We start from the raw sequence: 108,505 nt of genomic DNA on the forward strand, positions 1-108,505 counted from the left end.
GGCGGGTGCGCTGGCCACGGTGGGGCTGCCGCCCCCAGACCCCCGCTTTCGGCCTGAACGGCCTCGTCCTCAAACGCCGGACGGGCTGAAAGATCAAACCCCCGGCGAGCAAAGATCGAGCCCGGCCGACGCCGAAGAGCCCCCTCGGCCCCCACCCCGAATCACCCCTCCACCCGAATCCCCATCTCCGCCGCCAACACCGGTGCCAGATCCATCAGTTGCCCCGGACTGATCACCGCCCCCGACAGCCGGTCCACCCCGCGCGCGATGCCGAGTTCGGCCGCCGCTCTCAGGTCCACGTCCTTCAGGGCCGCCGCGGTGAGGTCCGCCTCCTTCAGGACGCAGTCCACGAACTCCACGCGCTCGAGCCGGGCGCCCCCGAAGTCCGGCTCCACCAGTACGCAGCTGTCGAAGACGACGTCCTTGAGCCGGGCCGCGCGCAGGTTCAGGTAGTCGATCTTGCCGCCGCGGATCACCACCCGCTCCAGGACAGCGCCGTGCAGCTGCACCCCGCCGAGGCGGGCGTCGACCACCTCGACGTCGCGCAGGGTGGCTTCGGCGAGGTTCGTACCGACCCCGCGCGGCCCCGTCAGGACCGAGTCCAGGATGCGGGCGTGCTGCAGCCCCGTCTCGTCCAGCGCGCACCCCGTCAGTGCGCAGTCCATGAAGCGGGCGCCGCCGCCGTCCTGCCCGGCGAGGTCCGCCTCCCGGAACTCCAGCCCGTCGTAGTCCCCGTCCGGCTCCAACTCCCCGCCCCCGAACGGCTCCAGCGCGGGCAGCCGCACCTCCGGCCGCCGCGCCGCCTTCACCGCCGTACCGCCGGAGCCGCCCATCCCGCCCGCCTCTCTCCTCGCCATGCCCCCATGGTGCACTCCGCCACTGACAACGTCCCTGACCAGGCAGAACGCCACCCATGTCACATTCCGGGGGCTCGATCCGTCGTATGCACGCAAGGGCGGACCCGAAAACGAGGGAGACCCGACCCGCTTGACCTCAAGCGCGCTTGAGGTTGAAGGCTGGGGTTCCTGACAAGCAACCGATGGGGGAGGACTGCACGATGCACGCCATCCGGCTCCATGCCTTCGGTCCGGCCGAGAATCTCAGCTACGAGGAGGTGGCGGACCCGCTGCCGGGTCCGGGCCAGGTCCGTATCGCCGTGGCCGCGGCGGGAGTGCACCTGCTCGACACCGCCCTCCGGGAGGGCGAGCAGGGGCCGCTGCCCGAGCCGACCCGGCTGCCCACCGTCCCGGGCCGCGAGGTGGCCGGTGTCGTCGAGTCACTGGGCGAGGGCGTCGCCGGGCTGTGGCTGGGCAGGCGTGTGGTCGCCCACCTCGGATTCGCCCCGGGCGGCTATGCCGAGCTGGCCGTCACCGACGTCGACCGTGTGCACGAGATCCCCGCGAACCTGGACTTCGCCGCGGCCGTCGCCATGATCGGAACGGGGCGTACGGCGATGGGGATCGTGCAGTTCGCCGAGCTCGGCCCGGACGCCGTGGCCGTGATCCCGGCCGCCGCGGGCGGCATCGGCACCCTGCTCGTGCAGTACGCGAAGAACGCCGGCGCCACCGTCGTCGGCCTCGCGGGCGGCCCGGAGAAGACGGCACGCGTGGCGGCGGGCGGCGCCGACCTCGCCGTCGACTACAAGGAACCGGGATGGCCGGACAAGGTCCGCGCCCACCTCGGCGGACTCCCCCAGTCTCGACTTCGCTCGACCGGGGGGACCCCCATCGCCACCGTCGTCTTCGACGGCGTGGGCGGCGAGGTCGCACGCCACTGCACACAGCTGCTCGGTCCCGGCGGCAGACACCTCGTCTTCGGCTGGTCGGCCGGGGGCATCCGCGGCGGCGGGCCCCACCTCGTGGAGGGCGTCTCCGAACAGGTCCTCGGCCCCGCGATGATGCGGAAGGCCGGCGGCCCCAACCCCGTACAGACCCTGGAACTGCGCGCTCTCGCCGAAGCGGCCGCGGGCAGGCTGACCCCCGCCGTGCAGCGCTTCCCGCTGGCCGAGGCGGCGGCCGCGCACCGTGCGCTCGAGACGCGCGGAACGACCGGAAAGGTGGTACTGGAGCCATGACCAGGAAGAGTGCATCCGAAGGTGCGATACGGCCCGATTCATGGTCTTCTGACCAGATGAGCGTCACCCGATCAGGCGAAGCCACCCCTCCTGTGGACGCCGACCCCCGCCGCTGGTGGGGCCTGGTGATCATCGCGCTCGCGCAGCTCATGGTCGTCCTCGACGCGACCATCGTGAACATCGCGCTGCCTTCCGCACAGCGCGACCTGGGCATGTCCGACGGCAACCGCCAGTGGGTGATCACCGCCTACACCCTGGCCTTCGGCGGTCTGCTGCTGCTCGGGGGCCGCATCGCGGACCTGGTGGGCCGCAAGCGGACGTTCGTCTTCGGGCTGATCGGCTTCGCCGCCGCCTCCGCGCTCGGCGGCGCCGCCACCGGTTCCGGCATGCTCTTCGGCGCCCGCGCGCTCCAAGGAGCCTTCGCCGCCCTACTGGCCCCCTCCGCGCTGTCCCTCCTCACCACGACGTTCACCGATCCCAAGGAACGCGGAAAGGCCTTCGGCATCTACGGCGCCCTGGCCGGCAGCGGATCGGCGATCGGGTTCATCGTCGGCGGTCTGCTCACCGAGTACCTGGACTGGCGCTGGTGCCTGTATGTCAACGTGCCCATCGCGATCATCGCCGTCTTCGGCGCCTTCGCGCTGCTGCACGACCGTCCCGGCCGCCAGGGAGCCCGCCTCGACGTGCCCGGTGCGGTGCTGGGCTGCGGCGGACTGGTCGCGATCGTCTACGGCTTCAGCGAGGCCGAACCGAGGGGCTGGACCGACCCGTTGGTGCTGGCGCTGTTCGCGGGCGGCGTCGCACTCCTCGTGGCCTTCGTGTGGTGGCAGAACCGGGCCCCGATGCCCCTGCTCCCGCTCCACATCGTCAAGGACCGCAACCGTGCCGGCTGCTTCCTGACCATGATGCTCGCCGTCATCGGCATGTTCGGGCTGTTCCTGTTCATGACCTACTACCTGCAGGTGGTGCTCGGCTACTCGCCGGTGAAGACCGGCCTGGCCTATCTGCCGCTGACCGCCGCGATCATCACCGGCTCCACACAGATCTCCGCCCGGCTGCTGCAGCACGTGGCACCGCGCATGCTGATGGTCCCCGGCATGGTCCTCGCGTCCGGCGGCATGATGCTCCTGACCCGGATGACCACGCACTCGTCGTACGCGACCGAGGTCATGCCCGGTCTGATCCTGATGGGCCTCGGCATGGGACTGACCTTCATGCCGGTCTTCGCCACCGCGACCGCGGGGGTCGCCCCGCACGACTCCGGTGTGACCTCCGCGACCGTCAACACCTCGCAGCAGGTGGGCGGTTCGATCGGTACGGCCCTGCTGAACACCATCGCCACCACCAGCAGCACGGCGTACATCGCCGCCCACCTGCACAACCCCGCGCAGAAGGCCCTGATCGCCAAGGAGGGTGTCGTGCACGGCTACACGGTCGCCATCTGGTGGGCCGCCGGGATCATGCTGCTGGCCGGCCTGGTCGCGGGCCTGATGGTCACGGCGAAGGCCCCGAAGCACGGGGCGCCCGCCGAGCAGCCGGTGCCGGAGCCGGCCGTATAGGGGGCACAAGGACGGGGAGGGGCCGCACGGACCGCGGGCCCCTCCCCTCTCCCCCCTTCAGGGCGGTCGCTCAGCCGCTCACCGCAATCGCCGTACGTCGATCGCCCAGATCCCGCGCCCGTGCGTGGCCGCGTACAACCGCCCGTCCGGGCCGGTCCGCAGCTGGAGGACCGCGGTGGTGGGCAGGTTCTCGCCGGCCACCTTCCAGCCCTTCGAGCCCGGTGTCCGTACCAGCACCCCGAGATCCGTGCCCAGCGCGATCGTGCCGCCCTTCAGCAGGGCCACCGAGTCGGCCGGTACGTCGGGCAGGTTCCCTGAGACGTCCTTCCAGGTGACCCCGCCGTCCCGGGTCTCGAAGAGGTGCCCGACACCCGCGCCCGGACCCTCCGTCCACTTCCGCGAGAAGCCGTTGACGGCGAGCAGGACGTGGTCGGAGTGCGCGGGGTCGATCGCCAGGCCGGAGAGATAGCGGTTCGGGACGGTCCCGTCGACCGGCAGGCTCAGCTGGTGCCAGCCGGTGCCGTCGGCGTTGCCGACCGCGATACCGCGCGTGAAGCCCTGGTTGTTGCAGGGCCCGCACCAGGCGGCGTACACCTTGCCGCCGGAGGAGGCCACCGCCGTGGCCGTGTGCCCCGCGCCCAGGTCGAACGCGCCGAACCACTCGCTGCCGCTGCGGATCGCGTACCCCTTGGTGTTGATCCACACATGCCGGCCGCCCGCGACCCAGACCTTCGGGTCCTTGATGTCGGCGTTCAGCGGGGCGATGAAGCGTGCCTCGCCGGTCGCGTTGTCGGGCGGGGCGACGGAGTACGTCGTCGCCTTCGACGGGTCGTTGACCCAGCTTCCGTCGTTCACGGCGCAGTTGTTGGTCACGGAGACCGCCAGGTAGACGTACTCCGCGGCGATGTTGCACCCGTTCGCCGGGTCGGTGATCGTGTCGCCGCCGTCGCCGCCGAAGTTGGAGCCCATCACCCGGTCGCCGGCCCGAAGCTGCGACTGGCCGTTGTCCTGGAGGCCACCGGTGATCGCCAGGCCGCGCCCCGCCGGATCGGCTCCCACGCCCACCGAGTAGTACTGCAGGGCGTCCATCGTGCCGTCGTTCAGGGAGGTCCAGTCGGTCGCGTGGCCGGAGGCGTCGGCACTGCCGTTCAGCGGCCGCCGGAAGGTGCCACCGTCGTCGCCGACGATCACGTACGGCGCGCCGCCGTTGCTGCCGATCGCCACGGAGTGCTGGTCGGCGTGGACGGTCTGGTGGCAGTCACCGGTCTGCTTGCCCGGGTCGATGGACCAGCAGGGGAAACCGAAGTTCCAGTACGGACCGGGCACCGACCAGGACTTGCCGCCGTCCTTGGTCTCGAAGACCTCCTCCAGACCGGCGTACACATGGTCCGGGTTCTTCGGATCGACGGTGAGGAACTGGTCGTACCAGGCCTGGATCCCGGGCTGGTATCCGTCACCGGTGAGCGCGGAGCCGGAGTCCCGCAACTGCTGGTAGTCGGCGATCCTCGTCCAAGGGCCGGTCGGCGAACCGGACCTGGAGACGAAGATGCCCGCAAGGCCGCTGTCCGGGTTCTCCGCGGTCTGCTCGGGCGACTGGTCGATGGCGTAGTACCGCGACCCGTCCGCGCTGCGCGCGAAGGTGACGTTGCCGACGTCCTCGGCGTTGCTCGGCAGGTCCCCGAGACCGGTCAGCCGCTGCCAGCTGCCGCCGGACCTGGCGTAGAAGCCGTTGTAGGTGTCCCCGCCGCGCCAGCCCACGGCCAGCACGACCTTGCCCGGGTCCTTCGGGTCGATCGCGATGTCGCTGGTGATGTTCTTGTACGCGGCGGACGGGTCGCTCGCCTTGGAACCACCGGGCAGATAGTCCGGGTTGGGCGCGAACTCCAGCTTCCAGTGGCCCTTCAGCGTCTTCGTGGAGTGGCTCCACACGCCCTCGGTGGTCGCGGCCCACACCTTGCCGCCGCCGAAGCGCAGGGCGTTGATGGACGTCGACTCCAGCTCGTCGCCACCGACCCGGTCGTCCGGGCTGAAGCTGCCCTTGCGTGGATCGTCGAGGACGTACACGCCGGTCCCCAGGAAGGAGGTCGCGCTGGTGTTGGCCTCACCCGTGGCGTACCAGAGCCGCCCCCGGCCGTCGAGCTGCAGATCGCCCGTCGACAGCGCGGGCAGCCCGTCGGAGATGTTCGTCCAGTGACCGCCACCGGTACGCGAGCGGAAGACCCCGCCGTTGGCGGAACCCGCGTACACATACCCGTGCCGGTCGGCCGCGAGCCCGGTGACCCGGCCGGTCACCTTCCCGGCCCCGCCGCTGGAGTTGGAGTTGATGTCCCGGTACCGCGGGTCGTCGGCGTCGTAGGGAAGCCGCGTCAGATCGCTCCAGCTCCCCTTGGTGTGCGGCAGATCCACCAGAGCGTCGTACGCCGCCCCGTACGCCCCCGGTGCCACGATCCCCGGCGAGGTACGCGCCTCGGCGTACTGGTCCGCCTGCTCGGCCTCCTCCTGTGCCTCTCCCCCGTCATCGTCGTCCCCCGCCTGCGCGAAAGCCGACAGGCCCTTCTGCTGCTGATACAGAAGGGCCTGTCTGTGAAGTTCCCGCAGTCCGAAGGGGGCACTGCCACCGTTCGACGCCTGCGCCTGAGTGACCGTCAGGCCCAACGCGGCAGTGGTGGCAAGCACCGCCCCTACCCGTCTTCTTCGCCAGCCTTTGGCTGCCATGAAGTGCCCTCCCCTGGGAGCAGTGGCGTACATGACACGAGCTGGCCAACAGCTTTGACGGCAAGGCAGTGCCGAGAGGTCCCTGAGAGTGCAATCAGATGGCAAAAAATCGTCAGTGCCGCCCCGCCACACGGTCCGCGAGCTGCGCCAGCTTCGACGACTCGGCGCTGTACGTGGCGCGTTCCCGCCGGTCCGCGGCCCGGTAGGTGGCGTACATCCCCTGCACCCCGAGCCAGCGCAACGGCTCCGGCTCCCACTTGCGCACCTTGTGCCCCACCCATGGCAGATCGGTCAGCTCGGTCCGGCCACCCTGCCCCGAGTCGAACTGCACCAGGTCCCTGAGCGTCCGCGCCGCGAGATTCGTCGTCGCCACCCCCGACCCGACATAGCCGCCCGCCCAGCCGAGCCCCGTCGACCGGTCCAGGGTCACGGTCGCGCACCAGTCCCGCGGCACCCCGAGCACCCCCGACCAGGCATGCTCGATCCCCACCCCGGCCAGCGAGGGGAAGAACCGCACCAGGATCTCCCGCAGCGCCTCGACCGTCTCCGCCTGCGTCCGCCCGTCGTTGTCGGTCCTCGACCCGAAGCGGTACGGCACTCCGCGCCCGCCGAGCGCGATCCGCCCGTCGGCGGTCCGCTGCGCGTACATGTACGCGTGCGCCATGTCCCCGAGCGTCTCCAGCCCGTCCCAGCCCACCGACTCCCACTGCTCGGCGGTGAGCGGCTCGGTCGCGATCATCGAGGAGTTCATGGGCAGCCAGGTGCGCCGCTGCCCCTTCAGACTCGCGGTGAACCCCTCCGTGCAGCGCAGGACGTAGGGCGCCCGGACGGTCCCGTACGGCGTCACCGCGTGCTTCGGCCGGATCTCCGCCACCGGCGTCAGCTCGTGAATCGTCACCCCGAGCGCCTCGACGGCGGCCGCCAGCCCCTTCACCAGCTTCACCGGGTGCAGCCGCGCCCCGTGCGGGGTCCAGGTCGACCCGACGGCGTCCGCGACCCGGATCCGCTCGGCGGTCTCCCCGGCTCCGTACAGCTCACGGTCCTTCTCCCCGTACGACAGCTCCAGCTCGTGAAAGGCCTTGAGCCGCGCCAACTGGGCCGGCGTGGTCGCGACCTCCAGCACCCCGCCCTTGTGGACATCGGCCTCGATGCCTTCCGCTTCCGCCACCCGGACGACCTCGTCCACGGTCTCGTTCATGGCCTTCTGCAGCCGTACGGCGGCCTCGCGCCCGTGCAGCTTCGCGTACCGGTCGCGCCCGGCGATCCCGTTGTACAGCCAGCCGCCGTTGCGCCCCGAGGCCCCGTACCCGCAGAACTTCTGCTCCAGGAGGGTGATCCGGAGGAAGGGCGCCGCCTTCTTCAGGTAGTACGCGGTCCACAGCCCCGTGTACCCGCCCCCGACGATCACGACGTCGGCGGACGCGTCACCGGCGAGCGGCTCCCGCACCGCCGGGAAACCGTCGTCCGCGTACCAGTACGAGATACCGCCGTTCACGACACTGCTCACCGAGCTGCTCATGGCCGGAAAGCTAACCCCTCAGGGCGGAAACTGTCTCCCTCGGATCCCAGGCCTTCCCCCGCCCCCTGACCAGCGGATAGCACGCCAGCCCGATCAGTACCGACACAAAGTGCCCGAAGTCGGTGAAGGTCGGCGAGTCCGCGAGCGGAGCCCCGTACACGTAGAACACACCCGCCAGATACAGATACCGCCACGGTGCCGCGATCCGGTACGTCAACACCCCCACCACCCCGGCCAGCGCATAACTCACCCCGATATCGAGGGTGTTGACGGCCGAGTGCGCCACCATCCCGTCCCGCACCGCCTTCAGCAGCGCGCCCTCGCTGATCAGCGTCGCCAGCACATGCGCGGCCACGCACACCATCAGCCACCGCAGCGTCCCCAGCCACCGCTCGGCCTGCGCGTGGAAGACGGTGTACTGGAACGCGGTGTAGAGGAAGGCATACGGAAACCAGTCGCCACCGTCGATCCACATCGCACTCTGCACGAGCACCCGCCCCGGGTCGTTCGACAGCTCATGGATGTTCGTGGACCGCTGCCGCAGGAACTCGTGCTCGAACTGCGGCGACATGTGGTGCAGGGCGACGGTGGTGACGAACAGGATCGCCAGCCAGACATACGTGCCCGGTGCGCCGCAGACGTAGGCCCACACCCGCTGCCCGATCCCCCGGTCAATTCGCATGAGGCGATTCACGCACGTAAGTATCGTCGCAAGGGTGATCGACATTCCGGCTGAGCTGATCGCCCGGCACGTGGGATACGGCGGGGAGGCGGGCCGCGCCTTCATCGCGGGGCTTCCGGAACGGGCCGAGCGGTTCCTGGAACGCTGGCGGCTGCGGCTGGACGGTCCCTCGATGCACGGCCGGTGCGCGCTGGTCCTGCCGGTGCTGCGGGCCGACGGATCATCAGCCGTGCTCAAGCTCCAGGACCTCGACGACGAGACCGCCGGAGAGCCGGTCGCGCTGCGGGCCTGGGACGGCGACGGGGCCGTCCGGCTCCTGGAGTCCGACGCCGAAACGGGCACCCTGCTGCTCGAACGGCTCGATCCGGCACAGCGGTTGGCCGACCTGCCGGACTCACGCGAGGCGACCCTGGTCGTCGCCCGCCTGCTGGCCCGGCTGACCTCGGCTCCCGCCCCGGCCGGGCTGCGGCACCTCGGCGACATCGCGACCGCACTGCTGGAACGGGCCTCGGCGGCACTGCCCCGTCTCCCCCGGCCGGACGTGCGGCGACTGCTCGAGGACTGCGCGGCGGCGGTGCGCGAGGTCGCCGACGACCCCGGCGACCGGCTCCTCCACTGGGACCTGCATGTCGAGAACGTGCTCGGCTCCGACCGCGCCCCGTGGCTCGCCATCGACCCCAAGCCACTCGCGGGCGACCCCGGCTTCGACCTCTTCCCCACCCTGTGGAACCACTTCGACGCGGACGAGGTGCGGTGGCGCTTCGACGCCATGACGGACACGCTCGGACTGGACCGGGGCCGAGCACGCGCCTGGACCCTGGGCCGCGTGCTGCAGAACTCGGTCTGGCAGATCGAGGAGGGCCGCCCGCCACTACCGGCCCACCTGGAAATCGCCCGGCGTCTGACCAGCGCCCCTTGAAGGGGGGCAGGGCTGCATCGACATGCGGCCCCGGCGCGCCCGGCGGAGCGTAACCTCACGGAGTGATCCGCACAGCAACCCCCGCCGACATCCCCCTCATCCACACCCTGATCCGCGAACTGGCCACCTACGAGAAGGCCCCGCAAGAGGCGAGGGCCACCGAGGCCCAACTCCATGAGGCCCTCTTCGGCGACCGCCCCGCCGCCTACGCCCACATCGCGACCGACGACACCACCGGCGCCCCCGTGGGCTTCGCCCTGTGGTTCCTCAACTTCTCCACCTGGCGCGGCGTCCACGGCATCTACCTGGAGGACCTCTACGTCCGCCCCTCCGCAAGGGGCGCCGGCCACGGCAAAGCCCTCCTGACCGAACTGGCCCGCATCTGCACGGAACGCGGCTACGAGCGCCTCGAATGGTCCGTCCTGAACTGGAACACCCCGGCCATCGCCTTCTACGAGTCCCTCGGCGCCCGCCCGCAGGACGAGTGGACGGTGTACCGGCTGACGGACGACGCGCTCAAGGAGCTGGCCGACCGGAGCAGCTGACGCCGGGACGTGCAAAAGCCCAGGCCGGATTGCTCCTGACCTGGGCGAGAAGCGGTAGCGCGGCTGTTCAGAGGGCCTTGCTGTTGCAGCCCATGTCCGAACCGAGGTGGGCGGGCTGGGCACCCGGGTCGCCTTCGCCGTTGAGCGCGCCGCCCAGCAGACCGTTGAGGGCGCCAAGGTTGCCGATGACGTCGACGTTCATGTCGTGCGAGCGGCACTCGATGTCCTGCATGACGTCGATGTCGTGCCCCGGCTCGCCGTGTGCGAAGGCCGGGCCGACCCCGAAGGCGCCGATGCTGCCGAGGACAGCGGCGCCCACGATGGCGGCCTTCTGAAGCTTGCGCATTTCTTCTCCATTGATCGAGCGGAAGTGATCTGCAGCAGATCGAGTTGGGACGATGGACAACTACCGGGAGGCCATCAGCCGAGTCGGGGCAGACCCAGGTTCCCGACGGGAGGAGCCGCAACCTGTCCGAGACCGAGCCCGGGCACCTGCGGTGCCGCGCTGGCGGGCGAGACCAGCGGGTCGATGAGCGGGTTCACCTGGGGGTTCACCTGCGGGTTCACCTGCGGGGCCACGTGCGGCGCGGGCTCCGGGTTGAAGACCTGGGGCATCGCGACCTGCGGGGCGACCTTCGGCATGACCTCGGGCGAGGACTGCGGGGCGACCTGCGGCTGAACCAGCGGCTGCTGCTGAGGAGCGGACTGCGGGGCGGACGCCGGCGCACCGGCCTGCGCACCACCCACCGAAGAGGCGACGGCGGTGGCCTGGCTCGGCTGCGGCGCGGCCTGCGGGGCGGGCGCCTGGGGCACGTACTGCGGCGCCGGCTGGGAGTACGACTGCGGGCCACCGGACTGCGCGGTGCTGTCCGCGGTGGAGGCGGCAACGGCCCGCGCGGGAGCGCTCTGCGGGGGTGCCGGGTAGTACTGGGGAGCCGGGGCCGCGTAGTACTGCGGGGGCGGTGCCGGGGCCGGGTAGTACGCGGGCGCCGGGGCCGCGTACTGCGGCGCCGGGTAGTACGCGGGCGCCGGGGCCGGGTAGTAGGGAGCAGCCGGAACGCCACCCGGGTACCCGGGGTAGGCGTCGGCATGGCTGACGCCGGCGCCAATGGCGGACAGACCGCCGGCCGCTGCTACGACGAGCGCGGCCTTGTGAATCTTTCGCATGGAACCCTCGGCCCTTCAATACCTGTGCAGGGAAATCCGTTGTATTCAGTGCTGTGTTGCGTGCGCTCAGTCTGATGTTCACGCCGGAGCCGACAGCGGATCCCCTTGCCCCTCTCACCGGTTCATGGTCGCTGCCCTCTCCTTGCTGGCAACGACATTTGCTTCCGCCCGGTCACGGGATCGAGAATTCCGTCACCCATTTGGAATTGATCGGATAACCGGCCCGCCGAGGGCGAATGGGTGACTGCTCCCCGACTCCCGTGACTGGCTTCGCACTTGCTTCGTTCCCCACGGGGACAGAGCGAAGATCCATCACCCACCGCAGCCGCCCAGGTCAGCAAGAGCAGCCACAACTCCACTGGCTCATCTGCTATTTCAGTACGTTCCATGCCAGGTCAATGAAGGGCCGAAGGTTCCATGCGCAAGTTCCAGCACGTCGCGCTCGTCGTAGCAGCGGCCGGCGGTCTGTCCGCCATCGGCGTCGGCCCCAGTGTCGCCGACGCCCCCGTCGCCTACGGCAACAGCGCTCCGCCCCCGGGTCCCGCCATGGCCGGCGCCTTCACCGCCACCCAGGCCACCGCCCGTACCTCCGGCTCGCCCGCCCCCCGCCAGGCGGCCCCGGCGCAGCCCGCCGAGGTTGCCCCGCAGGTCAATCCGCAGATCAACCCGCAGCTCAGCCCGCACATCTCCTCGCCGTCGGCGCCGACGCAGTCCAGTGGCACGGCCGACCAGTTCAACCTCTTCCGCCCTGCCCAGGAGTGCAGCCCGCAGTCCGTGCTCAACGCGAACCTCCCGGTCGCCGTGCTCGCCGCCGCCGAGACCAAGGGCGTGGCCTGCACCCAGGCCAACAGCCAGGCGAACGCCCTCGCCAAGGCCCACTAGGGGCGGCGAGGACCACCGGGATCACCGGACGACTTCAGGGAGCTGCCGCAACAAGATCACAGGACACGGCGCGTCGCTAGGTGATTGTCGGTTATTTCCTATTATTCTCCGTAACTGTAAGAAGTCGATCTGTTACGGATCGCACCCACTCACTCCACCGGAGATGACATGCACCAGCTTCGCAAGGCTGCCGTCCTGGTCGCCGCCCTCAGCACCGTCGGACTCCTCGGTGCCGGCACCGCTCAGGCCCACGACGACGGGGGGAAGGGCGGCAAGGGCGGCGACAAGTTCAACGTGCTGCAGAGCTCCAACTGCAAGTCGCACGACCTGAACGTCGACGTCCTCGGCCAGGTCGGCATCCTCAACGGCCTGCTCGGCAACGCGCTCAACGGCGAGGGCAACGCCGGAGGCCAGGACACCCACATCGGCTCGAGCATGGGCTGCAACAACAGCGCCTTCTAGTCGAATGACGGCCGCATAGACGGCCGAGAGCGGGAAGCAGGTCCCGGCACCGAGCTCCAGACTCGGTGTCGGGACCCCCTTTTTTTGTCACGGCAACGACATTTCCGGGCATCGACCAGGGCAGTGAGGCTCATCCCGAATTCGGCGCGCCGCACAGCCTTTTACGGGTATTTCTTATTAGCCTCCGTAACTGCACGAAGTCGATCCGTCACGGATCGCATCCACTTCACTCCACCGGAGATGTCATGCACAAGCTTCGCAAGGCTGCCGTCCTGGTCGCTGCCCTCAGCAGCGTCGGACTCCTGAGCGCCGGCGCCGCCCACGCCGATCAGGGCGGCTTCGGCTCGGGCGAAGGCGGCCATCGCGGCGGTGGCTTCAACGTTCTGCAGAGCACCACCTGCCGTTCGCACGACGCCAACGTCGACGTCCTCGGCCAGGTCGGCATCCTCAACGGTGTTGCGGGCAACCTGCTGAACGGCGAGGGCAACCCGGGCGCTCAGGACACCCACCTGGGCTCGGACGCGGGCTGCAACAACAGCGTCGGCAAGTAGGTCGGCAAGTCAGAACAGTCCTTGGTGCCCCGGCCGTTCGGCCGGGGCACCAAGGCTTTCACGCGTCCGGAACGCCGAAATGCCGGATCGGGAGCGGCCCCGGTCCGGCATTCGTCCAGCGCGCCTCAGAAATCGAAGTGCGGCGTCGTGACACGGGGCGCCTTGATGTGCGGCGTCTTGAAGTGCGGTGCCTTGATCTGCGGCGCCTTGAAGTGGGGCCGCTTGAACCCCTTGGGCGTCGGCGCCTTGTTGGTGCAGTCCACCACCGGCCCGACATGCGTCGACCCGTTGTTGAGCATGCCGTCCTCGGGCAGCACCAGACGCGGCCGCGCCGTCGTCGAGCAGCTCTGCGACTGCTTGACGACAAACGTGCCGTGCTTGTCCTTGTGGACACTCTCGGTCTTGTGCACACAGGTGGTTTCCCCTGCGGCGTTGGTCTTGCAGTCGCGCGGGTTCTCATCCGCCTGCGCGTGCACGGCTCCGACGCAGATCACGGCGAGACTTCCGAGAATCCCCGAGACGGTTGCGATTTTCTGCCGACTGAACATGCGCTGTGTTCCTTTGATCGAGATACCGGCACAGCCCGGACGCGCACCCTGATGGGTTTGCCGCGCGTCCGGGCTGCCTTTGCCGTTGAGGGTTTTGTTCAGGTCGTTGCGCCAGGGGCTTCTTTACCTGGAGCCGTACGGGGTGGCGTACTGCGGGGCGTACTGCGGCGCCTGCTGGGGCGCGGCGTACTGGGGCGCGTACTGCGGCGCGGCGATGTACTGGGGGGCGACGTACTGGGGCACGAAGTACTGGGGCGCGTACTGCGGCGCGGCCATCGGGGCGGCCTGGGGCGCGGCCTGCGGTGCGGCCTGCGGTGCGAAGTTGACGTTCATCGGCGCGAAGTACGGAGCGGCCTGCGGGGCACCGTACGGAGCCGCCTGCGGGGCGTCGTGCGGAGCCCACCCCCCGCCGCCGCCGTAGGCCACGGCGTTGGCCTGCGAGGAGGCCACCGCGGTGGCCCCGCCGCCCCAGCCGTCGGTGGCGCTGCTGACGCCGGCCCCGAGGGCGGAGAGCCCCGCGACCGCTGCAATTACTGCCGCGGCGCGCTGAAACTTGCGCATGATTAGACCCTTTCCTAGCTGGGCGGGAAGCCCTGGCTCGACTACTTAATGTGAGCATATACACACGAAACGTAGTCATTTGGGATCTTGGGCCCTTCTGTGCACCGTGTCGGCTTATGCCAAAGCAGCCTTCCGCCCGCTCGGCCGCGGACTCGGAGAGGGAAAGGGTTGTTGCGGATGGGCAGTTGCTGATGCGGTTCGGTCACGCACTCGGCGCTCTCCCGTAAAACGACGATTCCCCCGGCCCAAGTCACGGGCAGCGCGCGGCAGTCACCCATCTGCCGCGGACGGAGGAAAGCCGGCGCACAAAACCGGACACAAAACGGCACACAAAAAGCGGACGGCCGGTCCGGGTCGCCCCGGTCCGGCCGTCCGTCGCTCGGAAGTGCGGGCCTCAGCCCAGAATGCCACCGGGCAGTTCCGACGGGGTGTCCCTGTCGTCGACCCCCGTATCGGCGGGGGAACAGGTCACTGCGGGGCCGATCTTGGTGCTCCCGCTGTTCAGCAGGGGAATGACGGGCAGTTCCATGGGCTTCTGCGGGGTGCAGGTGTTGGCCCGGCGGACGATGAAGTCGTCACCGTCGGACGTCTTGCCCGCGAACCGCTGGACGCAGGTGACGTCACCCGACGCGCTCACCGTGCAGGCTCCCGGGCCCGCTGCCGCATACGCCTGAGTGGCTCCGGCACAGGTCACGGCGAGGCCGTACAGAAGCCCCGAGACGGCCGCGATCTTCTTCCTACTGAGCATGTGATCCGTTTCCTTTGTGAGGGGCACCCGGGCGCCGTGCGCCGCGGTCCGGCCCGTTTCGCCTACGAAGTGAAGGGCTGACCTGCTGAAGGAACTTCCAGAGCCATCACGAACGCATGCGGGCCACCGGAGCGGCCTCGCGCTCCGGGCGGCCACACGTGAACGGGCCCCTGCGGGGGGTGACCCCGAGGGGCTCGCGGAAAGCGTCGCGCACGATTACGAGGTGAAGGCGTTGTTGAACTGACCGCAGGTGGTGTCGAAGGTCTCGGAGAGACCGAGTACGCCGATCGGGAGGTCGCCGTCGGCCACCGTCTGCGGACTGCACTCCTGGTACGGGCGGTACTGCTCCGTCACCTTCGGCTTGGTGTCGCGAACGTGGCCGTGGCCGTGGGCGTAGGCGGTGCCGGCGCCGGCACCGATGACGGAGAGGCCTCCGGCCGCCACTGCTGCTGCGACCATGGCCTGTTGAAGCTTGCGCATGAAACCCTCGGTCCTTCATTGCCTTGGATGTCGAGGCAGATTGCCTACTGTGACTGGACGAACACTAGCAGTAACAACAAGGCATTCCACACCGTTGGATATCCCGTGTCCACTCGACGCGCGGCAACTCCGGCTTACGCAAAGTCCGTTCGAAGAAGCGCGTATTCTCCCCGTACGAGAACGGGGGCCGCTCGCTCCCGGCCGGGGATGAACTCCGGTTTCTCGAGCGCGACTTGTTCGTATGTTGAAATGCCCGGGCCAGTGAATAGCGGTGTCTCGCAGACCGATTGGCGCACATCCGCCGATCACTCAATCCACTCAAAAGTGGGAACACCCCATGTTCCGGGTATCTCCTTTCGCGGTCGCGGCATTCCCTTGATCGGGTCCGCCCGATTCGGGCTCCAACTGCGACAGGAGACGCCCGTGCGAATCACCGACATCCAGCGCTGCGAAGTCCGGCCCGGACGGCTCGTCGAGTGGGCGCTCAGTCCGGCGACCGTCACAGTGGCGGCGGGCCTTCCGGAGGACCCCCGACCGCCGGCATACGTCCAGGAGTCGCACATCAGGACCGCCCGATCGGTGCACGAGGGCGGCCTGTTCGTGCCGACCTGGGTCGGTACGGCATTCGACATCCCGGGCAGGGTCGACCTCGACGCACTGCAGGACGCCCTGCGCAGCTGGACGCTCCGGCACGAGACGCTGCGCAGCGGATTCCGCTGGGACGGCGACGAGATGCGCCGCTTCACGCTCGACACCGAGGACGTGTTCCTCCAGCGGGAGGACGTCGGCGACTTCCCCGACGCGGCGCGGCTCGTGCAGCACCTCCAGGACCGCTTCGACGCCTCCGCGAGCGCGCTGAGCTGGCCGAACTTCCTCTACGCGGCGGTCCTCAGGGACGAGAGCACGAGCCTGTACATCGCGTTCGACCACAGCAATGTCGACTCCTACTCCATCCAGCGCATGCCCGCCGAGATCAACGAGCTCTACACGGCGGCCGCCGAGGGACGCCCCGTCGAGGAGTCACCGGTCGGCAGCTACGTCGACTTCTGCGAGATCGAGCGGGCGGACGCGGACCGGATCGACGGCACCCACGCCATCGTGGGCCGCTGGCGGGACTTCATCCGGCGGTGCGACGGGAAGCTGCCCAGCTTCCCCGTCGACCTGGGTCTCGAGCCCGGCGGCGAGCTGCCCACGCAGAAGCTGATGCGCGAGATGCTGGTCGACGCGGACGCCGCCGCGGCGTTCGAGGCGTACTGCCGGCCCTTCGGCGGCAGCCTCGTCGGCATCCTGGCCGCCACCAGCCTCATCGTCCACGAGATCGGCGGACAGCCCGTCTACCGCGCCGTCGTGCCGTTCCACACCCGGGTGAAGTCCAAGTGGTCCAACTCGGTGGGCTGGTACGTCGGCGGGGCCCCGATCGAGGTCGCCATCGACGAGGCGCCCGACTTCCCCACCGCGCTGACCGCCGTGCGCGCCGAACTCCAGGCCAACAGGTCGCTGGCGCGCATGCCGCTCGCCCGCGTACTGCGGCTGCTCGGCGAGGACTTCCGGCCGACCTCGCCCGACCTGTACTCGATCGTCTCGTTCGTCGACGCACGGGGCATCCCCGGGGCCGAACGCTGGGACGAGCTGGCGGCCTACGGGCTGGTGCGGGTGTCCTACGGCGACCAGGTGTGCATCTGGCTGAACCGGCTCCACGAGGGCCTGTGGTTCACCTGCCGCTACCCCGACACCGACATCGCGTACAAGAACATGCGGCTGTACGTGGAGCGGCTGCGGGACGTCATCCTCACCGTGGCCGGCGAGCAGCGCGCCAGCGAACTCGCGCCGCACGAGCTCGCCGGTTGAACGCAACGCACAGGGGCGGCCCGACGAGGGCCGCCCCTGTTCACCGAGCCCCCTGTCGGATTCGAACCGACGACCTTCGCTTTACAAGAGCGGCGCTCTGACCAGCTGAGCTAAGGAGGCCTGCACGCGGGTACGCGTGCGTGCCCGTGCAGTGTACCCAGGTCCCGGCCCGCCCCTGTCGAAAATTTCCGCGAAGTTCACAGCCCCTGGGGTACTGACAGATCAGGCGAACGCCAGGTAGCGTCCTGAGCCAGTCCGCTCCGATGGACTACACCACCACCTTCCTACAACGGATCGTCCGGCACGTTCCTGCCGGTAGAAGGGGGCCCATCACCATGGCCACTGTTACGTTCGACAAGGCGACCCGGATCTACCCGGGCACCGAGAAGCCCGCCGTCGACGGTCTGGAGATCGAAGTCGGGGACGGCGAGTTCCTCGTCCTCGTCGGTCCGTCCGGCTGCGGCAAGTCCACCTCGCTCCGCATGCTCGCGGGGCTCGAGGACGTGAACGCCGGCGCCATCCGCATCGGTGACCGCGATGTCACGCACCTGCCGCCCAAGGACCGGGACATCGCCATGGTGTTCCAGAACTACGCGCTGTACCCGCACATGACCGTCGCCGACAACATGGGCTTCGCGCTCAAGATCGCCGGCGTCAACAAGGCGGAGATCCGCAAGAAGGTCGAAGAGGCCGCGAAGATCCTCGACCTCACCGAGTACCTGGACCGCAAGCCGAAGGCCCTCTCCGGCGGTCAGCGCCAGCGTGTCGCCATGGGCCGCGCCATCGTCCGTGAGCCCCAGGTCTTCCTCATGGACGAGCCGCTGTCCAACCTGGACGCCAAGCTCCGTGTGTCGACCCGTACGCAGATCGCCTCGCTCCAGCGCCGTCTCGGCATCACCACCGTCTACGTCACCCACGACCAGGTCGAGGCCATGACGATGGGCGACCGCGTGGCCGTCCTCAAGGACGGTCTGCTCCAGCAGGTCGACTCGCCGCGCAACATGTACGACCGGCCCGCCAACCTCTTCGTCGCCGGCTTCATCGGCTCCCCGGCCATGAACCTCGTCGAGGTCCCGATCACCGACGGCGGTGTGAAGTTCGGCAACAGCGTCGTCCCGGTCAACCGTGACGCCCTGAAGGCCGCCGCCGACAAGGGCGACCGCACGGTCACCGTCGGCGTCCGTCCCGAGCACTTCGACATCGTCGAGGAGGGCGGCGCCGCCGCCTCCGCCCTGTCGAAGGACACCGAGGACAAGCCGGCCGGTCTCGCGGTCTCCGTGAACGTCGTCGAGGAGCTCGGCGCCGACGGCTACGTCTACGGCACCGCCGAGGTCGGCGGCGAGACCAAGGACCTGGTCGTCCGGGTCGAGGGCCGCCGGGTGCCGGAGAAGGGCTCGACGCTGCACGTGGTGCCCCGCCCGGGCGAGACCCACGTCTTCTCGACCTCCACCGGTGAGCGTCTCACCGACTGAGGCCACTCGGCCGACCGGCAACTCCCGAAACACCCATCCCGGGTAATTCACCCAGGTTGACGAAGAAGGGCCCCGCAGACGCCTGCGGGGCCCTTCTCAGTGTCGATATTTACCCCGGCACACCGGTCATTTCGAGCACCGTGCGTCAACCTCGCGCCCGATCCAAGGCGGCTCTCCGTCCCTCGAATTGATTACTAAATGTCGCCAAATCATCACCTGGCGCTACTCTCACTCGCGTGAAGCACTCCACTAACCAACAGACGCGACGCGGCCGGGGCCCCGCCCGCCGTATCGGCCGCACGCTCGCCCTTGTCCTGCCCGTCGTCCTGGTGCTTTCCGGGACCCTCGCGGTCACCCGAGTCAACTGGACGGGAAACCCCTCGGACTCGGTCCTCACCGCCTCGGACGCGTCCGACATCACCTCGGACGCCAGGGCCGCCCACCGCGCCCCGCAGGACGTGCTGCGTGACAAGCTCCTGGGCGAGCTCCAGCAGGAGGACCCGGGCACGGTCCTCACACACCTCCAGCAGGCCGTGAGCGAGCGCCCCTCGCTCGCCAAGCACTGCGTGTCCATCGCCCGGTCCCTGGGCCGCGCGGCGGTCCGCATGTACGGCCCCACGCGCGCCCAGTCCTACGCCCGCCCGGTCTGCGACACGTCCTTCGCCTCGGGCGTCGCGGCCGCGCTCAGCTGAGACCGGAACCGTCCCTCCTCCGCCGTGGACACGACGGACGGTTCGGAGGAGGGTAACGGCTGATTAAGGAACCGTTGCGGGCTCCGGACGCGGGCGGGACGCACCGTACAGTTCGGTCATGACCCATCCGAGCACCGCGTCCCGCCCCGTTCAAGCCGTCATCCTGGCCGGTGGCCAGGGTTCCCGGCTGCGTCCCTACACCGACGACCGGCCCAAGCCGATGGTCGAGATCCCCGGTACGGGAACTCCGATCATCGGCCATCAGCTTGCCTGGCTGGCCGAGGAGGGCGTGACGGACGTGGTGGTCAGCTGCGGCCATCTCGCCGAGGTGCTGCAGGACTGGCTGAAGTCCGCCGACCTGCCGGTGAAGGTGACGACGGTCGTCGAGACGGAGCCGCTCGGGCGCGGCGGCGGGCTGAGGTACGCCGCCGCCCATCTCCCGCACCCGGACCGGCCCTGGTACGCCACCAACGGCGACATCTGGACCCGCTTCTCGCTGCGGGACATGGCGGACTTCCACACGGAGCGCGACGCGGTCGCCACGCTGGCCCTGGCCCGCCCGCGCATCCCCTGGGGCGCGGTGAAGACGGACGGCTTCGGGCACATCACGGACTTCATCGAGGCGCCGCCGTCGACGTTCGAGATCAACGCGGGTGTGTACGTGTTCTCGCCCGAGTTCGCCGGTCTGCTCCCGGAGCGGGGCGATCACGAGCGGACGACCTTCCCTCATCTGGCCCGTGAGCGGCGGCTGGCCGGGTTCACCATCCCGCAGGGGGCGTATTGGCGTGCCATCGATACGGCCAAGGACCTGACGGAGGCAGCGAAGGAGCTGGCCGCTCTGGGGCGGTGAGAGCGCTTCGGGGCGGGTGAGAGCCCGGGGGGTGCGGTTGCGTTTCGGCCGCGGGCCGGTGGGGGTTGATCACGCCCACGCGGCGGAGCCGCACACTGATACAGTCCCGCGCCCCTTCCGGGCGTTACAGCACCGCATATGGAAAAGGTCCCGCACGTTTTCGTGCGGGACCTTTTCGTATGGACCCAAGCTGAGTGGCTCTGGCTACCCCAGCAGGCCGCCCACCAGGCCCGGGTCGCCCGAGGAGGTGCCGCCGGAGCCTGTGCCGCCTTCTCCGCCGCCGGAGGTGGGGCCGGAGCTGGTGCTGGGGGCGCCGCCGGAGGGTGAGGAGTGCTGGCGCGGGGTCCGGCCCGCGGTGCCCTGGGTCTGGCTGGGGGTGCCGCCGGTCGCGGTGGCGCCCGGTGTGGTGGCCGCGCCGGAAGGCCTGGAGCCGGCGGTGGCGCCGTGGGTCGGCGTGTTCGAGGCCGAGGGCGACTGGCTGTGCCGCTTGTGCGGCTCCTGCGGGAGCGGGGATCCCGGCAGTTCGTTGCGCGGGGCCTCGCCGGGACCCGGGACGATCACACGGTCGGCGTCGCGGACCGCACCGCCGAGCAACGAGCCGACGAGCAGGGTTAGGCCGGTCACGATCGCCGTGACGAGGGCGCCGCGGCGCAGGACGTAGGCGCGCAGGTCCCAGATGTCGGAGCAGGGCCCCAGGCGCCGCCAGGCGCTGCCGGCGAGGCGGCCGTCGACGGAGTAGACGGGGGCGCCGGCGATGATCAGCGGGGACCAGGCGGCGAGGTAGATGATGTCGGGGGCGTCGTAGGCGGGAACGGTCTTCCAGCTGACGGTGACGATCAGCGCGGCCGACAGCAGTGCGCCGAAGACGGCGGCGACCCGCTGCCAGCAGCCCAGGACCGTGAGCACGCCCACGAGGACCTGCGCGAAGGCGATGACGAGGCCGGAGCCGACGGGGTGCTGCAGGGCGAACTGCCGCAGCGGCTCGGCGACTTCCCAGGGGTGCAGGGTGTTGAGCCACTTGACCATGGAGCCGCGCTTGCCGCCGTCGAAGTAGACGGGGTCGCACAGCTTGCCCATGCCGGCGTAGATGGAGATGAAGCCGAGGAAGATGCGCAGGGGCAGCAGGACGACGCCGAGGTTCATCCGGCGGCCCGGGTAGTAGGCGTGCCGTGCCGGGTCGACGCCCTGACGCCTGGTGGGCCGGTCGGTGTCCTCCTCGTCGAATTCGCCGAACTCGTCGACGTCACCGAACTCGTCCGAGTCGTCGAACTCGCCGGTCTCGTCGAAGTCCTCGAACTCCTGGGCGCCGTAGGCGTGTTCCTCGTCGTATGTGCTGCCGGCGGTGCGCATGCCGGGGAGGAAGCGGGTGCCGACGATGTCGTCGACGGGGCGGCCGCGCTGGGCGCCGACGATCGGGGTCTCTACGGTCTGTTCCAGCTCGTCGTAGGCCTCGTCGTAGCCGCCGACCTCCACGCGCGGGATGACCTGGGTGGCTCCCGCGTCGACGGACGGCTCGTCGCCGTGCCGGACGCTGCCGCCGCGCACGGCCTGGAGCAGGCGGTGCGCGCCGGTGTCGTCGGGGGCCGACCTGCCGCTCCAGACGACCGGCCGGCGGCGGGCGCCCGCGCCCACTCTTCCTGCGGCGGTACCGGCGACGGGCGTGCGGGCGGCGTCCTGGGTGGCGGTCAAGTGCCGTGCGATCCGCGGCGATCGGGTGCGGGCCGAGGCGCCGAGCTGCACACGGAAGCTCGCATGATTGACGATGACCTGCGCCGGATCGCTCGGCACCTTCACCATGCTCAGCGCGGGAGCGTCATCGAATCCCGACGGGCCGTCCCCCGGGGGCGTGCGGGGTGTTCTGGTGTCCACACTCATCTAACCGAGTGACGTGTCGTTAGGACACTGCTTTGACCCGCCGGATGTGTCCGGATCGCGTCAACGTTGTCCGGGACGCCCAGATTGACCCGTACGAGTGACGGCACGAACGCGCGTTCAGCCGCGCCGACGGGCCGCCTCGGCCCCTCTCATCTGCCGCCCTCGCACGCTGCGCGGCTTCGAGACGGCTGCGCCGGCCTCCGACCGGCGGCTCCGCCTGCCTGCGCCGACTCCCGTCAGACCCGCCGCCGAGCCGCCTCGTACAGAACGATCCCGGCCGCCACCCCGGCATTCAGCGACTCGGCACCGCCCGGCATCGGAATCCGCACCCGGAAGTCGCAGGTTTCGCCGACGAGCCGGGACAGGCCCTTGCCCTCACTGCCGACCACGATCACGACGGGGCCCTCCAGGGCCTGAAGTTCACCGATCTCGTGCTCGCCGTCGGCGGCGAGGCCGACGACCACGATGCCCTGCTTCTTGTACGCCTCCAAGGCGCGCGTCAGGTTGGTGGCGCGGGCGACGGGGGTGCGGGCCGCCGTACCGGCCGACGTCTTCCAGGCGCCGGCGGTCATGCCGGCCGCGCGCCGCTCGGGCACGACGACGCCGTGGCCGCCGAAGGCGGAGACGGAGCGGACGACGGCGCCGAGGTTGCGCGGGTCGGTCACGCCGTCGAGGGCGACGATCAGCGGGTCCTCGCCCTCGTCGTAGGCGGCGTTCGCCAGGTCCTCGGGGTGGGCGTACTCGTACGGCGGGACCTGGAGGACCAGGCCCTGGTGGTTGAGCCCGTTCGTCATGCGGTCGAGCTCGGGGCGGGGAGCCTCCATGAGGTTGATCCCGCCGCGCTCGGCGGCGAGCTGGAGGGCCTCGCGGACGCGCTCGTCGTTGTCGATGAACTGCTGGACGTAGAGCGTGGAGGCGGGCACGCCCTCGCGCAGGGCCTCGACCACCGGGTTGCGGCCCACGACCAGTTCGGACGAGGACTTGCCGCCGCGTCCGCGCGGAACCGGACGGCGCTGCGTCTGCTTGGCCTTGGCGGTCGCGATGCGGTTCTTCTTGTGCCCCTTGCGCATCTCGGCGGGCGGGGTCGGGCCCTTGCCCTCCAGGCCCTTGCGCCGCTGGCCGCCACTGCCGACCTGCGCGCCCTTCTTGCCGGACATGCGGCGGTTGTTGGCTGCCATGACCTACCTGTCTGCTCTCAAAAGGGTGAAGCGTGCGTTCGTACGTCTATGAAGTGTGCCGCCCGGACGGCCGGGCGGCACAATCGATCTTCTGATCAGCTGCTGGGTCAGCGCGGGCCGAGGCTCCAGCGCGGGCCCTGCGGGCCGTCCTCGATGGCGAGACCCGACTGGTTGAGCTGGTCGCGGATGGCGTCCGCGGTGGCCCAGTCCTTGCGGCCGCGAGCCGCCTCGCGCTGGTCGAGGACCAGGCGTACGAGGCTGTCGACCACGCCGTGCAGGTCCTCGCCGCGGTCGGCCTCCCCGGCCCAGTGCGGGTCGAGCGGGTCGAGTCCGAGGACGCCGAGCATGGCACGCACCTCGGCGAGGCGGGCCACGGCGGCTTCCTTGTCGTCGGCGGCGAGGGCCGAGTTCCCCTGCCGGACCGTGGTGTGCACGATGGCGAGGGCCTGCGGCACGCCCAGGTCGTCGTCCATCGCCTCGGCGAAGGCGGGCGGCACCTCGGCGGACGGCTCGACGGTGCCGGCCTTCTCCACCACCCGCTGCACGAACCCCTCGATGCGCGCGAACGCCGACTCGGCCTCGCGCAGCGACTCCTCGCTGTACTCGATCATCGAGCGGTAGTGCGGGGTGCCGAGGTAGTAGCGCAGCACGATCGGGCGCCACGTCTTGACCATCTCGGAGACGAGGACGCTGTTGCCCAGCGACTTCGACATCTTGTCGCCCGCCATGGTCACCCAGGCGTTGTGCACCCAGTACTGCGCGAAGTCGTCACCGTAGGCCTTGGCCTGGGCGATCTCGTTCTCGTGGTGCGGGAAGATCAGGTCGAGGCCGCCGCCGTGGATGTCGAAGGCGGTGCCCAGGTACTTGTGCGCCATCGCCGAGCACTCCAGGTGCCAGCCGGGACGGCCGCGGCCCCAGGGCGTCGCCCAGGTCGGCTCGCCCGGCTTGGCCGACTTCCACATGGCGAAGTCGCGCGGGTCGCGCTTGCCGGTCTCGCCGGTGCCCGAGGGCTGCTGGAGGTTGTCGAGTTCCTGCCGGGACAGCTCCAGGTAGCCCGGGAAGGAGCGCACGTCGAAGTAGACGTTGCCGTCGGCCTCGTAGGCGTGTCCGCGCTCGATGAGGCCCTGCATCATCTCGACCATCTCGGTGACATGGCCGGTCGCCCGCGGTTCGTACGTCGGCGGGAGGCAGCCGAGCGCGGTGTAACCGTCGTTGAACGCGCGCTCGTTCTCGTAACCGATCGACCACCAGGGGCGGTTCTGCTCGGCCGCCTTCGCGATGATCTTGTCGTCGATGTCCGTGACGTTCCTGATGAACGTCACGTCATAGCCGCGGTACTCGAACCAGCGGCGCATGATGTCGAAGTTGAGGCCCGAGCGGATGTGCCCGATGTGCGGGGCCGCCTGCACGGTGGCACCACAGAGGTAGATCGAGACACAGCCCGCTGTGAGCGGGACGAAGTCACGGATCTGCCGGGCGTTGGTGTCGTACAGGCGAATGGTCACCACTCCAGGGTAGTGGGCGCAGGGCAGTGCCTTGCGCCCCTTCCGCTCAAGGGGGACGGTTTCGTGACGTTCACCCCCGGTCGGCCCGCACCACCAGTGCCGTCGCGATCGCCATCAGGCCCTCTTCACGGCCCGGGAACCCGAGTCCGTCCGTCGTGGCGCCCGACACCGACACCGGTGCTCCGGCCGCCTCGGAGAGCAGCTTCTGCGCCTCGTCGCGGCGCTTGCCGATCTTCGGGCGGGGGCCTACGACCTGTACGGCGACGTTGCCGATGCGGAAGCCCGCCTCGCGGACGATGCGGGCGGCCTCCGTGAGGAGGGTGACGCCGGAGGCTCCGGACCACTCGGGGCGGCCCGTGCCGAAGTGCTGTCCCAGGTCACCGAGGCCGGCGGCGGAGAAGAGCGCGTTGCACGCGGCGTGTGCGACGACGTCCGCGTCGGAGTGGCCGGCAAGGCCGGGGCCCTCGCCCTCCCACTTCAGGCCCGCGCACCACAGCTCGCGGCCCTCCTCGAAGGCGTGGATGTCGGTGCCGATGCCGACCTGGGGCAGCGGGCCGCCGAAGGAGTCAGAACCCATCGTTCAGCCTCCTGCGGGCCAGGACCGCCTCGGCCAGGACCAGGTCCAGCGGGCGCGTGACCTTGAAGGCCTCCTCGTGGCCGGGTACGACGACGACCTCAAGGCCCAGCTGCTCGATCATGCCGGCGTCGTCGGTGACGTCGTCGGTCACGGTCTCGTGGGCGCGGACGAGCGTGGCCCGTTCGAACCCCTGCGGGGTCTGCACGGCGCGGAGGCGGGAGCGCTCCGGGGTGGCCACCACCCGCTCCGGCTCGCCCGGTGCCGCCGCCGGTTCGACCTCCTTGACGGTGTCGGCGAGGGGCAGCGCGGGCACGACGGCCGGCGCACCCTCCCGTACGGCCTCGATCACGGCGTCCACCGTGTCCACCGGAACCAGCGGTCGTGCCGCGTCGTGCACCAGGACGATGTCGTAGCCGGGCGGCAGCGCGTCGAGGCCGAGTTTCACGGACTCCTGGCGCGAGTCGCCGCCCGGGACGACGAGGAAGTCGGTCCGCTCGGGCAGCGCATGGGCGTCGAGAAGCGATTTGACCTCGGGCGCGCCGTCGGGCGGCGCCACGACGACGACCAGGGAGACCGCGCGCGACGCGGCCATGGCACGCACGGCATGGATGAGCATGGGGGTGCCGCCCAGCGCGCGGAGTGCCTTGGGGGCGCCCGGACCGAGGCGTACGCCCCGTCCGGCGGCCGGAATCACCGCGGCCGTACGGGTTCCGGCGGGCGAAGGGCGCGAATCGTCAGACATCGGTTCCTGTCAGGTTTGTGTGCTGGCCTTGCGTGGGTATGGCCTGGGAAGTGCCGGGCGCGACGCCTTGACCGGACCCTTCCGTGACACCGGTCGAGCCAGCTGCCCGGGCCCGGCACGCCAAGTATCGCGGGGGAACCTCCCCGGCAGTAACGACGTACGCAAGGCGCCTGGGTATGAACATGCCGCAGCGCCCGGCGACAGGAAATACGTCATCGGGCACCGCGGCATTTCAATGTACTGAGTGCTGAAGCGGGCTTGCGCCTGCTGTCAGGTTCAGGACGCGAGAACCTCGTCGAGCAGGGCCTCGGCCTTGTCCTCGTTCGTGTTCTCCGCGAGGGCGAGCTCGCTCACCAGGATCTGGCGGGCCTTGGCGAGCATGCGCTTCTCACCGGCGGACAGTCCGCGCTCGCGCTCACGACGCCACAGGTCACGCACCACTTCCGCGACCTTGATGACATCGCCGGAGGCGAGCTTCTCCAGGTTTGCCTTGTAACGACGCGACCAGTTCGTGGGCTCCTCGGCATACGGCGCGCGCAGCACTTCGAAGACCCGGTCCAGCCCGTCCTGACCGACCACATCACGTACGCCGACGAACTCCGCATTGTCCGCTGGCACACGCACCGTCAGGTCACCCTGGGCGACCTTCAGCACCAAGTAGGTCTTGTCCACGCCTTTGATCTGGCGAGTTTCGATGGCCTCGATCAGCGCGGCCCCGTGATGGGGATAGACCACGGTGTCGCCAACCTTGAACGTCATGTGACAGGTACCCCTTCCGTGGCTATCCAGGGTAACACGGAAACCGCGGGTTCTGAATGGCGTTTTCGCAGGTCAGGGCATATCTCGGGGCTTGACAACAGCAACAGGAACGTGCTGCGCGGCCTCGACGGAAGCAGGTATTCGCAGGTCGGAGCGGCTCTCCGGGGGAAGTGAAACGCGTACGTTACACACATCCGGAGGCCCTCCCAAGAGGAGGAACGTCCGCATATGTCTGGTTCCAAGTGTGCGACTTCCGCTACTCCGTTCGGTGCCAGGAGACGCTTCCGCGTCGATTCCGGAATTGATCACAGGCACCCGACTACGTGGTCCGTTCTTCCGTGGCTTGTTGCGTGTCGTGATCAATTTCGGGAGCGGCAGCGCATTCCTTCACGGAAATTTTGCGCCCCGCCGGACGGGGTATGCCGCAGGGACTTATGTGAATGCCGGACAGGCGTGGGCTACCCCCTGTGGACTACTCCCTGGTGAGCCATGCCGGGCCAGAGGGAGGGTCGGGTGCGGCGACTCGGGGACGGCTCGGTAACCTAAGGCCGCTGACAGACACTTAGGGCGGCTTTACGGGTCGCCACGCTCGAGTCAAGGAGTTGCCGCCGCCGTGAGCAGCAGCCTTCGACGCGGCGCCCTCGCCGCCGCCGCCATCGCGTTCTCGATCGCCTCGCTCGCCGCGTGCGGCGCGGGCGGCGACGCTCAGACGCTGGAAATCAAGCCGGACAACGCGGCGACCAAGGTCGGCGACCTCAAGGTGCAGAACGCCCTGATCATCACCCAGCCCGACGTCCGGGCGCCCGGGCCGGCCGTGATCTCGGCGACCCTCTTCAACAACGGTGACACCCCGCAGACGGTGGACTCGATCACCCTCCCGAACGTCAACGCGACCGCCGAGATCAAGCCGGCCAAGGGCAACGGCAAGCTGGTCGTGCCGGCGCACGGTTCCGTGGTGATCGGCGGCAAGGGCAACGCCAGCGCCGTGTTGGCCAACGGACGCGAGGCGGTCCAGGACGGCAGCGTCCGCAAGGTCACCTTCACCTTCAGCAAGACCGGCGACGTGAGCCTGCAGGCCTTCGTGGTCCCGGCCCAGAGCTACTTCGAGGCCTGGGGCCCGAGCGAGATCCCGTCGGCCCCCGCCTCCCCCACCCCCAAGCCGGGCACGAGCACGACGGCGTCCCCGAACCCGTCCACCTCGGCCTCGAAGCCGGCCACCTCGGCCACCCCGACCGACGCGGCCTCCGCGAGCGCCTCGGCGTCGAAGCCGGCCGCCGGGCACTGAGCACGCGTACGAGTACGACGAAGGGCGGGACCTCTCCAGGAGGTCCCGCCCTTCGTCGTAGGGCCCGGTGGCCGGCCTACGGCTCGAACTTGTAGCCCAGACCACGAACCGTCACCAGGTACCGCGGCGCGCCCGGGTCCGGCTCGATCTTGGCGCGGAGGCGCTTGACGTGGACGTCGAGGGTCTTGGTGTCGCCCACGTAGTCGGCGCCCCAGACGCGGTCGATGAGCTGCATGCGGGTCAGGACGCGGCCCGCGTTGCGCAGCAGCATTTCCAGGAGGTCGAACTCCTTGAGGGGGAGGTCGACCTTGGAGCCGGAGACCGTGACCACATGGCGGTCCACGTCCATACGGACCGGGCCTGCCTCCAGGGCGGCCGGGGTGACCTCCTCGGGCTCGCCGCGGCGGCGCAGGACGGCCCGGATGCGGGCGACCAGTTCACGGGACGAGAACGGCTTGGTGACGTAGTCATCGGCTCCTATCTCCAGGCCTACGACCTTGTCGATCTCGCTGTCCTTGGCGGTCACCATGATGACGGGGACATTCGAACGGCCGCGCAGCTGACGGCACACCTCGGTGCCCGGCAGCCCGGGCAGCATCAGGTCGAGGAGGACGAGGTCGGCGCCGTTGCGCTCGAACTCGTCGAGTCCGTCGGGGCCCGTGGTCGCGACCGCGACCTCGAAGCCCTCCTTGCGGAGCATGTACGACAGGGCGTCGGAGAAGGACTCCTCGTCCTCGACGACGAGCACTCGGGTCACGGAAGGACCTCCGGGGCGGGAAGCGGTTCGTACGGGGATGACTGGGGGGTGGTGCGGTCGGCCTCGTCGTCGAGATCGTCCGGGTCGGGGTGGTGGTGCGCGCGGTCGCGGGCAGCCCCCGCCTCCGGCAGCCTCAGGGTGAACGTGGAGCCCTGACCCTCGGAGCTCCACACCGTGACCTCCCCGCCGTGCGAGGCGGCCACGTGCTTGACGATCGCGAGTCCCAGGCCCGTGCCGCCGGTGGCACGGGAGCGGGCGGGGTCCACGCGGTAGAAGCGCTCGAAGATGCGCTCCTTGTCCTTGTCGGAGATGCCGATGCCCTGGTCGGTCACGGCGACCTCGATGTGGTCACCACCGGGCGCGGTCACCCGGCGGGCGGCTATGCCCACACGGGTGCGGGCGGGCGAGTAGTTGACGGCGTTCTCCACAAGGTTGCCCAGGGCGGCGGCCAGCTGACCCCTGTTGCCCCAGACATACAGGTCGGCGGTGCCGCCGGCGGCCATGGTGATCTGCTTGGCGCCGGCCTGGTGGCGGCAGCGGTCGATGGCCTCGGCGACCAGTTCGTCCACCCGGACGGGTTCGGCGTCCTCGAGCGGGTCGTCGTTCTGCACTCGGGACAGGTCGATGAGTTCCTGCACCAGGCTGGTGAGCCGGGTGGCCTCGATCTGCATCCGGCCGGCGAAGCGCTCCACCGCCTCCGGGTCGTCCGAGGCGTCCATGACGGCCTCGGAGAGGAGGGAGAGAGCGCCGACGGGCGTCTTCAGCTCGTGGCTCACGTTCGCGACGAAGTCGCGTCGTACCGCCTCGATGCGGCGGGCCTCGGTGAGGTCCTCGACCAGCAGGAGCACCAGCCGGGAGCCGAGCGGGGCCACGCGTGCGGAGACGGCGAGCGCGTCGCCGCCCCGCCCGGTGCCCCGCCGCGGCAGGTCCAGTTCGACCTGGCGTATCTCGCCGTCCCGTCGGGTGTCCCGGGCCATCTGGAGCATCGGTTCCACGGAGAGCCGGCCGCCGCGGACCAGGCCCAGGGCGTACGCCGCGGAGCTGGCCTTGACGACCGCGTCGGCCTCGTCGAGGACGACCGCCGAGGAGCGGAGCACGGACAGGACGGTGTCCACGCCCGGTGGAAGCACCGGGTCCGTGTGCAGGGAGGTGCGGGTGGGGCGCTTCTGCTCCCGCTCGCTCCAGCGGAACGCCAGCATGGCGATCACGCCGGTGAGCACCCCGGCGATCGCTGCCGCTGCGGCGACCGCCGCGTTCACGTCCATGCCCAACAGGTTAGGCATGGGGTACGACATCCCCACAGCCGTCGAGGTGCGAGCTCGAACACTCGTCGCCCAGAGTTCACCTTGGAGCCAGTGATGGTTCATTTGGGGTGACGGAAACGGACGCGTACGGGCCGGAACGTGGGAGCGTGGGGTGCGAAGCGCCGTTTTTGACTGCCGGTTTTCGGCCGAAGGACGTACGAGCCCCTGCCCCGGCAGCCCCGAAGGACACGTAAGAGAGGGATCCCTGATGCGGGACGCGTACCACGAGGAACTGGACTCGATCGGCGACGGTCTGGTGGAGATGGCCCGGCTGGTCGGGTCGGCGATCGGGCGCGCCACGACCGCCATCCTCGACTCCGACCTCAAGCTGGCCGAGAACGTCATCGAGGCCGACAAGAGGGTCGACGAACTCCAGCACGAGCTCGAGGCCCGGGCCATAGCCCTGCTGGCCCGCCAGCAGCCGGTGGCCACGGATCTCCGTATCGTCGTCACCTCGCTGCGTATGTCGGCCGACCTGGAGCGTTCGGGCGACCTGGCGCAGCATGTGGCGAAGCTGGCCCGCCTCCGCTTCCCGGAGCGGGCGATCCCGCACGACCTGCACGCGACCATCCTGGAGATGGGCCAGCTCGCGCAGCGCCTGATGGCCAAGGCGGCCGAGGTGATCATCACCAAGGACGTCGACCTGGCGCTCCAGCTGGAGCAGGACGACGACGAGATGGACCTGCTGCACCGCACCCTCTTCCAGCACCTGCTGGACGACCGCTGGCAGCACGGCATCGAGACGGCGGTGGACGTCACCCTCCTCGGCCGCTACTACGAGCGGTACGCCGACCACGCGGTGGCCGTCGCCAAGCGCGTGGTGTTCCTGGTGACGGGTGAGCACGCGGACGAGCTGCAGGCCGACGTCCAGCCGGAGATCCAGCCGGTGGGCGGGGGCGACGGGGCGTAGGACCGAGGTGTCCCGGGGGGCGTGAACCCCGATGGCGGGGCGTGTGGACGCCACAGTGCGCCGTTGATGCGCCCAGCACAGCGGGCATGCAATGGGCACAGGCACCAGCCTCTAGGCCTCCAGGAGGACCCATGGCCGAAGCCCCCACCACGCCCGACCCGACGCAGGAGCGCGAGACGGACCGGCCCGCCGAGATCAAGAGCCTCCCGCTCTTCGGCGCGTGCGGCTGCGGCTCGGGCTGCGGCTGTGGCTGCCAGTCGGGCAATCCCTGTCAGTGCGGCTGACCGCTCCGGTTGATCTCGTACTCCTCGTACGACGTGAAGGGCCCCGGTGATCGTGCCGGGGCCCTTCGCCGTGAGTCGCCCCGGGCCGCGGACGAGCGCAGCATGGAAGCAGGGAAGCGAAGAAGCCGCCGTCGCAAGGAGCGGAAGGAGGTGCGCTGCCATGGCGCAGTTCATGGACGTACACCACGGGATGAAGGGCATCACGGCCGAGCAGCTGCAACAGGCCCACCAGGCCGACCTCGCCATAGAAGGGGACGAGGGCGTCCACTTCGAAAGGGCCTGGGCGGACCCCGAGTCCGGCACGGTCTACTGCCTCTCGGAGGCCCCCTCGGCGGAGGCGGTCCAGCGCATCCACGAGCGTTCGGGTCACAAGGCGGACGAGGTGCATGCGGTGCCGCTGTCGGTCTGACCTCGGCGCGCGATCCGCGAACGGCCCCCTGCCCGCGGGAGTACGCGGGCAGGGGGCCGGGGCAGTAAGGGGGCGCGCCGGGGAGAAGGCGCGACTCATTCGCCCTTCTGGGTGAACATGTCGATCAGGCCGCGGGCGGTGTTGGCCTCGGAGTCGATCCCGGGCATCTCGCCGCCGCCGAAAGTGGCGGCCTCGGCGCTGCGGGGGAACATCGCCTGCTCGTACGCGGCGAGCGCGGCCTCGGTGTCGTCCGGGTGCGCGGCCATGGCCTTGCCGAGTTCGGCACCGTCGAGCATGGCGAGGTTGGCGCCTTCGCCGTTGGGGGCCTGGAGATGGGCGGCATCTCCGAGCAGGGTCACGCCCGGCACCCGGTCCCAGCGGTGCCCGGTCGGCAGGGCATGGATCGAACGCAGGACCGGCGCGGTGTCGCTCTCGGTGATCAGCCCGGTGAGCTCCGGCGCCCAGCCCTCGAACTCCGCCGCGATCCGTGCCGTCGCCGCGGCGGCATCGGTGAAGTCGATGGCGGCGAACCAGTCCAGCGGCTTGGACAGCGCCACGTACATGTGCAGGGTGTCGCCGCTCTCCCGGTGGGCGAAGATCTCCCGGCCCGGCGAGGGCGCGATCATCATCCCGCCGCCGACCGCCTTCGCGGCGGCGGGGTGCCGGGTGTCGGCCTCGTACAGATAGGTCTCGACGAACGACGTGCCGGTGTACGCGGGTGTGGCGTCGGAGAGCAACGGCCGGACCCGTGACCATGCGCCGTCCGCGCCGACCAGCAGGCTCGTGACGAGGGTGGTGCCGTCGGCGAAGGTGACCTCGTGGCGGCTGTCGCCGAGGGCACGTGTGCCGCTGACCTTGTGGCCCCACCGGACGGTGCCGGCCGGAAGCGAGTCGATCAGCATCCGCCGCAGCTCGCCGCGCATCGCCTCGGGGCGTCCGCCGTTGCCGTCGTCGTCCTTGTCGAACAGGACGGTTCCGTCCGTGTCGAGGACCCGCATCGCCTCGCGGCCCTCCAGGACGATGGCGCGGAACTCGTCCATCAGACCGGCGGCCTGGAGGGCGAGCTGCCCGTTGTAGTCGTGGATGTCGAGCATCCCGCCCTGTGCGCGCGCCGACGGGGAGGCCTCCGCCTCGTAGACGGTGGCCGGGATGCCGTGGACGTGCAGAACGCGGGCGAGCGTGAGTCCGCCGAGTCCGGCGCCGATGATCGTGACAGGTGTGTCCATGGTGGCTCCTCAGGGATCGGGCCGCCCGGCGAGCTCCGGTCGGCCCCTTCCCTGGAAGGTGTCAGCCCCCACCGACGCGCCACCTACATCCGTCCGACAGCCCCGACGAGTCGCCTACATCCACCCGACAGCGATCTGGGGTGGCCCAGAAAATCGAACACATGCTTGAATTCGGCCATGCGACCGTTCCCCGCCGACCTCGCCCAGGCGCAGCAGGACTGGAGTGCCACCTACCGCCGGCTCGCCGAGCACCCCGGCCGCACCGAGCTGCGCCGACGCCTGCACCGACTGTCGACCCGGGTGTACTTCCACCCCTACTGGCAGCACCGGCGCCCCAGCCCAGAAGCCTGGTGGGACCTGCGTGACCTGGGACGATCCCACCAAACCACCAGTGAACGGCTCCCCCGATGACACGCTGGAGTGCAGGCCCGGACATCCCGGATGATCCTGAAGGCATGGCCGGACCGATTCGCGTGATCGTGCATCCACCCTCCCCCACGGGCGGCCGACGGGTCCGCGTGGACGGCGAGATCCTGGGGCTCGCGTACAACGTGGCGGACGTCGCGGAGTTCCTCCGCCGGGCCGGTCTGGAGATCGATCCCGCGGACGTGGCGCAGTCGCCGTGGATCGACTGGCGGGGGGTGGGGCCGGAACACTGGGGTCCGGAGGCGTGAGGGAAGCCGCGATCACTCGCGGGTGTCAAGGGAGCCGGAAGACCCGCGCGCCTTCGCCCTTCGCCGACGCCGGTGCCAGCGGTCCGACAGCTCCCCCGTCGCGACGGCAGCAGCGGCCAGAACGGCGCACGCCGGCCAGCTCTCCAACTCGTCGTCGAACAGACCGACAAAGCGCATCACCACTGTCGTCAGGGCCCACCCGACAACGGCCCAGGCCACCGCTTTGACGCGTCTGCTTCCACCGGTCACGGGCTCAAGGTAGCTGGCGGGATCTTGTGCCCCGCCCTTGTCCCCGATACAACCGTCCCGTGACAAGCAACTGCGGCCCGAAGGCGCGGTGGACCAAGGACAAGGCCGGCGCCGCCCTGGCGGCCACAACCGGCTTCTTCTTCAGTCGCGAGCCCGCTCTTGAAGCGACGAGGCATCTGACCCAGGAGTATCCGTACACCGCCGCTGCGCTCGTCAGCCTCGCGGTGGCCGTCCTCGCGTACTGGATCGGGTTGCGGGTGATGAGGAAGCTCCCCTGACGGCCCCAGCACAGCGACAAGCCCCCCGCCGGCGGAGGAACCGCGGGCAGGGGGCCTGATCAGTGCGGGTTACTTCTTCTTGCCCTGGTTCTTGACCGCCTCGATGGCCGCCGCGGCCGCCTCCGGGTCGAGGTACTTGCCGCCGGGGGTGACCGGCTTGAAGTCGGCGTCGAGCTCGTAGGAGAGCGGGATGCCGGTCGGGATGTTCAGGCCCGCGATGTCCGCGTCCGAGATGCCGTCCAGGTGCTTGACCAGGGCGCGGAGGCTGTTGCCGTGGGCGGCGACGAGGACCGTGCGGCCGGCCAGGAGGTCCGGGACGATGCCGTCGTACCAGTAAGGGAGCATGCGGACGACGACGTCCTTCAGGCACTCCGTGCGGGGACGGAGCTCCGGGGGGATCGACGCGTAGCGCGGGTCGTCCGACTGGGAGAACTCCGTGCCGTCCTCGAGGGGCGGGGGCGGGGTGTCGTACGAGCGGCGCCACAGCATGAACTGCTCCTCGCCGAACTCCGCGAGGGTCTGCGCCTTGTCCTTGCCCTGGAGGGCGCCGTAGTGGCGCTCGTTCAGACGCCAGCTGCGGTGGACCGGGATCCAGTGGCGGTCCGCGGACTCCAGCGCGAGCTGCGCCGTGCGGATCGCGCGCTTCTGGAGGGACGTGTGGACCACGTCGGGGAGGAGGTCGGCGTCCTTCAGGAGTTCGCCACCGCGGACTGCCTCCTTCTCGCCCTTCTCGTTCAGGTTCACGTCCACCCAGCCGGTGAACAGGTTCTTCGCGTTCCACTCGCTCTCGCCGTGGCGGAGGAGGATCAGCTTGTACGGTGCGTCGGCCATGTCCCAGAGCGTAATCCACGCATTCGGGCCACAGGAGGCCCGCCCAGCAGACGGACAGTTGACGGCATCTGTTAATTGAGTGGCCGCGCCACTCGGCCCACGCGTAAGTTGTGCCTGCTGTCTGCGCCACTTACGTCCATGGGGGATTCTCGATGTCAGTCGCCAGTCTGAGACGTGCCGCCCGGGAGACCGTCTCCGGGCTGCCCCGCGAGTTCTGGTGGCTGTGGACCAGCACCCTCGTCAACCGGCTCGGGGCTTTCGTCGCCACCTTCATGGCTCTGTACCTGACGATCGACCGCGGGTACTCCGCCTCCTACGCCGGTCTCGTCGCGTCCCTGCACGGGCTCGGCGGAGTCGTCTCCTCGCTCGCGGGCGGCGTCATGGCCGACCGGCTCGGGCGGCGGCCCACCCTGCTGATCGCCCAGTCGTCGACCGCCGCCTCCGTCGCGCTCCTCGGGTTCGTGCACGATCCCTTCGCCATCGCCGGTGTCGCGTTCCTGGTGGGCATGGCGTCCAACGCCTCCCGGCCCGCCGTCCAGGCGATGATGGCCGACATCGTGCGGCCCGAGGACCGGGTGCGCGCCTTCTCCCTCAACTACTGGGCGATCAACCTCGGGTTCGCCGTCTCCTCCATGGCCGCCGGGTTCATCGCCGAGTTCAGCTATCTCGCCGGGTTTCTGATCGAGGCCGGGATGACGGCCGTCTGCGCGCTCGTCGTCTTCCTCAGGCTGCCCGAGTCGCGGCCGGTCGCCGGCGTCTCCAAGGGGGCGAAGGAGGACGCCGTCGGTCTGGGTGCGGTCGTCCGCGACAAGCGGTACATGGGTGTGGTCGGACTGTCCTTCCTCGTCGCGCTCGTCTTTCAGCAGGGGTCCGTCGGGCTGCCCGTCGCGATGGGGCAGGCGGGGTTCACCCCCGCCGACTACGGCATGGCCATCGCCGTCAACGGCGTACTGATCGTCGCGCTGCAGATCCCCGTCACCCGGTTCATCGAGCGCCGGGATCCCCGGCGGCTGCTCGTGGTCTCGTCCCTGCTGGCCGGATACGGCTTCGGGCTCACCGCGTTCGCCGGGTCGGTCGGCGTCTTCGCGCTCACCGTGTGCGTATGGACTCTGGGCGAGATGCTCAACGCGCCGACGCAGACGGGGCTGGTCGTACGGCTGTCGCCGGTGCACGGCCGGGGGCGCTACCAGGGCGTGTACACGCTGTCGTGGTCTCTCGCCGCGCTGGTCGCTCCGCTGATGTCCGGGCTGGTCATCGACCGGTTCGGGGCCGAGTGGCTGTGGGGGCTGTGCGCGGTCGTCGGCACGGCGGCGGCCGTCGGGTACGGCGCCCTGATGCGGCGGCTTCCGGCGGCGGAGGCGGCGGCTTCGGTTCCGGCGGCCGCCGGGGCCGAGGTCGCGGCGGGGTGAGGTGTCCGCCGCCCGGGGCGGGGAGGGCGTCGGAAAAGCCCCCGCCCCGCACCGAGAACATCAAGGCGCGGGGCGGGGAATCAAGCAACGCCCGGCGCTCGGTGCCCGGAAGCCTAGTTGAACGTCCCCTCGAACTTGCCGAAGTCGGGGTCGCCGTTGACCTTGGCCACGTCGTTGAGCGGGTCGTCGTCGGGGCCGTCGGCGAGGGCCTGGGCCGCGCCTCCCAGCAGGACTGCCCCGGCGAGCGCGAGGGCGGCCAGCACGGCAGATACACGCATAAGCGTCTCCTTCGGTAGGTGTGTGCTTGCCGGAGGTATGCCGCCCAGCCGCCGTGCAGGAAGCGCCACGTGCACACAAGCACCCGAATGCGTCGCACGTGGCGCCACCCGTGTGGACGTGGGAGAAGACACGACGAAGCCCCCCACCTGCGGTTCCCCGCCAGTGGAGGGCTTGTCGCCGTTGCTGTCGACCGGTGCCGGCGCTGTCAGGTCGCCGGCCGGGCGATCAGAAGCTGGCGTTCACACCGACCTGGTGCGGGAGGGCACCGAGGGTGCCGCCGAGGGTGCCCAGGGCCGTCGCCTTGAGCGTGTCGAGCTCGGCCAGGGCGTCCGCGCTGCTGAGCGTCGTGGAGCCGGCGGTGAGGGAGACCTGCGGGGCCAGACCGCCGGAGACGGCGTCGAGGTCGGCGTCGGAGATCTCGGCGGTCTGAACCTGGGGAGCGGAGTTCATGGTGAAACTGCCCTTCGCATGGATGTGCCAGAGGGGGGAGCGGCCCCGCGGGGGGACAGAAGACGGGGCTCGGTGCGGAGGATCAAACCACGGAGCGTGCCCGGCATCCAGTGCGAAGGCACCCGGAGCTGGGCAGTTGAAACGGTCGGCCACCGAAGCGTGTGGGCATGCACACGAATTGGGGGCAGCTTCTCTACACCGAGCGCCGCACAGGAAGCCGACAGGTGTTGCCCCGGCTGCCGCGAACAGGACAACTCCGCATCAACAGAACTCACCCGGAACTCACTCGTACCGTGGTTGCGCATTGAGTGTGCAGATTCGGTCACGGATGCATCCGTGCACCTTTCAGCACCTTGTCCACAGCGTTCCTCGGGCCGTGGACCGCCATCCCCACCAGGTCCAGATCACCCGTCCCCACGGCCCGCACCGCCGCCCGGTTGTCGCGGTCGTTGCCCGTGCCGAACAGGTCGGAGGTGAAGACCGAGCGCGGCAGGGCCCGGGACAGCGCCCGCCCGTGGGCCGCCGTCAGCGTCTCCTTCGCACCCTCGAAGACCAGTACCGGCTGGCGGAACATGGGCAGGTACCGGATGCCGTCCGCGTCCTCGTAGGGCTCGCCGATCACCTCGGGAACCGCCGTCCCCAGGCCGCTGACCAGGAACGCGGTCACGTTCAGCCGCTGCCAGGGCTCCAGGTCCTCCCGCAGCAGGACAGCGATCTTGGTGTCGAAGCGCATCGGTTCAGTGCTCATGCACCGAGACTGCCGACCGTCGTACGGCCCCGTCTTGTACGTTCTTTGCATGGCCGCTCAGCGCCCCCGGCAGGAGGTCTCCGCCTGGCGCCCCCGGATACCCGGCGTCGTGGAGGTCTTCCACGCGCACTTCACCGAGTACGCCTACCCGATGCACGTCCACGAGGCGTGGACGCTGCTCATCGTGGACGACGGAGCCGTACGGTACGACCTCGACCGGCATGAGCACGGCACCCCGCACGACACGGTCACCCTCCTGCCGCCGCACGTCCCGCACAACGGCTCCCCCGCCACCCCGCACGGCTTCCGCAAGCGTGTCCTCTATCTCGACGGCACACACCTGGGCGACGACCTCATCGGGGCCGCCGTCGACCAGCCGGACCTGCGCGACCCCGTACTGCGGCGGCGCGTCGGGCAGTTGCACACCGCCCTCGCGCACGCCGGGGACGAGCTGGAGGCCGAGAGCAGGCTGACCTTCATCGGGGAGCGGCTGCGGTCCCAGCTGCGGCCGAGTGCCCCTCCCACCAACTCCCGGCCCGATCCCGCCCTGGCCCGCCGTCTGCGCGAACTCCTCGACGAGCGCGTGGTCGACGGCCTCACCCTCGACGAGGCAGCGGGGCTCGTGCACGCCCATCCCGCGCATCTGGTGCGGGCGTTCAGCACCGCCTACGGCATCGCGCCGCACCAGTACCTGAACTCCCGCCGCGTCGACCGCGCCCGCCGGCTCCTGCTCGACGGCCGGTCGCCGGGGGAGGTCGCGTCCGCCACCGGGTTCTTCGACCAGTCCCATCTCACCCGGCATTTCCGGAAGTTGGTGGGAGTGACTCCGGGGCGTTATGCGAAGAAGGTGTGACAAGGCAGCTCTTGCGAGGCCCGCGGCCATATCGTCCGACTCATGGACTGGCATGAGTGGCACGATGCGTACGACTCACCCGACTCCTATCTCGGCCGGCGCCTGGCCCTCGTCCAGGAACGCATCCGGCTCGCCCTCGACGAGGCCCCGGCCGGCCCGCTCACCGCGGTCAGCCTCTGCGCCGGACAGGGCCGCGACCTGATCGGTGTGCTCCGCGACCACCCCCGACGGGCCGACGTCCGGGCCCGGCTGGTCGAGCTGGACGAGCGAAACGTCGAGGTGGCGCGGAGTGCGGCGCAGGCCGCGGGGCTGCCGGACGTCGAAGTCCTCGCCGGGGACGCCTCCCTGACGGACCACTACGCCCCTCTCGTGCCCGCCGACCTCGTCCTCGTCTGCGGGGTGCTGGGCAACCTGGTCGACGCCGACGTCGAGCGGACGATCGACCACCTCGCACAGCTCTGCCGGCCCGGCGGCACGGTCGTCTGGACCCGCACCCGGCACTTCGAGCCCGACCTGGTGCCCCAGATCTGCGCCTGGCTGGAGGAGCGGGACTTCGAGCGGCTGTGGGTGTCCGACCCCAGCCTCGGCCACGGCGTCGGAGCCCACCGGTTCGCCGGTGAGCCCCGCCCCCTGAAACCCGGCCGGCGCATGTTCGACTTCATCGGCTACGACACCCTGCGCCGCGCCTGAGTCACAGCGCGCGCTGCGCCTCGTACAGGTTCCGCGGCCGGACCTCGTTCGTCGTGGGATACAGCTCCAGCCGCGTATGCAGGTCCCCGGTGAAGTCCGGTACGTCGACCTGGTCGAACTCGGTGACCTCGTTGACGCCGACGGTCGCTGAGTACGGCGCGAGTCCGTCGATCTTCACCAGACCCGCCCTGCGGTTCGTCACGCGGATGTTCCAGTGGGCGAAGCGGGCGCCGAAGAGGGGGCCGGCGTTCGCGTCGCCGCCGTGGCGGCCGTTGTTGTCGACGGTGATGTCGGTGCGGACGTTCGCGAAGGGCAGGCCCCGGTGGGAGTCGAAGGTGCCCATCCGCAGGTCGCCGCGCGACCAGACGTTGTAGGAGGACAGGCCCTCGACGTTGATGCCGTGCAGCTGTGTCCCCTCCGGGGCCGGGATCGTGCGCTGTTCGATCGTGAAGTCCTCGATCAGGTTGTCGTGCGAGCCCTCGCGGCAGAAGTAGGGGTGGTGTTCGCCGCGGCCGCCGACCCTGGTGCGGCGCAGGGTGCAGGAGGACGCGGCGACCAGCCCGAACCCGTTGTCGACGTTGCGTACGGTCACGTCGTCCACCCAGCAGTCGTAGGCGCACTGCAGCGCGACGCCGTTGTAGCCCTTGTCGAGGAGGTGCGGCGACTGGGGGGTCTCCATGACGTCGAGGGTGAGACCTTCGACGCCCGCACCGGTCAACTCCCTTGTGTGCGTGGTGAACTGGGGATTCCATTCGGGGCGCAGGTCGAGCGGGAGCGGGCGCTCCAGCGTGACTCTTCGGCCGCGCACGCGGGCCACCCGGACCGGCCACTCGTAGGGGACGTACGACAGCAGCTTCGTCTTGTCCTGCCAGGAGTACGCCGCCGGTCCGGGGCCGCCGCCCGACATGTGCTGGAGGAGGGTGTGGCCGGCGTCGTCGGCGATGCGCAGGAGGACCAGTCGGCCGGGTCGCAGCCGTGAGGGGTCGGCGACCGTCACCGTCCAGTCCCCTTGCCGCGCGGGCTCCACGGCCGTCAGGGGCTCCCACTCGTCCCGCCTGTTGCCGGTCCAGCCCTCGAAGGGCCAGGCCTGGGCCCTGATGGCGGCGACGAGTGAGTCCCAACGGGCCCGCGGGGCCAGCCAGATCAGACCGCCCGCCCAGGACCAGGCCGACTTGGTGCCGCCGTATCGGGAGCCGTAGACCCCGATCAGCTCGGTGAGGCTCTTCGTCGCGTACAGCGTCGTACGGCCGCTCCCGGCGCCGCGCAGCACGACGTTGTCGTACCCGATGTGGATCAGGCCGTCGATGCGGAAGGTCCCCGGCGGGATGGTGACCGTGCCGCCGCCGGCCCTCCCGGCGGCGGCGACGGCACGGTTGATCGCGGGGGCGCAGTCGGTGAGACCGCCCTCCTCGGCGCCGTAGTCGCGCACGTCGGCCACGGCGGGGCGGCGGGGGAAGCGCGCCGCCCCGCGCAGGCAGCCCGCCCGGCCGACGTACGGGATCTGCGGATGAGTGAAGGGAGTGCGGACGAACTCCCGCCAGATGGTGGGGACTTGGCTGCCGGTCGGGGCTGCGGAGGCGGGTGTGCCGGTGGCCGCGGCGGCCGCCACAGCGGTGGCGCCGGCGAGAAGGCTCCGTCTGGTCATGCCCTGGTGCGCCGTGCTCATTCCGTACGCCCTTTCCATGCGACTCTTCATGGATATGAACGACGTTCAGATCTGCGTCGGCCGTGAGCATGCCACGAGGGACCGTGCTCGGAAAGGGGGCGGGCGGGAGTTATTCAGCAGAGCGCTGGGTCAGATGAGTGAACGCGTCCAGGTTCCGCGTCGACTCTCCCCGTGCCACCCGCCACGCGTACTCCTTGCGGATCGCGGACGCGAAGCCGAGTTCCAGGAGGGTGTTGAAGCTGCCGTCCGCCGCCTCCAGGACCTGGCCGAGCAGGCGGTCGATCTCGTCGGGGGTGACGGCGGAGAGGGGGAGCTTGCCCGCGACGTAGATGTCGCCCAGCTGGTCGACGGCGTAACTCACGCCGTACAGCTTGAGGTTGCGTTCCAGGAGCCAGCGGTGGACGCCCGGCTCGTTCTCGTCGGGGTGGCGGATGACGAAGGCGTTGAGGGAGAGGGAGTGCCGGCCGACCAGGAGGGAGACGGTCGTCTTCAGCTTCCGGGTGCCGGGGAGCTGAACGACGTAGTTGCCGGGGGCGGGGCTCTCCCATTCGAGTTCGGCGTCCTTCAGGACGCCTTCGATCACCTGGGCCGCTTTCTCTGCATCAGCCATGGTGGGAGCGTACGCGACGGCGGTGCGACTGCATCGCGGCCGTGTAGACGTCCGCCGTCGCGGCGGCCGCGGTGTCCCAGCCGAAGGACTGCGCGTGCCGGGCGGCGGCCGCACCCATGCGGGTCGGGAGCGTCGGGTCGTCGGCGAACGCGGACAGCACGCGCGCGTAGTCGGCCGGGTTGTGGCCCTGTACGAGGAAACCGGTCTCCCGGTCGCTCACGGCCACCGGCAGTCCGCCGACCGAGGCCGCGAGCACCGGTGTGCCGGCCGCCTGCGCCTCGATGGCGACCAGGCCGAAGGACTCGCTGTAGGACGGCATGACGAGGACGGACGCGGCCCTGAACCAGTCCGCGAGCTGGTCCTGGCCGACCGGCGGACGGAAGCGCACCACGTCCGCGATGCCCAGGCGGGAGGCCAGTTTCTGCAGACCCTCGGGCTTGGCGAGGCCACTGCCGCTGGGGCCGCCGACGATCGGCACGAGGATGCGGGAGCGCAGCTCGGGACGCTCGTCCAGGAGGACGGCGACCGCGCGCAGCAGCACGTCCGGGGCCTTCAGGGGCTGGATGCGGCCCGCGAAGAGGGGGATCAGGGCGTCCTGCGGGAGGTCGAGGCGGGCGCGGGCGGCGGCGCGGCCGTCGGCGGGACGGAAGCGGTCCAGGTTGACGCCCGGGTGGACCACGGCGACCTTGCCGGGGTCGGCGCTGTAGTGCCGTACGAGTTCGTCGGCTTCCTCGGCGGTGTTGGCGATGAGCCGGTCGGCCGCCTCGACGATCTGGGTCTCGCCGATCACACGGGCCACGGGCTCGGGGGTGTCGCCGTCGGCCAGGTTGGCGTTCTTGACCTTGGCCATGGTGTGCATGGCATGGACCAGGGGGGCGCCCCAGCGCTGGGCGGCGAGCCAGCCGACATGTCCGGAGAGCCAGTAGTGGGAGTGCACGAGGTCGTAGTAGCCGGGGCGGTGGCCCGCCCAGGCCTGCATCACCCCGTGGGTGAAGGCGCACAGCTGGGCCGGGAGTTCCTCCTTCGCCAGGCCCTCGTACGGGCCCGCGTCGACATGGCGGACGAGGACGCCCGGGGCCAGCTCGACGCTCGGGGGGAGGGCGGCCGTGGTGGCGCGCGTGAAGATCTCGACCTCGATGTTGATCGCGGCGAGGCGCTGCGCGAGCTCCACGATGTAGACGTTCATGCCGCCGGCGTCGCCCGTGCCGGGCTGGTGGAGTGGTGAGGTGTGCACGGAGAGCATGGCGACGCGGCGCGGGCGGCGGTGCAGCCTCAGCCGCGCGGGCGCCGCCTGGGAGCGTCGCCCGAGCCTGCTGACGTACTGGCTCACGTGGCGTTCCTCCTTGTGCGGGCATGCCTGGGCGAGGGTGTGGGGCGCCCTCCAAGGGAGGCAACAGCGCGGGGACGGGTTCCCATCCCCGGCGAAGGGGATTTTGCCGAGGCATTACCGGAGATCGCTCAACCGTTCGACGCTCGGGTGCGTGGGGCCGCGCACCGTCCGCATACCCTCGTACGCATGACTTCCCGCGCCACGCCCCGCCCTGTGGGAACCGTGACACGCGGGACCACCAACCCCAACCGGCTGCGCCGCATGGACCGCTGGATCGCGGCCACGCACGGCGCCGAGCTGCGCCGCGCCGCCGATCCCGTCGCCGTCGACCTCGGCTACGGCGCCGCCCCCTGGACGGCCGTCGAACTCCTCACCCGGCTCCGCGCGACGGCGCCCCGCACCCGTGTGGTCGGCGTCGAGATCGAACCGGCCCGGGTGACGGCGGCGAAGCCGTACGAGCGCGAAGGCCTGGTCTTCCGGCACGGCGGGTTCGAGATCCCCCTCCCCCAGCGGCCGCATCTCGTCCGCGCGGCCAACGTGCTGCGCCAGTACGACGAGTCCGAGGTCGCCGCGGTGTGGCAGCGACTGTGCGCCCGGCTGGCCCCGGCGACCGAGCACTCCCGCGGCGGACTGCTGGTCGAGGGGACCTGCGACGAGATCGGGCGCCGGCACGTCTGGGTCGCGCTCGGTCCCGAGGGGCCGCGGACGGTCACCTTCGCGACCCGGCTCGGCTCCCTGGACCGGCCCTCGGACCTCGCCGAACGCCTCCCCAAGGCGCTCATCCACCGCAATGTCCCCGGCGAACCCGTGCACGCCTTCCTGCGCGACTTCGACCGCGCCTGGTCCGCCGCCGCGCCCTACGCCTCCTACGGCGCCCGGCAGCGCTGGATCCGCGCGGTGCGGGATCTGACGGCCGACTGGCCGGTGACGGACGGGACGGAGCGGTGGCGGCAAGGAGAAGTGACGCTGGCCTGGGAGGCGTTGGCACCCCGCGGCTGACCGGCCTTCGCCTCTGACCTGCGGGGAACGATCTCCCTGAGTCGTTCGTCACAAAGGCGGGGAGATCGCGTACGGCAACGGGAAAGGGGGAAATCCGACGTGCGTGCAGCTCTGTCGCTTTGCGCGTCGGCGTGGCACGATCCCCCAGGCGCCGTAAGTTACTGACGGTAAATCAGGTTTGGGGGTAGCTGTATGGGTACGGGCAAGCGCGGCCTCGTCGCGATGGCCGTGACCGTGGTCTGCGCGGTCACCGTGCTGGCAGCGCCGGGGACGGCGTTCGCGAATGCCGGCCGGACGCCCTCCCCCAGCACCTCTCCCTTTCCGGACGCCTCCGCCTCCACGACTCCGGCGGCCGACAAGGACCTTGAGGCGATCCGCGAGAAGCTGGACCAGCTCTACCACGACGCGGCCGTCGCCACGGACGCGTACAACGCGGCCGAGGAGAAGACCAAGCAGCAGTCCGCCGCGATCGTCGACCTGGCGCAGAAGATCGTCAAGGGTCAGCAGAAGCTGGACGAGTTGAAGAAGCGGGCGGGTGCCGCGGCCGCCGCCCAGTACCGCACCGGCGGACTGCCCGACGAGGCCCAGCTGCTGCTCAGCGACAACCCGCAGCAGTTCCTCGACGGCGCGGGCCGGGTGCTGGAGGGCGAGCGGGCGACCAAGGGCCTGATCGTGGAAATGACCCGCACCCAGCAGGACTTGAAGCAGTACGCCGCGGACGCCGCCGACCAGTGGAAGAAGCTGGAGGCGAACCGCAAGGCGAAGGACGCCGCCCGAAAGAGGATCAAGCAGCAGATCGCGGCCGCCGAGAAGCTGGAGAGCCGGCTGGAGAAGAAGGAGAAGGAGCGCCTCGCCCGGCTGGAGCAGGAGGCCGCCCTCGAGGCGCAGACCGCCTGGCTCGACTCCGGGATCCTCGACGAGATCAACGGCAAGGCCTCCGAGCTGGGCAAGAAGGCGGTGGCCTACGCCACGGCGCAGATCGGAAAGCCGTACGAATGGGGCGCCGAGGGCCCGGAGACGTTCGACTGCTCGGGGCTGACCTCACAGGCGTGGGCGGCCGCGGGGCACGCCATTCCGCGCACCTCGCAGGAGCAGTGGAAGCAGCTGCGGCACGTCGACATCAAGGACATGCGGCCCGGCGACCTCATCATCTACTTCGACGACGCCAGCCATGTCGGGATGTACATCGGCGACGGCGCGATCGTGCACGCCCCGCGGCCCGGGCGGACGGTGACGATCACGGGGGCGGGGTCCATGCCGATCCTCGGGGTGGTGCGCCCGGACGCGTAGGGAGGGTTGGCCTGGCGGTCGGGTGAACCCCGTCACGTGACCCACTGCACGCCGAACGCCCCCGCAAACCCGCGGTGGACGTGACGTTCGTCATTCCTGCGCCGCGTCCCTCCTGTCCAACTGCGGTACGGATCGCGGCATATGACAGTGGCGCCTGGCCAAGCAGCGTGTCTCACGCCATTCCTTTACCGCCCGGCCACCCGCTATGGTCCCCGTCGGTGGATCGAGATCTCTCGCTCCGCGTGCCCTCGGGGGGAGGGAAGGAACTCAACAAGATGCCCGTACCCATACCGCGGCAGAGAGCGATCCCGGCCGCGGAGAGTGGTCAGGCGCAGGCCGCGCAAGAAGGCGGCACCTCCACGGACCAGACCCCGCGCAAGGAAGCCACGGTCGACAAGAACGCCGCCGCCACCACGAACCTGACGCTGCTGCTGATCGAGGACGATCCCGGCGGCTCCACCGTCATACCCGAGCTGCAGGACTCGGCCGGCCGTCCGATCCGCGTCCGCACCGCCCGCAACCTCACCGAGGCCGCGCGGCTGCTGACCGACGACGTGTACTGCATCCTGCTGGACCTCGCGTTGCCGGCCCCCGGCCGCGGCGATGACGACGAGCTCGCCGTGCTCAAGCACGTACTGGAGCTCGCGCCCCGGCACGCCGTTCTCGCGCTCACCGCGTCCGGTGACGCCGAGCGCGCCGCCGAGGCCGTGCGGGTCGGCGCCCAGGACTACCTCTTCCGGGACGAACTGGACGGCCGGCTGCTGAGCCGGGCGATCCGCTACGCCGTGGAGCGGAAACGTTCCGACACGGCCGAGCGGCGGCTCGCCGAGGGCCGGGTCCGGGCGCAGGAGAACCGGCGCCTGGAGCGAGGGCTGCTGCCCACCCCGCTGCTCGAAGGGTCGTCGCTGCGGTTCGCCGCGCGGTACCGGCCCGGCCGGTCGCGGGCGCTGCTCGGGGGTGACTTCTACGACGTCGTACGGACGCCGGACGGCACCGTGCACGCCATGATCGGCGACGTCTGCGGGCACGGCCCGGACGAGGCGGCGCTCGGCGTGGAGCTGCGGATCGCCTGGCGGGCGCTGACCCTGGCGGGGCTGTGCGGTGACGAACTGCTCGGGACGCTGCAGCAGGTGCTGGAGCACGAGCGGTCCGACGACGAGATCTTCGCGACGCTCTGCACGGTGGACATCTCCCCCGACGGGCGGCGGGCCGGGCTGTGTCTTGCCGGACACCCCTCGCCGCTGATCGCCCGGCCGGGGCGGACGGCCGAGCTGCTGCCGTACGACAACAACGGGCCTGCCCTAGGGCTGCTGCCGGGTGCGCGGTGGCCCCGGATGCAGGTGGAGCTGGGGCGCGAGTGGAGTCTGATGCTCTACACCGACGGGCTCATCGAGGGCCGGATCGGGGAGGGGCGCCTCGAACGGCTGGGGCAGGACGGGATGGTGGAGATGGTCCGGCGGCAGCTGGCCGCGGGGTTGCGGGGCGAGGCGCTGCTGCGGGCTGCTGTGAACGAGGTTCGTGAGCTGAACGGAGGCGAGCTCACGGACGACGTGGCGGTGTTGTTGCTGGACCGCGGGGTCTGAGCGGCAGCTCGCCGTTGTGGGGTCTGTTGTACGCCGACTGCGGGTCCATTGTGGCTGGTCGCGCCCACGCGGCGGAGCCGCACATCGAAACAGCCCCGCGCCCCTGAGAAGGGCGCCCCCCGACCGGTGGTTGTCAGCGGCCGCCGTTGTAGGGACCGTAAGGCCCGTCGCTGCTGGAACCCCGTCGGTTGCGGCCGCCGCCTGCGAGGCCTCGGAGGGCCGGGCGGACGTCGACCATGTAGACGATGCTGGCCACCAGGCCTATGGCGGGCAGGAACGACAGGATCGGGAAGATCAGGTTCACCACGAAGGCGAGGGCGAGGATGATCAGCCAGAACGGCTTGGTCTGCTTGCCGACCGCGCGGTAGGCGTCCTCGCGCCGGATGGCCGCGTCGATCAGCGCGAAGCCGCTGAAAAGGATCAGGGCCATGCTCAGCAGCCACATCAACCCTGCGAATCCCTGCATCAGCACTACGTCCACCACCAGACTCGGCTTGTTCCTACGCGGTCACCGTACCCGTTCCCGAACACCGGCTACCCGCACAACGGGTCGGGCCCTCCAGGAGTGCCCGACCCGTTACCGATCACCCGTCCGTGTCACTTCGCGGGCGGCGTGGTCTTCTTCGCGGTGGTGGTCTTGCGGGCCGGCGCCTTCTTGGCGGCGGGCTTCTTCGCCGCAGCGGGGGCGGCCTCGGCCTCGGCCGGCTTGGTGTCTTCCTTGACCGCGACCGGCTCGGCCTTCGGCTCGACGGCGACGGCCAGCTCCTCGATCTCCTCGGCCGCCTCGCCGCGCCAGGTCTTCACGGCCTGCTCGCCGTGCTCGGCGACCTTCTCGTAGGTCTCGCGGGCCTTCACGGCGTACTCGGCGGCGACACCGACACCGCGCAGCGCGAGGTCCTGGGCCGACTCGCCCAGCTTCTTCAGGTCGGCGTCGATGGTGGAGCCGAGCTTCTTGATGTCACCGTCGAGGGTCGCCAGGAACTCGGTGACCTTGGCCTGGAGGTTCTCCTGGGTCTCCTTGACCTTGGCGCCGGCCTCCTTGGCGCGGGCCTGGGCCTTCTCCTGCACGGCCTTCGGGTCGGTGGTGCGGACGGCCTCGAAACGGGCCGGGGCCTCGGCGCGCAGCTGCTCCACCAGGCCGGGCACCTTCTTGGCCTGCTGAAGGGCCAGGTCGGCGGTGCCGGCGGCGAAGTAGAGCGGCGTCGGGTCGCTGAGGGTCTTACGGAGGTCGTCGGTGATGGCCATGGTGATGGTCCTCCCGGATCGCTTGCGCTTGAGGGTTTTGGGTCCCGCGGGCAGCGTGGCCGGTCTGCTCAACCGGTGGGCCGCTGCGGGTCGTGCGGTTCGGCATCGTTGCCGTCGGACGTGCGGGTGCGGCGCGTGGCGGACTTTCGTCCGCCGGCCGTGCGGGTCTTGCGGATACGGCGCTCACCGGTCTGCTCGCCGCCGTCCTCGCGGGGGCGGCGTATCGCGGTGTCGGTGCCCTGAGCGTCCTGTCCGTCCGTGGCGCCCTGGCTGGGCTCGGCGGTCAGGACCACCGCGCCGGCCTCCGGGGGCTCCTCGGTCGTCTCGTCCGCCGTACCGGCGATCCCGAACCCGTTCTCCTTGCGGAAGGACTCGTAGATCTGGAGCAGCACCTGCTTCTGCCGCTCGTTCAGCGTGGGATCGGCGAGGATGACGGCGCGCGTCTCCACCTCGTCCCGGTCCCGCTCGGCGTCGAGGATGCCTGCGCGGACGTACAGCGTCTCGGCGGAGATCCGCAGTGCCTTGGCGACCTGCTGCAACACCTCCGCGCTCGGCTTGCGCAGCCCGCGCTCGATCTGGCTCAGATACGGATTGGACACCCCGGCGGCGTCGGCGAGCTGCCTGAGCGACAGCTGCGCGGTGCGCCGCTGCTCGCGCAGGTATTCGCCGAGATTGCCGACGTTGAGCGATGCCATGCCTCCACCTTGCACCATCCTCGCTAACTATTGCAAGCAGCCGCTTGCAATAGTGCGCCACGCCACTCGGGCGGGTGCATCGGAACGGGGCCGGCGCTCTCACGCCAGGCGCCCCGAGCGTCAGTGCCCGGCGCGACGGTCCCTGAGCCACTCCTCCAGGACGGCGAAGTCCGCTGCGGTGAGCCCGTACCGGTGGTCGACCCGGTGCAGCAGGGCGGGCGCCGGATGGTGTGCGGCGACCCAGGCGCGGTCGGCGGGGGTGATCTCGTCGTCGACCCAGACGAAGGGTCGGCCGTCCGCCCGGGCCACCAGGGGCCGGGTCTTCCAGTGCAGCGGCGTCGCAGGCTCGTCCTCGTCCGGCCAGTCCACCGAGGGCAGCGGGGGCAGGCCGAGCCAGGGCGCGACGCACACGTTCGCGTCCTCCAGCCAGGTCGTCGCCCACACCAGCTCGCAGTCCAGCGCCGCGAGTCGTGCTCCGAGGGCGGGGTCGATGCGCTCCAGCAGCGGCTGCCCGGCGACCGCCGCCCGCGGCAGCGGAAAGCGCGGCTCGTACGAGGGGTACGGGTGCGCCGAGCCGAACGGGATCAGCGTTCCGTCGATGTCGAGGAAGAGCAACATCAGCCCTCGAACCCCTGCTCCGCCAGGATCTTGTCGATGCGTGCCCGGTGTGCCGCCTCCCAGTCCTCCAGCGACTCGTCGGCCTCCTTCGCCAGCTTGGCCAGGGCCGCCGCGAGCACCTCCTCGCTGCGGGCGGCGGGTACGGCGACGACGCCCTCCTCGTCGGCCACGACGATGTCCCCGGCCTCGACCCGTACGCCACCGCACGTCACCGGCTCGCCCAGCGGCCGTACGACCGACTTGGCGCCCGGGATGGGGATGACACCCCTGGCGAACACCGGGAACAGTGCCTCCCGCACCTCGGCGAGATCGCGGATCAGCCCGTCCAGGACGAAGGCCTCGATGCCGCGCCGCTGGGCGGCGGCGCAGACATTGCCGCCCGCGAGCGCCCAGTCCAGGTCCCCGGACTCCACGACGACGACCGATCCGGGCGCGGCGCGGTGGATGGCCGCGTGCAGCATCAGGTTGTCGCCGGGCGGGCAGCTGACGGTGAAGGCCGGTCCGGCCACCCGCCCGTGCGGCCCCCACAGAGGGCGGATCCCGATGTCCATGACCTGCCCGCGGCCCAGGAGGTCGGCGAGGGTGGTGGTGGGAACGGTCCGGAACTCGATGGCGTCAGTCATACGCCGGACGTTATCGTCCCGTACATGACTGCCGGGTCGGCCTTGTGCCGTGAGCGAGTTGGGTGCCCGGCCTCTGAGTGAGGCCGATGGGGGTCCCCCCGCTCGAGCGAATTCGAGAGTGGGGGAGGGCGCGAAGCCCGCCTCTTTCTCTGCGCCGCCTTCGAATCCTTCGGAAGACACCAGCTGCAGAGAAAGAAGAGAATGCCCGACCAGGACAACAAGAAGTTCATCGACTTCAACCAGCAGGTCATCGACGAGTTCCGCGCCCACCGGGGCCGCGTCGGCGGCCCCTTCGAGGGTGGCCGGCTGCTCCTGCTGACCACCACCGGCGCCCGCACCGGCACCCCGCACACCACTCCCGTCGGCTACCTCCCCGACGGCGGCTGGGGGTCCCCCCACGCCTTCAAGCAGTGGGGGAGCGTGCTGGTCATCGCCTCCGCGGCGGGCTCCCCCAAGCACCCGGACTGGTACCACAACCTCCTCGCCCACCCCCGGGTCACCGTGGAGAGCGGTGTGTTCACGTACGAGGCCGAGGCCGTCGTACTGGCGGGCGAGGAGCGGGAGCGGGCCTGGGCGCGGGCGGTGGGGGCCGACCCCGGCTGGGCGGAGTACCAGAAGAAGACCGATCGGGTCATCCCGGTGGTGGCCCTGCACGCGATCACGAACGGCGGCCCGGGGAGGATCAACGCCTCCTCGCCCGGCGAGGCGATCAAGGTGGTGCACGACGCGTTCCGCCGTGAACTCGCCCTGATCCGAAAGGAGATGGCGGCCGGCAACGGCACCCTCGGCGCCCAGCTGCGCGTCAACTGCCTGACCTTCTGCCAGGGGCTGCACAACCACCACACCGGCGAGGACACCATGATGTTCCCGTTCCTCGCCGACCGTCACCCCGGATCGAACCCGGTGCTCGAGCGCCTGGGCGAGGAGCACGAGCAGATCGCCGCCCTGGTGGCTGAGCTGCGCCGCGCCCTGGCCGACGAGGACCCGGCCGCCGCACGCGCCGAGGTCGAGCGCCTCACCCACGACCTGGAAGCCCATCTGACGTACGAGGAACAGGAGTTGATCCCCCTCCTGGACGCCCCGGCCTGACCCGCGGGCGGCCGCGGCCGGCCTCGGCCCTTCGGGCTAGAACGGCAGCGGCCGCCCGTGCACCACCACCAGTCGCGAGACCGCCCGGGTCAGCACGACATACAGCCGGTGCAGCCCGCGCGCCTCCGCCTCCGCGATCGCCGCGGGCTCGACGGCGACGACATGGTCGTACTCGAGCCCCTTGACGAGGGCCGCCGGTACGACGGTCACGCGGGCGCCCGGCTCGTCCGGTCCCGCGGCCTTGATCCCGGCCGCGCCGAGCGCCTGTGTCACCCGGTCCAGGTCGGCGTCGGCGGCGACGACCCCGACCGACCCCTCGTGACCGAGCGCCTCGCGTACGGCGTCCACGACCGCACCCGGCAGATCGGCGCCCGCCTCCCGCACCCTCAGCTCGCCGTCCCTGCGCAGCGACCGCCCCGCCGGCACGTCGACGTCCAGCCGCTCCAGCAGCCGGTTGGCGAGCGCGACGACGGCCCGGGGCACCCGGAACCCGGTCGTCAGCGGCACCACGGCCGCGTCCGGTTTCCCCAGGTGCCGCAGGACCGTGTCCCAGGAGCGCGCCGCCCAGGGCGTGGTCCCCTGCGCCAGGTCGCCGAGCACGGTGAGCGACCCGAAGGGTGCGCGCCGCGCGATGGCCCGGCACTCCATCGGAGAGAGGTCCTGCGCCTCGTCGACGACGACATGGCCGTATCCCTCGGGATGCCCGACGAGCCCGGCGACCTCGTCGAGGAGCACCAGGTCGGCGGCCGACCAGCGGGCCGACTTCCACGACCGCGGGGGCTTGACCCACAGCAGTGCCCGCTGTTCGCCGGCGTCCAGCAGCCCGTCGGCGGCGACAGCCAGCGCCCCTGGGTCTGCGAGCAGCCGGGCAACGACCTCCTCGGGCCGCACCCGCGGCCACACGGCGTCGACGTACTCCCGGACCGCCCGCGCCCGCGAGATCTTCTGCACCCAGGCGTTCGACTGCGGCCCGGCCCGCCGCTCTGCCTGCGTCTGGATGCACCGCACGACCCGCATCCGCACCCGCTCGCGCCCGATCCCGTACGGCGGCTCCTCACGCCGTACGTCCTCGACGATCCGCACGAGTTCACCGGCCCCGACCCGCCACCGGTAGGAACCGTCGTCCACGGAAAGGGAGTCGACCCCCTCGCTGGAGACATGTGCGTACAGCGCCCGGCGCAGCACCTCCGCCATCCGGGCGTCGTGCTTGACGACGGCGGCCCGTTCGCTGTCGGTCCCCCTGACCGGGTGCGCGGCGATCTCCTCCTGGAGGGTCGACTGCCGTACGCCGGTCTCGCCGAGGGCGGGGAGCACCTGGGAGATGTAGGTGAGGAAGGTCCGGTTGGGCCCGAGGATGAGCAGTCCGCCGCGCTTCATGCGCTGCGGGTGGGTGTAGAGGAGGTAGGCGGCCCGGTGCAGCCCGACGGCGGTCTTGCCGGTGCCGGGAGCGCCCTGCACGCACACCGAAACGCCCAGGTCCCCTCGTACGAGATCGTCCTGCTCGGGCTGGATGGTCGCCGCGATGTCCCGCATGGGGCCGACGCGGGGCCGCTCGATCTCCCGCGCGACGATGTCGCTCGTCCGGGACTCGCCCCGGTCCAGGTGCTCGTCCTCGAGCCCGGTGAGGTCGGCGGAGTCGCCTCGGCTGCCGGGGGCCCAGCCGAACCTGCGCCGGACCGCAACGCCCTGCGGGTCGCCGGCGCTCGCCTGGTAGAAGGCGCGGGAGACGGGCGCCCGCCAGTCGACGACCAGCGGCGGGGCGGCGACGTCCTCGCTGATCCGCAGCCGCCCGATGTGCAGCGACTGCTCGGCGGTGTCCAGCCGCCCGAAGAACAACGGCCCTTCGGGCAGCTCCCGCATCTCCTTCGCCCGGCTGCGCAGCCGGTACCCGAGCACTTCGGCATCGGCACCTGAGGCGGAGACGTCCTCACCGGTGACGACCTGCTCCTGGGCCCCGTCGACCATGGCGGCGAGGGCGCTACGGCAGCGGTCGTGGTGGGCGCGTTCGTGGTGGAGGGACTCTTTCAGGGCGGGCTCGGCTGACGTCATGGGGAGGAGACTACCCAATTAAAGTAACCGAGTTAAATAATTTACCCAGTCTCATTTATGCGAGATGCGGCATACCCGTCGCCAGCACCCCGAACGCCCGCTCCGCCGCGGCCACGGCATCCGCCTGTACGTCCTCGACCCGCTCCCCCTCGGAGATCCGCCGCCAGTTCTCCATCGCGAGGATCCGCTGCACGGCAGTGATCTGCCCGGCGGCGAGCCGCGCCTCCAGCCCACCACCGAGGGCCTCGGCGAGCGCGGCCTCGGACCGCTGCTGGTAGGCGTACACGCGGGCGACGAGGGCGGGAGTCCCGTAGAGCAGGGAGTGAAAGGCGAGAACCTGCGGATGGTCGTTCAGCCCGGTGACCGGATCCTCCCGCTCCAGCCCGTCGAGGAAATGCCGCCGCAGCGCGGCGAGCGCCGTGGGCCCCTCGGCCACCACCCGGGCTGCCTCCGCCTCGTGATCGGCGATCCGGTGCAGGACGAGATCCTCCTTCGCCGGGAAGTACCGGAAGAGGGTCGGTTTGGAGATCTCGGCGGCGGCGGCGATCTCGGCGACGGACACTGCGTCGAAGCCGCGCTCCAGGAACATGCGGATGGCGATCTCGGAGACGTCTTGGTACATCCGCTGCTTTTTGCGTTCACGCAGGCCGGGCTCGGTCATGGCGGTGAGCCTACGCACTAGGTCAGTTCATGGGCCACGTTCCAGAGCGTCTCGAAGAACTCCCTGCGGCGCCGGATGATCTCCCGTGCGTGGTCGCCGCCGTCCAGGGACCAGCGGGTCAGCGGGGTGTCGTAGCCGACGAGGTCCAGGAGATTGCCGTCGCCCGCCTCAGGGGCGGTGTTCATATGGTCGGGACGCAGGTCGATCCTGTCGTACGCCCCCTCGTACAGCACGTCGTCGTTGATGAAGTAGAGCTTGAGCGAGGGCGACATGTGCAGGACACGGAATTCGACTTTCAGCGTCCCCCGTCTGCCGACGGCCATCCGGCCTATCTGGGACCTCAGGATGCTCTCGTACCTCGCGATCTGACGGCTCAGGTGATCACGGAAGCCGGGGGCATCGGAGATCTTGCCGTTTTCGCCCACCTGGCCGGGGATCTCGATCTCCTTGGTGAGATCCGGTACCAGGACCCGCAGGCCAATGGTGCGTCGGGGATCGGTGCCGAGGCCTTGGAGAATACGATTCAGCGGGACCGCGAACGTCTCTCCGGTGAATCCCAGCGCCGTGAGCCGGACTTCTCCCCCGGCCTCGAGCACCTCCTGGAACTCGCGCTCCAGTTCACTCGGGGTGACCCCTCCTCCCCCTCGCGGGCGCAGCACCGCGTTCAGCCGCTGCACTTCCTCTTCGAGCCGCCGCACCACGTGACTCAGGCCCTCCGCGTTCTCCCGCTGCGCCGAGTGCGCCGCGTTGAGGCGCTGCACTTCGGCGTAGAGCACGTAGCCCACCACGGTGAGCAGCGCGCCGCCCAGGTAGACCTTGTCCTCCAGTGCGTCACCGATGGGCTTCACGAACTGTGCCAGCAGTCCCAGTGCGAAGACGGCAGCCAGGAACAGCTTCGTGACTGTGGACTCCGCACGTCCCCAGCCGGCAGCCAGTCTCTCCCTCCAGGACGGCCTCGTGCCCGACACTGATTCCCCCTGCCAGTCCGCGCCTTGAACCGAGCCTGTTCATGGTGCCCGGACGGACAGACCGTCAGGAAGAGGGCGGTTCCAAGTCCAGTACCTCATCGCGGTCCAGGGGATCAGCCCGGGTGACCGGAGTCCGCGGCGCGCCGCCGACGCAAGAGGGCTGCCATGATCTCCGGCTGGCTCGGCACCTCGGCAAGTTCGAGGGGCCCGGCCGCGGCAGTCAGGACTCTCTGCAGTTTCCGTGCGGCCCAGGGAAGGGCCGCCCAGTTGAACCCCGTTCCGTCGCCCAGTGACAACGACACACGGATGACGTCGGTGAAGACCGACTGCGCTCTCTTGAAGTCGAGGAGGACGTCCAGGTCGTCCGCCAGGCCGTACGAACCGCCCGGGTTGCCCTTCTCCACGACCCGGCTCCATTCCGCGGCCATACGGCGTTGCTGATCCTCCGGGTACCGCATCAGATACAGATGGGTGGCGAGGTCGTAGAGGGGATCACCCAGCATCGCCAACTCCCAGTCGATGGTCCAGAGTTGGCCACGGGAGTCGACGACGAAGTTCTTACGGTGCAGATCCGCGTGCAGCAGGCCGAAAGGGCGCCGCCGCAGCCCGGACATCTTCTTCTTCAGGCGGACGAACGATTCACCACCCACACCGAGCTGGTCGAAGAGGTCTCCGAACTCCGGGAGGTTCTTCTCATAGACCTGATCCTCTATGAAGACGATCAGACGCTCCAGGAATCCGTCGGTGTCACGGTCGTCGGCACGGTCCTTCTGCAGGCAGCGCCGCGGGACACTCTCGAGCAGGTCGGATCTGATCTCCGCCATCTGCCGGAAGAGCTCGACGATCTGGTCGAAGACCGGGTCGGAGACTCGCCGCCCCGCCCAGCGCCGCGTGGGGAGGGTGCGCCCCTCGATGAACCCCTGGAACCCCATGCCCGCGACATCGAGGACTTCGGGGATCCGCTCGACCTTCCCCTTCAGGGTGCGCAGCAGCTTCTCCTCGGACTCGAAGCACCGCCGGTCGAACCAGAGGATCTCGGCGCGCGGCTCACGGACCTTGACGATCTGCGTCCCACCGTCCAGACGAAGCACATAGGTTTCGTGGTGGTATCCCTTGAGCGGGCCCTTGATCACACCCCGTGCCCCGCCGCTCACTTCGTCGGCGAGTTGTTTGGCGTCAGAGTCAACTCGGGGTGGCATTTCTGGGTTCAGCTCGTTCCGGTGGAGCCCATGGGACAAGAGGGGACGCACGTTACTCCACCGGCCCCGAGTAGCGCCCCGCGAACTCGGATATCAGCAGCTTCGGTCCCCGACATGGGCGAACCTGCGCACCCTTGAACGCTCCTGGCCAGGTGCCGCGCACCGACCGTCTCGTTGACCACCGCGACTCCCCGAGGGCAGACCCGGGCGCGACGAAGACGAGGAATCCCATGGCGGACACCATCGACGACCGGAAAGCGCCCGTGCACCTGCCGGCCCGCACAAGCACCGTACTGTTCGACTTCGACAGACCTGTCTGCCGGCTCTCTCCCAAGTCCACTGCCGGCATCGCACGGAGCATCAAACGAACAGCGCAAGAAATCTGGGGCCCCCTCGACCCGGACGTCCGGGCCGGCGACGACTCGCACCATGTCCTTCGGCGGCGAGGTTGGCGACTCCCGCTGTGACGCACGCCGAAGAGCTCGCAACTCGTCCGTCGGGAAGCGGTATTCGGCGTGAGTCACCCCCGCAACGTCTCCAACAACGGCTCCAGTGACCCCACGATGTCCGTCGCCCCGGCGACCTGGAGCAGCTTCTCCTTGTGCTCGTTGCGCGCGAAGCCGAGGAAGGGGACCCCGGCCTGGCGGGCCGCCTCGCAGTCGGTGGGGGTGTCGCCGATGAACAGGGCGCCGGCGGGGGCCACGCCCATGGCTGTCAGGGCGCGGTTGAGGTAGTGGGGGTGGGGCTTGAGGTACTGCAGGTCGTGGGTGCGGCCGTAGATGTGCGGCAGGAAGCAGTCGAGCAGGCCGCGGCCGCTCAGGTAGGCGTGGACGACCTTCGGGGAGTTGTTCGTGGCTATCGCCAAGCGTGCGCCGACCGCCTTCCAGGTGCGGATCAGCGGATCGGCGTACGGGGTCGGCTGGGCCTTGGGCACCGCCCGCAGTTCCTCCTGGGTGAGACGTTCCTCCACCTCCACCACCAGGTCGCTGGCGGGGTGCCGGCGGTCGACCGCGCGCAGCACGGCTTGGGGGTCCTCGGTGTCCCGCTCGTCCTCCGTGAGGAGATCGTGCAGCCCCCGGCCTTCGAGCCAGTCCACCAGGTCGGTCGCCACGCCCTCCGCCGAGTGCCCGGCGAACAGCCTGCAGATCGGTCCGTCGAAGTCCCAGAGCACGACGCGGGCATGCCCGATCAGCTCCTGCAGTCGCTCGGTCTGTGCCGGCATCGGATCAGTCTGCGTCGTATCACTAGTCACTAGGAGAGTGTCAGGTCCGTCGTGATGGTTTCCCAGAGGGCGTCGAACCACTTCTGGGATTCCTCCACGAACGCAGCGTCCCGCTGCCCGGCCCGCTTCAGGAAGGAGAAGAGGAGCGACTGGGAGCCGAGGACGTCGTACATCTCCAGGGTCTGGCTCTGCCACTCCTCCTCCCGTTTGGTCGGGATGTAGTACCCGATCAGCGCTTCCTCCCCGTTGAACAGATACAGCTTGACCGGCGGTGTGAAGGGCAGTGCGCGGAAGGTGACCTGTACGTCGATGCCGTGCGTGGACCGGATGGCCTGAAGGTTGTGCTGGAGCACCCGCGCCTGTGCGTCGCGCATCTGCAGCCACCGTTTATGGACGGTGTCGTCGTCGACGCGGCCCTCGACCAGCACCGGGAACGCCAGGTTGATCTCGCGGCTGGGCAGCAGGACGCGGAAGGCTATCGAGTCGGGACGGATGCTGCCGTCGTGAATCCGGCGCAGCGGCTCGCCGAGTGCGAGCATCAGCGTCTCGGATGTGTGGCACACAACGTCGACGCGCACCTGGGGCACCGCGAACGCCTCCGCCAACCGCGGTGCCAGCCCCACTGTCGTCGGCTGCGGCTCGTCCCTGCCGGGCCCCGGCGGCTCCGCGATCCGTGGTGGGCTTCCCTTGCTGACGTTGGTGAGCAACCCGTCTTGCTGGAGGGCACGCAGGGCCTGGCGGACCGCGCCGCGTTCCACGCCGAACTCGTCGGCCAGCTCGGCCTGGGTGGGCAGGCGGTCTCCGGCCTTGAGGTCACCCTTGCTGATTCGTTCCCGCAGGATGTCGGCGATCTCCTGGGGCGAGAGCCTTCTGCTGCCGTTCACTGCCACGTTCTCCTGGGTCACGACCAAACGCTACAACTCGGATCCATCTACCGGGAGTTGTTTGTGACTTGTTTATGAGTAGGTACCAAGTGGGGATAACTTAGTTGGAGTTGGTTGCCAACTTTATCCAGTTGGCGGAAGTTTTGCTTCCTCGGATCCGCCGCACCCCCCACGCACGTCCCGCCCGCGAAGCCTGAAGGGGGAACCACCATGCCCGTCCTCGCCCTCCTCTCCGCCGTCTTCGTCGTCGGCATCGAGCAGACCGTCCAGTGGAAGTACGGCGCCACCGGCATCATCGGGCTGCTGCTGCTCACCATAGGCATCAAGGCGAAGAACCCGGCCGTCAGCTCCATCGGAGCCGTCGTGCTCGCCCTGCTGGTCGCGGGGCCCGCTCTATGAGCGGAAGGCGACCTGCGGCCCGGTCGGCCGCTGTCCCGCCACTGTGGGAGACGTCAGCTCGTGAGCACAAGCTCCGAACTGATCGTCTCCCACAGTGCGTTGAACCACAGGTGCGACTGCTCGACGAAGGTGGTGTCGCGCAGGCCGGCGCCCTGTCCGAAGGCGAACAGCATGGACTGGGTGCCCTCGGCGTCGTACATCTCCAGGTACTCGTGGTCGATCTCCTCCTCGCGCCGCGTGAGCGTGTAGTACGCGAAGAGCGCCTCCATGCCGTTGAGCAGGTACAGCTTCACCGGCGGGGTGAAGGGCAGGGCGCGGAAGGTGACGTTCACGTCGATGCCGTGTGTGGCGCGCAGGGCCAGCAGGTTGTGCTGGAGCACCTGGCCCTGGGCATTGCGGTTGGCCAGCCAGCGGCGCTGCAGCCGGCCGTCCGCCCTGGGGTCCACCGGGGTCGGGAAGGCCAGGTCGATGTCGCGGCTCGGCAGCAGTACGCGGACGTCCAGCTTGGCCGGTTTCAGCTGTCCGGCGTGGATCCGGCGCAGTGGCTCACCGATGGCGAGAGTCAGCGAGACGGCCGTCAGACAGAGGGCGTCTATCTCCACGTGATGCGCGGCGAAGGCCTCCGCTATGCGCGGGGCCAGGGCCACCATGGTCGGCAGCGGCGGGGCTCCGGGGCCGGTCAGGGCCTTGCTCAGGCCCAGGTCGGGGGCGACGGTCGCGGGAGCCCCCTTCGACACGTTGGTCAGCAGGTGCTCCGACTGAAGGATGCGCAGGGCCTGGCGTACCGCACCGCGTTCGACGCCGAACTCGTCGGCCAGTTTCGCCTGCGTGGGCATGCGTTGACCCGGCTGGAGCTCACCCGACCTGATGCGGGCGCGCAGCTCGTCAGCCACGTCTCGGTGCGACGTCTGTGACGTCTGTGGCCGCTGCGACCTCTTCCGTCCATTGACGGAGGCGTGTTTCGGGTCCACGACCAAACACTACAACTTCCCGCCATCTTTGGGCAGTTCCAGAGAAGGTGGTTATAAGCCGCTTCCAAGCGGAGATAAGTACAGAGAAGTTGGTCACCAACTTCAACAACATGGTCAAACTTCATAAGGGTTGGCCGCAACCATGGGTCCGCCTCCCCGTCCCGAAGGAGGGACCGCCATGCCGCTCATCGCCCTTGCCGTCGCCGCCCTCGCCATCGGATTCGAGAACCTCGTCCAGTGGCGGTACGGGCCGATGGGCCTCATCGCCTTCGCCGCGCTGTCCATCGGGCTCAAGGCCCGGAACGCCACGATCAGCGGCATCGGAGCGGTCATCCTCGTCATGCTGCTCGCCCAGTCCGGCTGAGTCCGGCCGGGCCCCGGCGAACCCGACGGGTTCGCCGACCCAGGATCCGGCTGGCCGGGCTCCCTTCCGGAGGGGAGCCGGGAGCCCGGTCAGTCTGCACCAAGCGCACAGCCACAACTGAACAGTTTCACCCGTACAGCCACAACTGAACAGCTCCATCAGCACAGCCACAACTGAAGAGCACAGCTACGGATGAGTCATCAGTCGTCGTCGGAAGGAAGGGGGCTCAGAACATGTCCGGGCACCACGGCCGCCTGGACGTACGCAGCAGGGCGTCGGCCACTTGGGCGGCGCCCGCTCGTTCTTCCCGCACCCGGCCCAGCGCCGCGAGCCGCACAACCGACTCGTCACCCAGCCACAGCTGCCCCAACTCGGCGATGTCCAGCGTGAGTTCGGGGCTCTGCGTGGTCGGCGTGCAGGACGCGCCCTGCGCCGACGCCTCCAGCCGGTAGCGGCCGCCCGCCAGGCCGGCGCGGTCGGCGACCTCCAGCACCAGGGAGCCCGTCCCCTCGTACGTCCGCGACTCCAGCGCCCGTACGACATCCAGGATCCGCACCCACAGCCAGTCGGCCTGCGAAGTGATACGGGCGGCCCTCGGGTCGGGCAGGAGGAGGGGGAGCAGGTCGTCGGGTGCCCGGTGGCCGCTCTTGACCTGGGTGACCCAGTCGATGGAGCACAGATAGCTCCACAGGGCGCGCTCGGCGGCCGGGGTCGCCGCGATCAGGTTCCGCACGGTCGCCGTGTCCAGCGGCTGCCCCGCGTCGCCCCACTTGTCGTCGACCTCGTACGCGACCAGGCCCTCGACCTCGCCGTCCGCTGCGCGGTACAGGGCAAAGAACGGCTCGGTCCACTTCGGGTCGACCCGCACGGCGCCGGTGGCGAGCTGCCACCACCAGTCGCCTCGGGTGACGGCGCCCGGGGTGGTGCGGCGGACGCGGTCGTGGAGTTCGGGGCCGAGTTTGCGTACGTCCTCGGGATCGACGAGGTCGATACGGGCACCGTCGGCGGGGCCGGACCAGCGGGGGTCGAGGCCGGTACGGGGGACGTCCACGGTCCACTCGGCGGCCGAGGTGGCGGGGCCGAAGCCGTAGCGGCCGTAGATCGGGTACTCGGCGGCGATGAGCGTGGCCACGACGTCGCCGCGCTCCTTCGCGGCCGCGAGGTCCCGGGTCATCATGCGGGTGAGCAGGCCGCGGCGGCGGTGGGTGGCGGTGACGCTGACCGCGGAGATGGCGTTGGCGGGGACGGGGGTGCCGCCTACCGCGGTGACCTGCTGCTCGAAGGAGCGGAAGGTTGCTACGCAGCGGGGGCCGTCGAAGGCGCCGAGGTATCGGTTCGGCTCGAACTGGGGGCGGCGGGCTTCGAGTTCGGGTTCCCAGACCTGGGGTTGTTGTACGAACCCGACTTTTACGGCGCGGAGCCACTCTGGGAACTCGGGCTCGGTGATCGGGCGGATGTCGGTGTCGGGGTGCGCCTGGGTCATGGGATCACGGTAGGTGGGCCTCGGGGCGGTGTCGCGCGGATTTTCCTCGCCCCCGCCGCCCCTGCCCGTCACGTCCCCAGGGGCTGCCGCCCCTTCGACCCCACCAGGGGCTCCGCCCCTGAACCCGGGCACGTCCCCCGCACCCCCGCGGGGCTCCGCCCCGGACCCCGATCGGCCTGAACGGCCTCGTCCTCAAACGCCGGACGGGCTGAAAGACGCCGCCCGGCGCTACAACAGACACGCCCCGCGGGCGGGCGGGGGATCGGGACGGCGTCCTCGACGCGCAGCACTGTGCGCGGCACTACGACGGCTACGGCTCGCGGGTGGGTGGGGGCTCGGGACGGCAACGCCAACCGGCACCACGCCGACCACACCCCACGAGTGGGAGGAGGCCGGGACGGCAACCCCGAACCCAAACCCCGCAGCAGCCCGGCAGGGCGCCCCCAGGGTTCAGGTCAGCAGGTCGTCGACCTGGGCCTCGCCCTCGCGGTAGCGGCGGGTGATTTCGCCGCTGCAGTCGTCCGTGGTGCGTTGCAGGCGTTGGCGCCTGAGGGAGACCTGCTGTTCGTAGCGGACCAGTCGGCCCATCGCCGTGTTCAGTTCCAGGTCCGTGCGGGCGGCCAGGTCGGAGAGTTCGACCTCGGCGAGCATGTCCGCGGCCAGCCGGCCGTACTCCTCGTTGTACGGCGTGCCCAGCGTCACATGGCGGGCGGAGGAGCGGTGGCGGGCCGGGGCGTCCGTGAGGATCTCCGGGAGCCGTTCGACCACGGAACCCGCGCCTGCCGGCGAGCGGCGGGTCAGTTCCGCCCGCAGGATGTCGATCCGGCCCTGCAGCAGCCGCCGCACATAGCTGAGGTCGGCCTCCTCGCGCTGGGCGTCCCGGCGCAAGGCGCGCAGTTCGGGCAGGCTCAGTACGGCCAGGTCGTGCTCGGGCGGCCCTGCGGGCAGTTGCGGACCGCCCGGGCCGTCACCAGGGTCCCCGCCGGTCGCGCTGTCCGGGCTGTCCGTCCGCTGGGTGGGCGGACGCATCGGCGTTCGCTCCCCTGTACGAATTAGCGAGACCGCCCCAGGAGGCTGCCCCATACTCGGTGTGCTCATGTGCCTCAACCGTCCCCTCGACCGGCGTGTGGAAGCATCGTGCCACCCCAAGTGGCCGCTATGTGACCGAGTGCCCCCGATCGGCCCCAGATGGGGGGGTTAAGGATCAATGAGAAGCCCTCCGAAGCCCCCTCGGACCTGGTTCCGGGGGCACGGCATGATGGGTTCATGCGTGCAGTGGTGCAGAGGGTGGACGGCGCGAGCGTCGTCGTCGACGGCGAGACGGTCGGGGAGATCATCGGCGAGGGACTTTGCGTCCTCGTCGGGGTGACGCACGAGGACACCAAGGAGAAGGCGGCCCAACTCGCCCGCAAACTCTGGTCGATCCGCATGCTCCAGGACGAGAAGTCCTGCAGTGACGTCGATGCGCCGCTGCTGGTCATCAGCCAGTTCACGCTGTACGGGGATGCCCGCAAGGGGCGCCGGCCCACCTGGAACGCCGCCGCGCCCGGGGACGTGGCCGAGCCCCTGGTCGACGAGGTCGTCGCCCAGCTGAGGAGCCTCGGCGCAACGGTCGGGACCGGGCGCTTCGGCGCGCAGATGCGGGTCTCGCTGACCAACGACGGGCCCTTCACCGTGCTCGTGGAGATCTAGGGCCCGGGCACGGCGCCTACGGTTCCACGACCGTCTCCTGCGCCGCCGCCGTGTCCCCCGCCACCAGCCGCGCGTCCACCGGCACGTTCCGCTTCACCAGGGCCAGCGCGACCGGGCCCAGCTCGTGGTGGCGTACGGAGGTCGTGATGAAGCCGACCTTGCGGCCGTCGGGGTCCTCGTCCGCGAGGCGGAGCTCCGTGCCGGGCGTGGGGAGGTGGACCTCGCTGCCGTCCAGGTGCAGGAAGACCAGGCGGCGCGGCGGCTTCCCCAGGTTCTGCACCCGCGCCACCGTCTCCTGGCCCCGGTAGCAGCCCTTCTGCAGGTGCACCGCCGTGTCGATCCAGCCGAGCTCGTGCGGGATGGTGCGGTGGTCGGTCTCGAATCCCAGGCGCGGGCGGTGGTCTTCGACGCGCAGGGCCTCGTACGCCAGGATCCCGGCCGGAGGGCCGGCCTTCTCGGCGTACGACTCGAGGTCCGCGCGCGGGAGGAAGAGGTCGCGGCCGTACGCCGTCTCGCGTACGGCGACGCCCTCCGGCACCTCCGCGATCGAACCGGCCGGCAGGTGGACCACCGCGAACTCGGCCGTGCGGTCGGCCACTTCGACCTTGTAGAAGAACTTCATCGACTCCAGGTAGGCGATCAGCGCGTCCTGGGTGCCCGGCTCCACGTGCGCCCAGACCGTCTCGCCGTCGTCGACCAGATACAGCGCATGCTCGATGTGTCCGTGCGCGGAGAGGATCAGCGCCTCGGTGGCCTGGCCGGCCGGGAGGTCGCTGACGTGCTGGGTGAGGAGCAGGTGCAGCCAGCTCAGGCGGTCCTCGCCGGTGACGGTCACGACCCCCCGGTGCGAGAGGTCGACGAAGCCGGCGCCGTCGGCGAGCGCGCGCTGCTCGCGGAACAGTTCGCCGTAGTGGGCGGCGACGCCTTCGTCCACGCCCTCGGCGGGGACGGCGCCGGGCAGGGACAGGAGGGGGCTCTTCATATGCACAAGCCTACGACTCGGTAGTTGAACTCTTCAGCGAACTCTTCTGCGAACAGTCCCGGCATCTGCCGAAGATCGCGAAGTGCTTCATGTCCGTCTCGAAGCCGAACTCCCGCCGCAGCTTCGCGGTGAACTCGGCGGCCACCGACACATCGGCCTCGATCACGTTCTGGCAGTCCCGGCAGACCAGGTGGATGTGGTGGTGGCGGTCCGCGAGGTGGTACGTCGGCGCGCCGTGCCCGAGGTGGGCGTGGCTGACCAGGCCCAGCTCCTCCAGCAGCTCCAGCGTCCGGTAGACGGTGGAAATGTTGACCCCCGACGCCGTCTTCTTCACTTCCGTGAGGATGTCGTCGGGGGTCGCGTGCTCCAGGGCGTCCACGGCTTCGAGCACGAGTTGCCGCTGCGGCGTCAGCCGGTAGCCGCGCTGCCTGAGGTCGCTCTTCCAGTCGGTGCTCACCACACCGAAGAGTCTAGAACTACTTGTACTTGTCAGAACTACTGGAAAGACGCGACCGGACCGCTCGGCGCGACGGGACTACTTGAAGAACGCGATGCCGTCGTCCGGCATGTCGTCCGGCAGGGCCTTGGCCCAGCGCTCGACGTCCTCCGGGGTGACGACCTTCTTCAGGTGCGCCGACATGTAGGGGCGCAGCTCGACCTCGGGGGTCTGCTTCTCGCCGACCCACATGAGGTCGCTCTTGACGTAGCCGTACAGGCGCTTGCCACCGCTGTACGGGCCGGAGGCGGCCGTCCGGGCGACCGCGTCCGTGACGAGGTCGATCTGCGGCTTCTTGTCGGCCATCTCGCCGTACCAGATCTCGACGACGCCGTCGTCACGGACCATCGTCACCTCGACCTTGCGGTCGGCGTCGATGCGCCAGAAACCGTGCTCGGTCTCCAGCGGCCGGACCTTGTTGCCGTCGTTGTCCAGCACCCAGGTGCGGGACTGGTACTCCAGGAAGTCCCGGCCGTCGTGGCTGAAGGTCACCTCCTGCCCGAAGTTGCACTTCTCGGCACCGGGGAAGTCGTGCACGCCCGCGCCCGCCCAGTTGCCCAGCAGGAAGGCGAGGGGGACGAGGTCCTTGTGGAGGTCGGACGGGATCTCGATCATGGGGTCGGCAGTTCCTTGATGGGGGTCAGCGCTGGCCCTGGTACAGCTTCTTCACGGTCAGCCCGGCGAAGGCGAGGACGCCGACGCAGACCAGGACCAGCAGGGCTTCGAAGAATGCCTCAAGCACGGGGTGCTCCTTGATGGGCTGAGGGTGGGCAGTACACAAAGGCCGGGCCCCAGCTTACGCGGCCGGGGGCCGGCACTCCTTGTGAGGTACGCCCAAGCGGGACTGACGGAGCTGTTGTAGGAGAGTTGGTTACGATTCGGCCATGGCGAAGAAGCTCGTGATCAAGGTGACGGCGGGGGCCGATGCGCCCGAGCGGTGCTCGCAGGCGTTCACGGTGGCGGCGGTGGCCGTGGCCAGCGGAGTCGACGTCTCCCTGTGGCTGACCGGTGAGTCCGCGTGGTTCGCCCTGCCGGGCCGCGCCGCCGAGTTCGAACTCCCGCACGCGGCCCCGCTGCCCGACCTGCTCGACGCGATCCTCGCCGCCGGCCGCGTCACCCTGTGCACCCAGTGCGCGGCCCGCCGGGACATCACGGAGACGGACGTCATCGAGGGCGTACGGATCGCGGGGGCACAGGTGTTCGTACAGGAGGCCCTGGGGGACGAGACGCAGGCGCTCGTCTACTGAGACGTCTGCTGAGCCGGCCTGCTGAGCCGGGCCGCTGACTCGGCCTGCCGAGACTCTAGGGCCTCGGGCGCTTCTTGCCGTCCAGCTCGTCCCACCACTCGTCGGACTTCGGATCGCCGGACGGGTCGTCCCACCAGCGGTCGTCCGGCCCCCGGCGGTTGGCGACCATGGCGGCGACCGGGGGGATGACCATCGCCACCACGCACATCCCGACCGCCACCGGGACCGACCAGATCCGTACGACTCCCCAGGCCAGGACGAACAGCGTGATGCAGGTGCCCATCATGGCGAAATAGACGTGACGCCGACGTGCCAGCATGCCTCCAGGGTAGAACCGGGCACGCCGAAGGGCCGTACCGCAAAAGGTACGGCCCTTCGTTCGTGCCGGTGCCGTCAGACGGCGATCGCGACCTCGGCGAGGCCGCCCTGCTGGGCGACGACCGTGCGGTCCGCGGTGGCGCCGGGGACGAGGGCGCGGACGGTCCAGGTGCCCTCGGCGGCGTAGAAGCGGAACTGCCCGGTGGCGGAGGTCGGGACCTCCGCGGTGAACTCTCCGGTCGAGTCCAGGAGGCGGACGTAACCGACGACGGGCTCGCCGTCCTTCGTCACCTGGCCCTGGATGGTGGTCTCACCGGGCTTGATCGTCGAGGCGTCCGGGCCGCCGGCCTTCGCTCCACACATGTCTTTCTCCAAGAGGGGTCTGACCGGAGGAAGGCCGGTCGGGATTTGCGGGTTGGGTCTTACTTGTTGGCGCCGAGCTCGATCGGGACGCCGACGAGGCTGCCGTACTCGGTCCACGAGCCGTCGTAGTTCTTGACGTTCTCGACACCGAGCAGCTCGTGCAGGACGAACCAGGTCAGGGCCGAGCGCTCACCGATGCGGCAGTAGGCGATGGTGTCCTTCGACAGGTCCACCTGCTCCTCGGCGTAGAGCTCCTTGAGCTCCTCGTCCGACTTGAAGGTGCCGTCGTCGTTGGCGTTCTTCGACCACGGGATGTTGCGCGCGGTCGGGACGTGGCCCGGACGCTGCGACTGCTCCTGCGGCAGGTGCGCGGGGGCGAGCAGCTTGCCGGAGAACTCGTCGGGCGAACGGACGTCGACCAGGTTCTGCGAACCGATGGCCGCCACCACGTCGTCACGGAAGGCACGGATCGCCTTGTTCTGCGGCTTCGCCTTGTAGGTGGTCTCGGTACGCTCCGGGACCTCCTCGACCAGCTCGCGGGCGTCCAGCTCCCACTTCTTGCGGCCGCCGTCGAGCAGCTTGACGCTCTCGTGGCCGTACAGCTTGAAGTACCAGTACGCGTACGACGCGAACCAGTTGTTGTTGCCGCCGTAGAGGATCACCAGCGTGTCGTTGGCGATGCCCTTGGCGGACAGGAGCTTCTCGAAGCCCTCCTGGTCGATGAAGTCGCGGCGGACCGGGTCCTGCAGGTCCTTGGTCCAGTCGATGCGGATCGCGTTCCTGATGTGGTTCTTCTCGTAGGCGGACGTGTCTTCGTCCACCTCCACGATCGCGATGTTCGGGTTGTCGAGGTTGGCCTCGACCCAGTCGGCGTCGACCAGGACGTCGCTGCGGCTCATGCTCTTTCTCCTCCGGGGCAGTTGCGGCGGGGCGTGCGAGTGTGAGGGGTGCGCGCGCTCGTGCAGGGCGGCGCACGGGTGCCCTGAGCAGGGCGGGGGATTGCGGAGCTGTGCGCTTCCGCTCAGAAGGTGCGACAGAGCATGGCGGCGACGCGGCACAGGTCGACTGCCCGCCGCTTCGTGAGATCCGCATGTCGCTTCATGGGGTCGATCGTAGGGACGGACAGCCGGACGTGTCACCGGCGTGTCGTATCTTGAGACGCGATCGTCCGGGATATGAGATGCGATCAACGCCCGCGGCGCGTCCGCGCGGCTTCCGGGCGCATGTATCCGTCGTCACAGCTGCGGTACGGACGATGCCGTCTCACCTTTCGGACTCCGTCGTTCCATCGCCGGTCGTATTACCCCGCGAGCCGCACGTTCGAACCCTTCACCGTGATCTCCACACCGTTCTGCGCAGCCTGCACACTGTCCAGCTTCACGCCGCCCGGGAGCTGGTGGATGGTCTGCTGGAAGTCGGTGATCGCCCGGATGCGGGAGTCGGCGAGGTCGACGACCAGCTTGGGCAGGTTGTCCGCGTGCACCTTGACGTTGTCGCCGTCCACGGTCACCGAGCTGAGCACGGGGTACGTCTGCGTGGCGCCGGCGGCGGTGACCTTGACGTCCACCTTGATCTTGCCGTTGCCGCCGTCGGAGAGGCCGACGACCTGGGCGTTGACGCCGGGGAAGATCCGCGTCGGCTGGGACTTGGCCGCCTTGAGCAGTTCGTCGTAGGCGATCGTGGCGGTGCCCGTCGCGGTGGCCGCGGTGGCGGAGCTGTAGTCGCCGGAGAACTTGACGCCCTTCATGTCGGCCTTCAGGTCGTCGATACGGATCGTCTTCGGGCCGATGGTGCCGCCGGTACCCGTGCCGGTGTCGGCCTCGTAGTCCTTGATGCCGATCTCGACGTCGTCCAGCTCGCCGGAGGCGGCCTGGGTGAGGAAGGGGAAGCCCTTGATGGACACGTCCGGCGTGGTGGCGAGGTTCTCCGTGGTCCTCACCTTGTCCGCCGCCTCGTTCTCGGCGAAATGGACCGCGACGCGGTCCGCGATCACGAAGAGGCCGCCCAGGACCACGACGACGATCAGAAGTATTCGCAGGGCGCGCATACGGTGTTTCCCCCACCTGGCCGGACGACGACGGTTGTGACGACCGGGTGGCCGTCCAGCGCGAGAGTAACCCTGCACGTGGGTTTGACCGCGGAGTTGTCGATCAGCTGTGACAGAGCTTGTGGTCCTCGAACTCCCCCACTCTCGGCTTCGCCCGAGCGGGGGGACCCCCACGACGGGCTGGGTTACGCCAGCGCCCTGCCCAGCATGAACACCACCGGTGCCGCCGCTGTCAGCGGTAGGGCCACGCCTGCTGTGAAGTGGACGAATCTCGACGGGTAGTCGTAGCTCGCCACCCGGTGGCCGATCAGGGCGCAAACCGCCGCGCCCGCGCCGAGCAGTGCGCCCTTCGCGCCGAAGCCCGTCATCCCGCCGACCGCGATGCCCGCCCCCGCAGCGGCGAGCAGCGAGACCACGATCGACGCCGGGGTGGGCAGCGGCAGGGCGCGGGCCAGGACCGCCACCGCCACGGCGGCCGCGCCGACGGTCACCGCGTCCGGCTCGGCCGCGAGGTATCCGGCCGCGACGATGGACAGCGCCGCCGAGGCGACGGTCGCCATCAGGCCGTACATCCGCTCGTCCGGCTCCGCGTGCGAGCGCAGCTGGAGGACCAGGGAGAGCAGGACCCAGACGCCGAGGGTGCCCAGGATCGCCGCGGGGGCGTTCTCCCGGCCCGCCACCAGCAGCGCGACATCCGCGGCCAGCGCGCCGAGGAAGGCCAGCGCGATGCCCTGCCGGGCCGGCCACATGCCGTTCAGCCGGAACCAGCCCGCCGCGGTGACCGCCTGCAGGGCGACGAGCGGGACGAGCAGGGCGTACGAGTTGATCGCCGCCGCTCCGGAGACGAGCAGACCCAGCAGCGCCGTGAGTCCGGCGGGCTGCATACCCGGCTCGATGATCGGGGAACGACCCTCCTCCCGGGCGCGCTGGGCGTCCGTGATGCGGGGGTTGCCGGCGAGCGTGGCGGGCCCGTACTCGGAGTCCTCGTCACCGCCTTGCGCAGTCGTCCCTCCCCCAGCGCCTGAAGGGCCCGGGGGGACCCCCAGGCCGGACGGGTGGGCAAGGCCATCAGCGCCGGGTGCGTCGTATCCGGGGTCGACCGCAGCGCCGGCATACCCCTGCTGCGCTGCCTGCGGCTGTGCCGCCTCCCACGTCTGCCCCTGCCACTGCTGCGTGTACTGCTGGTACTGCTGAGCCTGGGCGGCGTGCGCGTCGTCGTACCCCTGATACCCCTGATACCCCTGGTACGGCTGCTGGTGCTGCTGGTGCTGCTGCTGATACGGGTCGTACGCGTCGTACGGACCCTCGTACGGCTGGTCGGTCATCGTCACCCTCCTGCGAACGGCGGGAGCACCTCGACCGTGCCGCCGTCAGCCAGCCGTACCGTCTCATGTCCGCGGGTGCCCACGGGATCACCGTCGATGAGGAACGAGCATCGCTGCAGGACGCGCGTGAGTTCTCCGGGGTGTCGCGCGCGCACGGCGTCGAGTGCCTCGGCGAGGGTGGCCGCGTCGTACGGCTCCTCGGCGGCCCCGGCCGCGGCTTTCGCGGCGGCCCAGTAGCGCACCGTGACCTTTGGCATCCGGTTCCTCAAGTAGTGGATCGCCGAGTTGGTGCATCGGCGGTGTACACGGTCAGGCTAGCCCGCCTGCGCGGCACCCCAGGCCCCGATACGGGCCAGCAGGTCGTCGGTGGCCGCGTGTTCCGCGTGGCCCATGCCGGGCTCCAGCCAGAGTTCGCCCCGGTCACCGGCCGCATCGGCCAGCATGCGCGGGTGGTCGAGCGGGAAGTAGCCGTCCCGGTCGCCGTGCACGATGAGCAACGGCGTCGGGGCGATCCGCGGTACGGCCTCCACGGGGGACAGCGGCACCGGGTCCCACTCCCGGTGGTGGATCCGGGTACGGAATCCGTAGCGGCCCACCAGCCGGCCCTCCGGCCGCGTTACCAGCCAGTGGAGCTTCCGCATAGGGGCGGTGCCCCGGTAGTACCAGCGGGCGGGGGCACTCACCGAAACCACGGCGTCCGTCGCCGCCTCCGTGCGCCCCTCGCGCCCCTGTCCGTACAGCGCCGCGTGCCGCAGCACCACGGAGCCGCCCATCGAGAACCCGACGGTCACCACGCGCGCGTGCCCGAACCCCCGCGCCCACTCCACCGCGGCGGCCAGATCCAGGACCTCCCGGTCGCCGACCGTGGAGCGCCCGCCGGAGGCGCCGTGGCCGCGGAAGGAGAACGTGACCACGGCCCCGTACTGCGCGAACGCCTCCGCCACCCGCCGGACATGCGGCCGGTCCGCATCGCCGGTGAACCCGTGGGCGACGACGAACACGGGAACAACGGAAGGTGACGGGGAGGCGTCGTATACGACCGCACCCGGGTCGTATACGGAATCGATCGCAATGCCGTCGTCCGTGCGCAGAAACGTACGGAAAGGCCCCCGTCTGCCCGTCTCAGAGTTCGGACGAACGATGGATCGCGCCACATGACCTGCCGGAGTGATGCTCATGTGGGCTATTCTGCTGGGCAGAGGACTCGGGCAGCGTAGCCCCCGGGTCCTTTTGTGCTTTCGGAAGCGTTGTATACGAAGCGGGAAACTCAAGGTGACCGCAGGTGTACGGGGCCCCGGGATCGCAGAGCAGTGCCGCACCGCACACGTCCTCGCAGGGACCGAGGAGGAACCAGACGTATGAGTTCTCTGCTGCTCCTGACCAATGCCCTCCAGCCGTCGACGGAGGTGCTCCCCGCTCTCGGCCTGCTCCTGCACAACGTGCGAGTGGCTCCGGCGGAGGGCCCCGCCCTCGTCGACACCCCCGGTGCCGACGTCATCCTCGTCGACGGCCGCCGTGATCTGCCCCAGGTCCGCAGCCTGTGTCAGCTGCTGCGCTCCACGGGCCCGGGCTGTCCGCTCGTCCTCGTCGTCACCGAGGGCGGCCTCGCGGCCGTCACCGCCGACTGGGGCATCGACGACGTGCTCCTCGACACCGCAGGTCCTGCGGAGGTCGAGGCGCGACTGCGGCTGGCCATGGGCCGGCAGCAGATCGTCAACGACGACTCCCCCATGGAGATCCGCAACGGCGACCTGTCGGTCGACGAGGCGACGTACTCCGCGAAGCTCAAGGGGCGGGTCCTCGACCTCACCTTCAAGGAGTTCGAGCTCCTCAAGTACCTCGCACAGCACCCGGGCCGCGTCTTCACGCGCGCACAGCTGCTCCAGGAGGTCTGGGGCTACGACTACTTCGGCGGCACCCGCACGGTCGACGTCCACGTACGACGTCTGCGCGCCAAGCTGGGCCCCGAGCACGAGTCGCTGATCGGGACCGTCCGGAACGTCGGTTATCGATTCGTTACTCCCGAGAAGGCCGATCGCGTCTCCGACGAGGCCAAGGCCAAGGCAGACCGGGCAAAGCCGGAGGATGCGGACGAGACCGCCGCTCTGGACGCGGCCGAGGTGTCGGCCGAGGCATAGCGGACCGCCGGAAGGGGCATTGCTTCCGCACAGAGGCTGTGGGAGCAAGCTCCTTCTCGCCCTGCCCAGGGCCGGTATATCCGCGTAGACTCCGCGCGTGGCCAAGGTGACTCGGGATGATGTGGCGCGGCTGGCGGGGACTTCGACCGCCGTCGTCAGTTACGTCATCAACAACGGACCCCGGCCGGTCGCCCCGGCCACGCGCGAGCGTGTCCTCGCCGCCATCAAGGAGCTGGGGTACCGGCCGGACCGGGTCGCCCAGGCGATGGCGTCCCGCCGCACGGATCTCATAGGCCTGATCATCCCGGACGCGCGCCAGCCCTTCTTCGGGGAGATGGCGCACGCGGTCGAACAGGCCGCCTCCGAGCGCGGGAAGATGGTGCTCGTCGGCAACACCGACTACGTCAGCGAGCGCGAGGTCCACTACCTGCGCGCCTTCCTGGGCATGCGGGTCTCGGGGCTGATCCTCGTCTCGCACGCCCTCAACGACCAGGCCGCCGCGGAGATCGACGCCTGGGACGCCCGGGTGGTCCTGCTGCACGAGCGGCCGGAGGCCATCGACGACGTCGCCGTCGTCACCGACGACCTGGGCGGCGCCGAACTCGCCGTACGCCACCTCATCGAGCACGGCTACGAGTACGTCGCCTGTATGGGCGGCACCGCCGAGACCCCGGCGGTCGGCGACCCGGTCTCCGACCACGTCGAGGGCTGGCGGCGCGCGATGGACGAGGCCGGGATCTCCACCGAGGGGCGGCTCTTCGAGGCGCCGTACAACCGCTACGACGCGTACCGCGTGGCGCTGGAGGTCCTCTCCGGGCCGCAGCGGCCGCCCGCGATCTTCTGCTCCACCGACGACCAGGCGATCGGCGTGCTGCGGGCCGCCCGCGAACTGCGGATCGATGTGCCGGGTCAGCTGGCGGTCGCCGGGTTCGACGACATCAAGGAGGCGGCGCTGACCGACCCGCCCCTGACCACGATCGCCTCGGACCGCTCCGCGATGGCCCGGGCTGCCGTGGACCTCGTACTCGACGACGGGCTCAGGGTGGCGGGGGCGCGGCGGGAACGGCTCAAGCTGTTCCCGTCACGACTGGTCGCGCGGACCTCCTGCGGCTGCACATGAGGGCCGTGCACCGGCGCATGAAGGTGGCCTGAAGGCGCTCGCCGGGCTGCGAGAAGCGTCTTTATATCGGGCAAACAAGGTTCTGCCGGGCTTCTCAGCGGACACTCAGGAAGCTCTCATGGTCACGGTTCAAGCTCGTTGTCATGACCGAGAGCTTCCGCCGCAGCGGCGAGTACGAGAGCTATGACGGCTACGGGAACCCGCAGCAGGGCGCCCCGCAGCACGCCTCCTCCCCTGTGAACCCCGAGTGGCCGCCCCCGCCGGCGCAGCCGCCGGTGCAGCAGGTCATGGCCGAGCCGGCCCACGCTCCGGCGCCGAAGAAGCGGTCCCGGGGCCCCCTGGCCCTGCTGGCGGCCGTGGCGATCGTCGCCGCGGCGATCGGCGGCGGCACCGCCTACGCCTTCCAGGAGCTGACCGGCAACGACACCGTCGCCACGAGCAGCACCAGCACCCATGTGGTGCCGGCCGGCAAGAAGGGCGACGTCGCCACCATCGCCGCGGCCGTCAGCCCGAGCGTGGTCGAGATCAGCGCGACCCTGAGCAACGGCTCCTCGACCGGCTCCGGCGTGATCATCACCAGCAACGGCGAGATCGTCACCAACAACCACGTCATCTCCGGCGCCTCGTCGATCAAGGTGACGACCAGCAACGGCAAGACCTACACCGCGAAGGTCGTCGGCACCGACAGCAAGAAGGACCTCGCCCTGATCAAGCTGGAGGGCGCGTCCGGGCTGAAGGCCGCGACCCTCGGCAACTCCTCCGGCGTTCAGGTCGGTGACACGGTGGTGGCGATCGGCTCCCCCGAGGGCCTGAGCGGCACGGTCACCAGCGGCATCGTCTCCGCCCTGAACCGCGACGTCACCGTCTCGACCGACGAGGGCCAGGGACAGGGACAGGGCGGCGGTGACGGCCGGTGGCCGTTCTCCTTCGGCGGCCAGCAGTTCAACGGCGACACGGGGTCGTCGACCACGACGTACAAGGCGATCCAGACCGACGCGTCCCTCAACCCGGGCAACTCCGGCGGAGCGCTGATCGACGCCGCGGGCAACATCATCGGCATCAACTCCGCGATGTACTCGGCCAGTTCGCAGTCGTCCTCGGGCTCGTCGGACGCCGGCAGCGTCGGCCTCGGCTTCGCCATCCCGATCAACACCGTCAAGTCCGACCTGTCGACGCTGCGGGCCGGCGGCACCGACAGCTGAATCCCGCCCTCACGAACAGGGAGTACGTCATGATCGAGCAGGTTTCCCACACCGTCGCCGGCACCGACCCGGCCGGCCTCGCCCTGACCCTTGAGGTGGCGTACGAACTGCACCCACCGCTGACGCGCGCGCCCGAGGTGGCCCCGCAGCTGATGGGCCTGCACACCACGGCCGCCCGCCCGCACCGCCGCAAGGTGCCGCTGAAGCGCATCGCGGCGATGCGTGGCTGATATGCGAGGCTGAAGGCGTTCAGCACGTTCAGCGTCTTCCGCTGGTTCAGGCCCTTGTCGTCCCACCGCACCGAGGAATCCGAAGCCCATGAGCCCCGCCGATGGCGACCGTGACCCGCAGCGCATCCTGATCGTCGACGACGAGCCGGCCGTACGCGAAGCACTCCAGCGCAGCCTCGCCTTCGAGGGCTACGAGACGGAGGTCGCGGTCGACGGCGCCGACGCCCTGGAGAAGGCGACGGCGTACCAGCCCGACCTGGTCGTCCTCGACATCCAGATGCCGCGCATGGACGGCCTGACCGCGGCACGCCGTATGCGGGGGGCGGGCACGACGACGCCGATCCTGATGCTGACGGCACGCGACACGGTCGGCGACCGGGTGACGGGCCTCGACGCCGGCGCCGACGACTACCTGGTCAAGCCCTTCGAGCTGGACGAGCTGTTCGCGCGCGTCCGTGCCCTGCTGCGGCGCAGCTCGTACGCCGCCGCGGCGGCCGCCGGGGCCCTTCAGGAGGACGAGGCACTGAGCTTCGCGGACCTGCGGATGGATCTGGCGACGCGGGAGGTGACGCGGGGCGGGCGCCAGGTGGAGCTGACCCGTACGGAGTTCACCCTCCTGGAGATGTTCATGGCACACCCGCGTCAGGTGCTGACCCGGGAGCAGATCCTGAAGGCGGTGTGGGGCTTCGACTTCGAGCCGAGCTCCAATTCCCTGGACGTGTACGTCATGTACCTGCGCCGCAAGACGGAGGCGGGCGGCGAGCCGCGCCTCGTGCACACCGTGCGGGGCGTGGGGTATGTGCTGCGGCAGGGCGGCGCCGAGTGAGGAAGGTCCTGCGCCGCTTCCAGACGCTGCCGATCCGCTCCCGGCTGGCGATGCTGGTGGCTGCGGCGGTGGCTTTTGCGGTGGCGGCGGTTTCGGTGACGTGTTGGTTCATTGTGCAGGGGAAGCTGTACGAGCAGGTCAACGCCGACCTCAGGAAGATGTCGCAGCCACAGCGGTTCAGCCAGGTGGCGGCGCTCCTTGATGCCTGCCCCCACAGTGTCGGGACCGACCAGAACGACCAGGGCGGCCAGACCGGCACCAGTGGCCTGCGGACGCAGAGCAGCTACATTCAGCTGGTCAAGGCGGACGGAACGCCCTGCGTGTCCTCGACCTCGACCGGCACCGTCAAGGTCACCGGCGCCGACACGAATGTGATCAAGGAAGCGGGCAGCGGCAAGGGGAACCTTCTCGACGGGATCATCCGCAATGGCACCGACAGCGACGGCAACGCCGTCCGCGTGTTCACCACGCCCCTGCTCGTCAGCCAGGGCCCGGGCATCCCGCCCCAGCTGTACCCCGACACCGCACTCCTCATCGCGGTCCCCCTCAAGAACACCGAGAAGACCCTCAACGACCTGGCCCTGATCCTCCTCCTGGTGTCCGGCGTCGGAGTGATCGGCGCCGGAGCAGCCGGCCTCGCGGTGGCCCGCGCCGGTCTGCGCCCTGTCGACAAGCTCACGGAAGCCGTCGAACACGTGGCCCGAACCGAGGACCTGAGCATCCGTATCCCCGTGGACGACGACACCGAGGACGAAGTCGCCCGTCTCTCCCGTTCCTTCAACTCGATGACCGCGTCCCTGGCCAGCTCCCGCGACCTGCAGCAACAGCTCATCGCCGACGCCGGTCACGAACTCCGCACCCCCCTCACCTCGCTGCGCACCAACATCGAACTCCTCAGCCGCAGCGAGGAGACCGGCCGCCCCCTCCCCCCGGCCGACCGCAAGGCGCTCCTCGCCTCCGTGAAGGCGCAGATGACGGAACTGGCCGCCCTGATCGGCGACTTGCAGGAGCTGTCGCGGTCGGAGGGGCAGCGGGGCGAGCGCGTGCAGGTCATCTCGCTGGAGGACACCGTGGAAGCGGCGCTGCGCCGGGCACGGCTGCGCGGGCCGGAGCTGACGATCACGGCGGACCTGCATCCCTGGTACGTACGGGCGGAGCCGTCCGCCCTGGAGCGCGCGATCGTCAACATCCTCGACAACGCGGTGAAGTTCAGCCCCGAGGGCGGCACCATCGAGGTGGAACTCGGCAGCGGCATCCTGACCGTCCGTGACCACGGCCCCGGCATCCCCGCCGAGGAACTCCCCTACGTCTTCGACCGCTTCTGGCGCTCACCGAGCGCACGCGCGCTGCCGGGCTCGGGCCTGGGTCTGTCGATAGTCGCGCGGACGGTGGAGCAGGCGGGCGGCGAGGTCACCCTGACCCGTGCGGAGGGCGGCGGCACGGTGGCGACGGTACGGCTGCCGGGGGCGCCGATGCCGCCACCGGAGGGTCCGTAGTTCTACTGTTCAGCGTCGGCCGCGCCTGTCCGTGCCTGGTCGCGGGCCTCCTAGATGGTGGTGCGGCCCCGCCGCCAACGCCTCGCCGACCCCCCAATATGCCTACCGGTTGGCCGAGTTGGCCCCCCGAAGCGGCCGGGAAAGGTGATCCATTTCCCGGCTTGACCCGCTTACGCTTGAGGCGAGGGGGAGTCATGTTGAAGAACTCGCGTCGGAAGATCGCCCTGTGGGTCGCTCTGTGCTTCGCTTTGCTGGCCGCTGCCGTCTCTCTCCTTGTCGTGGCGGGAGCATCGAAGCAGTCCGGGTCTCCTAACGGCGCTTCCATGTCGACCAGTTGGTACACCACGCAGGCTTCGAGCACCGGCGAGCCCAGCCAGGGAACCGAAGAACCGACCGAGGAACCGACGGGAGACCCGACGGAGGAACCGACCGAGCCCTCCTCCCCGGCGCCCGTCGTGACCAAGACCGTCATCGCGGTGCCCCCGGGCGGTAGTGGTGGCGACGACGGGGGCTCGCTGATCGCAGCCCTCGGTTCGCTGCTGAGCGGCATCGCGGCCGTAGGCACCCTGCTCCACGCCGTCCACCTGAGCCGCCAGAACCGCAGCAGTGCCGCACCCGACGACGACCCGACCCCGGCGACGACCTCGTAAGCCCTGCGGGAGTCGTAGCCGGGCGCCCGTCTCTGGGACGTCCCTTGGACGCGGGACGGTTACCGGGACGCGGGGTGGCGGGGGAGATTGAGCGGGCTCGGCAGATCCGAGCCTCTCCATCTCTCTGCGAAGACAACGGAGTTCCCCATGCCTTCCCTCGCCCACCGTCTCGGTACGAGCGGTGCCGTCATGGCGCTCGCCGCCTCGGGCCTGCTGTTCGGCGCCGCCTCGCCCGCCTCCGCCGCGACCAGCTGCTACGGGCCCACCTGCACCGGCCTCAACCCCGCCAACACGGTCTGCGCAAACGACGCGAGAACCATCGACACCACCTGGACCCAGGTCGAGCTGCGCTACAGCCCCACCTGCCGTGCCGCCTGGGCGCGCCGGGTCGGCGGAATCAACGGCGGCACGGACTCGATCTGGGTCGAGAACTCCGACGGCAAGGCGTACTCGGTGGACGTCCCGAGCAACGCGAGCGGGAACTACTTCACGGCGATGGTCGACGACAAGGGCCTGTGGGCCCGGGCCTGCGACAACCTCGGCAGCGACGGCGGCTACAACTGCACGTCCAAGTACTGACGGTCGTCGGAAGGACCCCCGCCCCCATGCGCTCCCTCACCCGACAGCTCGCCCCGCTCGGCGCCTCGCTGCTGCTCGCCGCGTCCGCGCTGGTCCTCGGCGCCGCCTCACCCTCGTCCGCGGCCACCTGGTGCCAGACGGACCTGTGCGACGGCCTGGACCCCGCCACCACCGTCTGCCAGAACGACGCGGAGACCGTGCACACCACGTACACCGGCGTCGAACTGCGCTACAGCCCGTACTGCCGCACCGCCTGGGCCCGGGTGCAGCACCCCGTGCCCTTCGACAAGTACGAGGTCATGAACAACCGGTACTTCGGCTACTCCTTCATCCCCACCGGCACGTACAGCCAGTGGACGGCCATGATCCAGGACGCCGATCTCAAGTCCCACGCCTGCCAGTACGACGACCACGGCAACCATCCGATCTGCACGGACTGGTTCTGAACCGTCCCATGGAGTTGAACATGCGTTTCAGCAGCAAGGCCGCCACCGCGGCCGCCTCTCTCGCCCTCACCCTCGCCACGACGGCCGGACTCGCCGTCACCGCGCCGTCGGCGCAGGCGGAAACCTGGCAGAACTACCCGCTCGACGCCAATTCCCGTCTGCGGAACGGCCCTTCGACCTCCAGCGCGACGCGTGGGATCAGCACCCAGGAGCTGGACTTCTGGATCTACTGCTACACCCGCGGCACCTACGTGGACGACGGGCACTACCACACGGACATCTGGTACAAGGGCAACGTCCACGACCCCGGCACCCACACCCAGTACTACGACGTCTACTCGTGGGGCGGCAACGTCAACACCCCCTCCGACCCGCCCGCCGGGCTGGAGGCCTGCTGATGCCGACGCCCACACCCCGCCGCCGCAGCGTCCTCACCGGGGCGCTCGCCATCGGCGCGGGCACCCTGATGGCGTCCGGGCTGACCACCGGAACCGCGCGGGCCGCGAGCGGTCCGACGATCGCCGGGACCGGCACCTGGGGCGCCCGGCCGTCCTCGAAGCCGCTCAACATCATCGGCGGCGCCCCGGACAAGGTCATCGTCCACCACACGGCGACCGACAACGTCACCGACTACTCGCAGGCCCACGCCTACGCGCTGGCCCGCGCGATGCAGACGTACCAGATGGACACCGAGGGCTGGATCGACACCGGCCAGCACTTCACGATCAGCCGGGGCGGCTACATCACGGAGGGCCGCCACAACAGCCTGTCCACGCTGCAGTCGGGCACCCAGCGCGTGGAGTCGGCGCACTGCACGGCGCAGAACACGGTGGCGATCGGCATAGAGAACGAAGGCACGTACAACAGCGTCGATCCGCTCGGCACGCAGTACGCGGCGCTCGTGGACCTCATCACCCACATATGCCGGCAGTACGGGCTGCGCGCCTACCAGGTCTACGGGCACCGGGACTTCAACAACACCGAATGCCCCGGCGACCGCCTGTACGCGCTCATCCCGCAGATACGCAGGGACGTCGCCGCCCGCATCGGCGGCGACCCGACCGGCCCCGTGTGGCCGATGTTGAGCAGCGGCTCCACCGGCGAAAAGGTGCGGACGCTGCAGTACCTGCTGGTGCAGCGGGGGCAGACGCTCACCGTCGACGGCTCCTACGGGCCGGCGACGCAGGCCGCGGTCACCTCCTTCCAGAACACCACGCACGCCGCCGCCGACGGCATCGCGGGCAACCAGACCTGGAGCCAGGCGGTGGCGCCGCTGGCGAGCGGCGCCTCGGGCAGCGCCGTGAAGGCCGTGCAGAGCCAGCTCACCGCGCACGGCTTCGCCACCACGGTGGACGGCGCCTTCGGGCCCGCCACCGCGGCCGGGGTGACCTCCTTCCAGTCTTCGGCGGGCCTGCCCGCCGACGGCGTCGTGGACGCCCGGACCTGGAGCCGCCTGGTGGCCTAGAGCCCCGCTCAGCCACATGACGGTGCCCCCGCAGATCCTGTTCTGCGGGGGCACCGTCATGTCGTCGTGCGGCCTGCTTACGCCACGCCGTCCTGCCACCACCAGGAGCCGGACCCGTAGTTCGAGTGCTCGACCCGGCTGTCCACGTGCTGCCAGGACACGGTGTACGTCTCCAGTCCCGAGAAGCCGCATGTCTCGGCGATCCGGTAGACCTGCAGCGTGGAGTGGCCGGAGACCGCGAGGTCGGCGGCGACTCCGTAGACGTGCATCGAGTTGGACGCGCCGCCCACCTGGGAGTTGTACGAGACGCTGCGGAAGCCCGAGTTGATGGTGACCGCGCTGCCGCCGGCCTTCTTGCGCAGGGCCTCCAGCTTGTACATGGTCCGCCGTACGTTCTCCTTCACCTCGCTCGCGCCGACCTTGCCACCGCTGAAGCCGGAGCCGTCGTGGCTGGTGAACTCCGAGAAGTCGAAGTGCGCGGTGGAACCGTCGGACTTCTCCAGGCTGTTGAGCACGGAGAAGGTCTGCGGCCCGGCGACGCCGTCCGCCGACAGCCCGTACGCGGACTGGAAGCGCCGTAGCGCCGCGTCGGTGCCCGGTCCGAACGAGCCGTCGACGGCCACGTACGTCTGCGACGCGGAGTCGGCCGCCCAGCCTGCGATCCGGATCTGCAGTTCGGTCACGTCGCTGCCGGAGGAACCCTGCGAGAGGTTGCGGCCCCAGCTGTAGGCGGAGGCCTGGCCGGCCAGTCCGAAGTCGGCGGTGAGGGCGAGTGCGGCCGCCGCGGCACCGGTGCCGAAGCGGAGGAAGCCACGGCGGTCGAGGGAGGAATGGGTCACGTCACGCTCCTGAAGGAAAGGCGGAAACGTCCACCAGGGTGAGCCGCGGGAGCGCCGTCCCACCAGGGTTCACGGGATCCCAGAGACACCTGGGACATCCCGTGACGCACATCACCGGCCAGCCGGTCTCAGCCAGTCCGGGGGTGACCGCAAAATGCTCATGACTGGGGAAAACAAGGGGGATTCCGTGACCGCTACGGTCAGTGGCGCGAACACCGCGCCCGTCGGCGCCAGAGAACAACTGCTCGCCGAGATGCGCAGGCTGAAGGACGCTTCCGGGCTCAGCTACGGACGCCTCGCCGGCCGCACGCACTACAGCCGCTCCTCCTGGGAGCGGTTCCTGAACGGCAAGCAACTGCCCACCAGGGTCGCGGTGGAGCAGCTGGCCGCAGCCGTGGGCGAGGAACCCGACCCACTGCTCGCCCTCTGGGACGCCCTCGACAGCGCGTCCCGCGAGCTCGCCGAGACGCCGCGGGACGCACTTGCAGCACCCGCCGACAGCGAGGAACCCGGCACTCCCCGCACCACCGGCGGGGGCCGGGGCGGCGTCGGCGTGCTGCTGCGCCGGCTTCTGCCCTTCTGCTACGTCGCCGCCGGCACCCTCCTGGGCGCACTCGGCACGATCCTTGTCATGAACAGCACCCATCCGGCCGCCACCACCTCCCCACGTGCGCTCCCGACCAGTGAGGTCGCCGCCCGAGCCGCGGCAGCGTCCCAGAAGCCCGGCTGCCGGGGTGACGACTGTCTTGAGGGGGAACCCCAGGCCAAGAACTGCCAGTGGGACGCCAGGACCGCCCGCGAGACCTGGCTGCGAGGACTGCAGATCCAGCTCCGCTACAGCCCCAGTTGCAAGGCCGTCTGGGGTCGGATAGAGAACGGCACCGTCGGCGACGCCGTCTCCATCACCGACCGCTGGGGCCGCACCGAGGACGCCACCATCCGCGTCGGCACCGACACCTACACCCGCATGCTCTCCACCGCCAACGCGCCCGCCTCCACCATCACCATCTGCGGCAAGCTCCCCAAGCAGCACGAACAGGAGTGCACGCCGACCGACAAGCCACCCGCGCCCTGACACCAAGCGGCTTCTCCTGGGAGGACGACCGGTTCGCCGAGTACAAGAACACCGGTGCGGGCTCGGGTGCGGCAAGCAGCGACCGGCCGCGGCTGACCGACGCGCAGGCCGCGGGCCAGGAGGGCGCGGACCGGCTGGGCGACTGGACGCCTTCCGCGTCCTGACGACTTCCTGACGCCGCCCCGTCCCGACGCCCACAGTCCCCGCCCTACGATCACCTCGGACACGGATGCCGGGGAGGGCATATGGGCGGGGACACGGGCGGGATCGAGCGGGTGTACCGAAGACGGCGCAGGCCGCCGTGGCAGTACATCGGCCTGGTGGCGTTGGTGTGCTTCAACGCGCTCCTCCAGATCGGCCGCACCTGGGACAGCGATCCGTATGCGCCCGGGTGGGAGCCGTGGGCGTTCCTGGCGCTGATAGTGGTGGCCCTCGTCCGGATCGCCCTGGAGCAGTTCCGGGCCCACACCCGCGTCACGGCCGCCGGCGTCACCGCGCAGGGTGCCCTGCGGTCGCGCACCTGGGCCTGGCACGAGGTGTACGACATCCGGGTCGAGCACGCTCCCCGCGGCTCGGGCCGGACGCCTCCCCAGTGGCTCACTTATCTCTACGACCTCGAAGGCCGCCGCTTCCTGCTCCGGCATCTCGACGACTGGCAGCTGGCCGACCCGTACGCCGAGGTGTCCGAGCTGTGCCTGGCCGCTGCCCCCCATCGCAGCCTCACCTGGGAACGGCGGCCTCAGGTCGAGGAGCGGATCCTGCGGCGGGCGGCGCGCCGCAAGGCGTGGACATGGGCTGCGTACGGCGCGCTCATCGCGTTCCTCGCCATGCTCGTGCTGGACATCGGGCTGGCCGCCACCGGGCGTCCGGAGCACGAGTTCCTGCTGTTCGTGTGCGTGCCGCTGGTCTCCTTCGGCGCCTTCGGCGCCGCACTCCAGTGGTACTGGACCAACCGCCCGCCGCGATCCCTCGCACAGCAGCCGTAGCTCACGCCTGCCCGTCTGCCGACTCCGGTCCAGCCGTTCGCCTTCCGATCTCCCGATCGAGTGATCCCACGACAACGCCCCAGGTCAGCCCCATAGCCGTCGTTACGGTGATCGCGTTGCTTGTGCCGCAGGCACACCCAGCCCAGACTTGAGGAGGAGGTGCCACCTTGACCGCTCTCGCGCATGAGAGGCCCGAGATCATGTCCGACACTCAGGCTGAATCCTTGAACGTATCCGACCTGGACGAGGGCCTGTGGCAGGTATGGAAGGCCATGGAACTCCCCGAGGGCTACCGCGCCGAGATCATCGAGGGAGCCATCGAGGTGTCACCCACCGGTCGCTTTGCCCATTCCCAGGTCGTCAATCTTCTCCGGGACGCTCTGGCGATCTATCTGAAGGACAGCGAGTACGGCGCCTGGAACGACACGAACGTGATCCACGCGCGCAGGGCGTGGATTCCAGACGGGCTCGTGGCACCTCGAGACGCGGAGCTGATCGAAGATGAGGACGGCCTCGGGATCAAGGCTTCCGCACTCTCGATGGTCGTCGAAGTCGTCTCCCCCGGCAAGAGCAACCAGGACCGCGACCGCATCCGCAAGCGCCGTGAATACGCCCGTGCCGGCATCCCCATGTACGTCCCCATCGACGACTACGACGGCCAGGGTGCGGTCACCCTCTTCACCGGCCCCCGCCCCGACAAGGCCGACTGGGAGGACATCCACCGCGTCCCCTACGGCACCGACGTCACCATCCCCCAAGGCCCCGCCAAGGGCTTCGTGATCGGCGAGGCGATCACCGGCCCCAAGCGGGGGTGAACCGGGCGCCGGACGTCAGGTCCACCACCAGCTAGCCGGTCCGGCCGACAGCCAACCCCGCCCCCTCGATCCGCACCCTGATCCCGTCCTTCTCCACCCGTACGTCCCGCAGCCGCAGCTCCCCGCGGTCCGGTGTGGGCAGCCGGAAGCCCAGGGACAGGCGGTCGGCCAGGACCGGGCGGGTGAGCCGGGGCAGGGCGTGCAGGAGGGACGGGTCGAAGCCGAGGCGCTTGAGCAGGGCCGGGTGTTCCAGGGCCAGGTCGATCAGGTTGAGCCGCATGGCCCGGTGGATGAAGCGCGGTGAGCCGGTCACGCGCGCGAGTTCGGCGTCGGAGCGCAGGGCCGCGCGCACGGCGGAGTCGGGGACGCCGAGCCGCCGTACCACCGCGGGCACCGCGAACAGCGCCTTCGCCTTCTTCGTCTCGTGCGCGAGGCGCGCGGCGGAGCCGCGGGTCAGATGCAGGCCCTCGGAGGGGCGGGTGCCGGGCCGGTAGGTGGCCAGGTCCCCGATGTCCAGGCGCATTCCGCCGATCTGCGTGGCGATGCCGTGCTCGCCGTCCCGGCCGATACGGGCGTCGGCCCGCAGCCGCAGGTCGTGTCCGGCCACCGGGAGCGTGCCGCGCGCCAGCACCCGGTCGTGGCCTTCTCCGGTGAACGTCACCTGGGAGGCGCCGAGTTCGCGGTTGAGGTCGTCGAAGGAGAGCAGTACGTCACCGTCGAGCCGGGGAATCCCCGCGCCCCGCACGGAGGTCGGTCCGTCGGGCGCGTTCAGCCGTACGTCGTGCGCGGTCGCCGTCACCCTGGCCAGCGAGACCCGGTCGGCGGCCACGTCGGGCACGGTGACCTTCACCGACTTCAGCCTGTCGTCGGCGAGTTGGGTGAGGAAGGGAAAGCCGTCGATGTCCACTTCGGGGGCCGCGCTCAGGTGCATCCGGTCCCTGAGCTCATCGGCCGCCCGGCGCTCGGCGTACAGGAGCGCCCAGCGGTCGGCGAGGGTGAGGAAGGCGGCGAGGACGACGACGCCCACCACCGCCTTCAACGCGAGCGGAAGACCCGCGAACCGCCTTCGCCTGCGACGCCCGCCGCGGCGGTGGTTGGGCGGAGCCCAGGGCTCGTCCTCCGCTTCCTCGGCCTCGCTTGCGACAGAGGCACCCTCGAAAAAGTCGTTGATTTTTGTATCAGGATGCGTCGTTATGTGGTGGGGGGCACGCATCGATCCATCCGATCATGCGAAGGCCCCCCACCCGCAAGCTCTGCCTCAGGTATGCGATCTAGCTCACGATCGTGATCCGGCCGGTCGCCGGGGGTGAAATCGGGCTGCCGGCCGAGGAGTTGGCCGTCAGGTACTTCGCCAGCGCCGCCAGATCGTCGGTCCCGACAAGGTCACCCGTGCCCTGTCCGAGCGTCGGGAATCCGTCGCCGCCGCCCGCGAGGAAGCTGTTGGTGGCGACGCGGTAGGTGGCCGCCGGGTCGATCGCGGACCCGTTCAGCTTGATGGAGTCCGTCACCACCCGGTCCGCACCCGTCTTCGTCAGGTCCAGGGTGTACGTCAGCCCCGCCGACGGCTGCAGGATCTTCGGCGCGGCGGCGTTCGTACCGCTCACCTGCTCCTTGAGGACCTGGATCAGCTGGGCGCCGGTGAAGTTCTGCAGATTCACGGTGTTGGAGAAGGGCTGGACGGTGAAGCCCTCCGCATAGGTGACCACCCCGTCGCCCTCGCTGCCCTTGGCCGCGTAGGTCAGCCCGGCCCGCACACCGCCCGGGTTCATCAGCGCGAGGTCGGTCTCCGGGTCGAGCTCCTTGCCGTACGCCAGCTGCGCGTCGGCGATCAGGTCGCCCATCGGGGACTCGGTGCCGGTGTTGGTGATGTCCGCGGAGATGTAGCCGATCGCGCGGTTGCCGATGGGGGCGGCCAGGGTGTTCCACCTGCCGATCAGCTCGGTCATGTCCGGCGCCTTGGCGACGGTCCGGGTGACCACGTGGTTCGCCGACTTGACCGCCGTACGGGCGATGTCACCGGTGAAGCGGTCGTACGTCAGCGTGGTGTCCGTGTAGAGGCGGCCGAAGGACGCGGCCGAGGTGACCATGCGGGGCTTGCCCGCCGGGTCCGGGACCGTGCAGACGTAGGCCGCGTGCGTGTGGCCCGTGACCAGGGCGTCCACCGCCGGCGTGATGTTCTTCGCGATGTCGACGATCGGGCCGGAGATGCCGCTGCCCGCGCCCGCGGAGTCGCAGTTGTAGTTGTACGCGCCGGAGGCGGGAAGACCGCCCTCGTGGATCAGGGCGACGATCGACTTCACGCCCTGCGCCTGGAGCACCCGCGCGTACTTGTTGATCGTCTCGACCTCGTCCTTGAACTTCAGGCCCTTGACCCCGTCGGCGGAGACGACACCGGGGGTGTCCTCCAGGGTCACGCCGATGAAGCCGATCCTGACGTCCTTCTTCTTCCACACCCAGTAGGGCTTGAGGATCGGCTTGTTCGTCTTCTCGTCGAGGACGTTCGCCGCCAGGTAGGGGAAGTCGGCGCCCTCGAACTCCTCGTCCGTGTAACAGCCGTCGGTCGGGTGGCAGCCGCCGTTCTGCAGGCGCGCCAGTTCCCTGGCGCCCTCGTCGAACTCGTGGTTGCCGACGGACGTGACGTCCAGGTCCAGCTTGTTCAGCGCCTCGATGGTGGGCTCGTCGTGGAAGAGGCCCGAGATCAGCGGCGAGGCACCGACCATGTCGCCACCGGCCGCGGTGATGGAGTACGCCTTGCCCTTGCGGGCCTCACGCAGATGGGTCGCGAGGTACTCGACACCGCCCGCGTCGATGGTCTTGGTCGTGCCGTCGGCCTGCAGCTCGGTGACCCGGCCGGACGAGCCCGACGGCGGCTCCAGGTTGCCGTGCAGGTCGTTGAAGGACAGCAGCTGTACGTCCTGGTAGCGGCTCGGGTGGTGGCCGCCGCCCTTCGTCTCGTGCGCGTCCGCCGGCAGCGCGGCGGCGAGAGCTCCGGCGGTGGCGAGCCCGGCGGCTGCGGCGACGAGACGGAACGCCCGTCTGCGGCGCGGGTACGACTGGGAAGTGGCTGGCATGCGCCCCCCTGAGGGTCCGTTGAGGCCTGCGGGTCTGCTGGATGTCATGGCCTCGTCGGGCGCAGCCTAGGGTCAACGCGCGTAGCGCGGAAAGGGATTCGTGGTTACATCCTGGTTTCCCTTTGCCCTTATGTTGACCCCCACTTTGCTGGGGCCTGTCCGGCGGATCAGGTCGGCTACAGGCAGCTGCGCATCTTGGCCGACCCGAGCGGGGTCATGGGGGTCCCCCCGCTCGAGCGAAGCCGAGAGTGGGGGAGCGTGCAGCTGCAAGGCGGAGGAGGGCGACGCCGCGGAGCGTCGGCAACCGACGACAACGCCGCTGGGGGTGCCCCCACGCTTTTAAGGCAGTGGGGGAGCGCGTGCCAGGGCCCGCGACGCCGAGCTGATCCGCCGGACAGGTCCCAGGGGCTCCGCTTACCCTCGTACGCATGACCAGCGACGACACCGACCGGCCCGGCCGGACCCGCTCCATCGAGACCTACTCCGCGCTCTCCCCGGAGCAGACGGAGGCCGTGTTCTCCCTGCTCGCGGAGGCCGCCCAGGACGACGGCCAGCAGGCGGTGTCCGAACAGGGGCGGCTGCAGCTGCGCGGCGGTCAGCGCGAGGGCGTGTCCCATCTGCTGCTCAGCGTCGGCGACGAGCTCGTGGGTTATGCGCAGCTGGAGGACACCGACCCGGTGGAGGCACCGGCCGCCGAACTGGTCGTGCACCCCGCGCACCGCGGGCACGGGCACGGGCGGGCGCTCGGCTCGGCGCTGCTCGCGGCCTCCGGCAAGCGGCTGCGGGTGTGGGCGCACGGCGGGCACTCCGCGGCCCGGCACCTCGCGCAGGTCCTGGGGCTCACGCTCTTCCGCGAACTGCGGCAGATGCGGCGGCCGTTGGCGGACCTGAACCTGCCCGAGCCGGTGCTGCCGACGGATGTGACGGTCCGTACCTTCGTCCCCGGCGAGGACGACGCCGCCTGGCTCGCGGTGAACGCCGCCGCGTTCGCCCACCACCCCGAACAGGGCTCCCTCACCCAGCGCGACCTCGACGACCGCAAGGCCGAACCGTGGTTCGACCCCGCGGGCTTCTTCCTCGCCTTCCGCGGCGACGAACTCATCGGCTTCCACTGGACGAAGGTGCATGCGGCCGACCGGCTGGGTGAGGTGTACGTCCTCGGGGTGCGTCCGGGTGCGCAGGGCGGGGGGCTGGGCAAGGCCCTCACCACGATCGGGCTGCGGCACCTGGAGGCGCAGGGGCTGCCGACCGCGATGCTGTACGTCGACGGGGACAACAAGGCGGCGGTGTCGGTGTACGAGCGGCTCGGTTTCACCACGTACGAGACGGATCTGATGTACCGCACCGAGACGTGAGCCTCCGGCGGTCGAGCGGTGTGTTGTGCGGGCCAGCGGGGTGCGCGTCCCTGGGGGCTACGCCCCCAGGGAGCCATCGGCCCGCGGCCTCGACCTCAACCGCCGGACGGGCTGAAAAGACCTGACCGGCTCCGGCAGGCACACCCCCCAAGCCACCACCCCGACCCCCAGCAGCATCCCCCACCGCTCGTGCGCAGCCGCCCAGCGGGGATCGCCGGTCGCGGCCAGCAGGGTCCAGCGGGCCGGGATCAGCAGGGCCCCCAACGTCGCCGTGGTCAGGACGGCGGCCGCCACCGACGGGCCCGGCTGCGGCTCGTCCGTGAGGCGTACGGCGGTGGCCGCCGCCGCCAGGGCGAGGGCCGCGGTCGCGCCGGCCTCCAGGGTGACGGCACCGACCGGGGGACGTACGGCGTGCGGTACGAGGGCGAGGGCGGCCGTCCACCACAGCACGGCCACCGGCGCGACCAGCACCACCCGCAGGCTCGCGCGCACCCAACGCGGGGTGGTGACGGGTGTGGTGAGGTGCCGGGCCGGGTCGTCCAGCAGGAAGGTCAGACCCAGGGCGAAGACCAGCGCGGCGGCCCGCAGCAGGGTGAGTGCGAGCCAGGCGTCCGGCGGGCCGTCGGACAGCCGTGGCAGGGCGAGGAGCAGCAGCCCCACGGCCGCGCCCGCCCCGAGCGCCCGCCACGGCACGGTACGCGCCACGGCCGACACCAGTGCCCCGCTCACCGGCACGAGGGCCCTCCGTTCACTTCCCACACTCGTCCGCCCCCTTCGGCACCTCGGTCCCGAGCACCCGGGCCACCTCGGCCGTGGTCACCCCTGGAGCGGTCAGCCGCGCCCAGTGGGACTTGACGGCGGACGTGACCTCGGCACGCGGACGGGAGAGCAGTTCGCGTACGACATCGGTCTGTCCGGCCGACATCGACACCGGGTTGGTGGGCGTCAGCGCGATCGCGGGCCCGCTCAGGCTGTCGTCGAGGCGGACGTTCCTGAGGTCGGCGATCGGGTCCGCATCGCGGCCCAGCGCCAGCCACATCACCGTCACCACGCGGCCGTCGCAGAGGTCGCTGCCCTTCTTCTCGTCACCGCCGACCAGCACCGAGGCGACGGCGACCGCGAACTCCGGCACCCGGTTGCCGCCCCAGCGCGTGCCGACGGTCACCTGGCCGGGGGTGGTGGACGGCTCGATCGCCGCGTCACCGTCGAGGCCGTAGCGGGCTTCGATCCGCTGCCGCACGAGAAGGGGGCGACTCGCGGCCGGACCGGCCGCGAGGGCCTGGACCCGGTCGACGACCCCGGCCCAGGTACCCGTCCGGCCGGTCCACTCGTCGAACGCGCAGTACTGCGAGGCACCGTGCCGCACGCACGACTGCTCCTTCTCCGGCGCAACCGAGGCCCGCTCCCGGGCTGCCGTAAGTTCCGGCGAAACCCCACCGGACTGCCCGACCGCACCGACCACCGTGATCGCAAGAGCCCCCGCGATCCCAAGCGCCCCATACAGGCGCGGGGCTGCGTTCATTTGCGGCTCCGCCGCGGGGCGCGACCAGCCACGACGCTGCCGCAGGCGACCAACCGCGTCCCGCGGGGCCCAGAGCACCGCGGCAAAAGCCGCCACCAGCACCAGCCCGCCCAGATACAACGCGTGCCACCCCGCAGGCCGACCGATCAGGTCGGTCGGCAGCGTCGAGTTGCTGGTCTCGCTCACGACCGGCGACAGCCAGCGGCTCCACTCCGCACCGCTCGTCCCCGTGGACACGAAAAGCAGGAAGGTGAAGAGCCCGATCACCACGAGAGGGGCGGCGAACGCGGACGGGATCAGCCGGGCGACCAGCAGGCCGAGGAATCCGAACAGCAGCACATACAGGGGCGCCACGGCCAGTTCGGCCACCGACCCATGACCCACCGCGCCCGGCCGCAGCGCCTGCCAGCTGAACTGGACCAGCACGACCAGCGCGGTCAGGAGACCGAACGGCACCACGGACAGGGCATGCCCGGCTGTCCGCCGCCATGGCTCCATGACCAGCACGTCGAAGTGCCGGTCGGTACCGCGCCGACGAGACCGCAGCGCGGCCCGGTTGACGCAGACGAACAGGGCGATGCCGAACAGTATGGGCGTGGTCTGGGTCGCCCGGTCGACGTCCTGGAGCGCCGGGTAGGCGGCCATGCCGTCCGGTGGGGAGAGCAGCCTCCAGCCGGTGTAGCCGACGTAGAACAGCAGGGTCACCGCCACCGGGATCTGCAGGAGCAGTTCGCGTGCCTCGAAGCGGGCGAGGGCGAACACGGCCGCCCAGCTGCGGCGCTGTTCGCCGTGCACGACGGGCGCGGCCGTCTCCTCCATGACCGTGCTCATGCCGCCACCTCCGCGCCCGCGCCGTCCAGGGTGAGCAAGTAGCCGTCCTCCAGGGTGGGTTCGAGCAGGTCGGCGCCGGCGGGCGGGCTGCCGACGTTGCGGAAGGAGCCGGCGCCGGTGCGCCAGCCCGCCTTCGCGCCGGGGTCGCGTTCCGTGCTGCTCCAGACCCGTCCGGCCGCCCGTGCGGTCAGCTCGGCGGGGGTGCCGTCGAAGCGGATGCGGCCGCCCGCCATCACCAGTACACGGTGGCAGAGCATCGCCACGTCCTCGGTCTGGTGGGTGGAGAGGAGGACGGTGCGGCCCTCCCCTGCCTGTGCGATCAACTCCCGGAAGCGCATGCGCTGTTCGGGGTCGAGGCCGACCGTCGGCTCGTCGAGGACGAGGAAGCCGGGGTCGCCGACGAGCGCGGCGGCCAGCGCGACGCGCTGCCGCATTCCGCCGGACAGCTTCTTGATGCGCTTGGCGCGTACGTCGGCGAGGTCGACCTCGTCCAGCACACGCCGCACCTCCCGGTGCCGGGCGCCCCGGTCGGTGATCTCCTTGAGGATCGCCACGTAGTCGACGAACTCGAAGGCGGTGAAGTCCGGGTGGAAGCCGGGCGTCTGCGGCAGATAGCCGAGCCCGCGCCGCACCTCCTGCCGGCCGGCCGCCGTCGCCGGATCGTGCCCGAGCACGGTGAAGGCGCCCCGGTCCGGGGGCACGGCGGTGGCCAGCACCCTGAGCAGGGTGGTCTTCCCGGCCCCGTTGGGCCCGAGCAGCCCGGTGACGCCCGAGGTCAGCCGCAGCGACACCTCGTCGAGGGCCTGGGTCCCGCCGAAGCGGAGGCTGAGCCCGGAAGCGGAAACGGTCGGTGTCATACGGCATCCCCCTGGAAGCGGTCGAAACGGTCACGTACGAGGAAGAGCAGCCCGCCGGTGAGCGCGGCGACCGCCGCCGCCACCCCCTGGCCGGCCGCGGTGAACGGCACGGGCGTGGCGCCCGCGTCATAGGCATGGGCCGCCAGCAGCAGCGCCACCCACACCCCGCCGACCAGCGACGGCGCGAGCACCGGGCCGAGCCGGGCGGTGAGGACCAGCCCGGTCGAGGTCAGGGCCAGCGCGGGCAGCAGCCAGGCGAGGGCGGCCGGCCCGTACCCGGGCAGCGCGAGGGTGGCGAGGCCACTGAGGCCGAGCACGGCGGTGAGCACGGCCACCGTCCGCACCATCAGCAGCTTGAACCCGTGCATCGGCGCGACGACCGCCATCTCGTACGTCGGGTCCAGCGCCGGCCCGTAGGACAGCGCGACCCCGCCGAGGGGCAGCAGCGGCGCGAGGGCCAGGAAGAGGGCGGGCGAGGCGGCCGCCGTGCCGGTGTGGGCCGCCACCACGCTCATCACCAGCACGGCGACGACCGCACCGAGCCAGGAACGGCGCAGCACGGGCGTGGCCGCGAGCAGCCGAGCGGTGTGGTCGGCGACGCCCAGCCGCATCAGCAGCCCCTCGAACACCCCCGGCCGGGGCGCGTCGAGCTCGGCGTCCAGCCGCTCCCAGCCGGCGTCGACCCGTCCCGGGTCACCGACCTCGGCGAGCACCCCCCGGCACTGAGCGCACGCGACCAGATGGGTGTCGGCGGACCAGAGCAGGGGCGGCGCCAGCTCGCCCCGGGCGTAGGCCCGTAGGTCTTCTGCATCCACATGCCAGGTCATGCCGCCACCTCCTGCGCCGGAACACGGCCCGGCAGACCCCGGTCGTGCACCTGACTGCCCGTACCGCCACCTCCATGCCGGTGCGCCGACCCCGCGGCCCGGCAGACCCGCCCGCACATCCGCCCGCTCATGTCAGCGCCTCCCGCAGTTGCTTACGGGCCCGCATCGCCCGTGTCTTGACCGTCCCCGGCGGTATCCCGAGCAGCACGGCCGCCTCCCGGGTGGTCAGGCCGTCGATGACCGTGGCCTGGAGCACCGCGCGCAGTTCCGGTGAGAGCCGGACCAGGGCGCCCGCGAGGTCCCCGTGCTCCACCCCCGCGAGCACGCGTTCCTCCGCGGACGCCTCGTCCCGGTGCCGCAGCCGGGACAGTGCCTGCCTCAGGCGCCCCCGGGCGCCGTCGCCCCGCAGCGCGTCGATCAGCCGCCGCGAGCCGATCCGCCACAGCCACCCGGCGACGTCCCCGTCCTCCCGGTAGCGGGCCTTGCCCCGCCAGATCGCGAGGAACGTCTCCTGTACGACGTCGTCGACCACGCCCGCGTCGGCGCACCGGCCGCGCAGCCGGGCGGTCAGCCACGGCGCGTACCGCCGGTACAGCTCCTCGAAGGCGCGCCGGTCCCCGTCCGCGGCGGCCCGCAGCAGCTCACCGTCGCTTCTCGTTTCGCTCACGTCCCCTCATCGGACCGGTCCCGCGGATCGGTTCACACGATTCCCCTCGACTTTCCCAGGCCGCTCGCTTGACTTTTGCGGCCCCCTTCCACCACCCTTTCACTACTCAATTAGTGAAAGGGTGGTTGTCCGCGTGGTCGAGTACCGCATCGACCGGCGCTCCGGCGTCGCCACCTACGTCCAGATCGTGCAGCAGACCAAGCAGGCCCTCCGTCTGGGCCTGCTGGAACCGGGGGACAAGCTGCCCACAGCCCGCGAGGTGGTCGAGGCCACCGCCATCAACCCGAACACAGTCCTGAAGGCCTACCGCGAGCTGGAACGCGAGGGCCTGGTCGAGGCCCGCCGGGGCCTCGGGACCTTCGTACGACGGTCACTGGGCACGGCACCGGCCGAGTCCCCCCTGCACGGGGAGCTGGACGCCTGGGCCGCGAAGGCCCGCGCGGCCGGCCTGGACCGGGACGACGTGGCCGCGCTCTTCACCGCCGTACTCGAGAAGCACTTCCGGCACAGCTCGGACCAGCACAGCCAGGGGGACCTTTCATGACCGACACCACCGGCTTCGCCCTGGAGGCGACCGCCGTGGGCAAACGCTTCGGCAGGCGCCGGGGGGCCGCAGGCTGGGCGCTGCGCGACTGCGGCTTCCGGCTGCCGGCGGGCCGCGTGTGCGCCGTCGTCGGGCCGAACGGGGCGGGCAAGTCCACGCTGCTGGCGCTCGCCGCCGGGCTGCTGGTCCCGACCGAGGGCACGCTCACCGTCCTCGGCACGGACCCGGCCGCGGCCCGCACCCGCGTGGGCTTCGTCGCACAGGACAAGCCGCTCTACCCGCACCTCACGGTCGCCGAGACCCTGCGCATGGGCGCCGACCTCAACCCGGGCCGGTGGGACGCACCCACCGCCGAGCGGGTCGTCGCCGACGGCGGCCTCGGCGCCAGGACGAAGGTCCGCGCGCTCTCCGGCGGCCAGCGCACCCGGGTCGCGCTCGCCCTCGCCCTCGCCAAGCGGCCCGAACTGCTGCTCCTGGACGAGCCCATGGCCGACCTCGACCCGCTGGCCCGGCACGAACTGATGGGGGTGCTGATGGCGCAGGCCGCGCAGTACGGCACGACGATCGTGATGTCCTCGCACGTGGTCTCCGAACTGGAGGGCTCCTGCGACCACCTGCTCCTCATCGGCGGTGGCCGCGTCCGCCTCGCCGGGGAGATCGACGAGCTGCTGGAGGCGCATGTGCGGGTGTCCGGCCCGGCGCAGACCTCCCTCGACCCGCACACCGTCGTCGAGTCCCGTACGACCGGCCGCCAGCTCAGCGCGCTGATCCGCCCGGCGGGCCCGCTCCCGGACGGCCTGCGCACGAGCGCGCCCTCCCTGGAGGAACTCGTCCTCTCCTACCTGCGCAACCCCGAGGCCCCGGGTACGACGTCGGCCGAAGCCGCGTCCGAGTCCGAGAAGGCCGCGCTGTGAGCGCGCTCTCCGTACCGGGACTGCCCCGGACGGTCCTGCGGCTGCACCGCCCGGCACTGATCGTGTGGGGCGCCTTCGTCGCCGCCCTGATCGGCTGGCTGGTCTGGCTGAACACGGTGACGTCGAGCGCCGGCGAGCGGGAGCGGGCCTACTGCGACCACCACGAGACCTGCAACATCCTGGACCAGCTGAACTACGGCCAGCGGACCGTCTGGGTCGCGACGCTCATCTGCTACAGCTCCCTCGCCGTGGCCGCCTGGGCGGGCGCCTCCCTGATCGGCCGCGAACTGGAGTCCGGCACCGCGCAGTTGGCGTGGACGCAGGGCGTCTCCCCGGCCCGCTGGCTGGCCGCCAAGCTGGCCGTGCCCGCAACTGTGCTCACGCTGGGCTGCACGGCGCTGGTCCTGGCGTATCGCAGGGCCTGGAGCGCGCACCCCGCCCTGCGGGACGGCGACTGGACCTCCGTCGTCACCTTCGTGGCCCGCGGTCCGGCCGTGGTGGCGTACGCCCTGTGCGCCCTCGGCGTCGGCACGCTCACCGCCCTGCTGCTGCGCCGCACCCTGCCCGCCCTCGGCGTCTCCCTCGCCGCGACCTGGGCGCTGCACTTCGCCCTGGAACGCTTCCGCGAGCACCTCTGGCCGTCGGTGACCCGCGTCTCGGCGAACGAGGGCATCTGGCTCAGGTACGTGTGGCAGCTGGAGCACGGGACCATCGAGCACGGCCACCGCGTCGCGCGCCCCGGCGGCTCGCCGTGCGGGGGCAACCCCGCCCAGGTCAAGCAGTGCGCCGCCGACCACGACATCACCGGCTACTACTCGGTCTACCACCCCCAGTCCCACTACTGGCCCCTCCATCTCGTGGAGACCGGCATCGTCCTGGCCGTCGCCGCCCTCGCGACCGTCCTCGCCTTCCGTCTCCTGCCCCGCCGCACCCGGGCCGCCCGCAAGGAGTCCCTCGCATGACGGCCCTCGCCACCGGCACCGCGCGCACCGTCGTGCGGGTGCACCGCACGGCGCTGATCGTGTGGTCGGCCTTCGTCCTGGGCGCCGTCGCGTATCTGGTGTGGCTGAACGAGGTCACCGCGCCCGACGCGCGTGCGCAGGTGGCCACCTGCACACCCGACGCGGGCTTCTGCACGGCGTTCCTGGCGACCCGCGACTACGCCGAGCCCATGGGCTGGATCAGCACGGTCGTCTATTACAGCTTCTGGGCCGTGGCCGCCTGGGCGGGCGCCGCGCTGATCGGCCGTGAACTGGAGAGCGGCACCGCGCGGCTGGCCTGGACCCAGGGTGTCAGCCCGGCCCGCTGGCTGGCGACGAAACTCGCCTCGCCCGCGCTGGTGATCGTCCTCGGCGGTGTGCTCTTCGTCCCGGTCTACCGATGGGCCTGGTCGGCCAACCGCGACCTGATGGGCGACGACTGGACGTTCAACGACGTCTTCGCCGCCCGCGGTCCGGCCGTGGTGGCATGGGCCCTGTGTGCCCTCGCGGTCGGCGCGCTCGCCGCCTTGACGCTGCGCCGCTCGCTGCCCGCGCTCGGTCTCGCCGTCGCCGTGATGATCGCGCTGAACCGGTACATGGAGCTGCACCGCAAGGATCTCTGGCCGACGGTGACCCGCACCTCCGTCACCGGATTCGAGCCGTCCAACAGCTGGTGGCAGGTGGAGAACGGCTCCGGCGCCGACGGCCGGTACGCCGTCTACCACCCCCAGTCCCACTTCTGGCCCATGAACCTCGTCGAGACCGGCATCGTCCTCACGATCGCCGCCCTCGCGACCACCGCCTCGTTCCTCGTCCTGCGAAGCCGCACCGCTCGCACGATGTGAGGCATCCGATGCGCGTACGTCCTTCCACGGGGGGATGGACGTACGTATTCTCGGGGCGGCTCCCAGCAGTCTGTTACGGCGGCCTCGCCGACGTGGACGCTCCGGAGCCGCCCCCAGATATCCCGCACGCCATGTCGCCGTAACCAACGGTTCAGACAGGCTTGCGACGCTCGGCCAATGACGCCCTCCGTGCCACAGCCTTCGCCGCCTCCCGAGGGGCCCGCGGGGGACGGGGACGCCTTCCGCTCCGTAAAGGCACTCCCACCCGCGCTTTCCGACGCGCCCGTATCGCTGGGAACGCGGAAGAATGGGTTCATGAGTCAGCCAGACACCGCCCAGGCACAGGTCCAGCACGCGCAGCCCTCCGTGGGCTCCATAGCCGCGCACCGCCCGCACACGGTGGCCGCCGCGGTCTCCGACCTGGAACCCGACATCGATGCCGATCTCGATGCCTACGAGGAGTCGCCGTACGACGGCCCTCAGTTGCCGCAGGGTCGTTTCCTCGACCGGGAGCGCAGCTGGCTGGCGTTCAACGAGCGGGTCCTCGAACTCGCCGAGGACCCGAACACCCCGCTGCTGGAGCGCGCCAACTTCCTCGCGATCTTCGCGAGCAACCTCGACGAGTTCTTCATGGTCCGGGTGGCCGGTCTGAAGCGCCGTATCGCGACGGGTGTCGCCACCCGCTCCGCCTCCGGCCTCCAGCCCCGCGAGGTCCTGGAGATGATCTGGGCCCGCTCCCGCGAGCTCATGGCCCGGCACGCCGCCTGCTACCACGAGGACGTCGCCCCCGCCCTCGCGGAGGAGGGCATCCACCTGGTCCGCTGGAGCGAGCTGACGGAGAAGGAGCAGGCCCGCCTGTTCACCCTCTTCCGCCACCAGATCTTCCCGGTGCTCACCCCCCTCGCGGTCGACCCCGCGCACCCCTTCCCCTACATCTCGGGCCTCTCCCTGAACCTGGCCGTGGTCGTACGCAACCCGGTCACCGGCCACAGGCACTTCGCCCGCGTCAAGGTCCCGCCGCTGCTGTCCCGCTTCCTGGAGAGCTCCCCCGGCCGCTACGTCCCCATAGAGGACGTCATCGCCGCCCACCTGGAGGAGCTGTTCCCGGGCATGGAGGTCCTGGAGCACCACGCCTTCCGGCTGACCAGGAACGAGGACCTGGAGGTCGAGGAGGACGACGCCGAGAACCTGCTCCAGGCCCTGGAGAAGGAGCTCATGCGGCGCCGCTTCGGGCCGCCGGTGCGCCTGGAGGTCGAGGAGTCCATCGACCGCGAGGTCCTGGACCTGCTGGTGCGCGAACTGAAGATCTCCGAGGCCGAGGTCTACCCGCTGCCGGGCCCCCTGGACCTCACGGGCCTCTTCCGCATCGCGGGTCTGGACCGTCCCGAGCTCAAGTACAAGAAGTTCATCGCCGGCGTCCACCGCGACCTCGCCGAGGTCGAGTCGGCGTCCGCCCCCGACATCTTCGCCGCGCTGCGCAGCCGGGACGTGCTGCTGCACCACCCGTACGACTCCTTCTCCACGTCGGTGCAGGCGTTCCTGGAGCAGGCGGCCGAGGACGAGGACGTCCTCGCGATCAAGCAGACCCTCTACCGGACCTCCGGCGACTCCCCCATAGTCAACGCGCTCATCGACGCGGCCGAGGCCGGCAAGCAGGTCCTCGTCCTCGTCGAGATCAAGGCCCGCTTCGACGAGCACGCCAACATCAAGTGGGCGCGCAAGCTGGAGGAGGCCGGCTGCCACGTCGTCTACGGCCTGGTCGGCCTGAAGACCCACTGCAAGCTGTCCCTGGTGGTCCGTCAGGAAGGCGACACGCTACGGCGTTACAGCCACGTCGGCACCGGCAACTACCACCCGAAGACCGCGCGGCTTTACGAGGACCTCGGCCTGCTGACCGCCGACCCCCAGGTCGGCGCCGACCTCTCCGACCTCTTCAACCGCCTCTCCGGCTACTCGCGCCGCGAGACGTACCGCCGTCTGCTCGTCGCCCCCAAGTCCCTGCGCGACGGCCTGATCGCGCGGATCAACAAGGAGGCCCAGCACCACCGTGCGGGCCGTCCGGCCTTCATCCGCATCAAGGTCAACTCGATGGTCGACGAGGCCCTCATCGACGCGCTCTACCGGGCGTCCCAGGCCGGCGTGCCGGTCGACGTCTGGGTGCGCGGCATCTGCGCGATCCGCCCCGGCGTCACGGGCCTGTCGGAGAACATCCGGGTCCGCTCGATCCTCGGCCGCTTCCTCGAACACTCCCGGGTCTTCGCCTTCGGCAACGGCGGCGAGCCCGAGGTGTGGATCGGCAGCGCCGACATGATGCACCGCAACCTCGATCGCCGTATCGAGGCCCTGGTCAGGGTTACCGACCCGGCCCACCGCGCCGCCCTGAACCGGCTGTTGGAGACCGGCATGTCCGACACCACCGCCTCCTGGCACCTCGGCCCGGACGGCGAGTGGACGCGACACGCCACCGACGCGGACGGCGGGCCCCTGCGAAACATCCAGGAGATGCTCATAGACGCCCGGAGGCGCCGGCGTGGCACAGCAACACCTTGACCCGACGGACCCCAAAGGCGAGGCCCTCGGGCGCTACCTGAGGGCACAGGCCACGGAGTTCCTCCGCGCCCTGCGGCTGCACCGGGAGACCGGCGGTGCGACAGTCAACGGCGCGGAGGACCCCGCCGACGCGGCCCGCGCCCTGCGCCGCTCGGTCCGCCGCATCAGCGCCAGCCTGCACACGTTCCGCCCCCTCCTGGAACCGGAATGGTCGGAGTCCCTCCAGCCCGAACTGGCCTGGCTCTCCGGCACCTTGGCCATGGAACACGCCTACGCGGCAAGGATGGAACGACTGCTGCTGGCACTGCACAGGTTGTCGGGGGCGACGGCCTTCCCGGCGCAGTCTGCAGCGGCGGCCACGTCTTCAGCCATCGGCGCCGTTGTGGGCAGTGGCGCCGATGCGGCTGCGGGCCGTCGTGCCGCTGGGGCGGCCCCACTGAAAGCGGCACCCGGCACCGCCGGTCCCCCTAGCCCGCCCACAACGGACCGCGGAAACCTGACAGTTGGCGCAGCCAAAGCAGGGGCTCTGCTCGAACGCCAACTCACACTGGCCCGCACCCGAGCCCACTCAACAGCCCTCCAGGCCCTGGGATCCAGCCGCTTCCACGCCGTAGCGGACAAGATCGCCTTACTGGCCAGCGAAGTCCCCCTCACCCCCACCGCCCCCGCCACCGACCTCCGCCCCCTCGCCAAGGCCGCCGAGGAGCGCCTCACCGACGCCATCACCGCGCTCCCCCTCGTCACCGCGGGCAGCCCCTACAACGCCGAGGCCCTCATCCACGGCCTCTCCCCGGACCCGTCCCCGCACCCCCAGGACGCCCCCTGGCACCAGGTCCGCCTGCTGCTGCGCCTGCACCGCTACGCCCGCGAGGCCCTGCACGGCACCGACGGCCCGACCGACCTCCGCCTGCTGACCGCGGGCCAGGCCCTGGACCGGCACCGCGACGCCTCCGAGGCGGCGGCGGCCGCGGCCTCGGCGGCCCGTACCCCCCGTATCGCCCCGGCGACGGCGTACGCACTCGGCGTGCTCCACGCGGACCAGCGGCACGAAGTGGAAGCCGCCCGCTTCGCCTTCCAGCAGTCCTGGCAGAAGCAGGCGGTGAGCACGCCCTGAGCCGGCCGCCCCGGCCCCACAACCCCAGTCGAAGGAGGCGGTGACCCACCCGTGGCCCACACCAACGACACTCTCATCCAGGCATCCGGCTGCGTCCTGTGGCGACGCTCCCCGGTCGACGGCGAGGTGGAGATCTGCCTCGTCCACCGGCCGAAGTACGACGACTGGTCCCACCCCAAGGGCAAGCTGAAGCGGGGCGAGGACCACCTGGCGGGCGCCCTGCGCGAGGTGGCCGAGGAGTCCGGCTACACGGCGGAACCGGGCGCCGAGCTGTCCACCCTGCGCTATTTCGCGGGCGGCCGCCCCAAACAGGTCCGTTACTGGGCGGCCGAGGCGGTCTCCGGCGGCTTCACCCCCACCACGGAGGTGGACCGCATCCTGTGGCTCTCCCCCGCCGCGGCCCGCAGTCGGCTGACTCAGTACCGCGACCGCACCCTGGTCGACGAACTACTGACGACGTTGCGTCACGCCTGAAGGCTCGCATGCCCTTCGGCGTCCGCCCGGGCCTGGCTGCGCGCTCTGCGAGCGGGCCCGCGCCAGCCGCAGCTGCACCGAGCGATACAGAACCGGCCCTGTTCGACCGTTGTCGTGCGATGTTCCTGCTGCGCCACGTGACAACGTTACCCACCCCGAGTGCCGCATTCACCGGCCGCCTCCGGCAGCCGAGCCGGTATGCGTGACGGCCCCACCCAGCCGTCGTTATCCGGAACGACAGGGGGCCCGTGACGGACGTACCGGCTGGGGGTAGACAGGCGATGGCGGAGCGGCAGCGCAGGGGGACGGTCGTCACGGCAGGACTCATGGTCTGTGTCTGCATGGGGGCCGGCGGCTGCTCCGGAACCGGGTCCGCCGCCGAGGACCCCCGCGCCTCCGATCCCGTCGAGATCCTGCACCGCGCCGCCGAAACCCTGGTGGAAGCGGGCAGTTCAAGGGCGACCACCTCGATGGAGATGGCCATCGGCGGCACCCGTGTCACCATCCGCGGCGAGGGCGACTACGACTACCGCCGGCAGCTCGGCCGGCTCAAGGTGCAGCTCCCGCAGAACCCGTCCGGCACCGCCGACCACCGCCCGATCACCGAACTCCTCGCGCCCGGCGCCCTGTTCATGAAGAACCGGGGCGCGGGAGTGCCCGCCGACAAGTGGGTACGGGTCGACACGGCCACCCTGTCCGACGGCAACCTGGTGACCGGCGGCGCCACCGACCCGTATGCCGCGGCCGAGTTGCTGCGCGGGACGCGCAGGGCCACGTATCTCGGCCGGACCGAGTTCGCGGGTGTCGAGGTGCGGCACTACCGCGGCACCGCCGACCTCACCCTGGCTGCGCGGCACGCCTCGAAGGGCGTCGGGGAGGCCCTCGCGGCGGCGGCGAAAGGGTTCGCCACGGCCGAGGTCCCGTTCGACGTCTACCTCGACGACCAGGGCCGCATCCGCAAGATCCGGCACCGGTTCAGCTTTGTCAACGGCCTCCAGAAGGGCACCGTCGCGGTCGCCTCGACGACGCTGCTGTACGACTTCGGGGCCCCCGTCGACGTACGGCTGCCGGCCTCGAAGGACATCTACGCAGGGAAGATCGCCGAGTAGCGGGCCCTGCTTGAGGATGATCTGACGAGCATCAAGAACTAGCCCGTCCGTGCCATGCGCGGCGTGTAGGCCGCTCCCTACTCTAGGAAGTCGGTAACGGCAGAGATGAGGTGATGCACGTGGCTCCGGTCGGCGGTACGGCAGTTCAGGACCACGTGGCCCTCGCCGAGATCGAGCTGTGCGGAGAGCTGATCATCGCGGCCTCGGCCGCGGAGGACCGGCTCAGCCTGGAGAGCATCGACGAGGTGCTGAAAGTGGCCGAGGAGCGCGCCGCCTCCGGCGACTAGCCGGAGGCTGGGCCCGCACCGGCGGGTTCAGGTGCGCAGCAGCCGGGCGATCGCCTTCGTCGCCTCGTCCACCTTGGCGTCGATCTCGTCACCGCCGCGGACGGCCGCATCGGCGACGCAGTGCCGCAGGTGTTCCTCCAGGAGCTGCAGCGCGAAGGACTGCAGGGCTTTGGTGGAGGCGGACACCTGGGTGAGTATGTCGATGCAGTAGACGTCCTCGTCGACCATCCGCTGCAGGCCACGGATCTGGCCCTCGATCCGGCGCAGGCGCTTGAGGTGCTCGTCCTTCTGCTTGTGGTAGCCGTGCGTCGTGTTCTGCGTGCTCTCGTCGGAGGGCGCCGCCGCGCCGGCCTCGGTGGTCGTCATCGCGTCCTCCCGTAAGACATGCGGACATATACCCCTGGTGGGTATATGGTATCGAACTTTGCCGGGTATACGGCCCTTGGCCCCTGCCGGGACCGGGCCTGCGTACCGCCCCCGTGCCGACCACTCTGCCCGATGGGCGACACTGGGGGGCGGCCCATTAGCCGTGGCCGGATGATGCGCCTAGCATCACCCTGACCGAAACCGAAGCATCTAGAGGACCCCACGTGCGCTTTCGTCTGACCCCCAGGGAGACGAGCTTCTACGACATGTTCGCCGCGTCCGCGGACAACATCGTCACCGGCTCGAAGCTCCTGATGGAACTGCTCGGGGCGGACACACCTGCCCGGGCCGAGATCGCAGAGCGTATGCGGGCCGCTGAACACGCAGGCGACGACGCCACGCACGCGATCTTCCACCAGCTGAACTCCTCGTTCATCACGCCGTTCGACCGCGAGGACATCTACTCCCTCGCCTCGTCCCTCGACGACATCATGGACTTCATGGAGGAGGCCGTCGACCTGGTCGTCCTCTACAACGTCGAGGAACTCCCCAAGGGCGTCGAGCAGCAGATCGAGGTCCTGGCGCGGGCGGCCGAGCTGACGGCGGAAGCCATGCCGAACCTCCGCACCCTGGACAATCTGACCGAGTACTGGATCGAGGTCAACCGCCTCGAGAACCAGGCCGACCAGATCCACCGCAAGCTGCTCGCGCATCTCTTCAACGGCAAGTACGACGCGATCGAGGTGCTCAAGCTCAAGCAGATCGTGGACGTACTGGAGGAGGCGGCGGACGCGTTCGAGCACGTGGCGAACACGGTGGAGACCATCGCCGTCAAGGAGTCCTGACCCCTCCATGGACACCTTCGCTCTGGTCGTGACCATCGCGGTCGCGCTCTTCTTCACGTACACGAACGGCTTCCACGACTCGGCGAACGCGATCGCGACGTCCGTCTCGACGCGGGCGCTGACGCCCCGGGCGGCGCTGGCGATGGCCGCGGCGATGAACATGCTGGGTGCGTTCCTCGGCAACGGGGTGGCCAAGACGGTCAGTGAGGGCCTGATCGAGACGCCGCAGGGCTCCAGGGGGATGGGCATCCTCTTCGCGGCGCTCACCGGCGCGATCGTGTGGAACCTGATCACCTGGTACTTCGGCCTGCCCTCCTCGTCCTCCCACGCACTGTTCGGCGGCCTGGTCGGCGCGGCGCTCGCGGGCGGCACCGACGTGCTCTGGAGCGGCGTCCTGGACAAGGTCGTCATCCCGATGTTCGTGTCGCCGGTGGTCGGCCTGATCGCCGGCTACCTGGTGATGCTGGCGATCATGTGGTTGTTCCGCCGGTCCAACCCGCACAAGGCCAAGCGCGGTTTCCGCATCGCCCAGACCGTCTCGGCGGCGGGCATGGCCCTCGGCCACGGCCTTCAGGACGCGCAGAAGACCATGGGCGTGGTCGTGATGGCACTGGTCATTTCCGGCCACCAGACCTTCGCCGACCCGATCCCGGTCTGGGTGAAGATCGTCTGCGCCCTCATGCTGTCCCTCGGCACGTACGCCGGCGGCTGGCGCATCATGCGCACGCTGGGCCGGAAGATCATCGAGCTCGACCCCCCGCAGGGCTTCGCCGCCGAGACGACCGGTGCGTCGATCATGTTCACCACGGCGTACCTGTTCAAGGCCCCCATCTCGACGACCCACGTCATCACCTCGGCCATCATGGGCGTCGGCGCGACGAAGCGGGTGAACGCGGTGCGCTGGGGCGTTGCCAAGAACATCGTCATGGGCTGGTTCATCACCATGCCGGCGGCGGCCCTGGTGGCGGCGGGCTCCTTCGGGATCGTGAACCTGGCGTTCCTGTAGGGGGCCGGGCTGAATTCTCACCGCCCTGGGCTTGGTCTTTCAGCCCGTCCGGCGTTTGAGGACGAGGCCCCTTAAGGGCCGAACGGGGTCCGGGGGCGCAGCCCCCAGGTATGACGACGGGCCCGCCCCCGGGAGCCGGGGGCGGGCCCTTCATCGTCCTCGCGGTGGCACCGCCATGCAGCACCGCGAGGGGTCTCGAAGGCTCAGCCGAAGCGGCCGGAGATGTAGTCCTCCGTCGCCTGGACCGACGGGTTGGAGAAGATCCGCTCCGTGTCGTCGATCTCGATCAGCTTGCCGGGCTGCCCGACCGCCGCCAGGTTGAAGAACGCCGTACGGTCCGAGACACGCGCCGCCTGCTGCATGTTGTGCGTCACGATGACGATCGTGAACCGTTCCTTCAGCTCACCGATCAGGTCCTCGATGGCGAGCGTGGAGATCGGGTCGAGGGCCGAGCAGGGCTCGTCCATGAGCAGCACCTTCGGCTCGACCGCGATCGCCCGCGCGATGCACAGACGCTGCTGCTGACCACCGGAAAGACCCGAACCGGGCTTGTTGAGCCGGTCCTTGACCTCGTTCCAGAGGTTCGCGCCCTTCAGGGACTTCTCGACGACGTCCGCCAGCTCGGACTTCTTGTACGAGCCGTTCAGGCGCAGCCCCGCCGCCACGTTGTCGAAGATCGACATCGTCGGGAACGGGTTCGGCCGCTGGAACACCATGCCGACCTCGCGGCGCACGGACACCGGGTCGATGCCCTGCCCGTACAGGTCCACGTCGTCCAGCAGCACCTTGCCCTCGACCCGGCCGCCGGGCGTGACCTCGTGCATCCGGTTGAGGGTGCGCAGGAACGTCGACTTGCCGCAGCCGGAGGGTCCGATGAACGCCGTCACCGAACGCGGCTCGACCGTCATCGAGATGTCTTCGATCGCCTTGTGGGCGCCGTAGTAGGCGGTGAGCCCGCTTACGTCGATTCGCTTGGCCATGATTACGTCACTTCCAGAATTCTCGGTCGCATATGGCCGCGTCAGCGACCGGTCTTCGGGGCCTTCCAGCGGGCGATGCCGCGGGCCACCAGGTTCAGGATCATCACGAAGGCGATCAGGGTGAGCGAGGCCGCCCAGGCCCTGTCGTACGACGCGTCCGCACCTGCCGCGTACTGCTGATAGATGTACAGCGGCAGCGACTGCTGCGCCCCCTCGAAGGGGTTGTTGTTGATGAACCGGTTGCCGAACACCAGCAGCAGCACGGGAGCCGTCTCACCGGTGATACGGGCGATCGCCAGCATGATGCCCGTCGTGATGCCGCCGATGGAGGTCGGCAGGACCACCTTCAGGATGGTGCGCCACTTCGGGACACCGAGTGCCAGGGAGGCTTCGCGCAGCTCGTTCGGGACCAGCTTGAGCATCTCCTCCGTGGAGCGCACGACCACCGGCATCATCAGGATGGCCAGGGCCAGCGAACCGGCGAAGCCGAAGGGCTCCAGCTGGAAGATCAGCATGAGGCTGAGGATGAACAGACCCGCGACGATGGACGGGACACCCGTCATCACGTCGACGAAGAAGGTGACGGCCCGGGCCAGCTTGCCCCGGCCGTACTCGACCAGGTAGATCGCGGTGAGGATGCCGATCGGCGCGGCGATCAGCGTGGCGAGGGCGACCTGCTCCAGGCTGCCGATGATGGCGTGGTAGATGCCACCGCCCGGCTGGGCGTCGGCGACGATGCCCATCGAGTGGGTCAGGAAGTAGACGTTGAGGACCTTCACACCGCGCGAGATGGTCACCCACACCAGGGAGACCAGCGGGACGACTGCGATCAGGAAGGCCACCCAGACCAGGCCGGTGGCGATGCGGTCCTTGGCCTGACGGCGGCCCTCGACGCTCGCGGCGATGCCGTACGTGGCGACGAGGAAGATCAGCCCGGCGATCAGGCCCCACTGGACCTTGCTGTCGAGGCCGGCGGCGAGGCCGATGCCGATGGCCACCGCCACGGAGCCGGCGGCGATCGCCCAGGGCGACCACTTCGGCAGGCGGGCACCGCGCAGCGTGCTGGCGGGCTTTTCGGCGATGGCGGCGTTGGCGCTGTGGCTCATGCGTTGGCCCCCGAGTACTCCTTGCGGCGGGCGATGATCATGCGGGCCGCGCCGTTGACCAGCAGGGTGATGACGAACAGGACCAGACCGGAGGCGATGAGCGCGTCCCGGCCCTGTTCCGTTGCCTCACCGAACTTGGAGGCGATGTTCTGGGCGAAGGTGCCGCCGCCCGGGTTGAGCAGGCTGCCGTGGATGAGGAAGTCCGGGGAGAGCACGGTGGCGACGGCCATCGTCTCGCCGAGCGCACGGCCGAGGCCGAGCATCGAGGCGGAGATCACACCGGAGCGGCCGAAGGGGATCACCGCCATGCGGATGACCTCCCAGCGCGTGGCACCGAGGGCGAGAGCCGCCTCCTCGTGCATCTGCGGGACCTGGCGGAAGACCTCGCGGCTCACATTGGTGATGATCGGCAGAATCATGATCGCGAGCAGGATGCCGACGGTCAGCATCGAGCGCGGCGCACCGCCGTCCCACGAGAAGATGCCGGTCCAGCCGAAGTAGCTGTCCAGCCAGCCGTAGAGGCCGTTCATGTGCGGTACGAGGATCAGGGCGCCCCACAGGCCGTACACGATGGACGGTACGGCGGCGAGCAGGTCGATCACGTAAGCGATGGGACCGCTCAGCCTGCGTGGGGCGTAGTGCGTGAGGAACAGCGCGATCGCCACGGCGATCGGAACGGCGAGGACCATGGCGATGATCGAGGAGACCACCGTGCCGAAGGCCAGGACCGCAATGCCGAAGACCGGCGGGACGGACGTGGCGTTCCACTCGAAGGTCGTGAGGAAGTTGCCGTGGTCCTTGCTGATCGCGAGGGAGGCGCGGTAGGTCAGGAAGACCGCGATCGCGGCCATGACCACCAACAGGAAGATGCCCGACCCACGGGAGAGACCGAGGAAGATCCGGTCACCGGGTCGGGTGGCGCCGCGAGCCGCGCGCTTCTGTTCGGCGGTGGGCTGCGGGGCGGGTGGGGGAGCGTCGGTTATCTGTGTGGAAGTGTCCATCGGGTTCTCCGGTCTGCGGAGCCTCACACGGAGTGCGGCTCTGCGAAGCCGTACAGGGTGTACGGCTCGTGGCGGCGGTGCACCGGACGGTGCGGTCCGGTCCCGGGTTCTTGAGGCCCGGGACCGGACCGCACTCGGATCAGCTCAGGCCCTCGATGGTGGTGCGGACCTTGGCGATGATGTCGGCGGGGACGGGCGCGTACTTCAGGTTGGGCAGCAGGCCCTGGCCGTCCTCGGAGGCGATGTAGCGCAGGAACGCCTTGGTGGCGGGCAGGGTGTCCGCCTTGTTGCCCTTGTCGCACACGATCTCGTACGTGACCAGGGTGATCGGGTAGGCGCCGTCGGCCTTGGTGTTGTAGTTCAGCTGGAGCGACAGGTCCTTGCCCGTGCCCACGACCTTGGCGTCGGCGATGGCCTTGGTGGCGCTGTCACTGCTGGGCGCGACCGGGGCGCTGGCGCCGGTGTTGATGCTGACGGCCTTCACGCCGTCGGTGACGTAGGACAGCTCGAAGTAGCCGATGGCGCCGTTGGTCTGCTTGACCTGGGCGGCCACACCGGAGGACTGCGCGGCGGACTGGCCGCCCTTGGCCTGCCAGGCCTTGCCGCCGGAGTACTTCCAGTTGTCGGGCGTCGCGGCCTTGAGGTACTTGGTGAAGTTGTCCGTGGTGCCGGACTCGTCCGAGCGGTGGAACGCCTGGATCTTGAGGTCGGGCAGCTTCACGCCCTTGTTCAGCGCGGCGATCGCCGGGTCGTTCCACTTGGTGATCTTGCTGTCGAAGATCTTCGCAAGGGTCGGGGCGTCCAGGACCAGGTTGTCCACGCCGGAGAGGTTGTAGCCGATCGCGATCGGGCCGCCGACCATCGGAAGGTCGATGCCCTGGCCGCCGGTGCAGACCTTCTTGGAGGCGGCGACGTCCTCGGGCTTCAGCGCGGAGTCGGAACCGGCGAAGGCGAGCTGGCCCTGGGTGAAGGAGGTGACACCCGCACCGGAACCGCCGGCCTTGTAGTTGATCTGCACACCGCAGGCCTTGGAGAACTGCGCCACCCACGCGTCGATCGCGTTCTTCTGCGCGGAGGAGCCGTCGGAGAGCAGCTGGCCCTTGGCGTTGTCGCACTTGATCGAGCTGGCGTTGCCCGTCGAGGACGCGCTGGCGCCGCCGCCGCTGCTGGTGTCGTCCGAGCCGCACGCCGTGAGGACCAGGGCGCCCGACGCGGCGAGAGCACCGAGGGCGATGGCCCGCCGATTCATGCGCTGAAGCTTCACTTGAAAGAGTTCCTTCCAGGAGCCGCCGTCCTGAATTCGGCGGCGTGCAGGTTGAAGTCCTGGCGACGGAGGAGGCGCCTTCCCCGAGGCGCGTCTCGCATCGCGTAAGGCCGAAATTAGGCAGACGAGGTGAAGGCGCCTACGGCCGGAAATGAACGA

The 108,505-nt window shown here is 70.2% G+C and carries 119 protein-coding genes, 1 tRNA gene and 1 pseudogene; 56 read left to right on the top strand and 65 right to left on the bottom strand.

What is annotated here, in order from left to right; all coding sequences use genetic code 11:
• Positions 1-161 precede the first annotated feature (161 nt).
• Positions 162-857 (bottom strand): pentapeptide repeat-containing protein, encoded by a 696-nt coding sequence (locus ACWC1K_RS31515; RefSeq protein ID WP_450836354.1) that lies wholly within the window; start codon positions 855-857, stop codon positions 162-164.
• Positions 858-1,057: 200 nt separating this feature from the next.
• Here ACWC1K_RS31515 and ACWC1K_RS31520 point away from each other — a divergent pair, with 200 nt between their 5' ends.
• Both ACWC1K_RS31520 and ACWC1K_RS31525 read left to right on the top strand, forming a co-directional pair.
• Entirely contained in the window at positions 1,058-2,074 is a 1,017-nt protein-coding gene (locus tag ACWC1K_RS31520) for a zinc-binding dehydrogenase (RefSeq protein ID WP_450836355.1), read from the top strand.
• A 56-nt stretch (positions 2,075-2,130) separates the two neighbouring features.
• Positions 2,131-3,633, top strand: coding sequence for an MFS transporter (locus ACWC1K_RS31525; protein ID WP_450836356.1), 1,503 nt, complete (start codon positions 2,131-2,133; stop codon positions 3,631-3,633).
• Positions 3,634-3,711: 78 nt separating this feature from the next.
• On the opposite strand, the gene ACWC1K_RS31530 is transcribed toward ACWC1K_RS31525, so the two are convergent.
• The 3 genes from ACWC1K_RS31530 to ACWC1K_RS31540 form a co-directional block, all read right to left on the bottom strand.
• Positions 3,712-6,348 (bottom strand): glycosyl hydrolase, encoded by a 2,637-nt coding sequence (locus ACWC1K_RS31530; protein WP_450836357.1) that lies wholly within the window; start codon positions 6,346-6,348, stop codon positions 3,712-3,714.
• Positions 6,349-6,460: 112 nt separating this feature from the next.
• Positions 6,461-7,867 (bottom strand): NAD(P)/FAD-dependent oxidoreductase, encoded by a 1,407-nt coding sequence (locus ACWC1K_RS31535; protein WP_450836358.1) that lies wholly within the window; start codon positions 7,865-7,867, stop codon positions 6,461-6,463.
• A gap of 10 nt (positions 7,868-7,877) precedes the next feature.
• Positions 7,878-8,549 (bottom strand): rhomboid-like protein, encoded by a 672-nt coding sequence (locus ACWC1K_RS31540; RefSeq protein WP_450836359.1) that lies wholly within the window; start codon positions 8,547-8,549, stop codon positions 7,878-7,880.
• On the opposite strand from ACWC1K_RS31540, the gene ACWC1K_RS31545 reads away from it, so the two are divergent.
• Positions 8,548-9,468: an aminoglycoside phosphotransferase family protein gene (locus ACWC1K_RS31545; protein ID WP_450836360.1), complete on the top strand. Its 921-nt coding sequence runs from the start codon at positions 8,548-8,550 to the stop codon at positions 9,466-9,468. The two genes, ACWC1K_RS31540 and ACWC1K_RS31545, sit on opposite strands and share 2 nt — an antisense overlap.
• 62 nt (positions 9,469-9,530) lie before the next feature.
• On the top strand, positions 9,531-10,013 hold the full coding sequence (locus tag ACWC1K_RS31550; protein ID WP_450836361.1) for an N-acetyltransferase family protein: 483 nt from the start codon (positions 9,531-9,533) through the stop codon (positions 10,011-10,013).
• A gap of 67 nt (positions 10,014-10,080) precedes the next feature.
• On the opposite strand, the gene ACWC1K_RS31555 is transcribed toward ACWC1K_RS31550, so the two are convergent.
• Both ACWC1K_RS31555 and ACWC1K_RS31560 read right to left on the bottom strand, forming a co-directional pair.
• Positions 10,081-10,359 carry a hypothetical protein gene (locus ACWC1K_RS31555; protein WP_450836362.1) on the bottom strand — a complete coding sequence of 93 codons (279 nt, stop codon included), beginning with the start codon at positions 10,357-10,359 and terminating at the stop codon, positions 10,081-10,083.
• A 74-nt stretch (positions 10,360-10,433) separates the two neighbouring features.
• Positions 10,434-11,180 (bottom strand): hypothetical protein, encoded by a 747-nt coding sequence (locus ACWC1K_RS31560; RefSeq protein WP_450836363.1) that lies wholly within the window; start codon positions 11,178-11,180, stop codon positions 10,434-10,436.
• A gap of 417 nt (positions 11,181-11,597) precedes the next feature.
• Here ACWC1K_RS31560 and ACWC1K_RS31565 point away from each other — a divergent pair, with 417 nt between their 5' ends.
• The 3 genes from ACWC1K_RS31565 to ACWC1K_RS31575 all read left to right on the top strand — a co-directional run bounded on the left by ACWC1K_RS31565 (position 11,598) and on the right by ACWC1K_RS31575 (position 13,075).
• Complete coding sequence (locus tag ACWC1K_RS31565; RefSeq protein ID WP_450836364.1) at positions 11,598-12,062, top strand: hypothetical protein; 465 nt, start codon at positions 11,598-11,600, stop codon at positions 12,060-12,062.
• Positions 12,063-12,230: 168 nt separating this feature from the next.
• The gene (locus ACWC1K_RS31570) at positions 12,231-12,524 is read left to right on the top strand and encodes a hypothetical protein (protein ID WP_030941334.1); all 294 of its coding nucleotides are present in this window, start codon (positions 12,231-12,233) and stop codon (positions 12,522-12,524) included.
• A 245-nt stretch (positions 12,525-12,769) separates the two neighbouring features.
• Positions 12,770-13,075 carry a hypothetical protein gene (locus ACWC1K_RS31575; protein ID WP_450836365.1) on the top strand — a complete coding sequence of 102 codons (306 nt, stop codon included), beginning with the start codon at positions 12,770-12,772 and terminating at the stop codon, positions 13,073-13,075.
• A 125-nt stretch (positions 13,076-13,200) separates the two neighbouring features.
• Here ACWC1K_RS31575 and ACWC1K_RS31580 read toward each other — a convergent pair whose 3' ends face one another.
• The 4 genes from ACWC1K_RS31580 to ACWC1K_RS31595 all read right to left on the bottom strand — a co-directional run bounded on the left by ACWC1K_RS31580 (position 13,201) and on the right by ACWC1K_RS31595 (position 15,412).
• Positions 13,201-13,623, bottom strand: a complete 423-nt coding sequence (locus ACWC1K_RS31580; protein ID WP_450836366.1) for a hypothetical protein — start codon at positions 13,621-13,623, stop codon at positions 13,201-13,203.
• A 123-nt stretch (positions 13,624-13,746) separates the two neighbouring features.
• Positions 13,747-14,184, bottom strand: coding sequence for a hypothetical protein (locus tag ACWC1K_RS31585; protein WP_450836367.1), 438 nt, complete (start codon positions 14,182-14,184; stop codon positions 13,747-13,749).
• A 394-nt stretch (positions 14,185-14,578) separates the two neighbouring features.
• The gene (locus tag ACWC1K_RS31590; protein ID WP_450836368.1) at positions 14,579-14,932 is read right to left on the bottom strand and encodes a hypothetical protein; all 354 of its coding nucleotides are present in this window, start codon (positions 14,930-14,932) and stop codon (positions 14,579-14,581) included.
• Positions 14,933-15,148: 216 nt separating this feature from the next.
• Positions 15,149-15,412 (bottom strand): hypothetical protein, encoded by a 264-nt coding sequence (locus ACWC1K_RS31595; protein WP_450836369.1) that lies wholly within the window; start codon positions 15,410-15,412, stop codon positions 15,149-15,151.
• A 423-nt stretch (positions 15,413-15,835) separates the two neighbouring features.
• Between ACWC1K_RS31595 and ACWC1K_RS31600 the strand changes: the two genes are divergently transcribed.
• On the top strand, positions 15,836-17,260 hold the full coding sequence (locus ACWC1K_RS31600; protein ID WP_450836370.1) for a condensation domain-containing protein: 1,425 nt from the start codon (positions 15,836-15,838) through the stop codon (positions 17,258-17,260).
• Between the two features lie 46 nt (positions 17,261-17,306).
• Here ACWC1K_RS31600 and ACWC1K_RS31605 read toward each other — a convergent pair.
• A tRNA-Thr gene (locus ACWC1K_RS31605) sits at positions 17,307-17,380 on the bottom strand.
• 215 nt (positions 17,381-17,595) lie between these two features.
• Between ACWC1K_RS31605 and ACWC1K_RS31610 the strand changes: the two genes are divergently transcribed.
• From ACWC1K_RS31610 to ACWC1K_RS31620, 3 genes are all read left to right on the top strand, one after another.
• Positions 17,596-18,732, top strand: a complete 1,137-nt coding sequence (locus ACWC1K_RS31610; RefSeq protein WP_450836371.1) for an ABC transporter ATP-binding protein — start codon at positions 17,596-17,598, stop codon at positions 18,730-18,732.
• Between the two features lie 236 nt (positions 18,733-18,968).
• Complete coding sequence (locus ACWC1K_RS31615) at positions 18,969-19,424, top strand: hypothetical protein (RefSeq protein WP_450836372.1); 456 nt, start codon at positions 18,969-18,971, stop codon at positions 19,422-19,424.
• 118 nt (positions 19,425-19,542) lie between these two features.
• A complete protein-coding gene (locus tag ACWC1K_RS31620; RefSeq protein WP_450836373.1) occupies positions 19,543-20,274 on the top strand; it encodes a nucleotidyltransferase family protein in 732 nt (243 codons plus the stop codon).
• 204 nt (positions 20,275-20,478) lie between these two features.
• Here the strand turns inward: ACWC1K_RS31620 and ACWC1K_RS31625 are convergent, their stop codons facing one another.
• The 6 genes from ACWC1K_RS31625 to ACWC1K_RS31650 all read right to left on the bottom strand — a co-directional run bounded on the left by ACWC1K_RS31625 (position 20,479) and on the right by ACWC1K_RS31650 (position 26,910).
• Entirely contained in the window at positions 20,479-22,149 is a 1,671-nt protein-coding gene (locus ACWC1K_RS31625; protein WP_450836374.1) for a DoxX family protein, read from the bottom strand.
• A gap of 236 nt (positions 22,150-22,385) precedes the next feature.
• Complete coding sequence (gene rlmB / locus ACWC1K_RS31630; RefSeq protein ID WP_450836375.1) at positions 22,386-23,327, bottom strand: 23S rRNA (guanosine(2251)-2'-O)-methyltransferase RlmB; 942 nt, start codon at positions 23,325-23,327, stop codon at positions 22,386-22,388.
• Between the two features lie 107 nt (positions 23,328-23,434).
• On the bottom strand, positions 23,435-24,832 hold the full coding sequence (gene cysS / locus ACWC1K_RS31635) for a cysteine--tRNA ligase (RefSeq protein ID WP_450836376.1): 1,398 nt from the start codon (positions 24,830-24,832) through the stop codon (positions 23,435-23,437).
• 70 nt (positions 24,833-24,902) lie between these two features.
• Entirely contained in the window at positions 24,903-25,409 is a 507-nt protein-coding gene (ispF, locus tag ACWC1K_RS31640; RefSeq protein ID WP_450836377.1) for a 2-C-methyl-D-erythritol 2,4-cyclodiphosphate synthase, read from the bottom strand.
• Positions 25,399-26,151 carry a 2-C-methyl-D-erythritol 4-phosphate cytidylyltransferase gene (ispD, locus tag ACWC1K_RS31645; protein WP_351480660.1) on the bottom strand — a complete coding sequence of 251 codons (753 nt, stop codon included), beginning with the start codon at positions 26,149-26,151 and terminating at the stop codon, positions 25,399-25,401. Before ispD ends, ispF begins: the two co-directional genes overlap by 11 nt.
• Positions 26,152-26,427: 276 nt before the next feature.
• Complete coding sequence (locus ACWC1K_RS31650; RefSeq protein WP_003953493.1) at positions 26,428-26,910, bottom strand: CarD family transcriptional regulator; 483 nt, start codon at positions 26,908-26,910, stop codon at positions 26,428-26,430.
• Positions 26,911-27,523: 613 nt separating this feature from the next.
• On the opposite strand from ACWC1K_RS31650, the gene ACWC1K_RS31655 reads away from it, so the two are divergent.
• Complete coding sequence (locus ACWC1K_RS31655) at positions 27,524-28,195, top strand: DUF461 domain-containing protein (protein WP_450836378.1); 672 nt, start codon at positions 27,524-27,526, stop codon at positions 28,193-28,195.
• Between the two features lie 76 nt (positions 28,196-28,271).
• Here the strand turns inward: ACWC1K_RS31655 and ACWC1K_RS31660 are convergent, their stop codons facing one another.
• Complete coding sequence (locus tag ACWC1K_RS31660) at positions 28,272-28,952, bottom strand: response regulator transcription factor (protein ID WP_015659563.1); 681 nt, start codon at positions 28,950-28,952, stop codon at positions 28,272-28,274.
• Positions 28,949-30,217 (bottom strand): sensor histidine kinase, encoded by a 1,269-nt coding sequence (locus tag ACWC1K_RS31665; protein WP_450836379.1) that lies wholly within the window; start codon positions 30,215-30,217, stop codon positions 28,949-28,951. Before ACWC1K_RS31665 ends, ACWC1K_RS31660 begins: the two co-directional genes overlap by 4 nt.
• A 247-nt stretch (positions 30,218-30,464) precedes the next feature.
• Here ACWC1K_RS31665 and phoU point away from each other — a divergent pair, with 247 nt between their 5' ends.
• The 3 genes from phoU (at position 30,465) to ACWC1K_RS31680 (ending at position 31,859) form a co-directional block, all read left to right on the top strand.
• Positions 30,465-31,166, top strand: a complete 702-nt coding sequence (phoU, locus tag ACWC1K_RS31670; RefSeq protein WP_450836380.1) for a phosphate signaling complex protein PhoU — start codon at positions 30,465-30,467, stop codon at positions 31,164-31,166.
• A 131-nt stretch (positions 31,167-31,297) separates the two neighbouring features.
• On the top strand, positions 31,298-31,450 hold the full coding sequence (locus tag ACWC1K_RS31675; RefSeq protein ID WP_351480649.1) for a hypothetical protein: 153 nt from the start codon (positions 31,298-31,300) through the stop codon (positions 31,448-31,450).
• A 160-nt stretch (positions 31,451-31,610) separates the two neighbouring features.
• Positions 31,611-31,859: an SCO4226 family nickel-binding protein gene (locus ACWC1K_RS31680; protein WP_351480646.1), complete on the top strand. Its 249-nt coding sequence runs from the start codon at positions 31,611-31,613 to the stop codon at positions 31,857-31,859.
• A 95-nt stretch (positions 31,860-31,954) separates the two neighbouring features.
• On the opposite strand, the gene ACWC1K_RS31685 is transcribed toward ACWC1K_RS31680, so the two are convergent.
• On the bottom strand, positions 31,955-33,085 hold the full coding sequence (locus ACWC1K_RS31685; RefSeq protein WP_450836381.1) for an FAD-dependent oxidoreductase: 1,131 nt from the start codon (positions 33,083-33,085) through the stop codon (positions 31,955-31,957).
• Positions 33,086-33,262: 177 nt separating this feature from the next.
• Here ACWC1K_RS31685 and ACWC1K_RS31690 point away from each other — a divergent pair, with 177 nt between their 5' ends.
• The 3 genes from ACWC1K_RS31690 (at position 33,263) to ACWC1K_RS31700 (ending at position 34,286) form a co-directional block, all read left to right on the top strand.
• Positions 33,263-33,496, top strand: coding sequence for a hypothetical protein (locus ACWC1K_RS31690; protein ID WP_450836382.1), 234 nt, complete (start codon positions 33,263-33,265; stop codon positions 33,494-33,496).
• 44 nt (positions 33,497-33,540) lie between these two features.
• Complete coding sequence (locus ACWC1K_RS31695) at positions 33,541-33,759, top strand: hypothetical protein (RefSeq protein WP_351480637.1); 219 nt, start codon at positions 33,541-33,543, stop codon at positions 33,757-33,759.
• 308 nt (positions 33,760-34,067) lie between these two features.
• The gene (locus ACWC1K_RS31700) at positions 34,068-34,286 is read left to right on the top strand and encodes a hypothetical protein (protein WP_450836383.1); all 219 of its coding nucleotides are present in this window, start codon (positions 34,068-34,070) and stop codon (positions 34,284-34,286) included.
• Positions 34,287-34,355: 69 nt separating this feature from the next.
• Here the strand turns inward: ACWC1K_RS31700 and ACWC1K_RS31705 are convergent, their stop codons facing one another.
• A complete protein-coding gene (locus ACWC1K_RS31705; RefSeq protein WP_030941433.1) occupies positions 34,356-35,117 on the bottom strand; it encodes a phosphoglyceromutase in 762 nt (253 codons plus the stop codon).
• 152 nt (positions 35,118-35,269) lie between these two features.
• On the opposite strand from ACWC1K_RS31705, the gene ACWC1K_RS31710 reads away from it, so the two are divergent.
• On the top strand, positions 35,270-36,526 hold the full coding sequence (locus tag ACWC1K_RS31710; RefSeq protein ID WP_450836384.1) for an MDR family MFS transporter: 1,257 nt from the start codon (positions 35,270-35,272) through the stop codon (positions 36,524-36,526).
• A 113-nt stretch (positions 36,527-36,639) separates the two neighbouring features.
• Here the strand turns inward: ACWC1K_RS31710 and ACWC1K_RS31715 are convergent, their stop codons facing one another.
• The 3 genes from ACWC1K_RS31715 to ACWC1K_RS31725 all read right to left on the bottom strand — a co-directional run bounded on the left by ACWC1K_RS31715 (position 36,640) and on the right by ACWC1K_RS31725 (position 38,003).
• Positions 36,640-36,804 (bottom strand): hypothetical protein, encoded by a 165-nt coding sequence (locus ACWC1K_RS31715; RefSeq protein ID WP_450836385.1) that lies wholly within the window; start codon positions 36,802-36,804, stop codon positions 36,640-36,642.
• 226 nt (positions 36,805-37,030) lie between these two features.
• Positions 37,031-37,255 (bottom strand): hypothetical protein, encoded by a 225-nt coding sequence (locus tag ACWC1K_RS31720; RefSeq protein ID WP_389087089.1) that lies wholly within the window; start codon positions 37,253-37,255, stop codon positions 37,031-37,033.
• Between the two features lie 322 nt (positions 37,256-37,577).
• Positions 37,578-38,003: a DUF2000 family protein gene (locus tag ACWC1K_RS31725; RefSeq protein WP_450836386.1), complete on the bottom strand. Its 426-nt coding sequence runs from the start codon at positions 38,001-38,003 to the stop codon at positions 37,578-37,580.
• Between the two features lie 49 nt (positions 38,004-38,052).
• Between ACWC1K_RS31725 and ACWC1K_RS31730 the strand changes: the two genes are divergently transcribed.
• Positions 38,053-38,856 (top strand): AraC family transcriptional regulator, encoded by an 804-nt coding sequence (locus ACWC1K_RS31730; protein WP_450836387.1) that lies wholly within the window; start codon positions 38,053-38,055, stop codon positions 38,854-38,856.
• A gap of 42 nt (positions 38,857-38,898) precedes the next feature.
• Positions 38,899-39,546, top strand: a complete 648-nt coding sequence (locus tag ACWC1K_RS31735) for a class I SAM-dependent methyltransferase (protein ID WP_450836388.1) — start codon at positions 38,899-38,901, stop codon at positions 39,544-39,546.
• A 1-nt stretch (position 39,547) separates the two neighbouring features.
• On the opposite strand, the gene ACWC1K_RS31740 is transcribed toward ACWC1K_RS31735, so the two are convergent.
• The 3 genes from ACWC1K_RS31740 to mshA all read right to left on the bottom strand — a co-directional run bounded on the left by ACWC1K_RS31740 (position 39,548) and on the right by mshA (position 43,152).
• On the bottom strand, positions 39,548-41,191 hold the full coding sequence (locus tag ACWC1K_RS31740) for a glycosyl hydrolase family 28-related protein (protein ID WP_450836389.1): 1,644 nt from the start codon (positions 41,189-41,191) through the stop codon (positions 39,548-39,550).
• Positions 41,192-41,321: 130 nt separating this feature from the next.
• Positions 41,322-41,822, bottom strand: coding sequence for a type III secretion system chaperone family protein (locus tag ACWC1K_RS31745; protein WP_365833405.1), 501 nt, complete (start codon positions 41,820-41,822; stop codon positions 41,322-41,324).
• The gene (mshA, locus tag ACWC1K_RS31750; protein ID WP_450836390.1) at positions 41,815-43,152 is read right to left on the bottom strand and encodes a D-inositol-3-phosphate glycosyltransferase; all 1,338 of its coding nucleotides are present in this window, start codon (positions 43,150-43,152) and stop codon (positions 41,815-41,817) included. The genes ACWC1K_RS31745 and mshA overlap by 8 nt, the downstream gene beginning before the upstream one ends.
• A 186-nt stretch (positions 43,153-43,338) precedes the next feature.
• Between mshA and ACWC1K_RS31755 the strand changes: the two genes are divergently transcribed.
• The 3 genes from ACWC1K_RS31755 (at position 43,339) to ACWC1K_RS31765 (ending at position 47,024) form a co-directional block, all read left to right on the top strand.
• The gene (locus ACWC1K_RS31755; RefSeq protein WP_450836391.1) at positions 43,339-44,151 is read left to right on the top strand and encodes a class I SAM-dependent methyltransferase; all 813 of its coding nucleotides are present in this window, start codon (positions 43,339-43,341) and stop codon (positions 44,149-44,151) included.
• A gap of 192 nt (positions 44,152-44,343) precedes the next feature.
• Positions 44,344-45,441, top strand: coding sequence for an NlpC/P60 family protein (locus ACWC1K_RS31760; RefSeq protein ID WP_450836392.1), 1,098 nt, complete (start codon positions 44,344-44,346; stop codon positions 45,439-45,441).
• Between the two features lie 275 nt (positions 45,442-45,716).
• On the top strand, positions 45,717-47,024 hold the full coding sequence (locus ACWC1K_RS31765) for a PP2C family protein-serine/threonine phosphatase (RefSeq protein ID WP_450836393.1): 1,308 nt from the start codon (positions 45,717-45,719) through the stop codon (positions 47,022-47,024).
• Positions 47,025-47,157: 133 nt separating this feature from the next.
• On the opposite strand, the gene ACWC1K_RS31770 is transcribed toward ACWC1K_RS31765, so the two are convergent.
• From ACWC1K_RS31770 to ACWC1K_RS31790, 5 genes are all read right to left on the bottom strand, one after another.
• The gene (locus ACWC1K_RS31770; protein WP_351480595.1) at positions 47,158-47,490 is read right to left on the bottom strand and encodes a DUF2516 family protein; all 333 of its coding nucleotides are present in this window, start codon (positions 47,488-47,490) and stop codon (positions 47,158-47,160) included.
• Positions 47,491-47,621: 131 nt separating this feature from the next.
• Positions 47,622-48,269, bottom strand: a complete 648-nt coding sequence (locus tag ACWC1K_RS31775; protein ID WP_450836394.1) for a hypothetical protein — start codon at positions 48,267-48,269, stop codon at positions 47,622-47,624.
• A gap of 68 nt (positions 48,270-48,337) precedes the next feature.
• Positions 48,338-48,964 carry a helix-turn-helix domain-containing protein gene (locus ACWC1K_RS31780; protein ID WP_450836395.1) on the bottom strand — a complete coding sequence of 209 codons (627 nt, stop codon included), beginning with the start codon at positions 48,962-48,964 and terminating at the stop codon, positions 48,338-48,340.
• A gap of 120 nt (positions 48,965-49,084) precedes the next feature.
• Positions 49,085-49,582, bottom strand: coding sequence for an HAD domain-containing protein (locus ACWC1K_RS31785; RefSeq protein ID WP_450836396.1), 498 nt, complete (start codon positions 49,580-49,582; stop codon positions 49,085-49,087).
• Positions 49,582-50,205 (bottom strand): RraA family protein, encoded by a 624-nt coding sequence (locus tag ACWC1K_RS31790; RefSeq protein ID WP_450836397.1) that lies wholly within the window; start codon positions 50,203-50,205, stop codon positions 49,582-49,584. Before ACWC1K_RS31790 ends, ACWC1K_RS31785 begins: the two co-directional genes overlap by 1 nt.
• Positions 50,206-50,406: 201 nt before the next feature.
• Between ACWC1K_RS31790 and ACWC1K_RS31795 the strand changes: the two genes are divergently transcribed.
• Positions 50,407-51,294 (top strand): nitroreductase/quinone reductase family protein, encoded by an 888-nt coding sequence (locus tag ACWC1K_RS31795; RefSeq protein ID WP_450836398.1) that lies wholly within the window; start codon positions 50,407-50,409, stop codon positions 51,292-51,294.
• A 36-nt stretch (positions 51,295-51,330) separates the two neighbouring features.
• On the opposite strand, the gene ACWC1K_RS31800 is transcribed toward ACWC1K_RS31795, so the two are convergent.
• The 6 genes from ACWC1K_RS31800 to ACWC1K_RS31825 form a co-directional block, all read right to left on the bottom strand.
• A complete protein-coding gene (locus ACWC1K_RS31800; protein ID WP_450836399.1) occupies positions 51,331-53,343 on the bottom strand; it encodes a HelD family protein in 2,013 nt (670 codons plus the stop codon).
• A gap of 55 nt (positions 53,344-53,398) precedes the next feature.
• The gene (locus ACWC1K_RS31805) at positions 53,399-54,004 is read right to left on the bottom strand and encodes a TetR family transcriptional regulator (RefSeq protein ID WP_450836400.1); all 606 of its coding nucleotides are present in this window, start codon (positions 54,002-54,004) and stop codon (positions 53,399-53,401) included.
• A gap of 17 nt (positions 54,005-54,021) precedes the next feature.
• Positions 54,022-54,972 carry an ATP/GTP-binding protein gene (locus ACWC1K_RS31810; RefSeq protein WP_450836401.1) on the bottom strand — a complete coding sequence of 317 codons (951 nt, stop codon included), beginning with the start codon at positions 54,970-54,972 and terminating at the stop codon, positions 54,022-54,024.
• A gap of 113 nt (positions 54,973-55,085) precedes the next feature.
• Positions 55,086-56,171 (bottom strand): phosphotransferase, encoded by a 1,086-nt coding sequence (locus ACWC1K_RS31815; RefSeq protein WP_450836402.1) that lies wholly within the window; start codon positions 56,169-56,171, stop codon positions 55,086-55,088.
• Between the two features lie 520 nt (positions 56,172-56,691).
• Positions 56,692-57,393, bottom strand: coding sequence for an HAD family hydrolase (locus ACWC1K_RS31820; RefSeq protein ID WP_450836403.1), 702 nt, complete (start codon positions 57,391-57,393; stop codon positions 56,692-56,694).
• A gap of 29 nt (positions 57,394-57,422) precedes the next feature.
• A complete protein-coding gene (locus ACWC1K_RS31825) occupies positions 57,423-58,304 on the bottom strand; it encodes a GntR family transcriptional regulator (protein WP_450836404.1) in 882 nt (293 codons plus the stop codon).
• A gap of 183 nt (positions 58,305-58,487) precedes the next feature.
• Between ACWC1K_RS31825 and ACWC1K_RS31830 the strand changes: the two genes are divergently transcribed.
• The gene (locus ACWC1K_RS31830) at positions 58,488-58,676 is read left to right on the top strand and encodes a hypothetical protein (RefSeq protein ID WP_344399511.1); all 189 of its coding nucleotides are present in this window, start codon (positions 58,488-58,490) and stop codon (positions 58,674-58,676) included.
• Between the two features lie 53 nt (positions 58,677-58,729).
• Here ACWC1K_RS31830 and ACWC1K_RS31835 read toward each other — a convergent pair whose 3' ends face one another.
• On the bottom strand, positions 58,730-59,569 hold the full coding sequence (locus ACWC1K_RS31835; RefSeq protein WP_450836405.1) for a GntR family transcriptional regulator: 840 nt from the start codon (positions 59,567-59,569) through the stop codon (positions 58,730-58,732).
• A gap of 256 nt (positions 59,570-59,825) precedes the next feature.
• Between ACWC1K_RS31835 and ACWC1K_RS31840 the strand changes: the two genes are divergently transcribed.
• On the top strand, positions 59,826-60,011 hold the full coding sequence (locus ACWC1K_RS31840; RefSeq protein WP_450836406.1) for a hypothetical protein: 186 nt from the start codon (positions 59,826-59,828) through the stop codon (positions 60,009-60,011).
• Positions 60,012-60,237: 226 nt separating this feature from the next.
• Here the strand turns inward: ACWC1K_RS31840 and ACWC1K_RS31845 are convergent, their stop codons facing one another.
• Positions 60,238-61,494: a GNAT family N-acetyltransferase gene (locus ACWC1K_RS31845; RefSeq protein ID WP_450836407.1), complete on the bottom strand. Its 1,257-nt coding sequence runs from the start codon at positions 61,492-61,494 to the stop codon at positions 60,238-60,240.
• Between the two features lie 450 nt (positions 61,495-61,944).
• Positions 61,945-62,592, bottom strand: coding sequence for an RsiG family protein (locus ACWC1K_RS31850; RefSeq protein ID WP_450836408.1), 648 nt, complete (start codon positions 62,590-62,592; stop codon positions 61,945-61,947).
• Between the two features lie 168 nt (positions 62,593-62,760).
• Between ACWC1K_RS31850 and dtd the strand changes: the two genes are divergently transcribed.
• Positions 62,761-63,186 (top strand): D-aminoacyl-tRNA deacylase, encoded by a 426-nt coding sequence (gene dtd, locus ACWC1K_RS31855; protein ID WP_450836409.1) that lies wholly within the window; start codon positions 62,761-62,763, stop codon positions 63,184-63,186.
• Between the two features lie 16 nt (positions 63,187-63,202).
• Here the strand turns inward: dtd and ygfZ are convergent, their stop codons facing one another.
• The 3 genes from ygfZ to ACWC1K_RS31870 form a co-directional block, all read right to left on the bottom strand.
• Positions 63,203-64,168 carry a CAF17-like 4Fe-4S cluster assembly/insertion protein YgfZ gene (ygfZ, locus tag ACWC1K_RS31860; RefSeq protein WP_450836410.1) on the bottom strand — a complete coding sequence of 322 codons (966 nt, stop codon included), beginning with the start codon at positions 64,166-64,168 and terminating at the stop codon, positions 63,203-63,205.
• Between the two features lie 10 nt (positions 64,169-64,178).
• Positions 64,179-64,628 (bottom strand): Fur family transcriptional regulator, encoded by a 450-nt coding sequence (locus tag ACWC1K_RS31865; protein WP_450698843.1) that lies wholly within the window; start codon positions 64,626-64,628, stop codon positions 64,179-64,181.
• A gap of 75 nt (positions 64,629-64,703) precedes the next feature.
• A complete protein-coding gene (locus ACWC1K_RS31870) occupies positions 64,704-65,279 on the bottom strand; it encodes an FABP family protein (protein WP_450836411.1) in 576 nt (191 codons plus the stop codon).
• Between the two features lie 269 nt (positions 65,280-65,548).
• Here ACWC1K_RS31870 and ACWC1K_RS31875 point away from each other — a divergent pair, with 269 nt between their 5' ends.
• On the top strand, positions 65,549-65,911 hold the full coding sequence (locus tag ACWC1K_RS31875; protein WP_450836412.1) for a DsrE family protein: 363 nt from the start codon (positions 65,549-65,551) through the stop codon (positions 65,909-65,911).
• Positions 65,912-65,966: 55 nt separating this feature from the next.
• Here ACWC1K_RS31875 and ACWC1K_RS31880 read toward each other — a convergent pair whose 3' ends face one another.
• The 8 genes from ACWC1K_RS31880 to ACWC1K_RS31915 form a co-directional block, all read right to left on the bottom strand.
• Positions 65,967-66,230, bottom strand: coding sequence for a DUF3099 domain-containing protein (locus ACWC1K_RS31880; protein ID WP_099929824.1), 264 nt, complete (start codon positions 66,228-66,230; stop codon positions 65,967-65,969).
• A gap of 74 nt (positions 66,231-66,304) precedes the next feature.
• Positions 66,305-66,592, bottom strand: coding sequence for a DUF1416 domain-containing protein (locus ACWC1K_RS31885; protein WP_003991226.1), 288 nt, complete (start codon positions 66,590-66,592; stop codon positions 66,305-66,307).
• Positions 66,593-66,651: 59 nt separating this feature from the next.
• Entirely contained in the window at positions 66,652-67,491 is an 840-nt protein-coding gene (locus ACWC1K_RS31890) for a sulfurtransferase (protein ID WP_450836413.1), read from the bottom strand.
• Between the two features lie 122 nt (positions 67,492-67,613).
• The gene (locus ACWC1K_RS31895; RefSeq protein ID WP_450698915.1) at positions 67,614-67,694 is read right to left on the bottom strand and encodes a putative leader peptide; all 81 of its coding nucleotides are present in this window, start codon (positions 67,692-67,694) and stop codon (positions 67,614-67,616) included.
• 198 nt (positions 67,695-67,892) lie between these two features.
• Positions 67,893-68,639 (bottom strand): LmeA family phospholipid-binding protein, encoded by a 747-nt coding sequence (locus ACWC1K_RS31900; RefSeq protein ID WP_450836414.1) that lies wholly within the window; start codon positions 68,637-68,639, stop codon positions 67,893-67,895.
• 185 nt (positions 68,640-68,824) lie between these two features.
• Positions 68,825-69,964 (bottom strand): hypothetical protein, encoded by a 1,140-nt coding sequence (locus tag ACWC1K_RS31905; protein ID WP_450836415.1) that lies wholly within the window; start codon positions 69,962-69,964, stop codon positions 68,825-68,827.
• Between the two features lie 2 nt (positions 69,965-69,966).
• Entirely contained in the window at positions 69,967-70,221 is a 255-nt protein-coding gene (locus ACWC1K_RS31910; RefSeq protein ID WP_450836416.1) for a MoaD/ThiS family protein, read from the bottom strand.
• A 57-nt stretch (positions 70,222-70,278) separates the two neighbouring features.
• Positions 70,279-71,142 carry an alpha/beta hydrolase gene (locus ACWC1K_RS31915; protein ID WP_450836417.1) on the bottom strand — a complete coding sequence of 288 codons (864 nt, stop codon included), beginning with the start codon at positions 71,140-71,142 and terminating at the stop codon, positions 70,279-70,281.
• Positions 71,143-71,322: 180 nt separating this feature from the next.
• Between ACWC1K_RS31915 and ACWC1K_RS31920 the strand changes: the two genes are divergently transcribed.
• From ACWC1K_RS31920 to ACWC1K_RS31970, 11 genes are all read left to right on the top strand, one after another.
• Complete coding sequence (locus tag ACWC1K_RS31920) at positions 71,323-72,102, top strand: winged helix-turn-helix transcriptional regulator (RefSeq protein WP_351480528.1); 780 nt, start codon at positions 71,323-71,325, stop codon at positions 72,100-72,102.
• A gap of 97 nt (positions 72,103-72,199) precedes the next feature.
• The gene (locus tag ACWC1K_RS31925; protein ID WP_450836418.1) at positions 72,200-73,222 is read left to right on the top strand and encodes a LacI family DNA-binding transcriptional regulator; all 1,023 of its coding nucleotides are present in this window, start codon (positions 72,200-72,202) and stop codon (positions 73,220-73,222) included.
• Between the two features lie 143 nt (positions 73,223-73,365).
• Positions 73,366-74,424, top strand: a complete 1,059-nt coding sequence (locus tag ACWC1K_RS31930; RefSeq protein ID WP_450836419.1) for a S1C family serine protease — start codon at positions 73,366-73,368, stop codon at positions 74,422-74,424.
• Positions 74,425-74,453: 29 nt separating this feature from the next.
• Positions 74,454-74,654 carry a hypothetical protein gene (locus ACWC1K_RS31935; protein WP_450836420.1) on the top strand — a complete coding sequence of 67 codons (201 nt, stop codon included), beginning with the start codon at positions 74,454-74,456 and terminating at the stop codon, positions 74,652-74,654.
• 88 nt (positions 74,655-74,742) lie between these two features.
• On the top strand, positions 74,743-75,480 hold the full coding sequence (locus ACWC1K_RS31940) for a response regulator transcription factor (RefSeq protein ID WP_398958619.1): 738 nt from the start codon (positions 74,743-74,745) through the stop codon (positions 75,478-75,480).
• Complete coding sequence (locus tag ACWC1K_RS31945) at positions 75,477-76,976, top strand: HAMP domain-containing sensor histidine kinase (RefSeq protein ID WP_450836421.1); 1,500 nt, start codon at positions 75,477-75,479, stop codon at positions 76,974-76,976. Before ACWC1K_RS31940 ends, ACWC1K_RS31945 begins: the two co-directional genes overlap by 4 nt.
• A 323-nt stretch (positions 76,977-77,299) precedes the next feature.
• Positions 77,300-77,626: a hypothetical protein gene (locus ACWC1K_RS31950; protein WP_450836422.1), complete on the top strand. Its 327-nt coding sequence runs from the start codon at positions 77,300-77,302 to the stop codon at positions 77,624-77,626.
• Between the two features lie 147 nt (positions 77,627-77,773).
• Positions 77,774-78,205 (top strand): DUF2690 domain-containing protein, encoded by a 432-nt coding sequence (locus ACWC1K_RS31955; protein WP_450836423.1) that lies wholly within the window; start codon positions 77,774-77,776, stop codon positions 78,203-78,205.
• Positions 78,206-78,231: 26 nt separating this feature from the next.
• Entirely contained in the window at positions 78,232-78,651 is a 420-nt protein-coding gene (locus tag ACWC1K_RS31960; protein WP_450836424.1) for a DUF2690 domain-containing protein, read from the top strand.
• A 20-nt stretch (positions 78,652-78,671) separates the two neighbouring features.
• Entirely contained in the window at positions 78,672-79,049 is a 378-nt protein-coding gene (locus ACWC1K_RS31965; RefSeq protein ID WP_450836425.1) for a hypothetical protein, read from the top strand.
• Positions 79,049-80,116: a peptidoglycan recognition protein family protein gene (locus ACWC1K_RS31970; RefSeq protein WP_450836426.1), complete on the top strand. Its 1,068-nt coding sequence runs from the start codon at positions 79,049-79,051 to the stop codon at positions 80,114-80,116. The genes ACWC1K_RS31965 and ACWC1K_RS31970 overlap by 1 nt, the downstream gene beginning before the upstream one ends.
• A gap of 77 nt (positions 80,117-80,193) precedes the next feature.
• Here the strand turns inward: ACWC1K_RS31970 and ACWC1K_RS31975 are convergent, their stop codons facing one another.
• Positions 80,194-80,955, bottom strand: a complete 762-nt coding sequence (locus ACWC1K_RS31975; RefSeq protein WP_450836427.1) for a D-Ala-D-Ala carboxypeptidase family metallohydrolase — start codon at positions 80,953-80,955, stop codon at positions 80,194-80,196.
• Between the two features lie 187 nt (positions 80,956-81,142).
• Here ACWC1K_RS31975 and ACWC1K_RS31980 point away from each other — a divergent pair, with 187 nt between their 5' ends.
• The 4 genes and pseudogenes from ACWC1K_RS31980 (at position 81,143) to ACWC1K_RS31995 (ending at position 83,831) form a co-directional block, all read left to right on the top strand.
• The gene (locus ACWC1K_RS31980; RefSeq protein WP_450836428.1) at positions 81,143-82,030 is read left to right on the top strand and encodes a helix-turn-helix domain-containing protein; all 888 of its coding nucleotides are present in this window, start codon (positions 81,143-81,145) and stop codon (positions 82,028-82,030) included.
• Between the two features lie 5 nt (positions 82,031-82,035).
• Positions 82,036-82,194: pseudogene (locus tag ACWC1K_RS31985) on the top strand (pectinesterase family protein); the annotation flags it as partial.
• Between the two features lie 81 nt (positions 82,195-82,275).
• Positions 82,276-83,016: a PH domain-containing protein gene (locus ACWC1K_RS31990; RefSeq protein ID WP_450836429.1), complete on the top strand. Its 741-nt coding sequence runs from the start codon at positions 82,276-82,278 to the stop codon at positions 83,014-83,016.
• Positions 83,017-83,183: 167 nt separating this feature from the next.
• Positions 83,184-83,831, top strand: a complete 648-nt coding sequence (locus ACWC1K_RS31995) for a Uma2 family endonuclease (RefSeq protein ID WP_450836430.1) — start codon at positions 83,184-83,186, stop codon at positions 83,829-83,831.
• A 31-nt stretch (positions 83,832-83,862) separates the two neighbouring features.
• Here the strand turns inward: ACWC1K_RS31995 and ACWC1K_RS32000 are convergent, their stop codons facing one another.
• Positions 83,863-85,044, bottom strand: a complete 1,182-nt coding sequence (locus ACWC1K_RS32000; protein ID WP_450836431.1) for an LmeA family phospholipid-binding protein — start codon at positions 85,042-85,044, stop codon at positions 83,863-83,865.
• Positions 85,045-85,102: 58 nt separating this feature from the next.
• Positions 85,103-86,902 (bottom strand): bifunctional metallophosphatase/5'-nucleotidase, encoded by a 1,800-nt coding sequence (locus ACWC1K_RS32005; RefSeq protein WP_450836432.1) that lies wholly within the window; start codon positions 86,900-86,902, stop codon positions 85,103-85,105.
• Between the two features lie 428 nt (positions 86,903-87,330).
• Between ACWC1K_RS32005 and mshD the strand changes: the two genes are divergently transcribed.
• Complete coding sequence (gene mshD, locus ACWC1K_RS32010) at positions 87,331-88,257, top strand: mycothiol synthase (protein ID WP_450836433.1); 927 nt, start codon at positions 87,331-87,333, stop codon at positions 88,255-88,257.
• A 57-nt stretch (positions 88,258-88,314) separates the two neighbouring features.
• Here mshD and ACWC1K_RS32015 read toward each other — a convergent pair whose 3' ends face one another.
• The 5 genes from ACWC1K_RS32015 to ACWC1K_RS32035 form a co-directional block, all read right to left on the bottom strand.
• Positions 88,315-88,992 carry an ABC transporter gene (locus ACWC1K_RS32015; protein ID WP_450836434.1) on the bottom strand — a complete coding sequence of 226 codons (678 nt, stop codon included), beginning with the start codon at positions 88,990-88,992 and terminating at the stop codon, positions 88,315-88,317.
• Positions 88,993-89,005: 13 nt separating this feature from the next.
• On the bottom strand, positions 89,006-90,610 hold the full coding sequence (locus ACWC1K_RS32020) for an ABC transporter permease (RefSeq protein ID WP_450836435.1): 1,605 nt from the start codon (positions 90,608-90,610) through the stop codon (positions 89,006-89,008).
• Positions 90,607-91,467 carry an ABC transporter ATP-binding protein gene (locus ACWC1K_RS32025; RefSeq protein ID WP_450836436.1) on the bottom strand — a complete coding sequence of 287 codons (861 nt, stop codon included), beginning with the start codon at positions 91,465-91,467 and terminating at the stop codon, positions 90,607-90,609. Before ACWC1K_RS32025 ends, ACWC1K_RS32020 begins: the two co-directional genes overlap by 4 nt.
• Entirely contained in the window at positions 91,464-92,294 is an 831-nt protein-coding gene (locus ACWC1K_RS32030) for a zf-HC2 domain-containing protein (protein ID WP_450836437.1), read from the bottom strand. The genes ACWC1K_RS32025 and ACWC1K_RS32030 overlap by 4 nt, the downstream gene beginning before the upstream one ends.
• Positions 92,295-92,421: 127 nt before the next feature.
• A complete protein-coding gene (locus tag ACWC1K_RS32035) occupies positions 92,422-92,961 on the bottom strand; it encodes an RNA polymerase sigma factor (RefSeq protein WP_123966031.1) in 540 nt (179 codons plus the stop codon).
• A gap of 133 nt (positions 92,962-93,094) precedes the next feature.
• Between ACWC1K_RS32035 and ACWC1K_RS32040 the strand changes: the two genes are divergently transcribed.
• The 9 genes from ACWC1K_RS32040 to ACWC1K_RS32080 all read left to right on the top strand — a co-directional run bounded on the left by ACWC1K_RS32040 (position 93,095) and on the right by ACWC1K_RS32080 (position 101,778).
• A complete protein-coding gene (locus tag ACWC1K_RS32040) occupies positions 93,095-93,505 on the top strand; it encodes a GntR family transcriptional regulator (protein WP_450836438.1) in 411 nt (136 codons plus the stop codon).
• Positions 93,502-94,419 carry an ABC transporter ATP-binding protein gene (locus tag ACWC1K_RS32045; RefSeq protein WP_450836439.1) on the top strand — a complete coding sequence of 306 codons (918 nt, stop codon included), beginning with the start codon at positions 93,502-93,504 and terminating at the stop codon, positions 94,417-94,419. Before ACWC1K_RS32040 ends, ACWC1K_RS32045 begins: the two co-directional genes overlap by 4 nt.
• Entirely contained in the window at positions 94,416-95,381 is a 966-nt protein-coding gene (locus tag ACWC1K_RS32050) for a hypothetical protein (protein ID WP_450836440.1), read from the top strand. Before ACWC1K_RS32045 ends, ACWC1K_RS32050 begins: the two co-directional genes overlap by 4 nt.
• On the top strand, positions 95,378-96,244 hold the full coding sequence (locus ACWC1K_RS32055; RefSeq protein ID WP_450836441.1) for a hypothetical protein: 867 nt from the start codon (positions 95,378-95,380) through the stop codon (positions 96,242-96,244). Before ACWC1K_RS32050 ends, ACWC1K_RS32055 begins: the two co-directional genes overlap by 4 nt.
• A gap of 315 nt (positions 96,245-96,559) precedes the next feature.
• Positions 96,560-98,794: an RNA degradosome polyphosphate kinase gene (locus tag ACWC1K_RS32060; RefSeq protein ID WP_450836442.1), complete on the top strand. Its 2,235-nt coding sequence runs from the start codon at positions 96,560-96,562 to the stop codon at positions 98,792-98,794.
• Positions 98,775-99,908 (top strand): CHAD domain-containing protein, encoded by a 1,134-nt coding sequence (locus ACWC1K_RS32065; RefSeq protein ID WP_450836443.1) that lies wholly within the window; start codon positions 98,775-98,777, stop codon positions 99,906-99,908. The genes ACWC1K_RS32060 and ACWC1K_RS32065 overlap by 20 nt, the downstream gene beginning before the upstream one ends.
• A gap of 51 nt (positions 99,909-99,959) precedes the next feature.
• On the top strand, positions 99,960-100,382 hold the full coding sequence (locus ACWC1K_RS32070; RefSeq protein ID WP_450836444.1) for an NUDIX hydrolase: 423 nt from the start codon (positions 99,960-99,962) through the stop codon (positions 100,380-100,382).
• Between the two features lie 281 nt (positions 100,383-100,663).
• Positions 100,664-101,491, top strand: a complete 828-nt coding sequence (locus ACWC1K_RS32075) for a hypothetical protein (protein WP_450836445.1) — start codon at positions 100,664-100,666, stop codon at positions 101,489-101,491.
• Between the two features lie 119 nt (positions 101,492-101,610).
• The gene (locus tag ACWC1K_RS32080) at positions 101,611-101,778 is read left to right on the top strand and encodes a hypothetical protein (protein WP_181922833.1); all 168 of its coding nucleotides are present in this window, start codon (positions 101,611-101,613) and stop codon (positions 101,776-101,778) included.
• Positions 101,779-101,805: 27 nt separating this feature from the next.
• Here ACWC1K_RS32080 and ACWC1K_RS32085 read toward each other — a convergent pair whose 3' ends face one another.
• On the bottom strand, positions 101,806-102,144 hold the full coding sequence (locus ACWC1K_RS32085; protein WP_351480460.1) for a metal-sensitive transcriptional regulator: 339 nt from the start codon (positions 102,142-102,144) through the stop codon (positions 101,806-101,808).
• Positions 102,145-102,368: 224 nt separating this feature from the next.
• Here ACWC1K_RS32085 and ACWC1K_RS32090 point away from each other — a divergent pair, with 224 nt between their 5' ends.
• The gene (locus tag ACWC1K_RS32090; RefSeq protein ID WP_450836446.1) at positions 102,369-102,989 is read left to right on the top strand and encodes a DUF47 domain-containing protein; all 621 of its coding nucleotides are present in this window, start codon (positions 102,369-102,371) and stop codon (positions 102,987-102,989) included.
• A gap of 7 nt (positions 102,990-102,996) precedes the next feature.
• The gene (locus ACWC1K_RS32095; protein ID WP_450836447.1) at positions 102,997-103,995 is read left to right on the top strand and encodes an anion permease; all 999 of its coding nucleotides are present in this window, start codon (positions 102,997-102,999) and stop codon (positions 103,993-103,995) included.
• A 203-nt stretch (positions 103,996-104,198) separates the two neighbouring features.
• Here ACWC1K_RS32095 and pstB read toward each other — a convergent pair whose 3' ends face one another.
• The 4 genes from pstB to pstS form a co-directional block, all read right to left on the bottom strand.
• Positions 104,199-104,975, bottom strand: coding sequence for a phosphate ABC transporter ATP-binding protein PstB (pstB, locus tag ACWC1K_RS32100; RefSeq protein WP_450836448.1), 777 nt, complete (start codon positions 104,973-104,975; stop codon positions 104,199-104,201).
• Between the two features lie 41 nt (positions 104,976-105,016).
• Positions 105,017-106,081, bottom strand: coding sequence for a phosphate ABC transporter permease PstA (gene pstA / locus ACWC1K_RS32105; protein WP_450836449.1), 1,065 nt, complete (start codon positions 106,079-106,081; stop codon positions 105,017-105,019).
• Positions 106,078-107,082, bottom strand: a complete 1,005-nt coding sequence (pstC, locus tag ACWC1K_RS32110) for a phosphate ABC transporter permease subunit PstC (protein WP_450836450.1) — start codon at positions 107,080-107,082, stop codon at positions 106,078-106,080. The genes pstA and pstC overlap by 4 nt, the downstream gene beginning before the upstream one ends.
• A 139-nt stretch (positions 107,083-107,221) precedes the next feature.
• Positions 107,222-108,346, bottom strand: coding sequence for a phosphate ABC transporter substrate-binding protein PstS (pstS, locus tag ACWC1K_RS32115; protein ID WP_450836451.1), 1,125 nt, complete (start codon positions 108,344-108,346; stop codon positions 107,222-107,224).
• Positions 108,347-108,505 lie beyond the last annotated feature (159 nt).

It is taken from the genome of Streptomyces sp. NPDC001492 (genome assembly GCF_053597275.1).

Coding starts and splice junctions, on each gene's coding strand:
- ACWC1K_RS31515 (WP_450836354.1), bottom strand. CDS start 857: ATGGCGAGGAGAGAGGCGGGCGGGATGGGCGGCTCCGGCGGTACGGCG.
- ACWC1K_RS31520 (WP_450836355.1), top strand. CDS start 1,058: ATGCACGCCATCCGGCTCCATGCCTTCGGTCCGGCCGAGAATCTCAGC.
- ACWC1K_RS31525 (WP_450836356.1), top strand. CDS start 2,131: ATGAGCGTCACCCGATCAGGCGAAGCCACCCCTCCTGTGGACGCCGAC.
- ACWC1K_RS31530 (WP_450836357.1), bottom strand. CDS start 6,348: ATGGCAGCCAAAGGCTGGCGAAGAAGACGGGTAGGGGCGGTGCTTGCC.
- ACWC1K_RS31535 (WP_450836358.1), bottom strand. CDS start 7,867: ATGAGCAGCTCGGTGAGCAGTGTCGTGAACGGCGGTATCTCGTACTGG.
- ACWC1K_RS31545 (WP_450836360.1), top strand. CDS start 8,548: ATGAGGCGATTCACGCACGTAAGTATCGTCGCAAGGGTGATCGACATT.
- ACWC1K_RS31540 (WP_450836359.1), bottom strand. CDS start 8,549: ATGCGAATTGACCGGGGGATCGGGCAGCGGGTGTGGGCCTACGTCTGC.
- ACWC1K_RS31555 (WP_450836362.1), bottom strand. CDS start 10,359: ATGCGCAAGCTTCAGAAGGCCGCCATCGTGGGCGCCGCTGTCCTCGGC.
- ACWC1K_RS31560 (WP_450836363.1), bottom strand. CDS start 11,180: ATGCGAAAGATTCACAAGGCCGCGCTCGTCGTAGCAGCGGCCGGCGGT.
- ACWC1K_RS31565 (WP_450836364.1), top strand. CDS start 11,598: ATGCGCAAGTTCCAGCACGTCGCGCTCGTCGTAGCAGCGGCCGGCGGT.
- ACWC1K_RS31570 (WP_030941334.1), top strand. CDS start 12,231: ATGCACCAGCTTCGCAAGGCTGCCGTCCTGGTCGCCGCCCTCAGCACC.
- ACWC1K_RS31575 (WP_450836365.1), top strand. CDS start 12,770: ATGCACAAGCTTCGCAAGGCTGCCGTCCTGGTCGCTGCCCTCAGCAGC.
- ACWC1K_RS31580 (WP_450836366.1), bottom strand. CDS start 13,623: ATGTTCAGTCGGCAGAAAATCGCAACCGTCTCGGGGATTCTCGGAAGT.
- ACWC1K_RS31585 (WP_450836367.1), bottom strand. CDS start 14,184: ATGCGCAAGTTTCAGCGCGCCGCGGCAGTAATTGCAGCGGTCGCGGGG.
- ACWC1K_RS31590 (WP_450836368.1), bottom strand. CDS start 14,932: ATGCTCAGTAGGAAGAAGATCGCGGCCGTCTCGGGGCTTCTGTACGGC.
- ACWC1K_RS31595 (WP_450836369.1), bottom strand. CDS start 15,412: ATGCGCAAGCTTCAACAGGCCATGGTCGCAGCAGCAGTGGCGGCCGGA.
- ACWC1K_RS31610 (WP_450836371.1), top strand. CDS start 17,596: ATGGCCACTGTTACGTTCGACAAGGCGACCCGGATCTACCCGGGCACC.
- ACWC1K_RS31620 (WP_450836373.1), top strand. CDS start 19,543: ATGACCCATCCGAGCACCGCGTCCCGCCCCGTTCAAGCCGTCATCCTG.
- ACWC1K_RS31625 (WP_450836374.1), bottom strand. CDS start 22,149: ATGAGTGTGGACACCAGAACACCCCGCACGCCCCCGGGGGACGGCCCG.
- rlmB (WP_450836375.1), bottom strand. CDS start 23,327: ATGGCAGCCAACAACCGCCGCATGTCCGGCAAGAAGGGCGCGCAGGTC.
- ispF (WP_450836377.1), bottom strand. CDS start 25,409: ATGGGTTCTGACTCCTTCGGCGGCCCGCTGCCCCAGGTCGGCATCGGC.
- ispD (WP_351480660.1), bottom strand. CDS start 26,151: ATGTCTGACGATTCGCGCCCTTCGCCCGCCGGAACCCGTACGGCCGCG.
- ACWC1K_RS31650 (WP_003953493.1), bottom strand. CDS start 26,910: ATGACGTTCAAGGTTGGCGACACCGTGGTCTATCCCCATCACGGGGCC.
- ACWC1K_RS31665 (WP_450836379.1), bottom strand. CDS start 30,217: ATGGACGTGAACGCGGCGGTCGCCGCAGCGGCAGCGATCGCCGGGGTG.
- phoU (WP_450836380.1), top strand. CDS start 30,465: ATGCGGGACGCGTACCACGAGGAACTGGACTCGATCGGCGACGGTCTG.
- ACWC1K_RS31675 (WP_351480649.1), top strand. CDS start 31,298: ATGGCCGAAGCCCCCACCACGCCCGACCCGACGCAGGAGCGCGAGACG.
- ACWC1K_RS31680 (WP_351480646.1), top strand. CDS start 31,611: ATGGCGCAGTTCATGGACGTACACCACGGGATGAAGGGCATCACGGCC.
- ACWC1K_RS31685 (WP_450836381.1), bottom strand. CDS start 33,085: ATGGACACACCTGTCACGATCATCGGCGCCGGACTCGGCGGACTCACG.
- ACWC1K_RS31690 (WP_450836382.1), top strand. CDS start 33,263: ATGCGACCGTTCCCCGCCGACCTCGCCCAGGCGCAGCAGGACTGGAGT.
- ACWC1K_RS31695 (WP_351480637.1), top strand. CDS start 33,541: ATGGCCGGACCGATTCGCGTGATCGTGCATCCACCCTCCCCCACGGGC.
- ACWC1K_RS31705 (WP_030941433.1), bottom strand. CDS start 35,117: ATGGCCGACGCACCGTACAAGCTGATCCTCCTCCGCCACGGCGAGAGC.
- ACWC1K_RS31710 (WP_450836384.1), top strand. CDS start 35,270: ATGTCAGTCGCCAGTCTGAGACGTGCCGCCCGGGAGACCGTCTCCGGG.
- ACWC1K_RS31715 (WP_450836385.1), bottom strand. CDS start 36,804: ATGCGTGTATCTGCCGTGCTGGCCGCCCTCGCGCTCGCCGGGGCAGTC.
- ACWC1K_RS31720 (WP_389087089.1), bottom strand. CDS start 37,255: ATGAACTCCGCTCCCCAGGTTCAGACCGCCGAGATCTCCGACGCCGAC.
- ACWC1K_RS31725 (WP_450836386.1), bottom strand. CDS start 38,003: ATGAGCACTGAACCGATGCGCTTCGACACCAAGATCGCTGTCCTGCTG.
- ACWC1K_RS31730 (WP_450836387.1), top strand. CDS start 38,053: ATGGCCGCTCAGCGCCCCCGGCAGGAGGTCTCCGCCTGGCGCCCCCGG.
- ACWC1K_RS31735 (WP_450836388.1), top strand. CDS start 38,899: ATGGACTGGCATGAGTGGCACGATGCGTACGACTCACCCGACTCCTAT.
- ACWC1K_RS31740 (WP_450836389.1), bottom strand. CDS start 41,191: ATGACCAGACGGAGCCTTCTCGCCGGCGCCACCGCTGTGGCGGCCGCC.
- ACWC1K_RS31745 (WP_365833405.1), bottom strand. CDS start 41,822: ATGGCTGATGCAGAGAAAGCGGCCCAGGTGATCGAAGGCGTCCTGAAG.
- ACWC1K_RS31755 (WP_450836391.1), top strand. CDS start 43,339: ATGACTTCCCGCGCCACGCCCCGCCCTGTGGGAACCGTGACACGCGGG.
- ACWC1K_RS31760 (WP_450836392.1), top strand. CDS start 44,344: ATGGGTACGGGCAAGCGCGGCCTCGTCGCGATGGCCGTGACCGTGGTC.
- ACWC1K_RS31765 (WP_450836393.1), top strand. CDS start 45,717: ATGCCCGTACCCATACCGCGGCAGAGAGCGATCCCGGCCGCGGAGAGT.
- ACWC1K_RS31770 (WP_351480595.1), bottom strand. CDS start 47,490: ATGCAGGGATTCGCAGGGTTGATGTGGCTGCTGAGCATGGCCCTGATC.
- ACWC1K_RS31775 (WP_450836394.1), bottom strand. CDS start 48,269: ATGGCCATCACCGACGACCTCCGTAAGACCCTCAGCGACCCGACGCCG.
- ACWC1K_RS31780 (WP_450836395.1), bottom strand. CDS start 48,964: ATGGCATCGCTCAACGTCGGCAATCTCGGCGAATACCTGCGCGAGCAG.
- ACWC1K_RS31785 (WP_450836396.1), bottom strand. CDS start 49,582: ATGTTGCTCTTCCTCGACATCGACGGAACGCTGATCCCGTTCGGCTCG.
- ACWC1K_RS31790 (WP_450836397.1), bottom strand. CDS start 50,205: ATGACTGACGCCATCGAGTTCCGGACCGTTCCCACCACCACCCTCGCC.
- ACWC1K_RS31795 (WP_450836398.1), top strand. CDS start 50,407: ATGCCCGACCAGGACAACAAGAAGTTCATCGACTTCAACCAGCAGGTC.
- ACWC1K_RS31800 (WP_450836399.1), bottom strand. CDS start 53,343: ATGACGTCAGCCGAGCCCGCCCTGAAAGAGTCCCTCCACCACGAACGC.
- ACWC1K_RS31805 (WP_450836400.1), bottom strand. CDS start 54,004: ATGACCGAGCCCGGCCTGCGTGAACGCAAAAAGCAGCGGATGTACCAA.
- ACWC1K_RS31815 (WP_450836402.1), bottom strand. CDS start 56,171: ATGCCACCCCGAGTTGACTCTGACGCCAAACAACTCGCCGACGAAGTG.
- ACWC1K_RS31820 (WP_450836403.1), bottom strand. CDS start 57,393: ATGCCGGCACAGACCGAGCGACTGCAGGAGCTGATCGGGCATGCCCGC.
- ACWC1K_RS31830 (WP_344399511.1), top strand. CDS start 58,488: ATGCCCGTCCTCGCCCTCCTCTCCGCCGTCTTCGTCGTCGGCATCGAG.
- ACWC1K_RS31840 (WP_450836406.1), top strand. CDS start 59,826: ATGCCGCTCATCGCCCTTGCCGTCGCCGCCCTCGCCATCGGATTCGAG.
- ACWC1K_RS31845 (WP_450836407.1), bottom strand. CDS start 61,494: ATGACCCAGGCGCACCCCGACACCGACATCCGCCCGATCACCGAGCCC.
- ACWC1K_RS31850 (WP_450836408.1), bottom strand. CDS start 62,592: ATGAGCACACCGAGTATGGGGCAGCCTCCTGGGGCGGTCTCGCTAATT.
- dtd (WP_450836409.1), top strand. CDS start 62,761: ATGCGTGCAGTGGTGCAGAGGGTGGACGGCGCGAGCGTCGTCGTCGAC.
- ygfZ (WP_450836410.1), bottom strand. CDS start 64,168: ATGAAGAGCCCCCTCCTGTCCCTGCCCGGCGCCGTCCCCGCCGAGGGC.
- ACWC1K_RS31870 (WP_450836411.1), bottom strand. CDS start 65,279: ATGATCGAGATCCCGTCCGACCTCCACAAGGACCTCGTCCCCCTCGCC.
- ACWC1K_RS31875 (WP_450836412.1), top strand. CDS start 65,549: ATGGCGAAGAAGCTCGTGATCAAGGTGACGGCGGGGGCCGATGCGCCC.
- ACWC1K_RS31880 (WP_099929824.1), bottom strand. CDS start 66,230: ATGCTGGCACGTCGGCGTCACGTCTATTTCGCCATGATGGGCACCTGC.
- ACWC1K_RS31885 (WP_003991226.1), bottom strand. CDS start 66,592: ATGTGTGGAGCGAAGGCCGGCGGCCCGGACGCCTCGACGATCAAGCCC.
- ACWC1K_RS31890 (WP_450836413.1), bottom strand. CDS start 67,491: ATGAGCCGCAGCGACGTCCTGGTCGACGCCGACTGGGTCGAGGCCAAC.
- ACWC1K_RS31895 (WP_450698915.1), bottom strand. CDS start 67,694: ATGAAGCGACATGCGGATCTCACGAAGCGGCGGGCAGTCGACCTGTGC.
- ACWC1K_RS31900 (WP_450836414.1), bottom strand. CDS start 68,639: ATGCGCGCCCTGCGAATACTTCTGATCGTCGTCGTGGTCCTGGGCGGC.
- ACWC1K_RS31905 (WP_450836415.1), bottom strand. CDS start 69,964: ATGACCGACCAGCCGTACGAGGGTCCGTACGACGCGTACGACCCGTAT.
- ACWC1K_RS31910 (WP_450836416.1), bottom strand. CDS start 70,221: ATGCCAAAGGTCACGGTGCGCTACTGGGCCGCCGCGAAAGCCGCGGCC.
- ACWC1K_RS31915 (WP_450836417.1), bottom strand. CDS start 71,142: ATGAGCATCACTCCGGCAGGTCATGTGGCGCGATCCATCGTTCGTCCG.
- ACWC1K_RS31920 (WP_351480528.1), top strand. CDS start 71,323: ATGAGTTCTCTGCTGCTCCTGACCAATGCCCTCCAGCCGTCGACGGAG.
- ACWC1K_RS31930 (WP_450836419.1), top strand. CDS start 73,366: ATGACCGAGAGCTTCCGCCGCAGCGGCGAGTACGAGAGCTATGACGGC.
- ACWC1K_RS31935 (WP_450836420.1), top strand. CDS start 74,454: ATGATCGAGCAGGTTTCCCACACCGTCGCCGGCACCGACCCGGCCGGC.
- ACWC1K_RS31940 (WP_398958619.1), top strand. CDS start 74,743: ATGAGCCCCGCCGATGGCGACCGTGACCCGCAGCGCATCCTGATCGTC.
- ACWC1K_RS31950 (WP_450836422.1), top strand. CDS start 77,300: ATGTCGACCAGTTGGTACACCACGCAGGCTTCGAGCACCGGCGAGCCC.
- ACWC1K_RS31955 (WP_450836423.1), top strand. CDS start 77,774: ATGCCTTCCCTCGCCCACCGTCTCGGTACGAGCGGTGCCGTCATGGCG.
- ACWC1K_RS31960 (WP_450836424.1), top strand. CDS start 78,232: ATGCGCTCCCTCACCCGACAGCTCGCCCCGCTCGGCGCCTCGCTGCTG.
- ACWC1K_RS31965 (WP_450836425.1), top strand. CDS start 78,672: ATGCGTTTCAGCAGCAAGGCCGCCACCGCGGCCGCCTCTCTCGCCCTC.
- ACWC1K_RS31970 (WP_450836426.1), top strand. CDS start 79,049: ATGCCGACGCCCACACCCCGCCGCCGCAGCGTCCTCACCGGGGCGCTC.
- ACWC1K_RS31990 (WP_450836429.1), top strand. CDS start 82,276: ATGGGCGGGGACACGGGCGGGATCGAGCGGGTGTACCGAAGACGGCGC.
- ACWC1K_RS32000 (WP_450836431.1), bottom strand. CDS start 85,044: ATGCGTGCCCCCCACCACATAACGACGCATCCTGATACAAAAATCAAC.
- ACWC1K_RS32005 (WP_450836432.1), bottom strand. CDS start 86,902: ATGCCAGCCACTTCCCAGTCGTACCCGCGCCGCAGACGGGCGTTCCGT.
- mshD (WP_450836433.1), top strand. CDS start 87,331: ATGACCAGCGACGACACCGACCGGCCCGGCCGGACCCGCTCCATCGAG.
- ACWC1K_RS32020 (WP_450836435.1), bottom strand. CDS start 90,610: ATGAGCACGGTCATGGAGGAGACGGCCGCGCCCGTCGTGCACGGCGAA.
- ACWC1K_RS32025 (WP_450836436.1), bottom strand. CDS start 91,467: ATGACACCGACCGTTTCCGCTTCCGGGCTCAGCCTCCGCTTCGGCGGG.
- ACWC1K_RS32030 (WP_450836437.1), bottom strand. CDS start 92,294: ATGACCTGGCATGTGGATGCAGAAGACCTACGGGCCTACGCCCGGGGC.
- ACWC1K_RS32045 (WP_450836439.1), top strand. CDS start 93,502: ATGACCGACACCACCGGCTTCGCCCTGGAGGCGACCGCCGTGGGCAAA.
- ACWC1K_RS32055 (WP_450836441.1), top strand. CDS start 95,378: ATGACGGCCCTCGCCACCGGCACCGCGCGCACCGTCGTGCGGGTGCAC.
- ACWC1K_RS32060 (WP_450836442.1), top strand. CDS start 96,560: ATGAGTCAGCCAGACACCGCCCAGGCACAGGTCCAGCACGCGCAGCCC.
- ACWC1K_RS32075 (WP_450836445.1), top strand. CDS start 100,664: ATGGCGGAGCGGCAGCGCAGGGGGACGGTCGTCACGGCAGGACTCATG.
- ACWC1K_RS32085 (WP_351480460.1), bottom strand. CDS start 102,144: ATGACGACCACCGAGGCCGGCGCGGCGGCGCCCTCCGACGAGAGCACG.
- ACWC1K_RS32095 (WP_450836447.1), top strand. CDS start 102,997: ATGGACACCTTCGCTCTGGTCGTGACCATCGCGGTCGCGCTCTTCTTC.
- pstB (WP_450836448.1), bottom strand. CDS start 104,975: ATGGCCAAGCGAATCGACGTAAGCGGGCTCACCGCCTACTACGGCGCC.
- pstA (WP_450836449.1), bottom strand. CDS start 106,081: ATGAGCCACAGCGCCAACGCCGCCATCGCCGAAAAGCCCGCCAGCACG.
- pstC (WP_450836450.1), bottom strand. CDS start 107,082: ATGGACACTTCCACACAGATAACCGACGCTCCCCCACCCGCCCCGCAG.